The following is a 109,177-nucleotide window of genomic DNA, read 5'->3' on the forward strand; positions in this document are numbered from 1 at the left end:
GGCCTGTCGCAGACAGACCTGAGCCTGCTTGTGAAATGGTTCGGGCAGCAGAAGTAGCGCCCAAGAAGAAGTCATCTCAGCGAAAAGCCAACAGGGCCGGTCAACGCCGGCCCTGTTGGCATTAGCGCGCGAATTACTCGCCGGGGAACTGCTCGGGAGAGAAGTGGCCGCACCAATCCTTGCTATCGACGACCGGCCACAGGCCATGGCCCTGCGCGTCGGGCTGGTTGACCGGCGGGTTGTAGCGGCAGAGGCCCCGGTCATTCTGGGCAACGGCATCATTGAGCTTATGATCGTCGTAGAAGCGGCAGCTTGCGCAGGCAGCAGAGGAGTTGTTGGCCATCTTTGTCTCCATGATCGCCCCCAGCGGGAGCGTGGCGAGCCAATTTAGAACAATTATAGTCTATTGCAGTCTAGAATGATTTCAAACTGAATTTGATCCCATCCACAGTTGCGGTCGCTGCTAGGATGACACCCCATGTCGAAGCTCGGGCTACGCTTGAATGACCTTGGCTCCCATCCGTGCCGATTATGAATGGCGAATAAAAAGCGCCTCGCCGAACGACCGTTCAACGAGGCGCGCAATGAGTTGCCGGACCTGTCCGTGCCCGAGGCGATCTTAAGAAACCCGTAGAACCCCGGCTTCGAAGAAGCGCTCCATAGCTTCCTCGGCAGGCTTGATGTCGATGCCGCGTTGCTCCAGCCAAGCGTCATCGTAATGCGTGGAGCGGTAGCGGTCGCCGGAATCGCACAGGAGCGTCACGACGGACCCCTTCTCTCCCCTCTGCACCATCTCGCCGACGATCTGCGCTACGGCCCAGAGATTGGTGCCGGTGGAACCGCCGCAGGAGCGGCCGATGCGGCGCGAGAGAACGCGCGCCGCCGCGATGCTCGCGGCATCCGGCACCGCATAGGCCCGGTCGATGAGTTCGGGCACGAAGGACGGCTCGCAGCGCGGACGCCCGATGCCTTCGACGACGGAGGGCGGATTGGACACGGTGCAAACGCTGCGATCAGCCAAATGCCGGTGGAACACGGATGCTTCCGGATCGGCGAGACACAGCTTCGTCGGCAGGCGGCGATAGCGGATATAGCGCCCAAGCGTCGCCGAGGTACCACCGGTGCCCGCGCCCACCACGATCCAGCTCGGGATCGGATATTCCTCATGCGCCATCTGGCTGAAGATGGATTCCGCGATGTTGTTGTTGCCGCGCCAGTCGGTCGCCCGCTCGGCATAGGTGAACTGGTCCATGTAATGACCGTTGAGCTCACGCGCCAAACGCGCGCTCTCCTCGTACATGGCGGCAGGAGAATCCACGAAATGGCTCTCGCCGCCGTAGAACGCGATCTGCGCGATCTTTTCCGCCGACGTGGAGCGCGGCATCACGGCGATGAAGCGAAGCCCCAGCATGCGCGCGAAATACGCCTCCGACACCGCCGTCGATCCGCTCGAGGCCTCGATGATCGTCGTCTCCGGCCCGATCCAGCCGTTGCACAACCCATAAAGAAACAGCGAGCGCGCCAGCCGATGCTTGAGGCTCCCCGACGGATGCGTAGATTCATCCTTCAGATAAAGCGAAATCCCCGGCACCGCCGGTAGCGGCACCTGCAACAGATGCGTATCCGACGAGCGATTGAAATCCGCCTCGATGATCTGGATGGCATTCGCCACCCAGGAACGGTTGCAGGGAACTGACATGGTCACAGCGGAATGTTGTCGTGCTTCTTCCACGGACGCTCCGTCTCCTTATGGCGCAGCAGCGCCAAGGCTCGCGCGATCCGGCGGCGTGTGGAATGCGGCATGATCACTTCGTCGATGTAGCCGCGCTCGGCGGCGACGAAGGGGGACATGAAGCGGTCTTCGTATTCCTTGGTGCGGGCGGCGATCTTGTCCGCGTCACCGATGTCCTGGCGGAAGATGATTTCGACCGCGCCTTTCGCGCCCATGACCGCGATCTGCGCGGTGGGCCAGGCGTAGTTGATGTCGCCGCCGATATGCTTTGAGGCCATCACGTCATAGGCGCCGCCGAAGGCTTTGCGCGTGATCACCGTCACCAGCGGCACGGTGGCTTCGGAATAGGCGAAGAGCAGCTTCGCGCCGTGCTTGATGAGGCCGCCATATTCCTGCGCGGTGCCCGGCAGGAAGCCCGGCACGTCCTCGAAGGTGACGATGGGAATGTTGAACGCATCGCAGAAACGCACGAAGCGCGCTGCCTTGCGGGACGCGTCAGAGTCGAGAACGCCTGCGAGTACCATCGGCTGGTTGGCCACGAATCCCACCGTGCGGCCTTCGATGCGTGCGAAGCCGGTGATGATGTTCCGGGCGTAGGATTCCTGTATCTCGAAGAAATCGCCTTCGTCCACGACCTTCTGGATCAGCTCCTTCATATCGTAGGGCTTGTTAGGATTGTCCGGGATCAGGGTGTCGAGGCTGTCATCCACCCGGTTCGGATCGTCGAAGCTCGGGATTTCCGGCACGCCGTCCATGTTGTTGGCGGGCAGGAAGTCGATGAGGCGGCGAACCTGAAGCAGCGCTTCCACGTCATTGTCATAGGCGCCATCGGCCACGGACGACTTGGTGGTATGCACCTTCGCGCCGCCGAGTTCCTCCGAGGTCACTGTCTCGTTGGTGACGGTCTTCACCACGTCAGGGCCGGTGACGAACATGTAGGAGCGGTCGCGCACCATGAAGATGAAATCGGTCATGGCAGGCGAGTAGACGTCGCCGCCCGCGCATGGACCCATGATCACCGAGATCTGCGGGATGACGCCCGAGGCGATCACGTTGCGCTTGAATACCTCGCCATAGCCGCCGAGCGCCGCCACGCCTTCCTGGATGCGCGCGCCGCCCGCATCGAACAGGCCGACGATGGGAGCGCGCATCTTCAGGGCCATGTCCTGGATCTTGGTGATCTTCTGGGCATGGGATTCGGAGAGCGAGCCGCCGAACACCGTGAAGTCCTTGGCAAAGACAAAGACAGTGCGGCCGTTCACCGTGCCCCAGCCGGTCACGACGCCGTCGCCTGGGATCTTGGCCTTGTCCATGCCGAAATCGGTGGAGCGGTGCTCGACGAACATGTCGAACTCCTCGAACGAGCCCTTGTCGAGAAGAAGCTCGATGCGCTCCCGCGCCGTGAGCTTGCCCCGGGCGTGCTGCGCCTCGATGCGCTTTTCGCCGCCGCCGAGGCGGGCCTGGGCCCGCCGCTCTTCAAGCCGTTCGAGAATGTCTTTCATGGGTGGTCCCTGGTGCCCGGGAAAATCGTGGCCTTCCGCTTAGCACAGCCATACGCGCCCCAAAATGCCACTTACGGCGTGTGTTCCACAGCACATTGCCAATACTTCACGGGAGAGCCCACAGCTCTAGCTTTCATCACGCAATAACATTGCTGAGGACAGCTCCATGAAGACCATCCATACCTTCGCCGCTCTTGCTGCGGCTCTCTCCCTGACCGCCGCCGGCTGTGCCAGCCGTTCGGAAAGCGTAACGGCGTCCTATGTCTCGTCCGCCGCCTATTCGAGCTATAGCTGCCGCGACCTGAGCCTGGAGGCCCAGCGCGTCAGCTCGGCTGCCGCGGCGGCTGCCGGCGCCCAGGATTCTCAGCATACCCGTGACGTGGTTGCCACCACCGCCGCCCTGGTCATCTTCTGGCCGGCCGCATTCTTCGTGGGTGGAGACAATGCCAAGACCGCCGAACTCGCGAATCTCAGAGGCCAGATGCAGGCCATCGAGGAAGCCTCGGTTCGCAAGAAGTGCGGCATCAGCTTCAGGCGTGCGTAAAAAGCTGATTGCCACACGGAAAGCCGCCGGTCTGCCCCTACACCGGCGGCTTTCCAACTATTCAGGCGCGAAGCAGCCGAAAAACTTCGGACGCGGCCCGGAAATCGGCCTCGCGCTTGCGGCGACGCTCCATGGCCTCATAATCTTCGCCCCAGACGCTCTCCTGATAAAGCTCATCCACATGGGCGGCCGCCCAGGCCTGATCGGCCTCGAAGGGCCCGAGCGCATGGGCCAATGCGATCAGCACGGAGCCGGACAGCGTGGTCATCACGTGAAGGGCCGCGAGCGCGAAGGGAGAATCGATCCGCTCGATCACAGCCCGTACGGCATCAATCGCCTCGTCCGGCTGCGTCACATGCATCACGCCTTCCGCGAGCGTGAAGCGTGCGCCGTGCGCCTCCTTGGCCCAGTCGAGAACCGGATTCCAGGCAATGTCCTGAGACTGGACGAGCCGCGCGGGTTCGCTCACCCGGTATAAGGTGAGGTCGGAGCCCGCATAGCGCACGAGATCCTCCGCCACCTCCGCCTGCCGAGGCGTGACGCCGTCGATGGCAGAATTGACGATCCGGGTGATCGGCATCGTGGCGGGGTCGATCTCGCCCCCCTGCTCCGTCCATTCCCGGGCCATCGCCTCGGCAAGCGCACGGGACGGCACGGCCAGGGCCTGCTTGCCAGGCGTCCTGGCTACGCGTCCGTCGAGGGTCAGATGGAAAAGCCCATCGCGCTCCTCAACTCCCGCCTCCTTGTAGAAGCGCTTGGGCAACGTGGGCTTCATGCCGGCTTGAGCCGCTCGCATGGGGTTCGGCTCGTCTTGGCCGGGGAACCAGTCACGGGAATCTGTCATGGGGAAGAAATAGGCGCTCAGGCGGAAAGATACGAGGGTTGGGACAGGAAGGACGCCAGCACAGGTTCGAGCCCGGCATAACTGTCGACGATGCGGGCCGCCCCCGCCTCGTTCAGTGCCGTGACCGGCTGGAAGCCCCAGGAGACGCCGACCGGCAGTGCCCCGGCGGCGCGCGCCATACCCATGTCGTAGCTGGAATCGCCGATCATCATGGTGTCTTCCGGCGCGATGCCCAGCTCTTCCATGGCCTGCAGGATCATGCCCGGATGCGGCTTCGACGGAGCATCGTCAGCCGTCTTGGTCGTGGCGAACACGCCCTCCCAGCCATGGCGCTCGATCAGCATCGTGACGCCTCTCCGCGACTTGCCCGTGGCAAGACCGATCAGAACATCGTCCCGAGCTTTCAGGCCCTCAATGCATTCGCCCGCTCCTGGAAAGAGCGGCGCATCATTGGCCGGGTCGAGGCGCAGGACGTTGTAGGCATCTTTGTAGGCCTGGGCCAGACCCTCGACCGGCGCCTTGGGACCAGCGAGTACCGTGAAGGCCTCGACAAGGGACAGGCCGACGATGGAGAGCGAGCGCTCCCGGCTCGGCGGCTCCATGTCATAGGCCTGGTAGGCCCCACGGATGGAGGCCGCAATGATGTTCTGACTGTCGACCAGCGTACCGTCGACATCGAAAAGAACGAGCTTCAAGGATGGCTCCTGCGTGGCTTTAGCCCTGCGGGGCGGAACCGCGGCAGAACTGCGGAGTGTTGAGGTTCCAGTTGCCGCACTTGTCGCAGGCCGTCGCCAAGAGTCCGATGCCAACCACGATGGCAGCCTGAAGAATACGCTTCATTACGCGAGCCCCTTCTTATGAAGCGGCACCATATTCAATAAACCCGCCCGCCGCCAGAAGGCTTGGGCCATGTTCGACATGAATTCGCGGTCGCTCTTAAATCCCGCTTGAGCGTTTACATTTATGGTATCGCTCCCCGCCGACGGAGCCCTATCTTCAACAGACCTAGCTAAGCTCGCACGGCACAATGAGAATATGAACAAGCCTGCCTCCCAGGACACTGAGACCCTGCTGCAACGCCTCGAAAAGCTGGAGCGCGACAACCAGGAGCTGCGCGCAAGGCTGAGTGACCAAGGCATCCTGTCCGAGGCGACAGCCGTCCGGCACGAAGCCCTCGGCCGCGAACATGCTCGGAATATGTCATCCGCCAATGCCCGCATCGAGACGCTGGAGGATTCACGCAGCTCTCTCCAGGCGAGCGAGAAACGCTTGCGCGAGAGCGAAACGAGAGCCCGGGCGAGTGAGAAGCAGCTTCGGCAGATCGCCGACAATCTTCCTGCCTTGATCGCCTATGTGGATGCCGGCCAGCGCTATCGCTTCAACAACAAGGCTTACACGACCTGGTTCGGGCGCACGCCGGAGAGCCTATACGGGCTCTCTTTGTGGGAAGCGGTCGGCGATAAAACTTATGAACGGGTGCGCCCTTACATCGATGCGGTTCTGAATGGAGAGCGGGCCGGACACGAGTGGTGGGCACAGTTTCCGACCGGTTTGAGGTTCATCAGATCGGAGTACATTCCTGACCGACGCGACGACGGCAGCATTGCCGGTTTCTACGTGCTTGCCGCCGACCTGACGGAGTCCAAGCGCTCGCAAGCCGCTCTTGCCGAGAGCGAGGCGAGATTGCGCTTGGCCATCGACGCAGGCCGCATGGCCATCTGGGAAACTGATATAGCCACGGATACGATTCACTCATCTCCGGAGCTGAACCGCCTGCTCGGCTTTGAGCCCGGCATCTCCCCGACGTCAGCAGAGATCAGAAGCCGCTATGCTCCCGGTGGGAGGGAAAAAATTCGGCAGGCAGCGGCGGAAGCGCTTGCGCGTGGAGACTGCCATGCGGAGACAGAGCTGGAAATCATCTGGCCTGACGGCTCGCAACGCTGGCTGCTTCTGCGTGCGGAGTTGAAGGATATCGAGAACGGCAAGCCGGGCCGTACCGTCGGCGTGGCCCTGGACATTACGGATCGCAAGAGAGCCGAAGAACACCAACAGCTGCTGATCAACGAACTCAACCATCGCGTGAAGAACACGCTCTCCACCGTACAATCCATCGCGATCCAGAGCTTGCGAAATGCGAGGACGGCCGAGGAGGCTCGCGATGCCGTCGAGGGGCGCTTGTTCGCCCTCTCCCGTGCCCATGACGTATTGACCCGCGAGAATTGGGACGGTGCCTATTTGCGCGAAGTGGTGCAGCAGGCCATCGCACCATTCCAGAACCATGGCGGCGAGCGCTTCAAGGTCTCCGGCCCCGACATTCGCCTGCCGCCGCGCATCGCCCTTGCCATCGCCATGGCGATTCAGGAACTCGGAACGAATGCGGTCAAGTATGGGGCGCTGTCGAATGCAAAAGGCTGCATCGCCATAACCTGGACCATTCTGGAGGAGGCAGGTGTACCTCATCTCAGAATGGAATGGACCGAAACGGATGGCCCGACCGTCGCCACGCCGAAGCAACGCGGCTTCGGCACACGGCTCATCGAGCGGAGCCTGGCTCAGGAGCTGAACGGCTCCGTGGAGATCGACTTCGCGCCTAAAGGGGTCGTCTGCACGATCAACGCGCCATTGACCGACGACTGAGGCCGATCAGGCCGCCGCCAGCTTCGTCTCGTTCACAGCAACAATCCTGCGAACCTCGTCCCCCTCGATGGTCTCGTGATCGAGGAGCGCCTCGGTCAGAGCGTCCAGCGCGTCGCGGTTATCCTCGATGCAGGCCTTTGCCGCCGCATACATCTCCTCGATGATCCGGCGGATTTCCTGCTCGACCTCACGCGGGAAGCTTTCGCCTGAGCGCGCCACCTTCACCATGCCGATGGTGGGGCTCATGCCCCATTCGGTGACCATGCGGGTCGCAATGTTGGTGGCGTGCGCGATATCGCTTGCCGCACCCGTCGTCACTTTACGGGCGCCGAAAACCACCTCCTCCGCCGCGCGGCCACCCATGGCAACAATGAGATCGGCCTCGAGCTTCTCCACGGGGATGCAGTAGCGGTCGTTCTCCGGCAGGCGCATGACGAGGCCGAGCGCTTGGCCGTGCGGGATGATGGTGGCGCTATGCACCTTGTCCGAGCCCGGCGTCAGGCAGGCGCAGAGAGCATGCCCCGCCTCGTGCACGGCCACGAGCCTGCGCTCCTCGCTGGTGATGACGAGCGACCGGCGCTCCAGCCCCATGATGATCTTGTTGCGCGCGGATTCCAGATGGTCGCGCCCGATCACCGTCACACCGTCGCGTGCCGCGAAAATCGCGGCCTCGTTGATGAGGTTGCCGAGATCGGCCCCGGAGAAGCCTGGCGTTCCCCGAGCGACGGAAGCCAGATCGACACCGGAGGCGAGCTTCATGTTGCGTGCATGGACAGTGAGGATCGCCTCGCGGCCCGTGATGTCGGGAAGACCGATATGCACCTGACGGTCGAAGCGTCCGGGGCGCAGCAGCGCGGGATCGAGCACATCGACCCGGTTCGTTGCGCCGATCACGATCACGCCCGAGGTGCTGTTGAAGCCATCCATTTCGACGAGAAGCTGGTTCAGCGTCGACTCGAATTCGCGATCCGCCGCCGATCCGCCACCGCCGCGCTTGCGTCCGATGGCATCAATCTCGTCGATGAAGATCAGGCAGGGCGCACGCCTGCGCGCCTGCTCGAACAGCTTGGACACGCGGCTCTTGGCGATGCCGATGAGAGGAGCGGAGAAATCGCTGCCAGAGACGGCCATGAAGGAAACTCCGGCCTCGCCCGCAAGCGCCTTTGCGATCAGGGTCTTGCCCGTTCCGGGCGGCCCAACCATCAGCACGCCTCGCGGAACACGGGCACCCACCTTCTCGAACGCTTCCGCGTCGCGCAGGAAGGCGATCACCTCCTGAAGCTCGGCTTTAGGCTCTTCCTGGCCCGCCACGTCATCGAAGCGGTCGGGTACGTTCCTGACCGCGCGCGGCCAGCGGTTCGTCGGTTTGAAATCCACTTGCACGGCGACGAGCGCCAGCACCGCCGCCACCATGATGAGGGAAATCACGAAGCTCGCCGCATAAGAGGCGTCGATGCCGGATTTCTTGAACTCCACCTGCGCACCGGCAGCCGTTGCCCGATCGACGGTCTGGGCCGTCAGCAGAGAGGTCGGAAGACGCACGAAAGCAGACTGGTCCGCGTACCAAACGGCCAAGCCACCGTCCTGCACCTGAACCTTGCGAACTTTTCCGGCCTCAAGCTCACGCGAGAACTCGGAATAGGCGATCTCGTTGACCTTCTCGGAGACGAAGAACGGTACGGATATAGCGGCGGCGACCACCGCCAGGGCGACGACGGCGGCGGCAATGGCCACACTCTTCCTGCGCAAGAGCTGTCTTGCTTTCTCGATCACATTGGTCACGGACGCCCCCTTGGCGAACTTCGTTTCTTATCGATGAAGTTCGACCTGTAGTCGTTTTTGACGCAGTCCGCAGTACGGCGAAAAAGCACACCCTTTAGAGGAAGGGAGCTTATCAGTTCAGAAGGTCGTGATAATCCTTGTGACGACGCAGCCACGTGTAAGCGTAGCCGCAGAGAGGCGTAATCGTGCGCCCCTCGGCGCGGGCGATCTCGGCAACGCCGCGCATCAGCTCGTCGGCAGCTCCTGTGCCGCGTAGAGGCGGAGCAGCCTCAACATACCGGATGACAAGGTTTCCCCCCTGGCGCTCGTAGGTCGCGAATGCGAGATGACCGTTCCGCTCAAGCTCGAAGCGATGACCGGTCGTATTGTCGCGAACGGCGCTGCCCATGCTCTCACTCCATCGATTCACATCATCGGGGACAACGTTACGCCGCCGGGCGCGTTCCGGAAACAGCCACGCTTGGGAGGCTAACGCTCCAGCCGCTTCTCCAGACGCGCCTTCACTTCGGGCCATTCCTCTCGGAGGATGCTGTAGACAGCCGTATCGCGGATGTGCCCATCGGGCATGATCATGTGGCGACGCAGGATGCCGTCGAGCTTCGCGCCCAGTCGCTCGATGGCGGCGCGGGATTGGTCGTTTTGCGAGTGGGTGCGGATCTCGACCGCGTTGCAGCCCAGAACCTCGAAGGCATGCCGGAGCATGAGGAACTTCGCATGCGTATTCACGAAGGTGCGCTGCCAGGATTTTGCGATCCAGGTTGTGCCGATCTCCACACGATGATTGGCGGCGTCGATGTTCATGTACCGCGTCGAACCCACGACCCGGTTGCCGTCCTTCACCACGGTCGCGAAAGGAAGCGCGAGCCCTGCGGCCTGAAGGTCGAGAGCCTTTTGCACGTACTCCTCGAAGCCCTCGGGCTTCGGCACCGTGGTCGTCTTCTTCTCCCATTGATTGCCGTCGCTCGCGGCCGCGCCGAGCGCGGGCACGTCATCGAGGCTCAAAGGACGTAAGACAAGCCGGTCGGTCGCGAGGGTTACGGGCTCGATGTGAAGCATGGTCGAAGGCCTTTTGCGCGCTTGCAGCTTCGCCATTCATCGTCGAGCCTGAGGCGGCAGTCAAACGGCATCGACCGGGGAATGCATTGCTGTCCCCGGTCGTGAGAGTATGTCGCCTGCCGCTCAGCGCAGCAGATAGACGAGAGCCGGCAGGCCCACCGCCAATCCTGCCAGAGCCCAGGCACCGACGGCCTGCTGCCAGGCAGCGTCGCTTGTGGAGTTGCGCAAGCGCCGAGCGAAGGCACCGGATTCCGCCGTATGCCCGCTGAGGCATGAGCACAAGGCGTAATGCGCCTGTCCGTCGGAGAGCCCGAAATACCGCATGGCATCGCCGAGCCTGTCGCTTGCAAGCCCATCCGCCCGGAGAATCGGGTCGTCATAGGCGACAGTCAGGGCAGAGTTGTCCTCCCGCACCAGAGCCCGCTCTGCCGGCGGCTTGTATTCGATTTCGCCAAGGGAGTTCAGACGTCGTGCCGGATCGCGCTCGAGAAGGCTGATCCACCGGTCCAGCCGCTCCTGCCGGGAGAGAGGCTTTGGTTGAACGTCGGCTACGCTACGGAGATAGTCGAGATCTTTGTGTTCCATCGATCCCCTCCTTGCCAATGTCTCTGTAACCCTCACGGATGACAGAGACATGAAATGGTGCGCTGAGCCCACGGCAAAAGTGCGACAAGGAGGATATCGAAAGAGAGATAGCCCGAATTACTCCTCGGGCGCTTCGACGATAGGATCGTACTGGCTCGTATCGAAGCCGAGCAGGTTGAAGCTCTGCTGCATGTGCGGCGGCAGCGGCGCGGTTACATCGATGGGCTTGCCCGTGCGCGGATGCGCGATCACGATGCGTCGTGCGAGCAGATGCAGCTTGTTCTGGATGCCGCCCGGCAATTCCCAGTTCTCGATGTCGAAATACTTGGGATCGCCCACGATCGGATGCCCGATATGCGCCGTGTGTGCGCGCAGCTGGTGCGTGCGTCCGGTCACCGGCTTCAGCGACAGCCACGCGAGCTTATGTGCCGCCGTGTCGATGATGGCGTAATAGGTCAGCGCGTGGCTTGCCCCCTCATCGCCGTGGCGCGCAACGCGCATGCGGGAATCACCCTCGTCGCCTTCCTTGGCGAGATAGGTCGAAACGCGGCCTTGGCGCACGCGCGGCACGCCAGCGACCAACGCCCAATAGATCTTGCGTGTGGTGCGTGCACGGAAAGACTTCGCCATGGTGGACGCGGCGAAGCGCGTCTTGGCGATGACGAGACAGCCCGCCGTGTCCTTGTCGAGGCGATGCACGAGGCGCGGCTTCTGCCCTTCCGCATCGCGCATGCATTCAAGCAGGCCATCCACGTGACGCGTGGTGCCCGAGCCGCCCTGCACCGCAAGCCCCATCGGCTTGTTGATGATGAGAACGTCCTTGTCCTCATAGAGCGTGATGGACTTCAGGAATTCGAGATCGCCCTGGTCCTTCGCGCTGTTGCGCGAAACCGGACGCGGCTGGTCGAGCTTCAGCGGCGGAATACGCACTTTCTGCCCGGCGGTGAGCCGCTCGTTGGGCTGCGCCCGCTTTCCGTCGACACGCAACTCGCCCTTGCGGACGATGCGCTGGATATGCGTGAAGGCGAGTTGCGGGGAGCGCGCGACCAGGAAGCGGTCGACGCGCATATCCGCCTCATCGGGCTCGACCACGAGCGTCTGCACGCCCGTCGCCAGAACCTCCTGAGCCTCGGCCCTAGCCTGAGCCCGCGTGGGCTTTTGCGGAGCCTCCGCCGCGGGGCGCGACGGGGTCTTGGTCGCAGGCCTCTCGCGACGTGCCTCTACAGCTCGTGCCGGTGCCTTGGCGCTTTGGCGCTCGCGCCGCGCCTCCTCGGGGCGGCCCTTAGCTGCCGGCTTGGCGCTGCGCGGCTTCGCCGACGCACTCTTCGAAGGCCCCTTGGAAGCCGCCTTTGGAGGCCCCTTGCGGGCAGGCCTGTCCTCGCGCGAGCGGAAGCCCTGCCGCGCGCCAGACCGCCCGCCTCGGGCTCCATTCTGTCCTGAATTACTTTTTCTCATGAGATCGTGGGTACCAGAGCGCCGCCTTGGCGGCAATCGAAGCTAAAAGGGCAGCATTCAAAAAATCCTTGCTCCCATGACCTACGGACAACTGACACAACGCTGTCAGTTGGCTAATCCTATGGGTGCAGGCCTCAGCAACCTGCACAAGGATCCTTCCATGAAATCCCACGTCCTCGAAACCGTGACCTTTTCGCTCCAGCCCGGAACTGACGAGGCAGCTTTTATCCGCGCCGCCAATGACGCCAGCAACGTGGTAAAGGCCATGCCAGGCTTTATCCGCAGGCGGCTAGCGAAGGGACAAGACGGCAACTGGATCGATGTCTGCGAGTGGGCCGACGATGCCAGCGCCCAAAAGGCCGCTGAGACATTTCATACGATTCCAGCCGCACAGCCCTTCTGCGGCATGATCGATATGACCTCGGCGAAGATGGCTCATCACACCATCGCTCATTCCAGCTAAGCCATGCGGCGCGCGGACCGGCTCTTCGATATCGTACAGATGCTCCGGGGCGGACGGCTTCGGACAGCCCATGACATCGCCGAGCAGCTCGAAGTATCGGTCCGCACCATTTATCGTGACATCGACGCCCTTATCGCCTCGGGGGTTCCCATCGAAGGCGAGAGAGGCATTGGTTACGTCCTTCGAGGAGCGATGCTGCTCCCCCCTCTCTCTTTCTCCGTCCCGGAGCTCCAGGCCCTCGCATTGGGCGCGAAGCTTGTTAAGGCTTGGGCTGACAAAGAGCTGGCGCAAGCGGCAGAAGAGGTTCTTGCTAAGGTCGACGCCGTGATCGGAAACGACCGGAGGATCGAGCTTCAACGCCAGGATCTGCGTGCCTTCGGCCTGCACTTGAAGGATAGCGAGCGTGAGCGTCTGGCACTCATCCGGCACGCCTTACGGACGCGACATAAGATCGGATTGAATTATGCAGATGCTATGGGCGAGGCATCGGACAGGACCGTGAGGCCTTTAGGCCTAGAAGCATGGGGCCACGCCTGGACACTGACCGCATGGTGCGAGTTGCGTCAGGATTTTCGGGCTTTTCGCCTGGACCGGATGCTGTCGGTTGATGTGTTGGGCGACATCTTCAAGCCCGAGCCAGGGCGGACACTTCAGGACTACTTGGAGCGTCTGCGCGAGGAAGGATGGGATGTAGAGCCTCATTGAGCAGACATGAGGCTATCCGGCCAATTGTCTCACTAGCATCAAACCGGCAACCAAGCCTGCGATGGAGAGAAGCACGGAAACCGTCACATAGCCGAGCGCCTCCCCCATCTGCCCTCGCTCCCACAACAGCACTGCATCGAGGGAGAACGCCGAGAAGGTCGTGAAGCCGCCGAGGATCCCTGTGGTCAGAAAGAGGCGCAGGGGCTGGCTCCATCCCTCGCCTGCCTTGAAGGCCAGCCATCCGGCGAGCGCGCCCATAAGGAAGGAGCCCACGATGTTCACCATCAGGGTGCCATAGGGCAACGCCGTGCCGCAGTAGCGCGCACAACCGACATTCACGCCATGACGAAGCGCTCCGCCAATTCCGGCACCGAGGAATACGATAAGATAGGCCTTCATGTCTTATTTCGACTCGTCCTCGTCACGCCGCTCCCGGCGGAGCTTTTCCCACCAATCGAGACGCTTCTTCACCTCGCGTTCGAAGCCTCGATCCACGGGCTCGTAGAAATGTTGCCGCCCCAGTTTCTCCGGCCAGTAATCCTGGCCCGAGAACGCATCCGGCTCGTCGTGATCGTAGCGGTAGTTATCGCCGTACCCGATCTTCTTCATGAGCTTGGTCGGCGCATTGAGGATCGTTCGTGGCGGCATGAGCGAACCATGCTCTTTCGCCATCCTGGTCGCGGCCTTGTAGGCATTGTAGACCGCGTTCGATTTCGGCGCGGTGGCGAGATAGACTGCCGCTTGGGCTAGCGCGAGTTCACCCTCGGGAGAACCCAGGAAGTCGAAGGCGTCCTTCGCGGCGTTGGCGATGACCAGGGCCTGAGGGTCGGCAAGGCCGATATCTTCCACCGCCATGCGCACCAAGCGGCGGGCGATGAAGAGGCGATCCTCGCCGGCATCGAGCATGCGGGTTAGGTAATAAAGAGCCGCATCGGGATCGGAGCCACGAACGGTCTTGTGAAGCGCGGAGATGAGGTTGTAGTGCCCCTCCTGCCCCTTGTCGTAGATCGGCGCGCGGCGCTGGATGATTTCCTGCAACTGCTCCGCGTCGAAAATCTCGTCGGGCTTGGCCGAGCGCCAGACTTCTTCCGCCAGTGTCAGCACGGCCCGCCCGTCGCCATCGGCCATGCGCACGAGGGAAGCGCACGCCTCCTCATCGAGCGGCAGCTTCTTAGCCGTGATCTCCTCGGCGCGCGCGAGGATCTTCGCGATCGCTTCCTCGTCGAGCGACTTGAACAGAAGCACGCGGGCGCGGGACAGAAGCGCCGCGTTCAGCTCGAAAGACGGGTTCTCAGTGGTCGCTCCCACCAGGGTAATCGTGCCGTCTTCCATGACGGGCAGAAAGGCATCGAGCTGGGCGCGGTTGAAGCGATGGATCTCATCCACGAAGAGCAGCGTGCCCTTGCCCGTGGACCGGCGATGCCGGGCGGTCTCGAACACCTTCTTCAGATCGGCGACGCCGGAGAAGATCGCGGAGATCTGGTCGAAATGCAGCTCCGTCTCATGGGCGAGCAGCCGCGCCACCGTGGTCTTGCCAGTGCCGGGCGGTCCCCAGAAGATCAGGGAGCCGAGGGACTTCGAAGCGATGAGCCGGGTCAGGATGCCGTCGGGCCCGACGAGATGATCCTGGCCGACGACTTCGGACAGCTTCTGAGGCCGCATCCTGTCGGCTAGGGGCCTGGGTGCGTTCTGGTCGAGACCGGCGGATGAAAACAGGTCGCTCATGAGGGTAAGGAGCTTAGGCGCGCATAGACGTCCGGGTCCAGTCGCTGCATGAGCCTTTCAGGGTTTTCCAGGGGCGAAAAGCCATACTGCGCGTAAAGCCCATGCGCATCTCGGGTGGCGAGCATCCAGCGGCGCATGTCCTGAAGCTCGGGATGCTCCATGATGGCGCCGATCAGCGCCTTGCCTGCCCCCTGCCCGCGCGTGCCGGCGCAGACGAAGACATCGCAGAGATAGGCGAAGGTGGCCTTGTCCGTCACAACGCGGGCGAAGCCGCGAAGCTCATCCTCGGCATCGCGCAGGGCAAAGCACAAGGAGTTCTCCACCGAACGCTCGAAGAACGAACGCGGCTGTTCCTTGCCCCAATAGCTTTCCGTCGCGATCCAGCGGTAAGCCGTATCGATCTCTGCCGGTGAAAGCGTGTTGGAGACCGTCCAGGCGTTCATCGCCCGAGAACCGTCGTGAAGACGCGGCCTCCGCGATTGACCGTGATTTCCCAATAGCCGCTGGCACGCTCGATCTGGCGCTCGGCGTCCTTGGTCGAGGCCAGGCGCTCACCGTTGACGGCAACGATCAGGTCCCCCTTCTCGAAGCCCACGCTCGCGGCCACGCTGCGCTCCTCGAGATCAGAGATCACCACGCCCTCGTCCGCCACCTCGATCTGAAGCTCGTCGGCCACCGCCGGCGAGATATTGACCAGGGTGGCGCCTGCAAACGGCGTGCGGGCGCGCCCACGCACCGGCTCACGGGCAGGCGTTTCCGGCGGAGGCGTGAGCTTGACCTGGAGCGTGCTCTGCTTGCCGCTGCGCAGCACCGTCAGCGGAGCCTGCCCCTGCGTGCCTTTGAGGGTGTAGCGATAGCCGAAGGAATCCGGATTATCGACCGTCTGGCCATCCACCGAGAGGATCACGTCGCCCCGCTTCAGGCCGGCCTCGGCGGCGGGCCCCTTGTCGTAGACGGAGGTGACGAGAACGCCGGTCGGGCGCTCGAGCCCGAGGCCGGTGGCGATGTCGCCATCGACCGGCTGTAGCCGCGCGCCGAGCCAAGGCCGCACCACATTGCGCGCACCGCCCCTGGCAGAATTCAGCACCACACGGACCATGCTGGAGGGAACTGCGAAGCCGATGCCGATGCTGCCGCCGGAACGCGAATAGATGGCCGTGTTGATGCCCACCACCCGGCCGTTCATGTCGATGAGCGCGCCGCCTGAATTACCGGGATTGATGGCGGCATCTGTCTGGATGAAGAACTGGTAGTCGGAAATGCCGACCTGCGTGCGCGCCAGAGCCGAGACGATGCCCTGCGTGACTGTCTGACCGACGCCGAAGGGGTTGCCGATGGCGAGTACGATGTCGCCCACCTGAAGAGCCTCCGAGTCGCCCAGCTCGACAGCCTGAAGGTTCGTGGCGTCTTTGAGCTTCAGCACGGCGATGTCCGTGCGGGAATCGCGCAGCAGGATGTCCGCCTCGAACTCGCGCCTGTCGGCGAGCGCCACCTTCACCTCGTTCATATTCTCGATGACGTGGTTGTTGGTGATCACGAGGCCGGAGGCATCGACGATCACGCCCGAACCCAGGGAGTTCTGCGAGCGCCCGCGCGGTCCTCTCGGCGCATCGTCACCGAAGAAGCGGCGGAAGTACTCTTCCATGGCCGTGTTCTGACGGCGGACCGAGCGGCTGGCATAGACATTGACCACAGCCCCCGCCGTCTGACGCACGATGGGTGCGAAGGAGAGCTGAACCTGCGCCTTGCTCTCGGGCACCACCCGCTGCGTCTGGGCTGTCGCTCCCCCTGCCCCGAGAGCCAGGGCAACAGCGATGATCGACAGGCGGAACGGAGAAAAGCGCATGACGGCGAATCCCTTCAACAACGGCAACAATCGATAACGCATCGTGCGGAAAAGTGGACCCGGTTTTCCGCCCCGAACGATGCGTTCATCAAACTATGGAGCATCGGATTGATCCCAAAAGTGCAAATCCACTTTTGGGTCCGATGCTCTACGCAGCGCAAGAAACACCAAGTTTCAGCGTTGTCTATCTGGTGCTTCAACCCACAAGCAAAAAGGGCGGCCCGAAGGACCGCCCTTGATGAAATTCGATAAGCCTTAAGCTGATTACTCAGCGGCCTCGATGATCTCGACCTTCTGGGTCGGACCAGAGTCCTGGCCGCGCGCATCGACGTCGCGGTCGACGAACTCGATCACAGCCATCGGGGCGTTGTCACCGAAGCGGAAGCCGGCCTTCAGGACGCGGGTGTAGCCACCGTTGCGGTCCTTGTAGCGAGCGCCGAGAACGGCGAACAGCTTCTTGACCATGGCTTCGTCGCGCAGCTGCGACATGGCCTGACGGCGGGCATGCAGGTCGCCGCGCTTGCCCAGCGTGATCAGCTTCTCGACGACCGGACGGAGGTCCTTGGCCTTCGGGAGGGTGGTGACGATCTGCTCGTGCTTGATCAGCGCAGCCGCCATGTTGGCGAACATTGCTTTGCGGTGCTCGGTCGTGCGGTTGAAGCGACGACCACGGAATCCGTGACGCATTGGCTTTCTCCTAAATCTTCCGGCCGCCGTGCCAAGGTACGGCCGTCTCTCTTAATTACCGCCGGTTCTCCGACGGGGTGGATCGAAGCCGCCCAACTGGTGAAGGGCGGCTTCGGAATTCTTAGTAGTGCTCTTCGAAGCGCTTCGCGAGGTCTTCGATGTTCTCCGGCGGCCAGCCCGGCACGTCCATGCCGAGGTGAAGGCCCATGCCGGCGAGAACTTCCTTGATCTCGTTGAGCGACTTGCGGCCGAAGTTCGGGGTGCGGAGCATTTCCGCCTCGGACTTCTGGATGAGGTCACCGATATAGACGATGTTGTCGTTCTTCAGGCAGTTTGCCGAACGGACCGACAGCTCGAGTTCGTCGACCTTCTTGAGGAGCGCCGGGTTGAACGGCAGCTGCGGAGCAGCGGCAGCCGTCTCTTCCTTGCGGGGCTCTTCGAAGTTCACGAAGACCTGGAGCTGGTCCTGCAGGATGCGGGCGGCATAAGCCACGGCATCTTCAGGGGTCACGGCGCCGTTGGTCTCGACCGTCATGATGAGCTTGTCGTAGTCGAGAATCTGGCCCTCGCGGGTGTTCTCGATGCGGTACGACACCTTCTTCACCGGGCTGTAGAGCGAGTCGACCGGGATCATGCCGATCGGAGCATCTTCAGCGCGGTTGCGCTCGGAGGGAACATATCCCTTGCCGGTATCGACCGTGAACTCCATGCGCATCTCGGCGCCCTCGTCGAGGGTGCAGAGAACATGCTCGGGGTTCAGGATCTGCACGTCGCCGACCGTGTTGATGTCACCGGCGGTAACGACGCCGGGTCCGGTCTTGCGAAGCGTCATGCGCTTCGGGCCCTCGCCCTGCATCTTGATGGCGATGGACTTCACGTTCAGGACGATGTCCGTCACGTCCTCGCGGACGCCCGGGATCGACGAGAACTCGTGCAGCACGCCGTCGATATGAATCGACGTCACTGCGGCGCCCTGGAGCGACGACAGGAGAACGCGACGCAGCGAGTTGCCGAGCGTCGTGCCGAAACCACGCTCGAGCGGCTCGGCCACGACCGTCGCAATGCGCTTCGGATCGTCACCGGGGGCGACTTCGAGCTTGTTCGGCTTAATCAGCTCTTGCCAGTTCTTTTGGATCACAACCACACCTCTTGAGGTACCGCTCGACGGGCGGCGTCAAAGCCGGCCCTAAACCGGAATGCGCGCGGGCCGTGGCCCACGCGCCGGATGATCTTGTATTAGACGCGGCGACGCTTGCGCGGGCGGCAGCCGTTGTGCGGGATCGGCGTCACGTCACGAATCGAGGTGACGGTGAAGCCTGCCGACTGGAGGGCACGGAGCGCGGACTCACGGCCGGAGCCGGGACCCGACACTTCGACCTCGAGGGTGCGCATGCCGTGCTCGGCAGCCTTGCGGGCGGCGTCTTCGGCGGCAACCTGTGCAGCGTACGGGGTCGACTTACGCGAGCCCTTGAAGCCCATCGCGCCGGCCGAGGACCACGAGATCGTGTTGCCCTGGGCGTCGGTGATGGTGATCATGGTGTTATTGAACGAGGCGTTCACATGCGCCACGCCGGAGACGATGTTCTTACGTTCGCGGCGGCGGACGCGGGTCGCTTCTTTTGCCATTCTACTGGTCCTTCAAACGCGCCCGTCATGCCAGGCGCTCGGGAGAAAGGGCCACCCGGGCTGGGTGGCCGATGAATTCTTACTTCTTCTTGCCGGCGATCGGCTTCGCCTTGCCCTTGCGGGTACGGGCGTTCGTGTGCGTGCGCTGGCCGCGGGTCGGCAGGCTGCGACGGTGACGAAGACCGCGGTAGGCGGCGAGATCCATGAGGCGCTTGATGTTCATGGACACTTCACGGCGAAGATCACCTTCCACGATGTAGTCGCGGTCGATGGTTTCGCGGATGGCCAGAACTTCGGCGTCGGTCAGCTGGTTCACGCGGCGCTCGGCCGGGATGTTGACCTTCTCGATGATCTCTTGAGCCTTCTTGGCTCCAATGCCGTGGATGTACTGAAGCGCGATCACAACGCGCTTAGCGGTCGGAATGTTGACGCCTGCTATACGGGCCATCGTTCATCTCCATGTGGCGAAGCCATAGGCTTCGGTTGATGCTTATCGCGCGTCCGGTGGAGGCCGGTCCCTGCGCGGGTTTATTGCAAACACAACAAGCCAGAGAGGTTTCTCACGAAACCCTCTGGACATGCAGGTCCTTGTGCAAGAGGCATGGCCCTAACGGGTTTTACCCCAGGCGTCAAGCCCCCTGCCCTTCAGCGGCCGAGAATTCCCCTAACCGCATCAGTCACTTCATCGATCGGCTTCATGCCGTCGACGGTCTTCAGCATGCCCTTGCCCTCATAATAGGAGGACAGAGGCGCCGTCTGGGTCCGATAGGCCTCGAGACGGGTCTTGAACACTTCAGGATTATCGTCCTTGCGGACCTGCTCGCCGCGAGCCTCGGTTTCCTTGGCGCGCTTGACGATGCGGTCAACCAGCTCGCCCTCGTTGACCTTGAATTCGATCACGGCGTCGAGCTTGAGGCCCTTCTCGGCCAGCATGGAATCGAAGGATTCGGCCTGGGCCACCGTCCGGGGAAAGCCGTCGAGGATAAAGCCCTTCTTGGCGTCGGCCTCTTCGATCCGGTCGGCGATAATGCCGACGACGATGTCGTCGGACACCAGATCGCCCCTGTCCATGACGGCCTTGGCCTTGAGGCCGACCGGCGTGCCGGCAGCCACCGCTGCACGGAGCATATCGCCAGTCGACAGCTGGGGAATCCCCAGGCGCTCGACCAGACGCACAGCCTGGGTCCCTTTACCGGCCCCAGGCGGCCCCAGCAGGATGATCCTCATAGACTTATCCCCTCACAACTCAGAGAACCTCCCGCATTGCCCTGCGGGAGACCCGATCTTTTTTACCGCCGGCGCCCGCCCTTGAGCTTCGCCTTCTTGACGAGGCCTTCATACTGATGAGCCAGCAAATGGCCGTGCACCTGAGCAACCGTGTCCATGGTAACAGACACGACGATCAGAAGCGAAGTGCCGCCAAAGTAGAATGGCAGGGCCGCATACGAGACCAGAAGCTCCGGAATCAGGCAGATGATGACGAGGTAAGCTGCACCGAGAACGGTGATGCGAGTCAACACCTGATCGATGAAATCGGCCGTGCGTTCACCGGGGCGGATGCCCGGGATGAAGCCGCCCTGCTTCTTCAGGTTGTCGGCGGTCTCGGTCGGGTTGAACACGATGGCCGTGTAGAAGAACGCGAAGAATACGATCAGGGCCGCATACATGAACATGTAAGCCGGACGGCCATGGCCGAGATAGGCCGTGAGCGTGGCGATGATGCCCGTGCCATCAGCGCCGGTCTGGAAGCTGGCGATGGTGGCCGGCAGCAGGAGCAGCGACGAGGCGAAGATCGGCGGGATGACGCCCGAGGTGTTCAGCTTGAGCGGCAGGAACGAGGTCTGGCCTTCGTACATGCGGTTGCCGACCTGGCGCTTCGGGTAGTTGATGAGCAGACGGCGCTGCGCGCGCTCCATGAACACCACGAAGTAGATGATGGCGACCGCCATCACGATCACGCCGAGGATGAGGCCCGTGGAGATCGCACCCTGACGGCCGAGCTCGAGGGTACCGGCGATGGCCGTCGGCAGGTTGGCGACGATGCCCGCGAAGATGATGAGCGAGGTGCCGTTGCCGATGCCGCGCGAGGTGATCTGCTCACCCAGCCACATGAGGAACATGGTGCCGCCGGTCAGCGTGATGACCGTGGAGATCAGGAAGAACGGCCCGGGTGCCAGCACGATATTGCCGGAGCTCTGCAGGCCGACCGCGATGCCCCAGGACTGGAACACGGCCAGGAAGACCGTCAGATAGCGGGTGTACTGATTCAGGATCTTGCGGCCGGCCTCGCCTTCCTTCTTGAGCGCCTCGAGGGAGGGCAGAACGGAGGTGAGAAGCTGAACGATGATCGATGCCGAGATGTAGGGCATGATGTTCAGGGCGAAGATGGCCATGCGCTCGACGGCGCCGCCGGAGAACATGTTGAACAGGCCAAGCACGCCGCCGCTGGCGTTCTGGAAGCTCTGAGCCAGCGCCTCCGGATTGATGCCGGGCAGCGGGATATAGGTGCCGAGGCGATAGATGATGAGCGCACCGAGGGTGAACCAAATGCGCTTCTTCAATTCCTCGGCTTTGGCGATCGAACCGAAATTGATGTTTGCGGCGAGTTGCTCGGCTGCTGAAGCCATTTTTCGTCCCCGAAATACCCAGGCATGATCGACGTAAAAGCGAGGACGATCCCCGCACGGACCATGCAAAACTTGGAAGGCAGGAGCTTGATCGCGCCTTCATGAGGCGCAGTCAAACTGAAACTTACATAACTCACATCACACAAACGGCGGCCACGCGATCAGACGCGGGCCGCCGCTTGGATCTGGCTTAATGTGGGCTCAGGCTCACGCCTGTGCAACGGCGCCCAGGAGGGTCACCGAGCCGCCCGCCTTCTCGATCGCCTGGACGGCCGACTTGGACGCGCCATGGACCTGGAAGGAAAGCTTTGCCTTGAGCTCGCCGACGCCGAGGATCTTCACGCCGTCGCGCGGCTTGGAGACCACACCGGCGGCAACCAGTGACTCGACGGTCACGGTTGCGGCCTTGTCGAGCTTGCCGGCTTCGATAGCCTGCTGAATGCGGCCCACATTGACCTCGTTGAGGTCGATCTGGTTCGGCTTGTTGAAGCCGCGCTTCGGCAGACGACGGTGCAGAGGCATCTGACCGCCTTCGAAGCCCTTGATGGACACGCCGGTACGGGACTTCTGACCCTTCACGCCGCGGCCACCGGTCTTGCCCTTGCCCGAGCCGATACCACGGCCCACGCGCATGCGGTTCTTGGTGGAACCTTCGTTATCGCGAATTTCGTTCAGTTTCATGATCGCTCTCCTCACTGCCCGTCGACAACGCGCACGAGGTGCTTGACCTTCTCGATCATGCCACGCACGGACGGCGTGTCTTCGAGGGTCGAGGTGCGATGGAGCTTGTTGAGCTTGAGGCCAATCAGCGTCTGGCGCTGCTTGCCCTCGCGGCGGATCGGCGAACCGATCTGCTCAACGGTGATTGTTGTTGCTGCTGCAGCAGGCTTCTTTGCCATTGTCGAAGCCTCCCTTACGCGTCAGCGCCAGCGTCGGCGGACGCATCGGCGTCACGGCGACGAGCCTGCAGCGTCGAGACCTTCAGGCCACGGCGAGCAGCCACGGAGCGCGGGCTGTCCTCGTTCTTGAGCGCGTCGAACGTCGCGCGAACGAGGTTGTAGGGGTTCGACGAACCGAGCGACTTCGACACGACGTCCTGCATGCCAACTGCCTCGAAGACAGCGCGCATCGGGCCGCCGGCGATGATGCCGGTACCCTGGGGAGCAGCACGCAGCACGACCTTGCCGGCGCCATGGCGGCCGTTCACGTCGTGGTGCAGGGTGCGGCCCTCGCGGAGGGAAACGCGGATCATCGAGCGCTTCGCAGCGTCGGTGGCCTTGCGGATCGCTTCCGGAACTTCGCGAGCCTTGCCGTGGCCGAAGCCGACGCGGCCCTTCTGGTCGCCGACGACGACGAGAGCAGCGAAGCCGAAACGACGGCCGCCCTTCACGACTTTGGCGACGCGGTTGATGTGGACCAGGCGATCCACGAATTCGCTGTCTTCGCGATCAGCACGTTCTCTGGGTTCTCTTGCCATGAGACCTCTCACTTGCGCGGGCGGCGGGCCCGCTCGCTAAGGGGTTTTTACGATACCCGCCGTAAAGCACGATCAGGGCGGGAGGTAAACCACTCCCCGCCCCGTTCATGAATGTCTTAAAATTAGAAGTCCAGACCGCCTTCACGGGCTGCGTCGGCGAGAGCCTTGACGCGGCCGTGATAGAGGTAGCCCGAGCGATCGAAGATCACCTGCTTCACGCCAGCCTTAGCTGCGCGCTCGGCGACGAGCTTGCCCACTTCCTTTGCCGCCTCGACGGTGGCACCGGTCTTGAGCTTGCCCTTGAGGTCCTTCTCGATCGTCGAGGCGGACGCGACGGTCACGCCGCGCACGTCATCGATAACCTGGGCATAGATCTGCTTGGACGAACGGAACACCGACAAACGCGGGCGACCATTCGCTGCTTTCTGGATCGCACGGCGTACACGAGCCTTGCGGCGATCTTCAGCGCCTTTTTTCTCAGCCATGATACGTCGTCCTTACTTCTTCTTGCCTTCCTTGCGGAAGATGAATTCGCCAGCATACTTGACGCCCTTGCCCTTGTAGGGCTCCGGACCGCGATATTCGCGGATCTCGGCGGCGACCTGGCCGACCTTCTGCTTGTCGATGCCGCTGACCACGACTTCCGTGGGCTTGGGCGTCACGATCGTGATGCCGGCCGGGATTTCGTAGTCGATGTCGTGGCTGTAGCCGAGCGACAGCTTCAGCACCTTGCCAGCGACAGCGGCCTTGTAGCCGACGCCGTTGATCTCGAGGCGCTTCTCGAAGCCGTTGGCGACGCCCTGCACCAGGTTTGCAACCTGAGCGCGGGAGAGGCCCCACTTGGCGCGAGCGATCTTGGACTGGTCGCGCGGGGTCACCGTCACGGCACCGTCCTGAAGAACGACCGACACTTCTTCGGGAACGAGGAACGAGAGTTCGCCCTTCGAGCCCTTCATCTTAACCATCTGACCGTCAACGGTCGCCGTCACACCCGACGGGACCGGAACCGGCTTTTTGCCTACTCGTGACATTTTCGAATCTCCGTGGTTCTGTGCTGATGCCTGGCCTTAGAAGACCTTGCAGAGCACTTCGCCGCCCACGTTCTTCTCACGGGCTTCATGATCAGCCATCACGCCCTGGGGCGTCGAGAGAATGGTGATGCCGAGACCGTCGGCCACGCGAGGCATGGTGTCGACGGAAGCATACACGCGGCGGCCCGGCTTGGAGACGCGCTCGATAGAGCGGATCACCGGCTGACCGTCATAGTACTTCAGCTCGATCGAAAACTCGGTACGGCCATTGCCGAACTCGGTCTGCGAATAGTCGCGGATGTAGCCTTCGGTCTTGAGAACCTCAAGAACGCGGGCACGGAGCTTCGAGCCAGGGGTGGAAACGGTACCGCGACGGCGCATCTGCGCGTTGCGGATACGGGTGAGCATATCGCCCAACGGATCGTTGATCATATGATGCTCTCCCTCTTACCAGCTGGACTTCACGAGGCCCGGGATCAGGCCCTTGTTGCCGAGTTCGCGCAGAGCGATGCGCGACATGCCGAGCTTGCGGTAGTAAGCGCGCGGGCGGCCCGTGATCTCGCAACGGTTGCGGATGCGGGACTTGCTCGAGTTGCGCGGCAGCTCAGCCAGCTTGAGGCGCGCTTCGAAACGCTCCTCCATGGACTTCGACTCATCGTTCGCGACCGCCAGGAGGCGCTCGCGGCGGCCAGCGAACTTCTTCACCAGCTGACGACGATGCTTGTTCTTCTCAATAGCGCTTTTCTTAGCCATTTTTTATCTCCAGTGTCCGCGTCTGAGGACAGCTATCCTCACTGCCGGAACGGGAAGTTGAAGTGACGCAGCAGGGCGCGGGCTTCGTCATCGGTCTTGGCCGTCGTCGTGATGACAACGTCCATACCCCAAACCTGCTCTACCTTGTCGTAGTTGATCTCAGGGAACACCAGGTGCTCCTTGATGCCCATTGCGTAGTTGCCACGACCGTCGAACGACTTGGGGTTCAGGCCCCGGAAGTCGCGGACGCGGGGAAGCGCGATGGTGACGAGACGATCGAGGAACTCGTACATACGCACCTTGCGGAGCGTAACCTTTGCGCCGATCGGCATGTTCTCGCGGACCTTGAACTGCGAGATAGCCTTGCGGGCCTTCGTGATCACCGGCTTCTGACCTGCGATGAGCGCGAGGTCCGCAGCGGCGACGGTAGCCTTCTTCGAATCGGCGGTCGACTCGCCAACGCCCATGTTGAGGACGATCTTCTCGATCGTCGGCACTTCCATGGGGTTCTTGTAGCCGAATTCCTTGATGAGCGCGGGACGCACCACTTCTTCGTAGTGCTTCTTCAGGCGCGGCGTATAGATGTCAGCCTTAGCCATCGATCAGGTCTCCCGAACGCTTGGCGAAGCGGACCTTGCGGCCGTCTTCGAGAACTTTGAAACCAACCCGGGTCGGCTTGCCGTCCTTCGGGTCCGCATAGGCCAGGTTCGACAGCTGGATCGAGGCCTCTTTCGAGATGATGCCGCTTTCCTGGGTCGCCGTCTGGCGCTGATGGCGCTTCACGAGGTTCACGCCACGGACAACCGCGCGCTCTTCCTTCGGGAGCACCTGTACGACTTCACCGGTCTTGCCCTTGTCGCGACCGGTCAGGACGACGACCTTGTCGCCCTTCTTGATCTTCGCGGCCATTAGAGCACCTCCGGCGCAAGCGAAATGATTTTCATGTGGTTCTTGGCACGCAGTTCACGCGGAACGGGGCCGAAGATACGGGTGCCGACCGGCTCTTTCTGATTGTTGATCAGAACGGCGGCATTGCGGTCGAAACGAATGACCGAGCCGTCAGCGCGACGGATGTCCTTCGCAGTGCGAACGACGACCGCCTTCATGACGTCGCCCTTCTTCACGCGACCGCGCGGAATAGCCTCTTTCACGGATACGACGATGATATCGCCCACGGAAGCGTACTTACGCTTCGAACCGCCGAGAACCTTGATGCACATCACGCGACGGGCGCCGGAGTTATCGGCGACGTCAAGATTCGTCTGCATCTGGATCATGGCTTTGATCCTTTCCTTTGTTTCAGACAGGTTTCCGGGCAAAAGGCACTATTGCCCCCCGGACTACGCCTGACGGGGGTCTGATGCCCCCTGCCCTTCAAATGTCGAGAGAGGCGGTCGTATACACGAACCGCCCCTATCGGACAACCCCAAAAGAAAGCCTTTTTAGGCCTTCGCTTGGTCGACGAGCACCCAGGTCTTGAGTTTGGAGAGCGGCTTGGTCTCTTCGATGAAGACCGTATCGCCCACCTTAGCTTGGTTGTTCTCATCATGAGCGTGGTAGTTCTTCGTCTTACGCACGGTCTTTTTCAGAACCGGGTGCGTGAAACGACGCTCCACCTTCACGACGACCGTCTTGTCCTGCTTATCGCTGACAACGACGCCCTGCAAAACGCGCTTCGGCATCTTGATTTCCTCTTAAGCCTTAGCCGCAGCGGCCTTCTGGCGCTGCAGTGTCTTGACGCGGGCGACATCCCTGCGGACCTCACGGACGCGTCCGGTGTTCTCGAGCTGGCCGGTGGCGCGCTGGAAGCGGAGGTTGAACTGCTCCTTCTTCAGGTTCAGCAGCTCGTCCGACAGCTGGTCAGCGGACATTGCCTTGAGGTCGGAGAATCTCTGCTTGGTCTTCATGATTCTCTCTCCTTACTCGGCAATACGCTGGATGAAGCGCGTCTTGATCGGGAGCTTGGCAGCGCCGAGACGAAGCGCCTCACGGGCGATCTCCTCGTCCACGCCGTCGATCTCGAACATGATGCGGCCAGGCTTAACCTTGGCTGCCCAATATTCGGGAGCGCCCTTACCCTTACCCATACGTACTTCGGTCGGCTTGGTCGACACCGGCACGTCCGGGAAGATGCGGATCCACACCCGACCCGCGCGCTTCATGGCGCGGGTGATGGCGCGGCGAGCCGCCTCGATCTGACGAGCGTTGATACGCTCGGGTTCCATCGCCTTCAGGCCGAACTGGCCGAAGTTGAGGTCCGTACCACCCTTCGCAGTGCCGGAAATACGGCCCTTGAATTGCTTACGGAACTTGGTTTTCTTCGGTTGCAACATGGCGAACCTCTCCTGACCTCTCCGTTACGCCGCGTTCTCGCGGCGGCCACCAGAGCGGCCTCCTTCGTCGTTCATCCGCTTGTCCTGGGCCATCGGGTCGTGCTCAAGGATTTCGCCCTTGAAGATCCAAACCTTGATGCCGCAGGTGCCATAGGTCGTAAACGCGGTGGACACGCCGTAATCGACGTCCGCACGCAGCGTGTGCAGCGGAACGCGACCCTCGCGGTACCACTCGAGGCGGGCGATTTCCGCGCCACCCAGACGGCCCGAGCAGTTGATACGGATGCCCTCGGCGCCCAGACGCATCGCCGACTGAACGGCGCGCTTCATGGCGCGGCGGAAAGCGACGCGACGCTCGAGCTGCTGAGCGATCGAGTCCGCTACCAAGGTAGCGTCCACTTCCGGCTTACGGACTTCGACGATGTTGATCGCCACATCCGCATCCGTCATCTTGGCGACGGTCTTGCGGAGCTTCTCGATGTCGGCACCCTTCTTGCCGATCACCACGCCCGGACGACCCGAGTGAATGGTGACGCGGCACTTCTTGTGCGGACGCTCGATCACGATCTTCGAAACGGCGGCCTGCTTCAGCTGCTTCATCAGAGCTTCGCGGATCGCCATGTCCTCATGCATCAGCTTGGCGTACTCGCCCTTGCCGGCGAACCAGCGCGAGTCCCAGGTCCGGTTGATGCCGAGCCGAAGACCGATCGGGTTAACTTTCTGACCCATCTGGTTCTCCTTTATGCCTGTTCGGCAACTTCCCGAACCACGATCGTGAGGTTCGAGAACGGCTTTTCGATACGAGCGCCGCGACCGCGGGCCCGGGCGTGGAAGCGCTTCATGACAAGCGCCTTGCCGACGAATGCCTGGCTGACGACGAGATCGTCCACATCGAGGTTGTGGTTGTTCTCGGCGTTGGCGATGGCGCTCTCGAGGCACTTCTTCACATCGCGAGCGATGCGCTTACGGGAGAACTCGAGATCAGCGAGAGCTGCAGAAACCTTCTTGCCGCGGATAAGGCCCGCAACGAGATTGAGCTTCTGGGGGCTGACGCGCAGCATGCGAGCGACGGCTTTCGCCTCGGAGTCGCTCAGCGCGCGAGGAGTTGCGGCCTTACCCATCTTACTTCCTCTTCGCCTTCTTGTCCGCCGCGTGGCCGTGGAAAGTGCGGGTCGGCGAGAACTCGCCGAACTTGTGACCCACCATTTCCTCGCTCACGTTGACGGGAATGTGCTTCTGACCGTTGTAGACCCCGAACGTGAGGCCCACGAACTGCGGGAGGATCGTGGAGCGGCGGCTCCAGATCTTGATGACCTCGTTGCGGCCCGAAGAACGGGCAGCCTCGGCCTTCTTGAGGAGGTAGCCGTCGACGAACGGACCCTTCCAAAGCGAACGTGCCATGACGTGCCTCTATCCTTACTTCTTACGAGCGTGACGGCTCGACACGATAAACTTGTCGGTCCGCTTGTTCGAACGGGTTTTCTTGCCCTTGGTGGGGACGCCCCACGGGGACACCGGATGGCGGCCACCGGAGGTACGACCTTCACCACCACCGTGCGGGTGGTCGATCGGGTTCATGGAAACGCCGCGGTTATGCGGACGCTTGCCGAGCCAGCGATTACGGCCGGCCTTACCGATCGAGGTGTTCATGTGGTCCGGGTTCGACACCGCGCCAACGGTGGCGAAGCACTGACCATGGACCATGCGCTGCTCGCCGGAGTTCAGGCGGACCGTCACGTAGCCCTGGTCACGACCCACGATCTGAGCGTAGGTGCCGGCAGAGCGGGCAAGAGCGCCGCCGCGGCCGATCTTCAGCTCGACATTGTGGATGATCGTTCCCACCGGCATGTTGCCGATCGGCATCGCGTTGCCCGGCTTAATGTCGACCTGCTCGCCGGCCGACACCTGATCGCCGACAGCCAGACGCTGCGGGGCCAGGATGTAGGACTGCTCGCCGTCGGCGTAGCGGATGAGCGCGATGAAGGCGGTGCGGTTCGGATCGTACTCGATCCGCTCCACGACAGCCACATCGCCCATACGGCCACGACGCTTGAAGTCGACCAGGCGCAGGGTGCGCTTGTGACCACCGCCACGGAAGCGGACGGTGATGCGACCCAGGTTATTACGGCCGCCGGAGGAGCTCTTGCCCTCCGTCAGCTTCTTGACCGGCTTGCCCTTGTAGAGCTCGCTGCGGTCGACGATCACCAGCTGGCGCAGGCCGGGGGTGATTGGTTTGAACGTTTTCAAAGCCATCGGATCACTCTCTCAACCGATCAGAGGCCCGTCGTGACGTCGATGGTTTGGCCCTCTTCGAGGGTCACAACCGCCTTCTTCACGTCCGACCGCTGGCCGCGGGTGCCGCGGAACAACTTCACTTTGCCCTTGGTGACGAGCGTGTTGACGCTCTTCACCTTGACATCGAACAGCTTCTCAACCGCTTCCTTGATCTGCGGCTTCGTCGCATCCGGGCGCACCTTGAACACGACCTTATTCTGCTCGGAAAGAGCGGTCGCCTTCTCGGTGATGACCGGGCTTACGATCACATCGTAATGGCGCGGGTCCAGGCTCATTTGAAGCGCGCCTCCAGCGCATCGACAGCTGCCTTCGTGAGAACGAGTGTCTCGCGGCGCAGGATGTCATAGACGTTGATGCCCTGCACCGGCAGGACGTCGATGTTCGGGATGTTGCGAGCAGCCCGCTGGAAGTTCGTCTCGATCTCTGCGCCGCCGATGATCAGGGCGTTGCCGAGGCCGAGCTTGCCGAAGCGCTCGATGAGAGCCTTCGTCTTGGGTTCGGAGAGCGTCGCATCATCGAGGACGATGAGCGATGCACCCTTGGCCTTGGACGACAGGGCGTGCTTCAGAGCGAGAGCGCGGACCTTCTTGGGCAGGTCGTGAGCATGGCTACGAACCTGCGGGCCGAAGGCACGACCGCCGCCCCGGAACTGGGGAGCGCTCGCAGCGCCGTGACGGGCGCTACCGGTGCCCTTCTGCTTGTAAACCTTCTTCCTCGTACGATCGACGAGCGAACGGTTCTTCACAGCGTGCGTACCGGCCTGGCGCTTTGCAAGCTGCCAGCGGACGCAACGGGCGAGCAGGTCGGCGCGCGGCTCGAGACCGAAGATGGCCTCGTTCAGATCGACCGAACCGGACTTCTTGCCCTCGAGCGTGGTGATATCAAGCTTCATCACGCATTCTCCTCTTGGGCCTGCTCAGCCTTGGGGGCAGGTGCAGCGTCGTTGGCCGAGCGGAACGAGCCGGGCATCGGCACTTCCTTCGGCAGCTTGCGCTTCACCGCGTCGCGGACGAAGATCCAGCCGCCGGCAACGCCAGGAACGGCGCCTTCGACGAGGATCAGACCGCGCTCGACGTCGGTCGACACGACACGCAGGTTCTGCGTGGTGACGCGCTCGACACCCAGGTGACCCGGCATCTTCTTGTTCTTGAACGTCTTGCCCGGATCCTGACGGCCACCGGTCGAACCGATCGAACGGTGGGAGACCGACACGCCGTGCGTGGCGCGAAGGCCGCCGAAGTTCCAGCGCTTCATGCCGCCCGCAAAGCCCTTACCGGTGGTGATGCCCGTGACGTCCACGAACTGACCGGCAATGAAGTGATCAGCGGTGATCTCGGCGCCCACGGGGATGACAGCATCCTCGGAAACGCGGAACTCCGCGAGCTTGCGCTTCGGCTCGACCTGAGCGACGGCGAAACGCCCGCGCTCGGCCTTCGAAACGTTCTTTACCTTGGCCTTACCGACGCCGACCTGCAGCGCGGTGTAGCCGTTCTTCTCTTTGGTCCGGTGGGCAACAACCTGGCAGCTGTCGACCTTCAGAACCGTGACTGGGATATGTTCACCGGCATCCGTGAAGATGCGGGTCATCCCGAGTTTCTGTGCAATGACGCCTGAGCGCATGTGCGTATCCTCTCGGCGTGTCTACCGAAAGCTCCAAGCCCAACGGCTTAGAGCTTGATTTCCACGTCCACACCAGCAGCAAGATCGAGCTTCATCAGAGCATCAACCGTCTGCGGGGTGGGGTCCACGATATCGAGAACACGCTTATGAGTGCGCATCTCGAACTGCTCGCGCGACTTCTTGTCGATGTGCGGCGAGCGAAGAACCGTAAAGCGCTCGATGCGCGTCGGCAGCGGGATGGGCCCGCGAACCTGGGCGCCGGTCCGCTTCGCAGTCGACACGATTTCGCGTGTCGAAGCGTCGAGGATCCGGTGGTCGAACGCCTTAAGGCGAATACGAATGTTTTGACCGTTCATGGCTTATCCATTCAACAAGGGAAGTGGCTGGGCCGAAACCCGGCCACTGTCCTTTGATCCTCTATAATTAATCCATCACGGCGGCGACGACGCCGGCGCCGACGGTACGGCCGCCTTCACGGATAGCGAAGCGCAGCTTCTCTTCCATGGCGATCGGAGCGATCAGCTCCACTTCCATCGTGATGTTGTCGCCCGGCATCACCATCTCGGTGCCCTCAGGCAGCTTCACCACGCCCGTCACGTCGGTCGTGCGGAAGTAGAACTGCGGACGGTAGTTGCCGAAGAACGGCGTATGACGGCCGCCCTCTTCCTTCGTCAGGATGTACGCCTCGGCCTTGAACTTCGTGTGCGGCTTGATCGAGCCGGGCTTGCACAGCACCTGGCCGCGCTCCACGTCCTCGCGCTTCGTGCCACGAAGCAGAACGCCCACGTTGTCGCCAGCCTGGCCCTGATCGAGCAGCTTGCGGAACATCTCGACGCCGGTGACCGTCGTCTTCTGCGTGTCGCGCAGACCCACGATCTCCACTTCCTCGCCGACCTTCACGATGCCGCGCTCGACGCGACCCGTCACCACCGTGCCGCGGCCCGAGATCGAGAACACGTCTTCGATCGGCATCAGGAACGGCTGGTCAATCGGACGCTCCGGCTGCGGGATGTAGGCATCCACCGCTTCCATCAGCTTGAGAACCGCATCGCGGCCGATCTCAGGCGAACGGTCTTCCAGAGCGCACAGCGCCGAGCCCTTGACGATCGGAATGTCGTCGCCGGGGAAGTCGTACTTCGACAGAAGCTCGCGCACCTCGAGCTCAACCAGGTCGAGCAGCTCGGCGTCGTCGACCATGTCGACCTTGTTCATGAACACCACCAGAGCCGGCACGCCAACCTGACGGGCCAGAAGGATGTGCTCGCGGGTCTGCGGCATCGGGCCGTCAGCCGACGACACCACCAGGATCGCGCCGTCCATCTGCGCCGCACCCGTGATCATGTTCTTCACGTAGTCGGCGTGGCCGGGGCAGTCCACGTGCGCATAGTGGCGGTTCGCGGTCTCGTACTCGACGTGCGCCGTCGAGATCGTGATGCCGCGCGCCTTCTCTTCCGGCGCCTTGTCAATCTGGTCGTACGCGGTGAACGTCGCACCGCCAGCTTCCGCCAGAACCTTCGTGATCGCAGCCGTCAGCGACGTCTTGCCGTGGTCAACGTGACCAATCGTGCCGATGTTGCAGTGCGGCTTATTGCGTTCAAACTTTTCCTTCGCCATCGTGGCACCCGTTCCTTTGATATTCCAAATATTCGTTTAGTGGGTTCAGGCGTATTTCGCCTGAACCTCGGCAGCCACGTTCGACGGCACCTGCTCGTAGTGGTCGAACTGCATGGTGTAGCTCGCACGACCCTGGCTCATGCCGCGCAGGGTGTTCACGTAGCCGAACATGTTGGCGAGCGGGACCATCGCATTGATGACCACGGCGTTGCCGCGCATGTCCTGACCCTGGATCTGGCCACGACGGGAGTTCAGGTCACCGATGACCGAGCCCGTGTAGTCTTCAGGGGTCGTGACTTCGACCTTCATCACCGGCTCGAGCAGAACCGAGCCGCCCTTCTGGAGGGCTTCACGGAGAGCAGCGCGAGACGCGATTTCGAACGCCAGAGCCGACGAGTCGACTTCGTGGAAGGCGCCGTCGATGAGCTCGACCTTGAGATCGACCACCGGGAAGCCGGCGACGACGCCAGCGCCCACGACCGAGGCAAGACCCTTTTCGACGCCCGGGATGTATTCCTTCGGAACAGCACCGCCGATGATCTTCGACTCGAACGAGAAGCCTGCGCCCGTCTCGTTCGGCTGGACGACCAGCTTCACACGAGCGAACTGACCGGTACCACCAGTCTGCTTCTTATGGGTGTAGTCCACCTCGGTCTTCTTCGTGACGGTCTCACGATAGGCAACCTGGGGAGCGCCCACATTCGCATCGACCTTGTAGGTACGACGGAGAATGTCGACCTTAATGTCGAGGTGAAGTTCGCCCATGCCCTTCAGGATCGTCTGGCCCGATTCCTGATCGGTCGAGACGCGGAAGGACGGGTCTTCGGCAGCGAGCTTCGAGAGAGCCAGACCAAGCTTCTCCTGGTCGGCCTTCGACTTCGGCTCGATGGCGATCTCGATCACCGGCTCCGGGAACTCCATGCGCTCGAGGATCACGGCCTTGGCCGGATCGCAGAGCGTGTCGCCGGTGCGGACTTCCTTGAGGCCTGCGAGAGCGACGATGTCGCCGGCATAGGCTTCCTTGATGTCCTCACGGTTGTTCGCATGCATGAGAAGCATACGGCCAACGCGCTCTTTCTTGTCGCGCGACGAGTTCAGCAGCGTATCGCCGGCATTCACCTTGCCCGAGTAGACGCGGCAGAAGGTGATGGTGCCCACGAAGGGGTCGTCCATGATCTTGAAGGCGAGCATGGAGAAGCCTTCGTCGTCGGCAGGCTTACGCGTCGTCGGCTCTTCGGTCTTGAAATCGATGCCTTCGATGGCTTCACGATCTGCCGGAGAAGGCAGGAAGTCCACGACTGCGTCGAGGAGCGGCTGAACGCCCTTGTTCTTGAAGGCCGAACCGCAGAGAACCGGGTGGAAGGCACGACGCTGCACAGCCGTACGGATCAGACGGCGCAGGGTCACCTCATCGGGCTCCTGCCCTTCGAGATAGGCAACCATCGCCTCGTCGTCCATCTCGACGGCGGCTTCGATCAGCTTGCCGCGATATTCGACAGCCTGATCCTTCAGGTCGGCCGGGATTTCGACTTCGTCGTACTTCGCGCCGAGAGCATCGCTCTCCCAGACATAGGCCTTCATCTTGATGAGGTCGACCATGCCCTTGAAGTCGCTCTCAGCCCCGATCGGGATCTGAAGGCAGACAGGCTTGCCGGCCACGCGCTTGATGATGTCGGCGACGCACTTGAAGAAGTCAGCGCCGGTCTTGTCCATCTTGTTGACGAACACGACGCGCGGAACGTCGTACTTGTCAGCCTGACGCCACACGGTCTCAGTCTGAGGCTCAACGCCCTGGTTGCCGTCGAGAACGCAGACAGCGCCGTCGAGGACGCGCAGCGAACGCTCCACCTCGATGGTGAAGTCGACGTGGCCGGGAGTGTCGATGATGTTCAGACGCTTGTCGCGCCAGAAGCAGGTGGTGGCAGCGGACGTGATCGTGATGCCACGCTCCTGCTCCTGCTCCATCCAGTCCATGGTGGCGGCACCCTCGTGCACTTCACCGATCTTGTGGGACTTACCGGTGTAGTACAGGATGCGCTCAGTCGTCGTCGTCTTGCCGGCATCGATGTGGGCCATGATGCCGAAGTTACGGTAGTCCTCAATCGCGTGCGTGCGGGGCATCGCTCAGCTCCTCAGACCTTACCAGCGGTAGTGCGAGAACGCACGGTTGGCTTCCGCCATACGGTGGGTGTCTTCGCGCTTCTTGACGGCATTGCCGCGGTTGTTCGATGCATCGAGCAGCTCAGCAGAGAGACGCTCGACCATGGTCTTGTCGTTGCGGCCGCGAGCGGCCTGGATGATCCAGCGGATCGCGAGAGCCTGACGGCGCTCCGAACGAACTTCGACCGGAACCTGGTACGTCGCGCCGCCGACGCGGCGGGAACGAACCTCGATCGCCGGAGCGACGTTGTCGAGGGCCTGCTTGAAGACTTCAAGCGGGTTCGACTTTGCGCGCTCTTCGACGATGTCGAATGCACCGTACACGATGCTTTCAGCAGCAGACTTCTTACCGTCGTACATGATGGAATTCATGAACTTCGTGACGACGACATCCCCGAACTTCGGATCCGGGATGATCTCACGCTTTTCGGCGCTATGGCGGCGGGACATGAGCGAGCTCCGACCTAAAAATGAGTGTTGACGGCTTACTTCGGCCGCTTCGCGCCGTACTTCGAACGACGCTGCTTACGATTCTTGACGCCCTGGGTATCGAGCACACCGCGGAGGATGTGATAGCGAACACCCGGAAGGTCCTTCACACGGCCGCCGCGGATCATGACCACGGAGTGCTCCTGAAGGTTGTGACCTTCACCCGGGATGTAACCGATGACTTCGAAGCCATTGGTCAGACGAACCTTGGCGACCTTACGGAGAGCCGAGTTCGGCTTCTTCGGGGTCGTGGTGTAAACGCGCGTGCACACGCCACGCTTCTGCGGGCAGGCTTCAAGCGCGGGAACCTTATTCCGGCTCTTTTGCGCCGTCCGCGGCTTGCGGATCAGCTGAGAGATCGTTGGCATCCTGTGCCCTCTTTCACCAGCCACCAAGGTGGCCATTGAGTTCAACGGTTAAACGCCGCATCCTGCGTTTCTGCGGGCCTAATTCGGCTGCACAAAACGAAGCCACGCCATTGACTTGGAAAAGCCCTTGGCGCGGTGCGATTGCAGAGGACCACGATGATTATCACCGCGGTCGTGCCCTAAATCTGACGTTTGTCAGTCAAGGTTGAGTTCGGCAGCGTTTAGGTCGCATCGGGTCGAAGCTAGGCGCTTCGACTGGCTAAAACCTACAGCCCGCCGGAAAGTCCGGTCTCTCTAGCGCCCGAGTCGCGGAAAGTCAACAGGTTTCGGTAACCACCGGTAAAGGTGCCGACCTTCTGAGGGCTTTGGCGCCAGGACCAAGGTCCATGTGGGGTACTTTCCCACTCCGCAAGGCTCCAGAACTTCTCCGCAGCCCCCTTCCCTGCGAGATCGCGCCTGCCAAGCCTTTCCCTTGCGGCACAAACTCAGCTGAGCGGATGGTCGCCTTCCCTGTCCGGAAAAAGAAAAGGCCGCCCGGAGGCGGCCTTTCCATATCATTGAAGCCTAGCCAGCTTATTCGGCTGCCGGGGGCAGCTCGCTGACCTGAGCGGCCGACTCGGAGCGCTTCTGCTGAAGGATCAGCTCGTCGCGGTGGGTCGCCACGGCCTTGATCTGAGACGTCATTGCGCCCGTACCAGCCGGAATGAGGCTGCCGACGATGACGTTCTCCTTGAGGCCCTCGAGGGTATCGACCTTGCCGTTGACCGCCGCCTCGGTGAGGACGCGGGTGGTCTCCTGGAAGGACGCCGCCGAGATGAAGGAGCGAGTTTGCAGCGAGGCCTTGGTGATACCGAGCAGAACCGGCACGCCTTCGGCGGGCTTCTTCTTCTCGGACACGAGACGCTCGTTGGCCTCCTCGAACTCGAGGCGGTCGACCTGCTCGCCGGTGAGGAACTCGGAATCGCCACCTTCGGTGATCTCGACCTTCTGCAGCATCTGGCGAACGATCACCTCGATGTGCTTGTCGTTGATGAGCACGCCCTGGAGACGGTAGACCTCCTGGATCTCGTTCACGAGGTAGGCTGCCAGCTCCTCGACGCCCTTGATCGCAAGGATGTCGTGCGGGGCCGGGTTGCCGTCCACGATGAAGTCGCCGATTTCGACCACGTCGCCGTCCTGCAGGTGGATGTGCTTGCCCTTCGGGATCAGGTACTCCACCGGCTCCGAACCATCGTGCGGGTTCAGCGTCAGGCGCCGCTTGCTCTTGTAGTCGCGGCCGAACTGGATCGTGCCGGACTTTTCCGCGATGATGGCGGCATCCTTCGGACGACGGGCCTCGAACAGCTCCGCCACGCGCGGCAGACCGCCCGTGATGTCGCGGGTCTTGGCGCTTTCGAGCGAGACACGGGCCAGAACGTCACCAGCCTTCACCTTCGAGCCGGGATCGACCGCGAGGATTGCATCGACCGGCAGGAGGTAGCGGGCGTCACCGCCGCGGGCGAGCTTGGCAACCTTGCCACCCTTGCCTTCGATGATGACCGCCGGACGCAGGTCGGCCGTACGGGCCGAACCACGCCAGTCGATGACCACGCGCTTGGCGATGCCGGTGGACTCGTCCATGGACTCGATCATCGACTGACCGTCCACGAGATCCTCGTAGCCGATGGTGCCGTCGAGCTCGGTCAGGATCGGGCGGGAATAGGGATCCCACTCCGCGATGCGCTGACCGCGCTTGATCGTGTCGCCCTCGTCCACCTTCAGGCGCGAGCCGTATTGCAGACGGTGAACCGCACGCTCGGTGCCGTCCGAACCGGTGATCACGACAGCAACGTTGCGGCCCATGACCATGAGGTCGCCATCGGAGTTCTTCGCAATGTTCTTGTTGCGGAAGCCGATGGTGCCTTCGAAGCTCGACTCGATGAAGGACGAGTCGGCGATCTGGGCAGCGCCGCCGATGTGGAAGGTACGCATGGTGAGCTGGGTGCCCGGCTCACCGATGGACTGAGCGGCGATAACGCCGACAGCCTCGCCGTGATTGACCGGAGTACCGCGAGCCAGATCGCGACCGTAGCAAGTGGCGCAGACGCCGTTCTTGGACTCGCAGACGAGCACGGAACGGATCTTCACTTCCTGAATGCCGGCAGCGCCGATGGCCTCGAGGTGATGCTCCTCGATCATCGTGCCCTTCGGAACGATCACGGAGCCATCCTGGGCGACCAGATCCTCGGCCGTGGAACGGCCCAGGATACGGGACGCCAGCGACGCGACCACTTGGCCGGCGTCGATGATGGCGCGCATCTTGATGCCACGCTCGGTGCCGCAATCCGTCTCACGGATGACCGCGTCCTGCGCCACGTCCACGAGACGGCGGGTCAGGTAACCCGAGTTCGCGGTCTTGAGCGCGGTGTCGGCCAGACCCTTACGGGCGCCGTGGGTCGAGTTGAAGTACTCGAGAACGTCCAGGCCTTCCTTGAAGTTCGAGATGATCGGCGTCTCGATGATTTCGCCCGACGGCTTGGCCATGAGGCCGCGCATGGCGGCGAGCTGCTTCATCTGAGCCGGCGAACCACGAGCGCCCGAGTGAGACATCATATAGATCGAGTTGACCTGCTTATCGCGGCCATTCTCGTCCTTCTGAACCGCGGAGATGCGGTTCATCATCTCACCGGCGAGACGGTCCGAGCACTTCGCCCAGGCGTCGACGACCTTGTTGTACTTCTCACCCTGGGTGATGAGGCCGTCCTGGTACTGCTGCTCGTAGTCCTTCGCGAGAGCGCGGGTCTCTTCGACGATTTCCCACTTGTTCTCGGGGATCACCATGTCGTCCTTGCCGAACGAGATGCCGGCGCGGAACGCATTGTAGAAGCCCAGGCCCATGATGCGATCGCAGAAGATCACCGATTCCTTCTGACCGCAATGGCGGTAGACGGCATCGATCATGCCCGAGATTTCCTTCTTCGTCATGAGCTTGTTCACGACGTCGTAGGGCAGCAGCGGGTGCTTCGGCAGGAGACGCGAGAGCATCACGCGACCAGCGGTGGTCTCGTAGATCTTCGAGACGGGCTTGCCGTCCTCATCCAAGCCTTCCCAGCGGTAGCGGATCTTGGAGTGGAGCGTGATGACCTTTTCGTTGAGGGCATGCTCGATCTCGCCCATGTCGGCAAAGGCCTTGCCCTGACCGGGCTGACCTTCGGAAACGATGGAGAGATAGTAGAGGCCCAGAACGATGTCCTGCGACGGCACGATGATCGGCTGACCGTTGGCCGGGTGCAGGATGTTGTTGGTGGACATCATCAGCACGCGGGCTTCAAGCTGAGCCTCGAGCGAGAGCGGCACGTGGACGGCCATCTGGTCACCGTCGAAGTCCGCGTTGAACGCGGCGCAGACGAGCGGATGCAGCTGGATCGCCTTGCCCTCGATCAGGGTGGGCTCGAAGGCCTGGATGCCGAGGCGGTGCAGCGTGGGCGCACGGTTCAGGAGAACCGGGTGCTCGCGGATGACCTCGTCCAGGATATCCCAAACCTCGGGCTTCTCCTTCTCGACGAGCTTCTTCGCCTGCTTGACGGTGGCGGACAGGCCGCGCGCGTCGAGCTTGGCGTAGATGAACGGCTTGAAGAGTTCGAGAGCCATCTTCTTCGGCAGGCCGCACTGATGGAGCTTCAGCTCCGGACCCACCACGATGACCGAACGGCCCGAATAGTCGACGCGCTTGCCGAGCAGGTTCTGACGGAAGCGGCCCTGCTTGCCCTTCAGCATGTCGGCGAGCGACTTCAGCGGACGCTTGTTGGCGCCGGTGATGACGCGGCCGCGACGGCCGTTGTCGAACAGGGCGTCGACAGCCTCCTGCAGCATGCGCTTCTCATTGCGGACGATGATGTCCGGAGCGCGCAGCTCCATGAGGCGCTTCAGGCGGTTGTTACGGTTGATGACGCGGCGGTACAGGTCGTTCAGATCCGACGTCGCGAAACGGCCGCCATCGAGCGGCACGAGCGGACGCAGATCCGGCGGGATCACCGGAACCTCGGTCAGGATCATCCATTCCGGCTTGTTGCCCGACTGAACGAAGGCCTCGATGATCTTGAGGCGCTTCATGAGCTTCTTGGGCTTCAGCTCGGACGTGGTGACCGCGATTTCTTCACGGATCTCCTGAGCCGTCTTTTCGAGGTCGAGCTCCTGCAGGATGCGGCGGATGGCTTCCGCGCCGATCATGGCGGTGAAGCTGTCCTCGCCGTACTCGTCCTGAGCGCGGATGTACTCTTCCTCGGTCAGCAGCTGACGGTCCTTCATGGGCGTCAGGCCGGCATCGACGACGATGTAGGATTCGAAATAGAGGATGCGCTCCAGATCCTTCAGGGTCATGTCGAGCAGCAGACCGATGCGGCTCGGCAGGGACTTGAGGAACCAGATGTGCGCGACCGGAGCCGCCAGCGAGATGTGGCCCATGCGGTCGCGACGGACGCGGGCGAGCGTCACTTCGACGCCGCACTTCTCGCAGATCACGCCCTTGTACTTCATGCGCTTGTACTTGCCGCACAAGCACTCGTAATCCTTGATGGGTCCGAAGATGCGCGCGCAGAACAGGCCGTCACGCTCGGGCTTGAACGTACGGTAGTTGATGGTCTCAGGCTTTTTGATTTCGCCGTAGGACCAGGACAGAATCTTCTCAGGGCTCGCGATCGAGATTTTGATCTGATCGAAGCTCTGCGGCTGGGCCGTCTGGTTGAAGAGATTCATGACCTCTTGATTCATCGCCGTCTCCTGGGCTGAAGGGCGCTTATGTAAGAGCCCTCACCGGCAATTGCATGAGGCCGCGGCTCAAATGCCGCGGCCGAACCTCGAATTCAAAAGCGCTTTCGCACCTTACTCGGCAGCCTCGGACGGAGGCAGTTGCTCCGCCTCGTTGGCAGCCTTCTTGGAGTTGGTCAGTTCGACATTCAGGCCGAGCGAACGCATTTCCTTCACGAGAACGTTGAAGCTCTCCGGAATGCCCGACTCGAAGGTGTCGTCGCCACGAACGATGGCTTCGTAGACCTTGGTACGGCCGGCCACGTCGTCCGACTTGACCGTGAGCATTTCCTGAAGGGTGTAGGCGGCGCCGTAAGCCTCGAGCGCCCAGACCTCCATTTCGCCGAAGCGCTGGCCGCCGAACTGGGCCTTGCCGCCCAGCGGCTGCTGGGTAACGAGGCTGTAGGGACCAATGGAGCGGGCGTGGATCTTGTCGTCCACGAGGTGGTGAAGCTTCAGCATGTAGATGTAGCCCACCGTGACCTTGCGGTCGAAGGCTTCACCGGTCTTGCCGTCATACAGCGTGACCTGACCCGACGGGTCGAGGCCTGCCTTCTGAAGCATGGTCTCGATGTCCGCTTCCTTCGCGCCGTCGAAGACGGGCGTGGCGAAGGGAACGCCGCGACGCAGCTTGTTGCCGAGCTCCACGAGCTCCTCGTCGGAAGCCTGCTCGATTTCCGGCAGATTGCCGTAGATCGACACGAGCTGATCGCGCAGACCCTTGGACTTGCCGGACTTCATGTACGCATCGACCGCCTGAGCGACCTGCTTGCCGAGACCGGCAGCAGCCCAGCCGAGGTGCGTCTCGAGGATCTGACCCACGTTCATGCGGCTCGGCACGCCGAGCGGGTTGAGCACGATATCCGCGTGAGTGCCGTCCTCGAGGAACGGCATGTCCTCGATCGGAACGATGCGCGACACGACACCCTTGTTGCCGTGACGGCCGGCCATCTTGTCGCCGGGCTGGATCTTGCGCTTCACAGCGACGAAGACCTTGACCATCTTCATGACGCCCGGGGGCAGCTCGTCACCACGCTGAAGCTTCTCGACCTTGTCGAGGAAGCGCTGTTCGAGGCGCTTCTTGGACTCGTCGTACTGCTTCTGCATGGCTTCGATTTCGGTCATCAGAGCATCGTCTTCGACCGCGAACTGCCACCACTGGGACCGCGGATACTCATTGAGCAGCTCGCGGTTGATCTTGGCGTCCTTCTTGTAGCCCTTCGGCCCGGCCACGCCCTTCTTACCGTCCAGGATCTCGGCCAGACGCGCATAAGTGTTGCGGTCCAGGATCGCCTGTTCGTCGTCGCGGTCCTTGGCGAGACGCTCGATTTCCTCGCGCTCGATGGCCTGGGCACGCTCGTCCTTGTCGACACCGTGACGGTTGAAGACACGGACTTCCACAATGGTGCCGGTCACGCCCGGGGGCACGCGCAGCGAGGTATCGCGGACGTCGGAGGCCTTCTCACCGAAGATGGCGCGCAGAAGCTTCTCTTCCGGCGTCATCGGGCTTTCGCCCTTCGGCGTGATCTTGCCGACGAGGATGTCGCCGGCGTGCACTTCGGCGCCGATATACACGATGCCGGCTTCGTCGAGGTTCTTCAGCGCCTCTTCCGACACGTTCGGAATGTCGCGCGTGATTTCCTCAGGACCCAGCTTCGTGTCGCGGGCCATCACCTCGAACTCCTCGATATGGATCGAGGTGAACACGTCTTCCTTCACGATGCGCTCGGACAGGAGGATCGAGTCTTCGAAGTTATAGCCGTTCCACGGCATAAACGCGACGAGCACGTTGCGGCCGAGAGCGAGCTCGCCGTACTCCGTCGACGGGCCGTCGGCGATGATGTCGCCCTTGCGGACCATGTCGCCGGCGCGGACCAGCGGCTTCTGCGTGATGCAGGTCGACTGGTTGGAGCGCTGGAACTTCTGCAGGCGGTAGATGTCGACGCCGGGACGGGTCGGATCCGTGTTTTCCGTCGCGCGGATAACGATACGGGTCGCGTCCACCTGGTCGACGATGCCGGTGCGGCGGGCCGCAATCGCAGCGCCCGAGTCACGGGCCACGACAGCTTCCATGCCGGTACCGACGAACGGAGCGTCCGCCTGCACGAGCGGCACGGCCTGACGCTGCATGTTCGAGCCCATGAGAGCGCGGTTCGCGTCGTCGTTCTCGAGGAACGGGATGAGCGCGGCGGCAACCGACACGAGCTGCTTCGGCGACACTTCCATCAGGTCCACGCGATCGGGCGCGGCCACGATGTTTTCACCGGCGCGGCGGCAGATGACGAGTTCTTCCGTCAGCGTGCCCTTCGCATCGAGCGTCGAGTTGGCCTGGGCGATGTTGTACTTCGCCTCTTCCATGGCGGAGAGATACACGACCTCGTCCGTCACCTTGCTGTCGCGCACGCGGCGGAACGGCGTCTCGATGAAGCCGTACTTGTTCACGCGGGCGAAGGTGGCGAGCGAGTTGATCAGACCGATATTCGGGCCTTCCGGCGTCTCAATCGGGCAGATACGGCCATAGTGCGTCGGGTGCACGTCGCGGACTTCGAAGCCTGCGCGCTCGCGGGTCAGACCGCCCGGGCCAAGCGCCGAGAGACGACGCTTGTGCGTGACCTCGGAGAGCGGGTTGGTCTGGTCCATGAACTGCGACAGCTGCGAGGAACCGAAGAACTCGCGCACGGCGGCAGCGGCAGGCTTCGCGTTGATCAAGTCCTGCGGCATGACGGTGTCGATATCGACGGACGACATGCGCTCCTTGATCGCGCGCTCCATGCGCAGCAGGCCGAGGCGGTACTGGTTCTCCATGAGCTCGCCGACCGAACGCACGCGGCGGTTGCCGAGGTGGTCGATGTCGTCGATCTCGCCCTTGCCGTCGCGCAGATCCACGAGCGCCTTCGCCACGGCGAGGATGTCCTCGCGGCGGAGCGTGCGCACGGTGTCCTCTGCGTCGAGGTCGAGGCGCATGTTCATCTTCACGCGGCCGACAGCCGAGAGGTCGTAACGCTCGGCGTCGAAGAACAGCGAGTTGAACATGGCTTCGGCCGTCTCGAGGATCGGCGGCTCGCCCGGACGCATGACGCGGTAGATGTCGAACAGGGCGTCCTCGCGGGAGGAAGCCTTATCCACGGCCAGCGTGTTGCGGATGTAGGGACCGACAGTGATGTGATCGATGTCGAGAACCGGGATTTCCTTGTAGCCCAGATCGATGAGATCGACGAGGTTGCCCTTGCGATCGCCGGTCTTGGGATCGACAGTCAAGGTCAGCTCGTCGCCGGCCTCGGCGTAGATCTCGCCGGTCTTCGGGTTGACGAGATCCTCAGCGATGTACTGACCGACGAGATCCTCGTCCGTCACGCGCAGGTTCTTGAGGCCCTTTTCGGCGAGCTGGCGGGCGGCGCGAACGGTCAGCTTCTTGCCGGCCTCGAGCACGACTTCGCCGGTCTTCGCGTCGATGAGATCGACGGAGGCCTTGAAGCCCTTCATGCGCTCCGCATCGTACGGAATGGTCCAGCCATTCTTCGCCTTGGTGTAGATGACGCGGTTGTAGAAGGTGTTGAGGATTTCCTCGCCGTCGAGGCCCAGAGCATAGAGCAACGCCGTGACCGGGAGCTTACGCTTACGGTCGATACGGGCATAGACGATGTCCTTGGCGTCGAACTCGATGTCGAGCCAGGAACCGCGATACGGGATGATGCGGGCAGCGAACAGCAGCTTGCCGGAGGAGTGCGTCTTGCCCTTGTCATGGTCGAAGAACACGCCCGGCGAACGATGCATCTGCGAAACGATGACGCGCTCGGTGCCGTTGACGATGAAGGTGCCGTTGTCGGTCATGAGCGGCATATCGCCCATGTAGACGTCCTGCTCCTTGATGTCCTTCACGGAGCGGGCGCCGGTATCCGGGTCCACATCGAACACGATGAGGCGCAGCGTCACCTTCAGCGGAGCGGCAAAGGTCATGCCGCGCTGACGGCACTCGTCAACGTCGTATTTCGGGGGCTCGAACGTGTACTTCACGAATTCGAGCAGAGCAGTGTTCGAAAAGTCCGAAATCGGAAAAACCGATTTGAAGACGGCTTGCAAGCCCTCTTCCGGCCGGCCGCCCTTTGGCTCTTCGACCATCAGGAACTGGTCGTAGGATGCCTTCTGAACCTCGATGAGGTTCGGCATTTCCGCCACTTCCTTGATTTTGCCGAAGAACTTGCGAATGCGCTTCCGGCCGATCAGTGTATTGGCCATCTGGACCTCGTTCCTCATACACGCCTAATCGAGAACCCCGTGATTGGGACCCTGGATTAACCGCCCGGCATCATGAGCCGGTTTTCGAACCAATCCGGACTCGTTGCGAGCCCTGTTGAGCGCCGCCAAAGAAGCCCGGCCTCTTTGACGACACAACGGCCCCAAGCAAAAATGCCTGGGACCGTGTGTTTTTGAGCCCCGATTGCTCGGGGGCAATCCTACGGCCTTCTAGGCCGCAAAATTACTTAAGCTCGATCTTGGCACCCACCTTCTCGAGGGTTTCCTTGATCTTCTGAGCTTCGTCCTTGGCAACGCCTTCCTTGAGGGGCTTCGGAGCGCCTTCGACGAGGTCCTTAGCTTCCTTGAGGCCCAGGCCCGTGATGCCACGGACTTCCTTGATGACCTCGATCTTCTTGTCGCCAGCGGCAGCAAGAACGACCGTGAACTCGGTCTGCTCTTCAGCAGCGGCAGCGCCACCACCAGCAGCCGGAGCGGCAGCAACGGCAACAGCAGCAGCAGCGGAAACGCCCCACTTCTCTTCGAGCATCTTCGAGAGCTCAGCAGCCTCGAGAACGGTCAGCGACGACAGATCGTCAACGAGCTTGGCAAGATCAGCCATTTTTTAGATCCTTAAGTTCAGTTCGAACGGGTTAGTGATTGAGGGTACGGCCTCACGCCGCTTCGCCTGTCTTGGCATAGGCTCCGAACACACGGGCGAGCTTTGCCGCCGGCGCCGTGCTGAGCTGAGCGATCTTCGTGGCCGGAGCCTGAACAAGGCCGACCAGCTTAGCGCGCAGTTCATCGAGGGACGGCAGAGTGGCAAGCGCCTTGACTCCGTCCGCGTTCAGAGCGGTCGCGCCCATTGCACCGCCAAGGATAACGAGCTTGTCGTTAGTCTTGGCGAAATCGACAGCGACCTTGGGAGCCGCGACCGGATCGCTCGAATAAGCGATCAGGGTCGGACCTTTCATAAGGCCCGAGATGGACGCGACGTCCTTGCCTTCGAGAGCGATTTTGGCGAGGCTGTTTTTTGCGACCTTCACGGTGGCACCGGCCTGCTTCATCTGCGCGCGCAGCTTCTGCATGTCGGCAACCGTGAGACCAGCATAGTGGGCGACGACGACAACGCTCGTGGTGTTAAACACGTCGTTGAGAGTCGAGACGAGCTCGCGCTTTGCTGCTCTTTCCACTGGGCTCTCTCCGGTTGGCGGAAAATTCCGCCGGTTACATCTGCCGTTCAAGGCCCGAGCTCGCGCTCGAGACGCCTGAACGACGCTCTCGCAAGCCCTGTCCCCCAGATGCACCAGGCGGCGCACAGGGTGAGATGGTTCGAACCGAAACTCGACACCTGCGTTGAGCAGGTATGAAACTCGGCTTCCCCGTCTATGCAGGCCCTCTCGAATTAAGCTGGACAAGCCAGCGCCTGCAGTCTCGGACAGGACATAGCCGGAACGCGCCAAAGGTTGCCCTCTGACCCGCCGGCCTGTCACCATCCCGTCTCCGGGATGGATTCCTAACCGAAGCCGCGCAGAAGCGCAGCTTCCGTAATGTTGGAAACTCAACGCGTTCTAATAAGCCTTCCTGTCGCACTTGCCAAGAGGCTTTTGCCGGGCATTTGGCGTTTATTTACGCAACTTCGTATCGCCGCCCTGCCCTTTTCTGGCCTTCAGGGGCCAGCCGGAACGAAAAAGCCCGGCGCTGGCGCCGGGCTTTCCCTATTCGATTCGAACGGCCGATTAGCCGTTGAGGACGGACGAAGGATCGACCTTCACGCCCGGGCCCATCGTGGACGAAACCGCGATGCGCTGGATGTAGGTGCCCTTGGCGCCCGTGGGCTTTGCCTTGGAGACGGCATCGGCGAAAGCCTTGATGTTCTCCACGAGCTTGTCCGCACCGAAGGAGGCCTTGCCGATACCGGCGTGGACGATACCAGCCTTCTCGACGCGGAACTCGACGGCGCCGCCCTTGGCAGCCTCGACGGCGCCCTTGACGTCCATGGTGACCGTGCCGACGCGCGGGTTCGGCATCAGGCCGCGCGGGCCGAGCACCTTACCGAGACGGCCGACGAGGCCCATCATGTCCGGGGTCGCGATGCAGCGATCGAAGTCGATCTTGCCGCCGTTGACGATCTCGAAGAGCTCCTCGGCGCCCACGATGTCGGCACCGGCAGCCTTGGCCTCATCGGCCTTCGGACCACGGGCGAACACGGCAACGCGCACGGTACGGCCGGAGCCGTTCGGCAGGTTGCAGACGCCACGGACCATCTGGTCGGCGTGACGGGGATCGACGCCCAGGTTCATCGAGATCTCGATGGTCTCGTCGAACTTCGCCTTGGCGCGTTCCTTGATCAGCTTCACTGCGTCCGAGATCGGATACAGCTTGGTGGCTTCGATGCCCTCGCGGGCGGCGCGGATGCGCTTACCTTCATTAGCCATCGTGCCCTCCTTACGCCACTTCCATGCCCATCGAGCGCGCGGAGCCCTCGATCATGGCCATGGCGGATTCAACGGTGTCGCAGTTGAGATCGACCATCTTCTTCTCGGCGATCTCGCGGATCTGAGCGCGGGTGACGCGGCCGACGGTGCCGCCCTTACCCGGGGTCTGCGAGCCCTTGTCGATCTTCGCGGCCTTCTTGAGCCAGAACGAAACCGGGGGCTGCTTCATCTCGAAGGTGAAGGAGCGATCCTGATAGGCGGTGATGATCACCGGGATCGGGGTGCCCTTCTCCATCTGCGCGGTCTTCGCGTTGAAGGCCTTGCAGAATTCCATGATGTTCAGACCGCGCTGACCCAGCGCAGGGCCGATCGGGGGCGACGGATTGGCCGCGCCGGCGGGCACTTGAAGCTTAACGTAGCCCGCAATTTTCTTTGCCATAGGACTGCTCCTAATGGACCACCCGCCCGGCGCCAACCGAACGGAATGGCAGTTGCAGATCGCGGTGCAGTCTGAACCTCCCGGCTGGCGACCGGGCAGACCTCCCGCGGATGAAGGCTCCCGAAGGAGCCGAGAGGCGGCACTTCAAAAGCGCCGGCCTCAGCCGGATCAGATCTTTTCGACCTGCCCGTATTCGAGTTCGACCGGCGTTGCGCGGCCGAAGATGGACACCGCCACCTTGAGGCGGGCCCTGGCTTCGTCGACTTCCTCGACCACGCCGTTGAAGGATGCGAACGGGCCGTCGGAAACGCGGACCTGCTCGCCGATCTCGAAGCTGACGGAGGGCTTGGGGTGATCGACACCCTCGGCCACCTGCCCCTTGATGCGCTCGGCCTCGCGGTCCGGAATCGGAACCGGCTTGGCCTTGTCGGCGCCCAGGAAGCCCGTCACCTTCGGTGTATTCTTGATGAGGTGGTAGACCTCGTCGGTCAGGTCGCACTTCACCAGGACGTAGCCCGGGAAGAACTTGCGCTCGGTGTCGACCTTACGGCCGCGGCGCACCTCGACGACCTTCTCGGTCGGCACCATGACCTCGTCGAACTTGTCCTCCAGGCCGCGCTGCGCCGCCTGGTCCTTGATCGACTGAGCCACCTTGTTTTCGAAATTCGAGTAGGCGTGGACGATATACCAACGCTTCGTCATCACATCTACCTCTTAACCGCCAAGCCCAAGGATTACCGAGCGAACGCCCCAGCCGATCGCCTGATCGACGACCAGAAAGAACACGCTGGCCACCACGACCATCACGAACACCATGGCGGTCGTGATCATGGTTTCCTTGCGCGTCGGCCAGGTCACCTTCGCGGCTTCCGAGCGGACCTGCTGTATGAAATCGAACGGGTTCGTCTTCGCCATTTTCGCTTGCGTTCACAGGCTTTGAGGCCGCGAACGTCCCTAAGGGCACGCTTGAGCCCAAATTGAAGGGGCGCGAGGCTGTTTTCTAGCCTCGCGCCACCTGTTCAAACCATCTTGGAGACGCCTCATAATCGAAAACGTCCGCCTTGTCGACCCGCTGGCAGGAGTGGAGGGACTCGAACCCCCAACCCCCGGTTTTGGAGACCGGTGCTCTAGCCGATTGAGCTACACTCCTACGAGCGGGTCGACAGGTGGCGGATAAACCGCCACCCGGTTTCTTTTAATCCATCACGGCGGCGACGACGCCGGCGCCGACGGTACGGCCGCCTTCACGGATAGCGAAGCGCAGCTTCTCTTCCATGGCGATCGGAGCGATCAGCTCCACTTCCATCGTGATGTTGTCGCCCGGCATCACCATCTCGGTGCCCTCAGGCAGCTTCACCACGCCCGTCACGTCGGTCGTGCGGAAGTAGAACTGCGGACGGTAGTTGCCGAAGAACGGCGTATGACGGCCGCCCTCTTCCTTCGTCAGGATGTACGCCTCGGCCTTGAACTTCGTGTGCGGCTTGATCGAGCCGGGCTTGCACAGCACCTGGCCGCGCTCCACGTCCTCGCGCTTCGTGCCACGAAGCAGAACGCCCACGTTGTCGCCAGCCTGGCCCTGATCGAGCAGCTTGCGGAACATCTCGACGCCGGTGACCGTCGTCTTCTGCGTGTCGCGCAGACCCACGATCTCCACTTCCTCGCCGACCTTCACGATGCCGCGCTCGACGCGACCCGTCACCACCGTGCCGCGGCCCGAGATCGAGAACACGTCTTCGATCGGCATCAGGAACGGCTGGTCAATCGGACGCTCCGGCTGCGGGATGTAGGCATCCACCGCTTCCATCAGCTTGAGAACCGCATCGCGGCCGATCTCAGGCGAACGGTCTTCCAGAGCGCACAGCGCCGAGCCCTTGACGATCGGAATGTCGTCGCCGGGGAAGTCGTACTTCGACAGAAGCTCGCGCACCTCGAGCTCAACCAGGTCGAGCAGCTCGGCGTCGTCGACCATGTCGACCTTGTTCATGAACACCACCAGAGCCGGCACGCCAACCTGACGGGCCAGAAGGATGTGCTCGCGGGTCTGCGGCATCGGGCCGTCAGCCGACGACACCACCAGGATCGCGCCGTCCATCTGCGCCGCACCCGTGATCATGTTCTTCACGTAGTCGGCGTGGCCGGGGCAGTCCACGTGCGCATAGTGGCGGTTCGCGGTCTCGTACTCGACGTGCGCCGTCGAGATCGTGATGCCGCGCGCCTTCTCTTCCGGCGCCTTGTCAATCTGGTCGTACGCGGTGAACGTCGCACCGCCAGCTTCCGCCAGAACCTTCGTGATCGCAGCCGTCAGCGACGTCTTGCCGTGGTCAACGTGACCAATCGTGCCGATGTTGCAGTGCGGCTTATTGCGTTCAAACTTTTCCTTCGCCATTGATCTCTACCTTGCATAGGCCAGGAACAAAAAACCCAGGGCGTCCCGATATTGCGGTTACGCCGAATGCGCAAGTGCCAATTTCAGTCTTGCAGAAGGTAATTATCGAAGAAGCCGCCCAAAAGCCCCGCTATCGGGGTTTTGAAGCGTTTCCGGCTCTAGCCACGACGATCCGCGAATCCAGGCTTTCGCCCCGAAGCGTCACGAACGTGAGAATGGAGAGTTGAGGGAGGGTTGGAGCGGGTGAAGGGAATCGAACCCTCGTATTCAGCTTGGAAGGCTGCTGCTCTACCATTGAGCTACACCCGCATGCCCTGCTGGTTGGATGGTGGGGGAAGTAGGACTCGAACCTACGAAGGCATAGCCAGCGGATTTACAGTCCGCCCCCTTTGCCGCTCGGGACATTCCCCCATTGTCCAACCTTGACGCAGTGCGCCGAGGTCTTCACCCGAAGCGCCTCACCGTGGTGCGGCCGCTCGGTGGCGCTCTTATGGTGACCCTCTTTGCCGGTGTCAACAGCAAAGCGCAATGTTTCGAAGATAGATCGTGAATGCCGCCGCCTTGTGCTATGGCGGGCCTATACGACCTGAGAGATGACGAGCACCATGAGCGAGCGCCCCTTCAATTCCCGCAAACCCCGCTTTCAGCGCCCGCAGGGCAAAAGGCCGGGGCGCCGCGATCCCCAAGCCTGGCGTCCGCCCCATGAGATCGACACCACGATCCTGTACGGCTGGCATCCGGTCGTGGAGGCGCTTCGCAACGGCAAGCGGACGATTCGCCGCCTTCTTGCTACCGAGAACTCCCTGAAGCGGCTGCAGGAAGAGAACGTTCCCCTGCCCTTCGAGCCCGAGATGGTGCGTCCGGACGAGATCAACCGCCTTCTGGAGCCCGATGCCGTCCACCAGGGCCTTTACGCGGAAGCCGATCCCCTGCCCTCGCCGTCGGTCAATACCCTGAGCGGCAAGCGCGTGGTGCTTGCTCTCGATCAGATCACGGACCCGCATAATGTGGGCGCCATCGTGCGAACGGCGGCGGCGTTCGATGTGGAGGCCATCATCACCACGGCCCGTCACAGCCCGGCGGCAACCGGCGTGCTGGCGAAATCCGCCTCGGGCGGCCTCGAGCACGTGCCGTTCATGATCGTGAAGAACCTGGGCGATACCCTTAACGCCCTCGGCGAGCGCGGCTTCCAGCGCATCGGCCTTGATTCGGAGGGCGACACCACCATCGACGAGCTGGAGCTGAAGCTGCCTCTCGTTCTGGTGTTGGGCTCGGAAGGCAAGGGATTGCGCCAGCGGACCCGCGAATGCTGCGACGCCGTCGGCAGGCTCGACATGCCCGGCGCGATCAAAAGCCTCAACGTTTCCAATGCGGCGGCGATCTCGCTTTTTGCTGTGACCAAAGCCGTTGCGAAGGCCTAGGGCGCCTGATTTCGACGCCCAGCAAGCCATTGAACAAAAAGCATTTTCGGCTTTCACCCCGTTTTCTTAGACGGAAGTCGCAAATACGAATTGGCAATTGTAGAGCGTACCGGCGACGCTAGCCTCAACTTCCATAGGATTCTTGGCCGCTCATTGCGGTCACGATGCCTCGGCCCAAGCGGCGTTGCTCCGCTTGACGCCTGAAGACCCGGATCACCGGGCTTATCAAAATGGAAGGGAACGCTATGGCAACAGCAGCCACAACAGCGCGTACGAGCGCCGCACCGCGGCCTATGACGCGCGAAGAGCGGAAGGTGATTCTCGCCTCCTCGCTCGGTACCGTCTTCGAATGGTACGACTTCTACCTCTACGGATCTCTCGCCACCATCATAGGCGCGCAGTTCTTCTCCGCCTTCGACGTGACGACCCGTAACGTGTTCGCGCTCCTCGCGTTCGCAGCGGGCTTCCTGGTGCGTCCGTTCGGCGCCATCGTGTTCGGCCGAATCGGCGACCTCGTCGGCCGCAAGTACACCTTCCTCGTGACCATCCTGATCATGGGCTTCTCGACGTTCTTCGTCGGCCTGCTGCCCAGCTATGCCCAGATCGGCTGGGTCGCTCCGGTGGTTCTCATCGCGCTGCGCATGCTCCAGGGCCTCGCGCTCGGCGGCGAGTACGGCGGCGCTGCCGTGTATGTGGCTGAGCACGCTCCTGTCGGACGTCGCGGCTTCTACACCAGCTTCATTCAGATCACGGCCACCGTCGGCCTGCTTCTGTCCCTCGTCGTCATTCTCGTGCTCCGCACCTGGATGGGCGAGCAAGGCTTCCAGACGGGTGAAGGCTGGCCGATCGCCGGCTGGCGCATTCCGTTCCTGCTCTCCGTCGTGCTTCTCGGCATCTCCGTCTGGATCCGCATGCAGATGCAGGAATCCCCGGCCTTCAAGAAGATGAAGGAAGAAGGCACTCAGTCGAAGGCTCCGCTGAAGGAAGCATTCGGCCAGTGGCGCAACCTGAAGATGGTTCTGATCGCCCTCATCGGTCTCGCCATCGGTCAGGCCGTGGTGTGGTACACGGGCCAGTTCTACGCCCTGTTCTTCATCCAGAGCATCCTCAAGGTCGACCTGCTCACCTCGAACGTGCTCATCGCCTGGTCGCTGATCCTCGGCACGGCGGGCTTCGTGATCTTCGGCGCACTCTCCGACAAGATCGGCCGTAAGCCGGTCATCCTCGGCGGCTGCCTGCTTGCAGCGATCACTTACTTCCCGCTGTTCCACAGCCTCACCGCCGTCGTCAGCCCGAACCTGAACCAGGCTCTGGAAACGGCGAAGGTCCAGGTCGTGGCCGATCCCGCCACCTGCGGCTCGGTGTTCGATCCGGTCGGCATCCGCTCCTTCACCGCTCCGTGCGACGTGGCTCGCGTGGCTCTCGCCCGCGCCGCCATCAAGTACGAGCTGGTTCCGGCTGCCGCCGGCTCCGCGACGAAGGTGACCTTCAACGGCAAGGAAGCTCCGCTTGCTCCGGCCGTTCCGGCCAACATCACCGGCTTCACGAACGCCGCTGCTGAAGTGGGCTATCCGAAGGCTGGCGATCCGAGCATCCTGAAGGTGAACGGCTTCTTCGATGCGCTCAGCAAAGCCCAGGCTCTCAAGGCCATCGGCATCCTGACCATCTTCGTGATCTACGTCACGATGGTGTACGGCCCCATCGCGGCGGCTCTGGTCGAGTTCTTCCCGACCCGTATCCGCTACACCGCGATGTCCCTGCCCTACCACATCGCCAACGGCTGGTTCGGCGGCCTGCTGCCTCCCACCGCCTTCGCGATGGTGGCGGCCACCGGCGATATCTACTACGGCCTGTGGTATCCGATCGTGATCGCTCTCATCACCTTCGTGGTCGGCCTCTTGCTGGTGCCGGAGACGAAGGATCGCGACATCATGACCTACGAGGGCGCGCGCTAAGCGCATCGCCTCAACCAAAAAGGAAAGCCCCGCCTCAGGCGGGGCTTTTCATTTCTGCGCTGACCTTATGCAAAATCAGTAGCAGGTCGTCAGCTTGCGAACGATCCAGCCCTCGCCCTCGACGAAGAGCCGCTTGCGAGACTTGCTGCACGTGCCGGTATCTGCATCCTGCACTTTGATGGAGCCTGTCTCCTCGACATCCTTCGAGGCAACCGCCGTTCCCGTGCTCTTGACCGCCTTGGCTGCGGACAGCTCCTGTGGGAGATGAGCTGCATCGGCTGGGAGTGGCGCGAAGATGAGCCCGGCTGCTAATGCGAAGGAGGCGACGAACAGAGTCCAGCCTCCATAGGGCGAATTAATCTTTTTTTCTGAAGCCCTTAGGCTGATCATAGCGCTGTCTCCTTAACCATCTTGCTTCGGACAATTCCACAAAGGCGGGATGGTTTCGGTGCGCTGGAGCACTTAATTTTTCTGTTTCGATGGAACTTGCGTCAGGACCGGGGTGCTGCTACCTCAACACCCACGTCGAGGGCCGGTGTAGCACAGCGGTAGTGCAGCGGTTTTGTAAACCGAAGGTCGGGAGTTCGATCCTCTCCACCGGCACCACTCATTCTCAATAAAATGAATCTCTAAAAACCTGAGCTTCCAGGCAAAGGCGAGACTCATCTCGCTTTCTTGGACCGAGCGCCCCTGCGCTTGCTCTTTAAAGTTGCAATGTAATATAGATTCAAACGATATCAGAGGGCATCAATGGCGACGATTACTTGGACTGATCCTTATAGCTTTGATCTGAAGAATGTTAAGTTCCTGGGTCTTTTTTATGCCAACAGCTATCAGAAGACCTCGACTCTGTTCTCGGTAACCTATGGGGCTGGCACCTCAGCCCGTGACGAGTTTCATGGCACAGGTTTTACCTATGATGCCGCTGGAATCCCGACTGGCGGAATCGTCACCAGCTTTGGCGGGGTCAGCCATGGGAAACGCTATCTTGTCTTTTCCGATCTCTGGATCCCAGCGACGTCGATTATTGCTGTCGGAAGAACTCCTTCCAGATCCGATGACATGGAACTTCTGAAGGGTATCCTTGCGGGGAACGACAAGATCACAGGCGGCAACGGCGATTATTTGTGGGGCAAGTTCGTTGGCGATAAGCTGGAAGGCTTTGACGGAAACGACGTGCTGTACGGCCGTGGCGGTGCAGACCGGCTTTATGGCGGCACGGGCGCTGACACTTTCGTATTCAAAAAAGTTAAAGAGAGCACCTTCGCTACGAACGGGCGCGACACGATCTATGATTTCTCCGCAGCCCAGAAGGACAGGATTGATCTCCGCGATATTGACGCGAATACCAAGAAAAGCGGAAACCAAGCCTTCACTTTCATAGGTAAAGCCGGCTTTCACAAGAAACCCGGTGAGTTGCGATATGAATCCAAGGCCGGTGGGGTGGTGATCCACGGCGATACGAACGGTGATGGGAAAACTGATTTTGCCATCACCGTTAAAGGTATCTACAGCCTCTCAAAGGGCTATTTCTATCTTTGAAATTGGGCATCCACGATCGCACCGCAGAGATTTCCGGCACGTTACTCTGAAGCCTAGTGGATCTCTTCCTTACCCCAATTCTTGTGCGCGCCTTCTTCCGAGATCTCACGCTCGACCCGGTTCAGCTTGTTGCGGCGGCCCGAGAAGACGGCCATGAAAATGCCGATCAGCAGCGGCCCGCCGATAATCACCAGGGCCCATACCCATCCGTCCGCGATATCCCAATCCATCATCGATCTCCGTATGAGAGCCGCCTGAAGCGGCCTTGACCATGTTGGAAGGCTAACCGGGAGCGAAAGTCGTTGTTCCGCCCTCACGGCTGCCATAGGAAGGCAGTCGAAGACGGACACGAAGGAAGCCATGCCGATTGCCATTACCGATCCTGACGACCCGCGGATCGAATCTTATCGCGCCGTGCGCGAGCGGGATCTGGTGGGGCGCCAGCATCGCTTCATCGCCGAGGGTGAAGTCGTCCTGCGCGTGCTGCTGAAACAACCGCGCTTCGAGATCGAGTCGCTTCTTCTTGCCGAAAACCGCGTGGACGTTTTGAGCGACGCGCTCGCGAGCCTGTCTCCGGACGTGCCGGTTTACACCGCGAACCGTCAGGTCATGGACGCCATCGTGGGCTTCCCGATTCATCGCGGAATTCTCGCCGTCGCTCGCCGTGCGCCGCTTCTTTCGGTCGAGGATTTCCTGAAAAACTTTCCCGAGGAAGCGCTGGTCGTGGGGTTGGTGGGATTGGCCAACCACGACAATGTGGGCGGCATCTTCCGCAACGCCGCCGCCTTTGGCGCACAAGGCATCCTGCTCGATCAGGAAAGCTGCGATCCGCTCTATCGGAAAGCGGTTCGCGTGTCAGTGGGCGGAGCGCTGGTGGTGCCTTTCACGCGCGCTGTTTCCGCCGACGCGATGGTTCACGCATTACAGGCATCGTCCTTTGAAATTCTGGCCCTTTCGCCCGCGGGGAAAGACGTTCTCTCGCAGATCAAGCCCGCGCGCCGGACGGCGCTGTTGCTCGGTGCGGAAGGACCGGGCCTGCCGCCGGATCTGCTTGCCCGGACCCGCACCGTTTCAATCCCCATGAGCAGCGGCTTCGATTCCCTCAACGTCGCCACAACGAGCGGGATCGCCCTGCACCATCTGACCTCGCAGCAGGGATGAGGAACAGGCTCCTCCTCGCCGAGTTGTGAAGGATTGTTCTCTTGCCCCGAAGCTGAGCCGTTCTAGGCTCATCGCATCGAGGTCGAGAGGACACTTATATGACGATCACACGCCGTACCGTTCTTGCAGGCACTGCCCTTGCCGCCGCTCCTATCGGAGGATCAGCCGCCTTGGCTCAGACCAGCCCCACATCCAGCGCCTCTGTCGCAGGCCAGGCTCCCGGCTTCTACCGCTACAAGGTCGGCGATATCGAGGTGACGGCGATCAACGACGGCTTCGCCCGCCGCCCGGTTGAAGGCTTCATCAAGAACGCGGAACTCAAGGACGTGCAGGCCGCCTTGCAGGAGGCCTTCCTGCCGACCGATGCCTTCCCGATTACCTTCAACACCCTCGTCCTGAACCAGGGCGGCAAGATCACCCTGATCGACACCGGCAACGGCGACAGCGGTGCGCCGACCTCCGGCCGCTGGATGACGAATTTCCGCGCTGCCGGCTTCGACCCTGCCCAGGTGAACACGGTCGTCATCAGCCATTTTCACGGCGATCACATCAACGGCCTTCGCCTGAAGGACGGCACGGCCGTGTTCCCCAACGCCGAGATCATGGTGCCGGCCGCCGAATGGGCGTTTTGGATGGACGATGCGCGCATGAACCAGGCGCCGGAGGGCATGAAGGGCGCGTTCCAAGGCGCGCGCCGCGTGTTCGGCCCGGTTGTCCAGAACGTGAAGCGCTATGAGGCGGACAAGGAGGTCGTGCCCGGCCTGACCAGCATCGCCGCTCCGGGCCATACGCCGGGCCACACGGCCTATATGCTTTCCTCGGGGAGCGGCAAGCTGATGGTCATGTCGGACCTGACGAACCATCCGGCCCTGTTCGTGCGTAATCCGGACTGGTCGGCGGTGTTCGACATGGATGCGGACCAGGCCCGCACCACGCGCCGCCGCATGCTCGACATGGCAGCCTCCGAGAAGGCGCAGGTGGCGTTCTACCACGCCCCCTTCCCCGCCACCGGCCACATCGCGAAAGACGGCAACAGCTTCCGCTTCGTGCCGGTGCAGTGGAGTTCGGCGGTTTAAGGCTGCTTGCTAAGGCTCCTTGCCAGCCGTCTCCCCTAATATCCAATCAAGAGTGGCGGCATCCGCGCTCTCGGGCTCGATGAAGAAGATGACCGGCGTCTCGTAAGGGTGCCGGTCTTTTAAGCCCGCCTGGACCTGCTCCTGAAGCCCTTTGCGGGTCTTCAGGATGCCGACCGCCTCCTCCCCGCGCTCGATGGCGCCTTTCCAGGCATAGACCGAGCGCATGCCCGGCAGCACGTTGATGCAGGCGATCAGGCCCTCCCGGACGAGGCTTTCCCCAATCGAGAGGGCGGTGTCCACATCGGGAAAGGTCGTATAGACGAGAAGTGGGCGTTCCATGCTATGCCTGTGCTACGTAGCCCCAAGGGCGAAAGCGAGGGTATCTGGGCATGGCCCGTCGTTTCAACAAGATTGCATTCGTGGCCAGCGCCGCGCCCGATGCGCAGGGCGCGCTCGTGGCCCTGATGCGGCGTTATGAGAACGTCTCCCTCGAAGAGGCAGACGTGATCGTGGCGCTCGGCGGCGACGGCCTGATGCTCCAGACCCTGCACAAGACCATGGGCACGGGAAAGCCCATCTACGGCATGAACAAGGGCACGGTCGGCTTCCTGATGAACGAGTTTCGGGAGGACGACCTGTTCGATCGCCTGGAGAATGCCGAGCGCAGCGTCGTGCATCCGCTTCTCATGGTGACCTGGGACGTTCAGGGCACGGCCCATACGGCCCGCGCGATCAACGAGGTCTCCATGCTGCGCCAGACCTACCAGGCCGCGAAGCTGCGCGTGAGCATCGACGGAAAAGTGCGGATTCCCGAACTCATCGCGGACGGTATTCTCGTCGCCACGCCCGCCGGATCGACGGCTTACAATCTCTCCGTGGGCGGTCCGATCCTGCCCTTGAGTTCGCCTCTCCTCGGCCTCACGCCGATCTCCGCCTTCCGTCCCCGCCGCTGGCGCGGCGCGCTGCTGCCGGATTACGCCAAGATCGAAATCGAAGTGCTGGAAGCGCAAAACCGCCCCGTGAGCGCGGTAGCCGACCACACGGAATTCCGCAACGTGTCACGCGTGCACGCCTCGATGGACAGAAGCGTCGATCTTGTGATGCTGCACGATCCCGGGCACAGCCTGGACGAGCGAATCCTGCGCGAGCAATTCGGTTATTGATTTTCAAGAGGCATGAGCAACATGCCCTTTCCGTCATACGGAGGATAACGTCATGAACGATGAGAACCGGCACCCGCGCGGCGGCCTCTACTTCGAGGATTTCGTGGTGGGCACCACCATCAAGCATCGCCTCACGCGGACGGTGACGCAGATGGACAACATGCTGTTCTCCAACATGACGCTGAACCCGCAGCCGCTCCACATCGACGCGCATTTCTGCGCCACGGAGACGGAATGGGGCAAGCCGCTCATGAATTCCCTCTTCACGCTGGGCCTCATGATCGGCATTTCCGTCAACGACACGACGGTAGGCACCACCATCGCCAATCTCGGCATGACGGACGTGAAATTTCCCTCACCCTTGTTCGAGGGCGACACGATCAACGTGACGACGGAGATCGCCGACAAGCGCGAGTCGAAATCGCGCCCGAATGCAGGCATCGTCGATTTCATCCACCGGGCATACAAGCAGGACGGCACCCTCGTCGCCGAATGCCGCCGTCAGGCCTTCATGCGAAAGAGGAACGTCTGATGCGCTCCCTGCTCTTCGTTCCCGGCGACAGCCAGAAAAAGCTCGAGAAGGGCCTCGCGTCCGGCGCTGACGTTCTGCTGATCGACCTGGAAGATTCCGTCGCTCTCGAAGCCAAAGAAGAAGCGCGCCGCGTCACCTCCGCCTTCGTTTCCGAACATCGCGGCAAGCCTGAGCGCCCGCGCCTTTATGTGCGCGTGAACGGCCTCACCACGGGCATGATCGATGCCGATCTCGACGGGGTGATGAAGGCCACGCCGGACGGTATCGTTCTGCCGAAGACGGTGGGCGGGGCCGATGTCGCGCATCTCGGCGCGAAGCTCGCCGTGCGCGAAGCGGAGTTCGGACTTGAAGATGGCGCAACGCGTATTCTCGCCATCGCGACGGAAAATGCAGCCGGCGTTTTCGCGCTCGGCACATTCGCTGGCGCGAGCCATCGCCTCATGGGTCTCACCTGGGGCGGCGAGGATCTCTCCGCCGATCTCGGCGCGGAGGCCAACCGCGACGAGAGCGGCGCTTATACCGATCCCTACCGCCTCGCCCGCTCGCTCACGCTTCTCGGCGCGGCGGCGGCTGGCATCGATGCGGTCGATTCCGTTTACACGAATTTCCGCGACATGGAGGGCCTTGCCGCCGAGTGCCGCGCCGCCCGCCGCGACGGCTTCGTCGCGAAGATGGCGATCCACCCCGCGCAGGTGCCCGTCATCAATGAAGCCTTCACGCCGTCGCCCGATGCCATCGCGCGCGCCGAAGCCGTGATCGCGGCTTTCAAAGCCAATCCCGGCGCAGGCGTCGTCGGCGTGAACGGCGAGATGCTCGACCGTCCGCATCTCCTGCGCGCCGAACGGCTGCTGCGGAGAGCAGGAAAGCTCTAACCACCCGGTCGCGTGATCGAGAACTTCGTCTCTTCGGTTGCGACGAAATAGTCGCGATAGCCTGCGCGGGCGATGGGGCGCATGGCGGCGGTGTCGACGAGGCCGTTCACGATGTAGCGGTCATCGACATACACGCCGACCACCTGACCGATCACGAGATAATAGGATGCCTCTCCGCCCTCCAATGAAGTCAGCGGTACGGTCTGCACCCATTTGCATTCGAGAGCGGCCAAGGCGTCGGCCACGCGCGGCGGTTTCACCAGCTGCGACGGCGCGGCCTTCAAGCCCGCATGCTCCATCTCGTTCACGCCGCGCGGCAGAACGGCGGAGGTTTGGTTCATCTGTTCGCGCAAGTCGTAGGTCGCGAGATTGCAGACGAATTCCTTCGTCTCCTCGATGAAGGTGACCGCATCCTTCTTTCCGGCAGATGAGAACGCCACCATCGGCGGACGCTCGGAGATCGCGTTGAAGAAGGAATAGGGCGAGAGATTAATCTCGCCCTTGGCGCTCATCGCCGTGATCCAGCCGATGGGACGGGGGCTCACAATGGCCTTGAAGGGATCGTGCGGCAGGCCGTGAGCGTTGCTGGCCGTCTCATAAAACATGCGCTTAGAACCGGGTGACGATGTCGGTGAGGTTCGGGCGCTCGCGGTCCGTGGGTTTCTCGGTCGGCGTGCCGATATGGACGAAGCCTGCAATGCGCTCGTTGGGCGCAAGGCCCAGGGCGTCCAGCACGCGGCGGTCGAAGGCGGCCCAGCCCGACAGCCAGGACGCGCCATAGCCCAGGGCATTCGCCGCATGCAGCAGGTTCACGCACACGGCGCCCGCCGAGAGAACCTGCTCCCATTCGGGGATCTTCACGTGAGGCATCACGCGGGACACAACGGCCACCACCAGCGGAGCCTTGGCGAAGCGCTCGCGTTCCGTGGCGATCTTCTCCGCATCGGCATCGGGATGATCGGCTTGGAAAGCCTTGACCAGAACCTCGCCCAGCCGCTGCCGGGCCTCGCCTTCGATAAGAATGAAGCGCCAGGGCACCAGCTTGCCGTGGTCCGGTACCCGGGCCGCCGCCGTGAGCAGGGTCTCTACCTCTTCCGCACTCGGGCCGGGGCCTCCCAACCAGCGCGGGGGCACGGAACGACGGCTCAAAAGGTTGGAAAGGCTATCATTCATGGGATCTTCATCCAACTTGGCTTATGTGAGACAATGTTTTTGAAAGGTCCGTGAAAGCTGCGGGCGGGACGCTTCAAGATCTGCCTTGGTCTTGCCGTCTTGCTGCTGTTGAGAACCACGGGCGTCTCAAGACGTCAGGCCGTTGCACAATCAACAAATGGCAACGGATGTATAGGGGGAGTGCGGCGATCCGCCAAGCAGGTTCCTTCCTGCGGCAAGCCTGAGGGCTGACGCAAGGATGGCCGGACCGCTTTGCGAAGCGCCGCTGGTAACACATGCAGACATCCTTGCTCGGACCCGACGGTCCCGTTCCATCCCCGGCATGGTCCAGGCGCCAGACGCTTCTGGCCCTCGGCCTGATCCTGGCCGCTTGGGCCTTGGCCGCCGCCATCTGGCCGCTCACCGGCTCCGTCGTTCCGTGGGATTCGAAGAACCAGTTCTATCCTACCCTGCGCTATCTCGGCACGGCCTTGTCCCATGGCGAGCTGCCGCTCTGGAACCCCTATCATTTCGGCGGTCACCCTTCAGCTGCCGATCCGCAATCGCTTCTGTTCACGCCCACCATGCTCTTGTTCGGCTGGCTCAAGCCGGATCCGTCCATGGAGCTGTTCGATCTCGTGATCTTCGCCCATTTCCTGCCCGGCGCGCTGGCCTTCATTCCGCTCTTCCGCCGCCGGGGCTGGCATTGGTCGGGCGCGGTGGTGGCCGCCATCGTGTTCATGCTCGGTGGCTCGGCGACCGCCCGCCTTCAGCACACGGGCATCATCCTGAGCTACGGGTTCTTCCCGCTCGCCTTCTGGCTCCTCGAAGAAGCACTGGACCGCCGCTCCTATCGCGTCGGCGTGCTCTTTGCCCTCATTGCCTCCATGATGGTGATCGGGCGCGATCAGGTGGCGTTTCTCTGCGCCCTGACCCTGATCGGTCTCGCCGGACACCGCATCTGGACCGCGCCGAAACCCCTCGCCTATCTGCGCTCGCGCCTTCCGCTTCTCTTAAGCATGGCCTTCATCGGCGGCACGCTGCTGGCGGTGCCGGTCATCCTGACCATGCAGTTCCTCGCCACCTCGACGAGGCCTTCCTTCGGCTTCGGCGTGGCGGCCATGGGCTCCCTGCCGCCCGAAAGCCTGGCGACGATCCTGTTCGGCAACATCTTCGGCTCGCTGCGCTGGACCTACGATTACTGGGGTCCGGACTGGCACAGCCTGTCCGAGGGCACCTGGACCGACCGGGCCACCAACTATCTGTTCATCGGCACGATCCCGGCTCTCTTCCTCCTTTGGCACGGCATTGCCGGGGGCAGGCTTTTCGCGCGCGAGTTCCGGTTCTTCCTGGTCGTCGGCGTGCTGGCCCTGTTCTATGCGCTCGGCCGCTATTCACCCGGTTTCGAGGCTGTGTTCGATCACTTGCCCGGCGTGAATCTCTATCGCCGCCCGGCGGATGCAACCTTCCTCATCAACATCATCCTTGCCTTCGCCTCGGGCTATCTCGTGCACCGCTACGCCACTGAAGGAATGCCGAGCTGGAACGAGGCCGCCCTCGGCCAGCTCCGCATCGCGCTCCCTGCCCTTGCCGTCGCGCTTGTGATTGCCGCCATCGCCAGCGGCGTCGCATTCGCCATCCAGGGCGGCTTCGTCGCATCCTCTCTCACAGATGCAGGCGGCGGCCTCCTGGCGGCTGGCATCGTCATGGCGCTCATGACCAAGCTGGGCGGAGGCGCCTATCGGCGGGAGGCCATCGCCGCCGCTCTCGTGGTCCTCACCGGCGCGGAGCTGATCAGCCGTCATGCGGCCTCGGCGATGAACGCCGAGCCTGCGGGGCGCTACACGGTCTTCACCCAGCTGCCGCCGGAGCAGTTGCAGGGCCTGCAGATCCTCAAGCGCGAGCTTGCCGACCGTCACAGCCAGGGCGAATATCCCCGCGTCGAGATCCTTGGGTTGCAGGGCTCCTGGCAGAATGCCTCCATGGTTCTCGAGATCGAGGACATCATCGGCTACAACCCCCTGCGCCTTGCCGATTACGAGCGCGCCATCGGACCGGGCGAGAACGCCGAGGACCCGAACCTGCGCCAATTCCCCGCGTCGTTCCGGGGCTATGAATGCGATCTCGCGGGCCTGCTCGGGCTCGACTATCTCGTCCTCGACCGTCCCGTCTCGAAGCTCCCCCGCCACTTCCCGCGTCTTGCCGATGCGGAGGTTGTCTACGGCACCGGCAAGATGTGGATCTACCGTCTCAACACCACTGGCCGCCGCGCCTACATGGCGCAGCATGTGCAGGCGGTGGATTCGGAGGCCGTGGTGGGCGCGGATGAACTGCCCGACTTCAACCGCGAAACGGAAGCGCTGATCGATCAGGCGAGCATGCCTCTGCTCAAGGCCCATTATGCGCCCGTGCGTCCCACCGGCGAGAAGCCTGACAGCAAGGTGAGGATCGTCAGCTACAAACGCAATTCCGTGACCCTGGACGTCGAGAGCGCGGAGCACGGCGTGCTCGTGCTGCACGACATCTATTATCCGGGCTGGGAAGCAAGCGTGGACGGCGAGCGCCGCCCGGTGCTTCGGGCGAACCTCCTGTTCCGTGGCGTGGAAGTGCCGGCCGGCAAGCACCGCGTCGAATTCGCCTTCCGCCCCCTTTCCATTGAGAATTTAGTTGCAGCGGCCACCGATCTCGTGGAAACCGAGGAAGCGCCGATCAAGACCGCCGTCGTCACGCCTGGGCGATAGCGGGAATATTCGAACTCTTTTGATGATGATGTTTCTGAACTCCCGCATCTCGGCCTTAAGCCTTTTCGCTCTGCTGACGGCATCCGCCGCCTCCGCCCAGAGCATGACTCAGCCCCTCGGAGCGGCCCCGCAGCCCTTCGGGCCGCCGACACCGGGCGTGCCCTCGTTCTCGCAGAGCCCGCCCCCTACGCTGACTCTCAAGCAGGTGGCGGTGAATGCGGGCGCAGTCTTTTCCGAAAGCAACGAGCCGATCCGCTCGGGCTTGGTCTGGCGCGTTTTCGAGGACAGGGGCGACACATCTCAGCCGAACATCGTCGCACGTTCCAGCAACCCGACGCCGAGCTTCACCCTGGCGCCGGGGAACTACATCGTGCATGTGGCCTATGGTTTCGCCAGCGCCACGAAGCGCATCAGCGTGCAGTCCGGCAACCTGAACGAGCGCCTCGTGGTCAGCGCCGGGGCGTTGCGGCTGAAAGGTGCGGTCGGCGAAAGCCCGATTGCGGCAAGCCGCGTGTCCTTCTCCGTCTATGTGCCGGAAGCGCAGAACTCGGAAGGCCGCCTCGTCATCGCCAATGCCAAACCCAATGAAGTGATCCGCCTGCCCGAGGGCAGCTATCACGTGGTGTCCACCTACGGCGACGCGAACGCGATCATGCGCAGCGATCTGAAGGTGGAATCCGGCAAGGTCACGGAAGCGACCCTCAATCACCGCGCGGCCACCGTCACGCTCAAGCTGGTAGCGTCCGAGGGCGGAGAGGCTTTCGCGGGAACGGCGTTCAGCGTGCTTACCCCCGGCGGCGACGTGATCCGCGAAGCCATCGGCGCGTTTCCGTCCGTGACATTGGCGGAAGGCGAATATGTTCTGATCGCCCGTCACGAAGGCAAGGTCTTCACGAAGGACTTCAAGGTCGAGAGCGGCCTCGACCGGGACATCGAAGTTCTCGCCAAGCCCTAAATCCTGAACCTTTCAGCCCTCCCCGCATTGACCGAACGTCACAACCATTTGCGTTCGGTCGCGCCGGGCATGCGCTCATTTCCTTCAAGGCGTGACCTTGAGAGGAATGAAGCTCATGAGAATTTCTGACATCATGACCCGCAACGTGCGCGTGGTCTCGCCCGACAGAACTATCCAGGAAGCCGCGCGGCTCATGGATGAGATGAATGTCGGCGTTCTGCCCGTCTGCGACGGACGCCGCCTGCGCGGCATGATCACCGACAGGGACATCACCGTCCGCGCCACCGCAGCGGGCCTCCCACCGGATACCACGCACGTGCGCGATGTCATGTCGGACAATGTGTGGTGGTGTTTCGACGATGACGATGTGGGCCACATCGTGCAGCTCATGAGCGATCATCAGATCCGCCGCCTGCCTGTCGTCGATCACGATAAGCACCTTGTGGGTATCGTAGCCCTCGGCGATCTCGCCACCGACAGCGAGAGCGACGCCTCCCGCGCGCTCCATCGCATCTCCACCCCATCCGAGCCCGACCGCACGGGAACGCCCACATCATCGCGCGCAGATCAGACCAGAGGCGGCGGTCAAGCGCGCCTGACGGGAGATGAGCGGCGTGAGCTGGAGAGGCGCATGAGCCGGGGCGATGACGACTGGCGTCACCGCCCGCACGATTACCGTGAGGATCGCGGCAGGCATACCCGGCGCGATGACAGGCGTGGTGGCGTCGAATTCCGTTTCCGTGACGAGGACGATGTGCGCGCCGCCTTCGGCAGCTTCGGCTATCCGGGCGAGGAGAACATGCGCGATGCACGCATGCGCGGCGGCTTCGGCGGCGACGGCTATCAAAGCTACGGGGATGAATATGCAGGCCGCGGTTCTGCTGGACGCGGCTATCATCCGAAGCGTTATGGCGCTTCGACCATTACGGGCGAGCGCGCCCGTCCCGGTGACGACAGCAGCGAGAGCGATCGTCTCATGCAGGATCGAGAGCGCACCTGGAGCCTTGTGAACGAGCGCCGCGATCACAGCAATTACGGCATGGGTCCCGGCAACACCCGCTTCGGCAACGATGCCACCGCGAGCCGTGGCGAAGTACGCCGCGACGATCATCGCGGACGAGGACCGCGCAACTATCAACGCTCCGACGACCGCATCCGCGAGGACGTGAACGAACGGCTCAGCGACGATGTGCGCGTCGATGCATCGGAGATCGAGGTTGCCGTGCAGAACCGCGAGGTCACCCTCACCGGCACGGTGCGCGACCGCAATGAGAAGCGCTGGGCCGAGGACATCGCGGAGTCCGTGTCGGGTGTCGCGCATGTGCAGAATAACCTGCGCGTCGGGCAGCGCACAACTGGCACTGAAGCAGGCGATGCATCCGCCGTCCGCAGCGGCACGACTCCCGGTGGGCGCGCAAGCGGAAAGCAGCGGCAGAATTCATAACAAACTCCGTCCTCATCCTGAGGAATTGAGTTTTTTGAAACGAAAAAGGCGGCGCTTCTTTCGGAAGCGCCGCCTTTATTCATTCGTAGATCGGAAGCCTTAAGGGACCGTGCCTGCCACCACGTGATGTCCGTCGAGGGTGGCGTGGCCTTCCGGCTCCGACACGGCCTGTGCGACGCGGCGCAGGTCCGGCGTGATCGCCTCTGCGGCGAGCGCCTTCAGCGCCTCGTCGAGCGACATGGACGTCTGGTCCTGGCTGCCGAGACGGCGGATCGAGACGGTGCGCTCGGCGGCTTCCTTGCGGCCCACCACGAGAAGCACCGGCACCTTCACCAGCGAATGCTCGCGGACCTTGTAGTTGATCTTCTCATTGCGAAGATCAGCCTCGACGCGAAGACCGGCCGCTTCAGCCGCCTTCACCACTTCCATGGCGTAGTCGTCGCCTTCCGAAGTGATGGTGGCGACCACCACCTGCACCGGCGCGAGCCAGAGCGGGAAGTGACCGGCGAAGTGCTCGATCAGGATACCGGTGAAGCGCTCCATGGAGCCGCAGATCGCGCGGTGCACCATGACGGGCGTCTTCTTCTGGCCGTCCGCATCGACGTAGAACGCACCGAAGCGCTCCGGCAGGTTGAAGTCCACCTGAGTGGTGCCGCATTGCCAGTCGCGGCCGATGGCATCGCGCAGCACATACTCGAACTTCGGCCCGTAGAACGCGCCCTCACCCGGATTGATGGACGTCTTGATGCGTCCGCCGGATTGATCCTCGATCTGCTTCAGCACGCGGGTCATTACATCTTCCGCATGATCCCACATCTCGTCGGTGCCGACGCGCTTTTCAGGGCGGGTCGAGAGCTTCACGACGATATCGCCGAAGCCGAAATCGGCGTAGGTCGACAGGATCAGATCGTTGATCTTCAGGCACTCTTCCGCGAGCTGCTCCTCGGTGCAGAAGATATGCGCGTCGTCCTGCGTGAAGCCGCGCACGCGCATGAGGCCATGCAGTGCGCCCGACGGCTCGTAGCGGTGCACGTTGCCGAATTCGGCGAGGCGCAGCGGCAGGTCGCGGTATGACTTCAGGCCGTGCTTGAAGATCTGCACGTGGCCCGGGCAGTTCATCGGCTTGATCGCGAAGACGCGCTCGTCTTCCGTTTGCGTCGCGAACATGTTCTCGCGATACCAGCCCCAGTGACCGGAGGTCTCCCACAGAGCCTTGTCGAGGATCTGCGGCGCGTTCACTTCCCTGTAGGTGCCCTTCAGGCGGCGACGCATATAGGAGATCAGCTCCTGGAACACCGTCCAGCCCTTCGGGTGCCAGAACACGACGCCCGGCCCTTCCTCCTGGAAGTGGAACAGGTCCATCTCGCGGCCCAGGCGACGGTGATCGCGCTTCTCGGCTTCCTCGAGCTGATGGATGTAGTTGTCGAGGTCTTCCTGAGAGGCCCAGGCGGTCGCGTAGATGCGGGTGAGCATCGCGTTGTTCGAGTCACCGCGCCAGTAAGCACCGGCCACCTTCATGAGCTTGAAGGCGTTGCCGATCTTGCCCGTGGAGGACATGTGCGGACCGCGGCAGAGATCGAACCAGTCGCCCTGGAAATAGATCTTCAGATCCTGGCCTTCCGGAATCGCGTCGATGAGCTCGATCTTGTAGGTCTCGCCCTTCTCCTTGAAAACCTGCTTGGCCTTCTCGCGGCTCCACACTTCCTTCGTGAAAGGCTTATCGCGCGCGATGATCTCGCGCATCTTCGCCTCGATGGCCGGAAAGTCTTCCGGCGTGAAGGGCTCGTTGCGCGCGAAGTCGTAATAGAAGCCGTTCTCGATCACGGGACCGATGGTCACCTGCGTTCCAGGGAAAAGCTCCTGCACCGCCTCGGCCAGAACGTGCGCGGCATCGTGCCGGATCAGCTCCAGCGAGCGCGGGTCCTCGCGGTTCAAAAATTCGATCTTGGCGTCCTTCGTGATCGGATCGGCCAGATCCGTCACGGTGCCGTCGAGCGCCATGGCAACCGTGCGCTTGGCAAGCGACTTGGCAATGCCTTCCACGATCTCGCGACCGGAGATGCCGGGCTCGAACTGGCGCTGAGCGCCATCGGGAAATGTCAGGGTAATCATCGTCAAAATGTCTCCTGGCTCACTCCTGCCAACGGAGCAGGTAAGCGGGGGCCGACGGTTTGTTGGAAAAGGCGAAATCAGCCGCCGTCAGGTTCGACTGAATCGCAGACAATCGGGGGAGCGTTGACGCCCCGCCAGCGACCATAGGTCCACGGCTTATACCAGCCCGCGCCTTCGGGCAATGTTTCAGGAACATTGTCGATGCCGGAGGTTCCGAAGGGGCCGCAACGGCAGATGCGGGCAAAGCCCATCCACCCGCCCGGCCAGAAGCCGTACTTCTGAATCGCCTCGTCGGTATATTCGGAGCAGGACGGCAGGTGCCGGCACTGGCGGCCGACGAGGCCGGAAAGGCTGAGCTGATAGCCCCGGATCGCCCAATGCGCCGCACGCTGGACAGGGCTCGGCATCAGGCCCCGCCCTTCGCCCGGTGCGCCTCGATCTGGTCGAGGGCATCGACCACCGCATTGAAGGTGAGAAGAATGGATGCGTGGCGGGCCTTGTAGTCCCGCAAGGGCTCCAGGACCTTCAGGTCTTCCCACTTACCCTGCGGCGGCTCCCCATTTTCCTTGAGCACCCGGCTTGCCGCATCCCTCACCTCGCGCAGTTCCTCGACTGTGGAGCCGATCACATGTTCGCCCATGATGGCGGAAGAAGCCTGGCCGAGGGCGCAGGCCTTCACGTCGTGGGCGAAAGCCGTCACAACATTACCTTCGAGCTTCAAATCGACCGTCACCGTGGAGCCGCAGAGCTTCGAATGCGCCGTCGCCGACGCATCGGGCTCGGGCAAGCGCCCAAGGTGAGGGATATTTGCCGCAAGTTCGAGGATGCGGCGGCTATAGATATCGTTCAGCATTCCGGTCTATGAAAGTTACGCATGGGAACGTTCTCCACGTCTCCCTTTACACCTATATAGAGATCATGACCGAACTCCGCGACAGGGCTGCGTGTTGCCCTCAAGACGGAAGACGGAAGTGAAACACCAGAGGCATCCCCTGCTTCCGCACAGTGCAAGTTGAGAGAGAGGCTCCACGTGAGTGATGTGGTTAAGTCCTTGTCCCCGCGTCTGATTCCAGCCGCCGACAAGCCTATCGACCGTCCCAGCCGGGAGGAAGCCGAAGCGGCTGTTCGGACCCTGATCCGTTGGGCGGGCGACGATCCGCAACGGGAAGGCCTGCACGATACGCCCAAGCGCGTCGCCAAGGCATTCAAGGAATTCTATTCCGGCTACGACGACGATCCGAAGGACGTCCTGAATAAAATCTTCGCAGAAGTAGAGGGTTACGATGACATCGTGCTCGTGCGCGACATCCCCTTCTATTCCCATTGCGAGCACCACCTCGTGCCGTTCTACGGCATGGCGCATATCGCCTATTACCCGACCAAGGGCGTGGTGGGCCTGTCCAAGCTCGCGCGCCTCGTGGAGGTCTATGCCCGACGCCTCCAGACGCAGGAGACCATGACGGCGCAGATCGCTGCCGCCATGGAGCAGTACCTGGAACCGCGTGGCGTAGCCGTGATGATCGAGGCCGAGCATATGTGCATGTCCATGCGCGGCGTGCAGAAGGCAGGTGCGATGACGCTCACCACCCAGTTCACCGGCGCATTTAACGATCCGGCAGAGCAGGTGCGCTTCCTCACGCTCGTGAGACACGGTAAGGCTTGAGGCGATTCCTCAAGCTCTTGAGACTCCCATGTGCGCGTCCTGCCCCAGCATCTTTCCCGCTCCAGGCTCTAAGGCCGAACTCGAGGAGGGCTTCGCCCTCACCCCGCGCTTCGGCGCGGACGGGCTCGTCACCTGTGTCACCACGGATGCGGCGACGGGCGAATTGCTGATGGTCGCGCACATGAACGCAGAGGCCCTCGCCAAGACCCTTGAGACTGGCGAGGCCTGGTACTGGTCGCGCTCGCGCGGCGAGCTCTGGCACAAGGGCGCGACGAGCGGACAGATCCAGACTGTGGTCGAGGTGCGCGTCGATTGCGACCAGGACGCCCTGTGGCTCAAGGTGAACGTGGCCGGCGACGGCGGCTGCTGCCACACGGGCCGCCGCTCCTGCTTCTACCGCAAGGTCGAAACAGTGGATGGAAAGCCTGCCCTCGTTCAGGCGTGAAGAGTGAGCCTCACATCAATGGGAGGCTTTCCTCCGTCGATGATGGGTTCCCATTCACAAACGCTTCGCTAAAAGCGGCTGTATGACACGACGCGATCTTCTCCCGGCCCGCGCGGCCGTCAGCGCCACGTTCTTCGGCAACGGCTTCGGCATCGGCATCTGGGCGGCGCAGCTGCCGCGCTTCAAGGCTGCTCTCGGCTTGTCCGACGGACAGCTCAGCGTCGGCCTCCTCGCCTTCTCCATCGGCGCGGTATTGCTCATGCCGGTCATCGGCTGGGTGATCACACATGTGGGCAGCAGGCTCGCGACCCTCGTCGCGGCACTCTGCTTCACTATCGGCCTGCTCCTGATCGGACTTGCACCCAGCTTAAGCCTCTTCGTTGCAGCCTCTTTCCTGGCTGGCGCCTTCAACGGCTCGCTCGACATCTCCATGAACACCAACGCCACCGTGGTGGAGAAGGCCTGGGGTCAGGCGATCATGTCGTCGTTCCATGCCTTCTTCAGTCTCGGCGGCCTCGTCGGCGCCGCCGTATCGGGATTGCTGATCGCACTCAACCTGTCGATCTTCTCGACCATGCTCGTCTCCTGCATTCTCATGGGCTTGCTCTTCCTGGGCGCGGCCTTCGGCATGATGAGCGAGACGGAGAAAATGGCGAATGAGGGCCACGGCTTTGCCCTGCCCCGCGGTCCCGTGGTGATCGTCGCGGTGCTCGCCATGTTCTGCTTCATCGTGGAAGGCGCGATGGTGGATTGGACGGCGATCTATCTGGAAACCGTCGCAGGCGTGGAACTGAAACAGGCCTTCATCGGCTTTGCCGCCTTCTCGCTCACCATGACGATCTGCCGCTTTCTCGGCGATGCCGTCGTGCGCCGCCTGGGCCGCGTCCGCACCATGCAGCTGGGTGGTTTGCTTGCGGCAGCGGGGCTGGGCCTTGCCGTCCTGGTACCGCAGCCTGTTGCCGCCACCCTCGGATTTGCCCTCGTGGGCTTCGGGCTTGCCAATCTCGTGCCGATTCTCTTCAGCACGGGAGCGCAGATCCCCGGCATTGCGCCGAGCATGGGCGTCGCCATGGTGGCGACCCTCGGCTATGGCGGCTACCTCATGGGCCCACCCCTCATCGGCTTCGGCGGAGACATCGTCGGGCTTCGTGTCATGCTCGCCGTATTGATCCTGTTCGCGCTCACCATCAGCATTTTGTCACAGCGGGCCCTTCGCTCCTCCACTGTTCAGTTTTCGGCAACGCGACCTAAATGAAGCTTGAGAGGCACTCTTCATGCGCCCTTCACCAAGCTGGAGCATGATGGGAACAAACGGCCTTGGAGTTGAGCAATGTTATGGGACGGGATTGCCCGGCGCAGCGCCGGAGCCGGTGGCGGCGGAGGTACGGTGGAGGAGATCAAGCAACCTGCCGAGCAGCCTCCGCGCGCGAAGGTGAAGATCGGCCTGGCCCTGGGCGGAGGTGCGGCGCGCGGCTGGTCGCATATCGGCGTGCTGCGGGTTCTGGATGAGGCGGGCATCGTCCCCGACGTGATCGCCGGCTGTTCCATCGGCGCGGTGGTGGGCGGCTGCTATGCCGCGGGCAAGCTCGATGAACTCGAAGCCTTCGCCATGTCGCTGACCAAGCGCCGCGTCATGGGTCTGCTCGACTTCCATTTCAGCGGCGCAGGCCTGATCGCGGGCGGACGCCTGCAGAAGCTGCTCGACCAGGATCTCACGGATCGCCGCGTCGAGACGCTGCCCATCAAGTTCTGCACCATCGCAACCGAACTCACGAGCGGCCACGAGATCTGGCTGACCCGTGGTCCTCTCGTCCAGGCGATGCGGGCGTCCTATGCCCTGCCCGGCGTGTTCGACCCCGTTCTCATCGGCGGGCGCTGGCTCATGGACGGCGCTCTCGTGAACCCCATCCCCATCACAGCTGCGCGCGCGCTCGGCGCGGATCTCGTGATCTGCGTGAACCTCAATGGCGAGGTGCGCGTGCGCGGAACGGTGATCCAATCCTACGATTCCGAGACGAGCGATCAGAAGGAGATCGAGGAGGTCATCGAGGACGCGCCGCGCAAGTGGAGCCTCTTCTCGGGCGCACGCAACGACAAGCAGCGCAAGCCCGATGCGCCCGGCATGGCCACCGTCATGGTCGATGCCTTCAACATCACGCAGGACCGCATTGCGCGCTCACGCCTCGCGGGCGACCCGCCGGACGTCATGGTCGCGCCCAAGCTCGCCAAGATGGGATTGTTCGAGTTTCACCGCGCGCAGGAATGCGTTGCGCTCGGACGGCAGGCCACGGAGCGCGCCCTGCCGGATATTCTGGAACTGATTCAGGAATCGCAAACAGCCTGATCAGGCGGTGGCGATGTATTCCTTGATCGCCTGACTCTCGGCTTCGATTTCTTCCACGCGCTGCTTTACCACGTCGCCGATGGAGATGATGCCGACGAGCTGCGCTCCCTCGATGACGGGCACATGGCGGAACTTCTGCTGCGTCATCAGCTCCATGAGTTCGTTGATGGAACTGTGGCCGGTGCAGGTGACGACCTGGCCGGTCATGAAGCGCGACACCGGCTGATCGAGAGCCTGCGCGCCATGGGCCGCGACAGCCTTGACGATATCGCGCTCGGAGAGAATGCCGGCGACAGGCTGCCTGTCGTCCACCACCACGACGGCACCGATCCTGCGCTCGGAGAGAAGCCGGGCCGCATCGCCCAGCGAGCTGCCCGCCTCGATAGAGACGACATTGCGTCCTTTCAGCGAAAGGATCTGATCGACGTTCATGTTTTCCCTCCCGTTGAGCGGGGCGAAGGCCTTCTCAGCCTTCGCGACCGCACGCCGATGCGGGCTCATAACCCAACGTCAGCTCTAACGAAGATTGAGCGAATCCGCGGCACTTTCAAGCCGAGATGCGGCGTCCTCTCGCGGGGATCGGGTCCAGCCAGGGAAAGATGGCGAGTCCCACGAGGAAGCCGCCTACATGCGCCTCCCAGGCGATGTTGCCCTCAGCCATGCCGACGGGCTGGACGACGGCGAAGATGTAGTTGGTGGCGAACCACACGCCGAGAAACACCAGGAAGGGCTGGTTCCGGATGATGTCCGCGAAAGGTTGACGCGGCCGCTCGTGAGGCTCGGTGAGCCGTCCCTCCCAGTGCCAGCTGGACGGCGCGAACATGAACCATGCGGCGGCGGCCATGAGGCCGGAGACCGCCCCCGAAGCGCCGATCATCGGCATCACCTGCAGCGGATTTACCGCCACATAGAGGATAGCGCCGCCGACACCTGAGAGGACAGAGAGCAGAAAGAAGCGCCCTGCCCCGCAGCGCCGGGCAATCGGGGTGCCGAAGGCCGCGAGCCAGATGCTGTTGATGATCACATGGGCCCATGATCCGTGGAGCAGCATGTAGGTCAGCGCCGTCCAGGGCCGCCCCTCCCCATCGCCGAGGATGTATTGCGCAAAGGCCGCGATCGGCTCCAGGACATCCTCCGCCGCGCCCTCCTGCAGGGCCCGGACGACCTCCTGGCTGTCGGCGCCGCCATAAGCGACGGCCCAGCGGGCGGGAATCACCGCCCAGTCGATCACCAGCTGGAAATCGGTTTCCTCCGAGAGGAAGAGCATCCGAACGGCATGAATTGCCACCAGAGCGAGAATGCTGAAGGTCACGACCGACGGCAGATTGAAAATCGGCTCGCGGGCACCGGGCTGACGCAAGGGCATGGACAACTTTTTCTTAGGCTGCCAGCATAAGAGAATCGAGGCTGACGGCGGGCGGCAATCTTCTTAATCTAGCCTTCTATCTGGCCTGCCACGCAAGGAAAACCAAGCGCTTAGCTTGACCTTTTGATGACCTAGAGGAATGCTTTCCTCACTACGGTCAAGCCCGCAAACTTTTTGTTAACCATAAAGGAACCGTTTGCAGGCGCGACGCGTTAACTCACCTTTTACTTTCCGCTTGAGCCTTAAATGTAACCATGTCAGTTTGGTTAAAAGAACATTAACCGGCTGGTGGGGCATGCGGCAAGATTATTTCAAAAAAGGCTTTTTTAGCGGCTTAAACGAGAAGTTTTCCTTCTCTGGCAATTTTATCAAAGCAGCCTGCGTCTCGGCCATCATGGTCTTCGCCGGTAACGCAGTCCAGGCTCAGACCCTGGCTTCCTTGCCCACATCGAGCAACCCGATTGCCAGCATGGGCGCGGCCAAGCCTCTCGTCGCCTGGTCGAAGTTCTGCGACACTCACCCCGCCGAGTGCGCCGTCGACCGGTCCGAGCCGGAAACCATCGAGCTGACCTCACAGACCTGGAAGACCATCGTCTCCGTGAACCAGCGTGTGAACTCCTCCATCAAGGCGGTGACGGATGCCGATCACTGGGGCTCCGTGGACATTTGGGACTTCGCCGAAGATGGTCGTGGCGATTGCGAGGACTTCCAGCTCCTGAAGCGCCGCATCCTCGCCGAGAGCGGCCTGCCCCGCCGCGCCATGCGCATGACCGTCGTAATCGACGAACTCGGCGAAGGCCATGCGGTGCTAGTAGTTCGCACCAATCGCGGCGATTACGTTCTCGACAACAAGACCTCGTCCGTCCTGCCCTGGAGCAAGACCGGCTACGTCTACATCAAGCGCGAGAGCCAGGATCAGGTGGGCTGGGTTTCCCTGGGCGGCATCGCTACCTCGCCGACCACCACCGCGAACCGCTAAAACGAACTAGGCCGCTAGCGCCGGTTCCGACAGAATTTCATAATGAGGCGGGTCAGTCGATCCGCCTCATTCCTTTTGCGAAGCGCTTCCAGTTCTCGACATAATGCTTCGCCGACCAGCGCAGCCGCTCGATGGCCGCCTCGTCCAGCACGCGGATCGCCTTGGCGGGCGCGCCGACGATCAGGGAATTGTCCGGAAACTCCTTGCCCTCGGTCACGAGCGCATTCGCGCCCACGAGGCAGTTCCGGCCAATGCGCACATGGTTGAGCACGGTCGCTCCCATGCCGATGAGGGAATTCTCGCCGATGGTGCAGCCATGCAGGATGGCGCTGTGGCCGATGGTGCAGCCCGCGCCCACGCTGAGCGGCGCGCCCATATCCGTGTGCAGCACCGCCCCTTCCTGGATGTTCGTGCCTTCGCCGATGTCGATCATCTCGTTGTCGCCGCGCAGCACGGCGCCGAACCAGATGCCCACATCGCCCCCGAGCCGCACCTTGCCGATCACATGAGCGTCGGGCGCGATCCAGTAACGGCCCTCCTCGGGCAGGACGGGAGAGACATCATCGAGGCTGTAGATCGGCATGGCATTTTCCCGAGCCTGGAAGTCAAAAGCGCCACGCTTGTCATCCCCGGCGGTCCGAAGGACCGGGAAGGGGATCCATAGCGTGGCGCTTGATCGTGGATTCCCTTCCCCTTCGCTGCGCTCCGGCCGGGAATGACACCTGGAGGCCTATTCCCGCAGGAAGAAAGGGCCGCTTAGTCCTCGAGGTCCGTATCGAGGATCGCCATGGTGAAGTTGAAGGAGCGGTCCCCGTCCTCGTCATCGACGAAGAGCACGCCGACGAATTCCTCACCAATGTAAACTTCCGCCGAATCGGTCTTCTTGGGGCGACCGACAACTCGGATCGAGTGGTTCGCAAAGGTCTGGCGCAGGTAGCGCTCGACTTTCGCCATCTCCGTTTTGTCCACTACAGGTCCTTTCTCAACTTGTTCGCATCAGCCATTGCCATGCCCGGCCAACGCGAGCAAGCGGGGATGGGTTCGTTCGGGGGCTTTCTCCCCTCAGATCCCGTCGGCCTCGGAGATAAGATGATCCATGGCGCGGGCAGGCTCGTCGCAACCCGCCGTGCCGACGACCTTGGCGGGGACACCCGCCACCGTCGCGTTGTGGGGCACGGGCTTCAAAACCACGGAGCCCGCCGCGATCCTCGCGCAATGGCCGACCTCGATATTGCCCAGGATCTTGGCACCCGCCCCGATCAGCACGCCATGGCGGATCTTCGGATGACGGTCGCCCCGCTCCTTGCCGGTTCCGCCCAGGGTCACGTCCTGGAGCATCGAGACATTGTCCTCGATGATGGCGGTCGCGCCGACCACGAGGCCGGTGGCGTGGTCGAGGAAGATGCCGCGCCCGATCCGGGCCGCCGGGTGAATATCGGTCTGGAAGGTGTCCGAGGATCGGCTCTGAAGGTAGAGCGCGAAATCCTCCCGGCCCTTGGTCCAGAGCCAATGAGCCAGACGGTGGGTCTGAATAGCGTGGAAGCCCTTGAAATAGAGCACGGGCTCGATGGCGCGGGTCACGGCGGGGTCACGGTCGAGAACGGCGCTGATATCGGCGCGGAAGGCCTGGCCGATGATCTTGTCCTGCTCCACCGCCTCCAGGAACACCTGCTCGATGATGTCCGCCGGCAAAGCCGCATGGCCGAGGCGGGACGCGACCCGGTGGATCACCGCCGCTTCCAAGCTCGGCTGATGGAGGATGGCGCTCAGCACGAAACCGGCGAGAGCGGGCTCGGCCTGCACGACGGCCTCGGCCTCGGCGCGGAGACGGCTCCAGAGCGGATCGACCTTGCCGGCGAGGAAATCCGGATTTCCGGACTTCAAGCGCGTCTGTGTCATGGTAATCTCCCTGCCGGCTCGGCTCTTACAAAGACATACATAGGAATACCGGGCCCCTTACCATAGATCCCCGGACGCCATGAACGCCTCTTTTTCGCCTATCAGCCCCAAGCTCAGCGCATCCGTCGACGGCCCTGTCGCGACGCTTTGCATCGACAACCCGGCGAAGCACAACGCCCTGGACCTGGAGATGTGGCGGGCCCTGCCGGGCCTCATCGCGGCGCTCGACAAGGACGAGAGCGTGCGGGTGATCGTCCTGCGCGGTGCGGGATCGGAATCGTTCGCCTCCGGCGCCGACATTGCGGAATTCGAGACCGTGCGGGCCGATGCCGAGGGTGGACGGGCTTACGAGGCGATCAACGAAGCAGCCTTCTGGGCGCTCGCCCATTGCTCGAAGCCGGCAATCGCCATGATCCGCAGGTTCTGCCTCGGCGGCGGCTTCGGCCTCGCGCTTTCCTGCGATTTGCGCATCGCCTCCGACAATGCGGTATTCGGCATTCCCGCAGCGCGTCTCGGCATCGGCTATCCTCCCGGAGCGATGAAGCTCGTGACCGCCGCCGTCGGCGCACCGGCAGCCAAGGATCTTTTCTACACCGCGCGGCGCATTAATGCTGAGGAAGCGCAGCGTCTCGGCGTCGTCCAGCGCGTGGTGCCTGACAATGAACTGGAAAGCACCGTTCTCGCTTTGGCGCACGACATCGCGAAGAACGCGCCTCTCACTATCCGCGCCGCGAAAGCCGCTATCGATGAAGCGATGGGCGTTGCGCATCCGAATGCCGATCCTCTTGCGCTCGCCGATCAATGCTTCGACAGCGCGGATGCGGTGGAGGGACGCACGGCCTTTCTGGAGAAGCGCAAGCCCGTCTTCAAGGGGCGTTGAATCTTAGCGCCGATAGACGAAATAACGCCCTTCAGCAACGCCGGTTTTCGACGAGATGTCCGTGCATGACGGAAGGTCGAAAGCACGGTCCGCAACGAGAAGGCCGCCCGGTTGCAGCAGCGTCTCGATCAGCGGCGACAGACGCCGCGCAAGCTCGCGGTTGGCTTCCGCATCGCCGGTGCCGATGTCCGCGTGAACGAGCGCCGCTGAGCCTGCGCCGAGGCGTTCGATGAACAGCGGCAAGGTCTCGAAAATATCGCCGACGATGAGATACTCGTCAGGCGGCATGCAATCGGGATGCGCTGCGGGCGAACGCTCGAACACATAAATCTCGCGTCCCGGCAAACGCTCCCGCAGGTGATCGTAGGTGCGCCCATTCCCGAGGCCGAGTTCGAGCACAAGTCCTTCAGCGGAGATTTCGCGCGCCGCCCAATCCAGCAAATCGCGCTGCGCCGTCAGCCGGCGAATGACGCTGTCGAGTCTGGTCATCCCTGCCTCCCTCGCGAAGGAAGTGGAGCGAGGACGCCGTAAATCAACTTGGCTGTTTCAGGGACGCTTGGACAGGAACTCCAGCACGCCCTGCTTGTGCACCTTGTCGCCGACGGCAAGATTGTGGTCGCGGCCGGGAATGTCGAGGCTGGTTGCGTTCGGCAAAAGCTTCACGAGTTCGGGGCCTGAGCCCGCCACATCGTCGTTGGTGCCGACGGATACCAGCGTCGGCAAGGTGATGGATGCCACCTCCTCTTTCGTCAGCGCCTGACGGGAGCCGCGAATGCACGCGGCAAGGGCTTTCAGGTCGCTGCCGTTCTGCTCCGCGAAAGCGCGGAACATGCGCTGCATGGGATCGGTCAGCTCATCGAGCGAGCGCACTTCCATCGCGTCCGCGATGCCGAGCGGAAGACCGACGCCGTCGATCAGATGAATGCCGAGGCCGCCGAGCATGGCGGAACGCATGCGCTCGGGCGCAGCCAGCGCCATATGCGCGGTGATGCGCGCGCCCATGGAATAACCCATCACATCCGCTTGCTCGATCTCGAGATGATCGAGAAGACGCACGGCATCCTCCGCCATGCGGTAGGAGTGATACGCTTCCGGATCATAGAGCTTGTCGCTCTGGCCATGCCCGCGATTGTCGAAGGCGATCACGCGATAGCCCTCACGCGTCAGCGTCTTCACCCACAGCGTGTTGACCCAGTTCACCGCATGGCTCGATGCGAAGCCGTGAATGAGCAGGACCGGATCGCCCTCCCCCTCATGAGCAGGCACGTCGATGTAAGCGATGCTGACGCCGTTGGAATTGAAATAGCGCATGGACAAACCGGAGAGTTGGTGTCGATTGCGGCGCAACCTAAGCACCCGCTTCCGCAAATACAATCGCTTCATGCAGCAGGCTCGGACGCAAGACCATTGATGATGTAGGAGCGCGTCATCCCGGGGCTGCGGAGCAGAACCCGGGATCGCATGACGAGTATGGCGCGATTTCCCCTCTCCCGGGTGGGAGAGGTTAGGCCAGCGCCTCACTCGTCATGCGATCCCGGATCTTCGCTGCGCTGCGTCCGGGATGACGCCCTCTGCCGTCATCACCGGCCTTGGGCCGGTGATCCACGTCTTTTGCTGCAGTGGCTCCTCAGACGTGGATGGCCGGGACAAGCCCGGCCATGACGATGCGAGTTAATGTTCCGCTTTTGTTCTTGACTTTGGTCCTAATCTTGGCTATATCTCGTGATGTCCCGGCTCAGAGAGGGGCGCGCTCGCGAGGCGTCGTGATTGTCGGAGCCGGGAGCGGTCCTGTGTCAGGCCTCGCAAGCCTGTCGGCGGGAGGCCCATCGCTGAAACACGCGGTGTACGCCTAAAAGAACCGTGCGCGAGGAGCCGTCGGGTTCTTCACACACTCCACAATCGAGCCGGACGCCTCCTCGCGCCTCCCTCGACCCCAAAACCTCGGACCAAACAGGTCGCGAGGTCATTCCCACATGCCCTTGCCCCCATGCCTTCGCCCGCGCGCTCTTTGATATTCATGCATCATTCCATGCCTTCGAATTCATGAGGCCTTGTTCAGAGAACATTGCTGCATGGCTTAGCGCGCTGTCAGGGGCGGGATAACTCCTGCATGAAACCGGGTCGGCAAAGGGTTCGTTGAAGGAAAATTTTTGGTCTAGGCGCATGGCCCCTCAGTCATTATGGTGCGCGCAAATTTCACGGCTTCAGAGCGACGGCAATGGCTGACAAAGGCACACCCCACTTCCACAACGACCCGGGCGTTCCCGTCATTCATGTGGGCTCCAAGGAGTTCATGTGCATCGGGGCCAAGCCCCCGTTCGACCATCCCCATATCTTCATCGACATGGGCTATGACAGCGAAACGGTCTGCTCCTATTGCTCGACCCTGTTCAAGTACGACCCGTCCCTGAAGGCCGACCAGGCCCGTCCGGCAGAGTGCGTCTGGGAACCCGATTTCGCCACCTCTGCGTCCTCGCGGTAAGGTGCCCGGGCTCTCGATCGCCATCGTCGGCGCCGGAATCGGCGGCCTGACGGCAGCCCTCAATTTTGCCCGCCAGGGCCATTCCGTGACGCTCATCGAGCGCCGCCCCGGCTTCAGCGAGGTCGGCGCGGGCCTGCAACTCTCGCCCAATGCCAGCCGAATCCTGGTCAAGCTGGGGCTCGGCCCTGCCCTGCGGCGCGTGGCGACCCTGCCCGACCGGGTGGTTGTACGCGGTATCTCCTCCGGCAAGCGCATCGGTGAGGTGGCGCTCGGCCCCTATATGCAGCAGCGCTACGGCGCCCCCTACTGGGTCGTGCACCGGGCCGATCTTCAAACCATCCTGCTCGATGCCGTGCGCTCTGAGGCCTCGATCCGCATCGTCACCGGCCGTAAGGTCGAGGAGGTGCGGGATGGTCTCGACCATGCTGAACTCGTCTGGACGGCATCGAACGGTGCCCGCGAAAGCCTGAATGCGGATGTGGTGATCGGCGCGGACGGCATCTGGTCCAAGGTCAGGCAGGTCATCGGCGACACGGCCTCCCCGACATTCCACGGCTATATCGCTTGGCGCGCCACCTTCGACCGCAAGAATGCCCCGCCGGAGCTCGCTGGCAACGAGACAGGCCTTTGGCTGGGCGCCAGGGGACATGTCGTCCACTACCCGATCTTCAGCGGCCATCTCGTCAATGTGGTCGCCATCGAAAAGGCCAAGGAACCCGTCGAGGGCTGGGCCGCGCCCGGGCAGCCGGAAGAGCTGCTCGCCCATTACAGCAACGCCGCCCCTGCCCTTCGCGCACTGCTTCAGCAGCCGCAGGAATGGCTGCGCTGGTCCCTGTTCCGGCACCCTATCAAGCGCTTCGCAAAAGGCCGCATCGCGATTCTCGGCGACGCCGCCCATCCGGTCCTGCCCTTCCTGGCGCAGGGCGCGGCCCTGGCCATCGAGGATGCCGCCACGCTTGGCGCGCTCCTGCCAGGCGAAAATCGGGATGTCACGGAGGCCCTGTCGGCCTATGAGAGCCACCGTCTCGAACGGGTCACCCGCATCCAGGCCGAGGGGCGCAAGAACGGGCGCATCTATCATTCCGGCTCTCTCATCGCCTTCGGGCGGGACAAGGTCATGCAGTTGATCGGGCCCGAGAGCATGTCGAACCGCTACGATTGGATCTACGGCTTTCGCACACCTGAGTGACGCTTCAAGAAGCGTTGCAGGCTTGCGCTCCGGCCTTCGGACCGATAACCCTCAACACCAATGCGGACGTGGCGAAACCGGTAGACGCAAGGGACTTAAAATCCCTCGGGCTATGCCCGTGCGGGTTCGACCCCCGCCGTCCGCACCAAGTCTCATTCAAATGTGCCCATGATTCCAGGCTAGCCTTTCGCGATGTCCACTCGTAGCGCCCTCTAGCGCTCAACATCGGCACCTCATTTCACGGCGCGTACCCGGCTCCTACGAAGCCATAGGCCATATGGTCTAGTTGCCGCGCCTCGAAAGTCCGCTTAAACAGATTCTATTCATAGATCTTGTTATCGTTTCGAATACAAAGCAATTATTCATCAAGACCTGCCGTGATTATTTCCCAATCACGGCTAACGCCGCGGTCAGATCTGCACCTGATCGCGGCTTTTTTCTTCAAGAATACATAGAGTGTCAAATAATAAGGGCTGCGCCTGCTCTTTTTTATTGGATGCAGGTCACAGCCCATCTGGTCTTATTGCCCCTACGGCAAAAACATAACTATCTGATTTGCCCTCAAGCCATCAATGCTGAATATATCTGTCGCACCCCCAAAGGATATGAACTTTAGGATTAACACTTTTGAGGTACGAAATACTTATGGCTTTTTTTGAATGAATTATTACCTAGAGAGGACGATCCTTTATTTTGCCCCTACGGATCGCAACTCAAGCGCCCTCTCATGGGCGCTTTTTCTTTTCCTAATCTTTCTTTTATTATTGAAACATTACACCATTATTTAACATCATCTTCCTGCAGCAAGCGCCGTACGCGCTCCAGGAGGCCCGTGGCCGTGAATGGTTTCGTGATCAGGTGCAGGCCGTCATCAAGACGACCATGATGCATGATCGCGTTGCGGCTATAGCCGGTCGTGAAAAGAACTTTCAGGTCTGGCCGCGCCTTCAGAGCCTCGTCCGCAACCTCGCGTCCGTTCAAGGGAACGGCCAGGACCACATCCGTGAACAGAAGCGCGATTCTTTGACGGTGCATCTCAAGCAAGTTCAGAGCTGCCACTCCATCCTCGGCGGCGAGCACGCGGTAGCCTGCCTCCTCCAGAACCGAGACAGAGAAATCCCGGACCATTTTTTCATCCTCGACAACGAGAATCGTTTCACCTTCTGCAGGAACCAGTTGCCGCGTGCGCGGCTCGTCTTCGGGCGAAGGCGTTTCGTCTCCGGCGCGCTGGAGGCGCGGGAAGTAGAGCCTTACCGTCGTGCCCTGCCCCGGCTCCGAATAGATCGCAGCGTGGCCACCGGACTGGCGCGCGAAACCATAGACCTGAGCAAGCCCCAAGCCTGTACCCTTGCCAACAGGCTTCGTGGTGAAGAAGGGCTCGAACACCTTCGCCTTCACATCCGCCGACATGCCCGATCCGGTGTCGGATATGCTCACCATTACATATTGCCCGGCATTCACTTCGCCGGCCGTGCTCGCGGAATAAGCTTCGTCCAGAAAGGCGTTCGACGTCTCGAGCGTCAGCTTACCGCCATCGGGCATCGCATCCCGCGCGTTGACGGCAAGATTGAGAATTGCGCTCTCCAATTGGCTCTGATCGATTTTCGTGCGCCACAGGCCACCTGCGAAAACCGTTTCGATGGCAATCGTCTCACCGATGGTTCGCCGCAGCAGTTCCGACATGCCCGACACGATCTTGTTGAGATCCACCACTTCCGGCTGGAGCGGTGACTGGCGCGAGAAGGCGAGAAGACGATGCGTCAGCTGAGCGGCGCGTCTGGCGCCTTCGACCGCATTGTCGACATTGCGCACGAGGCGCGGATCGTCCGCATTCTCGACCTTGCGCCGGAGCATGTCGAGATTGCCGGTGATCACGGTGAGAAGGTTGTTGAAGTCATGCGCGACACCACCCGTGAGGCGCCCTACCGCCTCCATCTTTTGCGCTTGCCGCAATTGCGCTTCCGCATTCTCGCGCTCGGCAATCGCTTCCGCGATGCGCTGCTCCAGTGTGACGTTCAACGACCGAAGCGCCTCTTCTGCTCGCTTCTCGCGATCCACATCGAGACAGGCCACCACGCCTGCGATGATCCGCCCAGCCTCATCACGGATCGGCGCCGCCATCAGCCGCAGCCAGGCACGACGGCCATCGTCGCGCTGATAAAGCAGCTCCAGCTCCGAGCGCTCCTCCTCGCCGCTCAACACGCGCGACATGGGATATTCCATCGCTTCGACCTGACGCCCATCGGGATGGAAGCCGATCCAATCCGGATAGCCCTCCACATTCTGCGAAGGCAGCACCGGATGTCCGAAGATGCTTTCCACCTGTGCATTGCCACCGATGACGCGCCCCGAAGGCGCTTCAGCCAGGATGATGCCTACGGGCACAGTATCGAGAATCGCCTGAAGACGCTGTTCGCTGGCGCGGAAACGCTCCTCGCTCTCGCGCCATGCCGCCTCTGCCTTATCGCGCTCCTGCTCGCGGCGCTGCAGATCTGCTGAGGCAGCCGCCAGCGCATCGCCGACATGAGCCATTTCACGCAGCCTCGTGTTCAGAGGTGATATCTCCTCGCCTCGACCGAGGGCTGCCGCTCGCGTCGCGAGCATTGCCATGGGCGCGGTGATGTGGCGTCCGAACAGCCAAGCGAGCGCCACCGACAGAACGGCAAGCCCTGTCCCGAACCACGCGAGATACCAGAGCGAGCGCGTCAGCGGTGCTGTTAGTTCCGCATCGTGCACGCCGACAGTCACGCGCCAATCCGATAAATGAGAACGCGCATAGGCCCCCGAAACAAGCTGTCCGTCCATGGCCAGACCTTGCCATGTCCCCTCTGGACCGGCGGTGTTCTCCTGCATGTCATGGGTTGCGAACTGCCCGACGAATTCCTGATGGCGCACATTACGCGCAAGAATTCGTCCCTGCCGATCGATAACAGCAATGGTCCAGGTGCCGGGTACGCCTTGTTGCTGAGTGAGCGCCTGGATTCGTTCGGCCGCGCCACTGATCGAAAGCAGATAAGCAACCTCGTTGTTGCGCATCACCGGAGAGACGATGGCAAAGAGCGGCTGCTCGGAAACGGTGCCCTCGAACAGGTCCGTCACAACTGGTTTTTTGAGCTCGACTGCGGCTCGATCGCCGGGCAGAACCGTTCTGGGTAAAGTCTCACCTCGCGGAACGCGACTGTTCACCAGCTGCTGTCCATCAGGTGTGCGTAGCACGACATTGATGCCGTTCAGCAGATTGGCCTCGGTCACCTGACGGTAGAAACCATCGAGGTCGCCCGCCTGCAGAGCGGGCGAATGGGCCAGCACCCCCAGAGCCGAGCGCAGCCCCGACAGCTCGCGGTCGATATTGGCCGCAACCGCATGAGCGGTCGCCAAAGCATGCCCTTCAAGGTGCGCCCGCTCCGCGCGCGCGAAATGCCAGAGCAGATAGCCGACGAAAACGAGGATCGGCAGGGCAAGGCCCACGCACATCAAAGCCAAGTGAGAACGCAGCGACAATCGCCATGAGCGCTTGGAGGTGAGACCCGGCTCGGAAGGTCGTCCGTCAGGCGTCGGCGCAGTGCTATGCATGGCAGCTCGGTTTAGCCCGCTTAGCTTGCATATCGATGCAAGCCCCCTCTTGTTTTTATAGAGAGCCACACTCCCTTGGGGAAGCGATATGGCGGAAAGAACGAGCCAACAAGCAGGTCTCAACAGCTCAGCGGCTGTTCCATACCTTCAAGGCGAGGATCGGCGTGAAGATCGGCCATCCGAAGGCGGCAATAAGGATATGGTCGAAACCGACCTTCTCTTCGCCATCAATTGTGGTGGAGACGGCCAGAAGCAGGATCACCCCACAGAGATAGACCATCAATAATTCGCGCATGCCCAAAGCCCCCCGGCTCTTGTTGTTAATGTCGAGCTTGTGAACCAGGCAATGTGCGAAACCAATGCGACCGTGGGTCGCCTCACTGTGTCCCCAAAAGATTTTCTGGCGGCCTTACTGCTGCCCTGGCGCTCTCCCGAGACGTCCCGACTTACCTCCGAGTAGTCAAAAAGAGCATTTTTTCCAGAAACTTAACTGCAACCCTCAGCTGTTTCGACCGTTCTAAGGCTTAAACGTAGAACCAAGGAGGCAGGGATGCCGAAGCGGCTCCACCATGTCGATGGACCGCCTTTACCCGCAAATAGACATACCGCTTGGAGCATCGGCTCCAACGGATTGACTACGGCCGGGCAGAACGAATTGCTCAAGAACCTCGGGCGGCAGTTGCAAGCCGATTACCAGGATATGCTGAGAGAGCCTGCGCCTGATCGTATCAGGGAGTTATTGGAAAGGCTCGAAGCCAATAGCCGTCATTCGGATGACCATCTGGACGACGAGGATCTGTAAGCTCCGATCCCCTCAACGGCGTGCGTGACGCGCGCGCTGGCCGGAGCGGGCTGGTTGCCTGGTGCGGCGCGGATTTTCCTGAGATGAGGAACGCGGGATCAGATTGTAAAGCACGAAGCCTGCGAGAACACCCGCGCCCAAAAGAACGAGCGGATGCGACCGGGCCGTCCTGATAGTACCGGACGCCATGTCGCCGACGTTTTCCATGCTCATCGCGTAATTCCAGGACCCATGCATCAGGCGTTTGGCTCGCCTGATATTTTCCGCTCGGGCGTGAATCTCGAGGTCATAGCCTTCGTCGTCCTCATGCCGATGAAGCTCGATGCTGTTCCGGGCGAAACCGCTGGAGACAAGACGGTGGACAGCCTGGTTGGCTGCCTTGAGGGAGGGAAACGTTCCGGTGGCGACATTCGTCTGCGGCATCAGCATCATCCTTTCTGCTGACGGCAATTCCTGAACAGCGCCAAGGTTCCCGAATGCAACAGACGTCCGTGAGCGGTTTCCGATCCTCTGAATCAATTATGGCGATAGCTCTGAGCCGCCCTTTCGGCTTCCATCAGCACTTCAAGGGCACGCCATGGCTTCGGCATGAAGCGCACCTCCCGTGGCACTTCGGTCAGCCCCTGATCAGGATAGAGGCCCGATGTCAGGACAGTGCGAACCCATGGCCATTTGATCCGAACCGTCCGGGCAAGATCGACCCCGCTCATGAGGCATGGGAGGCGAACATCAGCAAAGAGGAAGGCGACATCATCCGCATGAGTGCGCAGATAATCCAAAGCCTCTTCGGCACTTGAAGTCTCCACCACGCGTAGATCGGTCTCTTCCAAAAGCGCTGCCGCCAAGCCTCTGACTTCGAAGTCATCCTCGACGATCAATGCAATGCGACGCGGCTCATTCTTCTGTCCCATGCGGCATCTCCTCTGTCCGCTCTGTTTTCAGCAACCGCAGCACGCCGGCGTCTGGGGCCCATACATAGCGAACACCCACCGCTCCTGCCGGCGGCAGTAGCGCGTCACGCAATCCTTACTGCAGTCGATTGCCGCCTCTCGGCCCTACGCATCGCTGGCGAAAGCAGCATAAAAAGCCTCATGCGGGGCCTGAGGCTCGCACGGAGCATTCTTCACAGAACGGTGATGAAGGCCGTCTGTTTCAGCTTGGCCGCCAAGAAAACACATGGTCCGCCGGTTTTTCCTTGGTGGAACTCTCCTGCAAGCTGTAGCTTTAGCCTTAAAACGTCCGCTTCGTTCATGGGATCCAGTGGTGCTCAAGGAGAACCAGCTACATCAGGAATTCCTGGACTTGGAGCGCTCCATGCGGCTTCTGGACATGCGATTGGCCGATGCGCTTCGGCGGATACGTCACGGCTCTTGCGCAGACCAAATCGAGAAAGCCAAGCAGGACGAAAAAGCACTTCTGATCGAGCTCGACCGCTTAATGACACGCATGCGCGCTATCGAAGGGCAACTTCTGCAATATCAGAAAGCTGCAACGCGCCATTAATGGCTTGAAATAAGGAAAAATCAGTCCACGAGGTGCGGAGGCGCACCTCTCATTTCACGCGCAGGGTCCAAGGTACACATGCTCTGTTGCAGTACCGCTCAGGAGAAGAGCAATGGATGAACAGCGCTCTCGCCTTTTATTGTGCAGCAAAACTTTTCAGGATGACGACAGGCGTGTTCGCCCAAGATTGCCACTTATTCCAACCCTCGTCGGAACGCTGGCGCTCGTGAATGTAGCCTCCGCCGTCATGGCCATGCTCGGATAAAGAGAGCAGCACTCTCCAGAGATATGGAGGATGAGCGCGAAGAGGCTGCAGGGCAGCGCGCGACTGCCCTGCCAGCACGGTGATACGTACCTTTAGCGCAGGCCCAGGAAGGACAGGATCGCAAGGACGACCACGATGGCGCCGATCAGCCAGATGATGTTGTTCATGATGGTTTCTCCTGACGAAGCATTGACGATATGCCAACCGTCACGGTGAGCGTTCGTTCCCTTATCGAGTGAGAAGCCCACCGATCGCCAAGGTCATTGCCGCTGCACAGGTCTACTCGCAGACGGTTTCCTCGCGGGAGGAGAGACGGCCAAACGCATCCCTTTCACGTCTTACGACCGTGCGGCAATTCTCGGCCCCAAGCCCTTGCTGCGTGTCGCCAAAAACGCGGCTCTCATAGACTTGCCCGCTCTCATAGCCGGGCCCGAAGCGATACGAGCCGTAAGAGATGTCGGCCGAGGTCGAGCAGCCTGCAAGTCCGGCGCCGGCAATCCCCAGGACAGCGGCGATGAGGCCGCGCATCGAAAGCCGTTTGTGGATGCGTGGAAGCATCAATCCGCCCCCCCTTGACCGACACATGATGCGCAAGCCTCTCCCACGCATCCCGCATGCGGATATAGGGCATCGCCTTAAGCCGGCGACGCGCTTGAGGTGGAATGCCTCGACCGTAAGTCGACTCACGCAAAAAGAAACCCCGGTGTTTCCACCGGGGTTTCTGTAATCAATCGGTTGAGCCGATTAGAAGTCGCGCTGAACGCGCAGACGGCCTTCCCAGGAATCCGTCGTGCGCACGCCGGGAGCGCGGGGATTGTCGTTGGCGTAAAGGATCTCAACACCGAGATCGAGGCCGGAGACCGGTGTCCAGATCAGGTTCGTACCGGCGCGCCACTCGTCGAAGTCGGAGTTTGCGAAAGCCGTGTTCGAGCCGTACTCGATGCGAGCGAACGAACCGAACAGGTTCGAGCGGAGATCAGGGGTCCAATAGTGACGCAGACCGGCAGCAACCTGCCAACCGCGAGTCGTGTCGATCTCGCCGTCGTTGAGGTTGTAGGTCGCCTCCTGAACTTCGTCGCCGAAGCCGAGATAGGCGGCAGCGCCGTCAGCATAGGTCGCAGCGAGCCACAGGGCGTCGCCAGCAGCAAGCATCGGGAGGTTCACAGTAGCCTGACCGGTGACGGCGAAGCCGTACTCGGTGTCAACCTGCGGGAAGATGCTACGGATCTGATGCACAGCGCCAGCAACCGTGGCCGAACCCCAGGTACCGGAGTAGGTCAGGTTGGCGACGACGTCAGGTGCGCGCTCACCAGCGAGGAGGCCGTTGGAGGAGGCAAGAGCCTCACGGCCAGCGAAGCGGGGCTCTTCAAGCGACAGGGTGGCCGAGAAGCCATTGCCGAACGAGAAGGTGTAAGCGAGCAGGTTGACGTTCGGCTGGTCCGACCAGCGGATCGTTCCGAAGGACTGCGTGTCGAGATCGCCGTTGTCGAAGAACGTCTGGGCGCGACCAGCGGTCAGGCCACCGAACTGGATGAAGGCCTGGTCGACGTCGGGCGACGTGGTGACGGTGCCCGGGACGCTGTTGTAAACGCCGGTGTCGCGCGTGATCTCGAAGCGGACGAACGTACGCAGCAGGCCGTAAGCCGTAGCGGTACGCGAGTCGAGCTGGATGCGGCCACGAGCGCGGAAACCGATCGAATCGTCGAAGCGGGTATCCGGCTCAGCGTAGCGATATTCAGCGCGGACGCGGCCAGCGACGCGGAGGCAGGTGTCCGTGCCGGGAATGTAGAAGAAGCCCTCACCATAGGTGGAGCAGACGCGAACGTACTCAACCGCAGCGGCCTTCTTTGCGGGAAGGTCAGCAGCCTGAGCACCGGCAATGGCAGCAAGGCCAGCGACCGAACCGAGGAGGAGGCTCTTGACGAGCTTCATGGTTGTATCTCCAAAACTTAAAGACTGGATCCCAGGACCCATGTGCAACCGTGACAATACCGACCCAGCCGATTCAGGCAATCGTCGCGATCGCGTGGTATGCCTACTAAGCCGCAAATCTGCTCAAGATATAGGCATTCCTGAGCCTCTGCGGGGCGTTTGTCAGCGAGTGTGTCATAATCTCAACACCGGCAGACCTCCCCTAAGGGCACGCCTAGGCGAGGGCATGCCGCGCCAGTATCAAGAGCCAAGCTGAGCCCAGCCTCAATCGTCGAAGAAATATTCGTTATCGGTGCAGCGATAGACAGGGCATCGCGGGGTGTCCCGGGTCGGCACGGTGACCACTTCGGTCATTTCGTTGCGCTCGCAGAAACTGTCGTCGCGGACATAGCGGTCATAAGTATAGGTACCGGTACTCAGGACGATAGCGCCTCTGGAGAGGATAAGCTGCTGAGTCTGACCGCACACCATATTGAGGGTCGAAGGGCGCTGCTGCGCTTGGACGCCCGAAGCGCAGGCAAGAAAGGCCACAGCGAGAGCAATCCTTTTCATGATGCGATCCCTCAAGATGTGCCGCATCGGAAGCGGCACTGATGGCAGAATAACGCCAATTGGCGGGGTTTTGTTACAAGTCTTTGGGAGAGCGGTCCTAGAATAGGCCAGCTACAGCATGGCCTGAAGGCGGCGCGCCATCTCGACGGTCGCCGGGTAATCGGTCTTGCCGGACCCTAGGACGGGGATGCCTGACACCAGGATGGCTTTCGGCACCCAAAGCTCGGGAAAACCCTGGCTCTGCGCATGGGCCAGAAGTACATCCCGGTCGGCATCGGGCTTGTCGGTGACGAGCACGATCTGCTCCCCCTTCCGGGGATCGGGCAAGGCCACGACTACGTGGTTGGAATCGGGCCAGAGCTGCTGCACCGTCGCTTCGATGGCAGCCAGGGACACCATCTCGCCGCCAATCTTGGCGAAGCGCTTGGCGCGGCCGCGAATGGTGACGATCCCGTCCTGAACGGTGACGATGTCGCCCGTATCGTGCCAGCCTTCAGCCGGCGGCCTGATCCCGCCCGGAGCCCCCGGATCGAGATAGCCCTTCATGACGTTGGGGCCGCGCACATGGAAGCGGCCGCCTTCATGGATGCCCTCCACCGGTTCCAGCCGCCACTCGATGCCAGGGAGAACGAAGCCCACGGAGCCTGGATGATTTCGGTGCGGAAGATTGCAGGCGATGACCGGCGCACACTCCGTCGCGCCATAGCCCTCGACGATCTCGGCGCCGTGCCTGGCCCAGAGCTTTCGCGTTTCGGGCTTCACGTGCTCGGCTCCCGCGATGACGAGCTTCACGCTCGAAAGATCGCCCTCGCCCGCAGCGCGGGCATAGCCCTGGAGGAAGGTGTCGGTTGCGAGCAGCACGGTCGCGCGGGTACCTGCGATCAGTTTCGGGATCTGCCGGTAGTGAAGCGGGCTCGGATAGAGCACCGACTTCATGCCGTTGAGAATGGCGGTGAGCAGCCCCGCCGTCAGGCCGAAGGAATGGAAGATCGGCAAGGGATCGAAGAACACGTCGTCGGGAGTCAGCACATCCCCCGCCAAGGCCTTCACCTGATAGGCATTGGCGACGAGATTGGCGTTGGAGAGAACCACGCCCTTCGGCACGCCCTCGGAGCCGGAGGTGAAAAGCACGACCGCCGGATCGTCGGGCCTCACGTTCGCCCGCCTATGAACCCGGCGCGCCATCCAGGACTCGATCAGCCCCCGGAGCTTGTCGAAGCTGGTCAAGGTTCCGCGCACATCCTCGAGCCAGAGGATCTGCCTCCCCTCGCCCAACTCCGCGACAATGTCGTCGAGCTTGCCCTGCTCCACGAACCGGCGGGAGGTGACGATAGTCTTGATACCGGCGATCTCGCAGGCAGCCTTCAGGTTCTTGAGCCCCGCCGTGAAGTTCAGGAAAGCCGGGACACGCCCGAATGCATTCAGGCCGAACAGGGTCACGGCTATGGCCTGGACGTTCGGCAGCAGCACGCCGACCGTCTCACGCTCACCCGTCAGGCTCGTAAGCTTGCGTCCCAGCACCAGCGAGCCGAGGACGAGCCGGCCGAAGGTGATGGGCTGGCGCTCCAGATCCTCCAGGGCAACCTTGTTCCGCCCGAAGGTATCCCGGGCGTCGAGGAGCGCACTGAACAGGCTTTTGCGCGTCCGCGCGATGTCGAACTCTGCCACGGGCGCTCCTTGGTTTGCTTAGCCGGCCGAGCCTTCGCGGATCGGAGCCTGATAAGTCAGGCCCATATCCCACGGGAAATAGATCCAGGTATCCTGGCTCACCTCCGTGACGAACGTATCGATCAGGGGACGCCCGGCAGGCTTCGCATAGACGGCGGCGAAATGGGCATTGGGCAGCATCTCGCGCACGATCTTCGCGGTCTTGCCGGTGTCCGTGAGGTCGTCGATTACGAGAACGCCCTGCCCCTTGCCGTCGCCGATGGCCTTGATTGACGGTGCGATGTCCTTCAGCACCTTGAGCTCGCCCTGGCTCTTGTAGTCGTGATAGCTCGCGATGCAGACGCTTTCGATGAGGCGAAGATCCAGCTCACGGGCGACGATGGCCGCAGGCACCAAGCCGCCGCGGGTGATGCAGATGATGGCCTCGAACGGGCCGGCGGAGGCCAGGCGCCAAGCGAGAGCGCGGCAATCGCGGTGGAACTGATCCCAAGAGACGGGGAAGGCTTTGGGTGAGGTAGGAGACATGGGCTTGCTCGTTTGTCTGTTGTGATGGGGTCAACGATTAGAGGGGAGCCCGGTCGCCTTTGAGGCGTCCGAGAAGCGCGTGAATGTCGGCAACGGCTTTAGTGACCTCGGCGGGGTCCTTGCCCCGCACGACGATCTGATTGCGGAAGCCCGCCGTCGAGAAGGATGGATAGGAGCCGATGGACGTGCCTGGATAAGTATTGGCGATCTCACTCAGGCCCGCCGCATAGATGCCTTCGGCGAGCCCTTCGGCCTCGACGGTCTCGATGGTCATGCGCGTGCCGGTCTGGAGCGTCGGCGCGACGAGATCGAGCATGGCCTGCATGATCGACGGCACGCCCGCCATGACGAAGACATTGCCGATCTTGAAACCGGGCGCCTTGGAGATCGGGTTCTCGATGAGATCCGCTCCATCCGGAATACGCGCCATGCGCATCCGCGCCTCGTTCAGCTCGTCCGGCGTATAGCGCTCGCGCAGCATGGCGACGGCGCGCGGATCATGACCGATGCCGACGTCGAAGGCCTTGGCGATGCAATCGGCGGTGATGTCGTCATGGGTCGGCCCGATGCCGCCGGTGGTGAAGAGATAGGTGTAACGGGAGCGCAGGGCGTTGACGGCGGAGACGATCTCCGCCTCCACGTCCGGAACGACGCGGACCTCACGCAGGTCGATGCCGATGCCGGTGAGATACTCGGCAATGTAGCCGATATTCTTATCCTTGGTGCGCCCGGTGAGGATCTCATCGCCGATGATGAGAAGGGCGGCTGTGACGGAAACGGCCATGCGCATCGATCCCTTTTAAGGGGCTTTAGCTTCAGAAACGGCAATTCTCAAGCAAGGGTTCGGTTGAAGGCAAGGCTTCTCCCCTGCTACGGAGGCTCTTTCTTCGTCAGTGATGGATTGAATGCGTTTTCAGGAAACCCTTCTGACCGGTCGCCTCATCGAGCGTTACAAGCGATTTCTGGCCGACATTGAACTCGACTCCGGTGAGATCGTCACCGCCCATTGCGCCAACCCGGGCGCGATGATGGGTTTGAAGGAGCCCGGCAGCCGGGTCTATCTTTCCCGGGCCACGAACCCGGCCCGCAAGCTCAAGTACAACTGGGAATTCGTGGAAGTCGCAGCAGGTGGTGGCCCCTTACAGCTCATCGGCATCAACACCTCCCGCCCCAATCTGCTCGTGGCGGAGGCCCTGCGCGAGGGGAGGCTTGCCCCCTTTGCCCATTACGACAGCGTCCGGCCTGAAGTGAAATACGGCAAGAACAGCCGTGTGGACTTCTTCCTGGAGAAGGACGGCGAGCCGCCCTGCTATCTGGAGGTGAAGAACTGCCACCTGATGCGGGAGGCAGGCTTTGCCGAGTTCCCCGATTGCGTGGCAGCCCGGAGCGCCAAGCACCTCTATGAGCTGGCCGACATGGTCGCCAGCGGCGCCCGAGCCGCCCTCGTCTATGTGATCCAGATGGATGCGAACCGTTTTGACGTGGCCCGCGACATCGACCCGGCCTACGACAAGGCCTTCCGCCATGCCCTCGCAGCGGGAGTGGAATCCTACGCCTATGTCTGCCGGATCACGCCCGAGGAGGTCGTTATCGACCGCCCGGTGGAGATCGTCACGCCCCGATAGGGGCCTTATTCCGCCCGCTCGAAAACGAGGTTCATGCGCGTCCGGAGGGTCTGGCGATAGCCCTTCTCCTGCAGGAGCTTCGGTACATCCACCTGCCACCGGTCGGGAACATCAGGGATGATGATGAGCGCTGGGTGGAGGGCAGCCGTCGCGTCGCGGAAGAATGGGTCGAGGATCAGGTCCTCGGCGCCCTCCACGTCGAGCTTGACCGCATCGACATGGGTGAACCCCTCCCCCCGGATGAGATCGAGCAGGGTGACGGCAGGCACGCGGATCGTGTCCGTCTGGCTCGAATTCACGATCTTGAGGCTCGCCTCACCCTTGTTGCGCGGATCGAGGAATAGGGTGAGTTCCCCGGTCTTGTCGGCTATGGCGCAATCCACTGCCTTGATCGTGCCGAAGGGGTTCAGGCGGATATTGTGGATCAGCCGGTCGAAGATCTCGGGCTGCGGCTCGACAGCAAGAATCCGGGAGGATGTTTTGACCTTCCGCGCCACGAGGAGCGCATACCAGCCCACATTCGAGCCCACATCGATGAAGGTGAACCCCTCCCGGTTGCGGGCGGCGATGAGCTTGATCTCGTCAAGGTCGAAATATTGCGGGGTGAAGATGATCCGCCGCTCGCAGACATTCTTGTCAGGAACGACCCGCATCCGAACGCCGAAGGTCTCCAAATCGAGGGGCTGCCCCTTTAGCTTCCTCATGACCACCCGGCGCAGCATCATGGCGATGCGGCGCCCCATCCAGCTCCCCGGCAGACCACGCGTGCGGTCTATCACCCAACGGATGAGGCCTGTCGGCGCGAAGGTCCCAAAGGGACGGGAGTCATTCATTACGGGAGTATCCAAAGCCACCAAACCGGATGAACAGGGTTGCTCATGACACCCCTGAGGCTTATTCGCAAGCCATCGAAGAAGGATGCTTGCTTGCGCCGGGCAGGATGATCCTTACATTCGAGCTTCAACGCAAGGACCGAGAATGACCGAGACCGACGTTGTCGAGCGCAAGCGCTCCTCCGATATCCCGCTGCATGGCCCCGAGGATTTCGAGGGGATGCGGCGTGCCGGGCGCATGGTGGCCGAATGCCTGGACATGCTGACGGAGCATGTGAAGCCGGGCGTGACGACGGAATATCTGGACAAGCTCGCCTTCGACTTCATCCGCGACCATGGCGCCTATCCGGCCTGCCTGCATTACCGCGGCTATACCAAGACGATCTGCACCTCGATCAACCACGTGGTCTGCCACGGCATTCCCAACGACAAGCTGCTGCGCGACGGCGACATCATGAATGTCGACGTCACCCTGATCCTGGACGGGTGGCACGGCGATTCGAGCCGCATGTACTACGTGGGCGAGGTTCCGCGCCGTGCGCAGCGTCTTTGCGAGATTACGTATGAGTGCCTGCTGCGCGGCATCGCCGTGGTGAAGCCGGGCGCCACCACCAACGACATCGGTGCGGCCATTCAGGCCTATGCGGAAGCCGAGCGCTGCTCGGTCGTGCGGGATTTCTGCGGCCACGGCATCGGCAAGAGCTTCCACGCTTCCCCCACGATCCTCCACTATGTGGAACCTGCCTATAACGTGGTGCTGGAGGCAGGCATGTTCTTCACCATCGAGCCCATGATCAACCTTGGAAAGCCGCAGGTGAAGGTGCTCTCCGACGGGTGGACCGCCGTGACCCGCGACCGGTCGCTCTCGGCCCAGTTCGAGCACATGGTCGGCGTGACGGAAACGGGCGCCGAGGTCTTCACCTATTCACCGAAGGGCTTGGATAAGCCGCCTTACAGCTTAGGCTGATTAGACAAGCAACTTTGTATCTCGTGAAGCCTCGGCTAAAGATTCGACGTTCCATTTTTTGAGAGCAGCGATTCCGGCAGCATGAGCGGCGACGAGACACCTCATTATCACGGCCATCGCGACCGTCTGCGCGACCGCTTCACGGAAGTGGGCGGCGATGCGCTGCCGGATTACGAGCTTCTGGAACTCCTGCTCTTCCGCTCCATTCCGCGCCGAGACGTGAAGCCGCTCGCCAAGGAGCTGATCAAGCGCTTCGGCACCTTCGCCGAGGTGCTTGCCGCCTCCCCCGCCCGGTTGATGGAAATCGACGGCATCAGCGAGCGCGTGGTCACGGATCTGAAAATCGTGGAAGCCTCCGCCCGCCGCCTCGCCAAGGGCGAAGTGGCGAAGCGGCCTGTCCTGTCCTCATGGACCTCAGTGCTCGATTATTGCCGTACGGCCATGGCCTTCATGGACAAGGAGCAGTTCCGCCTGCTCTTCCTCGACAAGCGCAACGCGCTGATCGCCGACGAGGTGCAGCAATCCGGTACCGTCGATCACACGCCGGTCTATCCGCGCGAGGTGGTGAAACGGGCGCTCGAACTCTCCGCTTCCGCTTTGATCTTGGTCCACAATCATCCTTCGGGTGACCCGGCCCCCTCCTCGGCCGATATCAAGATGACCAAGGAGATCATCGACGCTGCAAAACCGTTGGGGATCACCGTCCACGACCACATCATCGTCGGGCGCGAAGGCCACGCGAGCCTGAAGGGTCTGCGCCTGATCTGAACTTGACGGCAGAACCAACCCCATGCGGTCGCGTTACTCCCTCACAGAATCCGTGAATGAGGAGTGATCGATGAAGACCCTTTTGATGGCGGGAATGCTCGGTTCGACCCTACTGGCGACGGGCGCGATGGCGCAGTCCACGCCGACCACCGGTACGCAACCCGCCCCTGCCGCGAATTTCATGACGCAGTTGCCCGCGGGCTCCATGCTGCTCTCGGATTTCATGGATCTCGACGTTCATGGCGCGGACAACAACGACATCGGCGACGTCGAGGATGTGATCCTCGATCGCAACGGTCAGGTGGCGGGCGTCGTCATCGAAGTCGAGGAGGGAATCGGCGACCATACGGTGGCGCTGCCGATGACGGCATTCCAGATGATGCCTGACACGCAGACGACGGGCTCCGTTCAGGGGCAGAACACCAATGCCAACCGGGTCGACGAGATGCGGCTCATGCTGAACATGCCTGTCGATCAGCTCAAGGCGGCTCCGGAATTCGACGACAACGACTAAGCCCGATCCACATCACAACGAAATGCCCGGCCTCGCGCCGGGCATTTTTAGAGAACGGTCTCGATGCCCGTGAAGATGGCGTAGACGAAGCCGAGGCTCAACGTCATGCCGATGGAGCCGATGATCAATCCGCCGACGATCACGAGCCCGTCGCGCTCCACGAGCCCGAGGCCGACGAGGCAGACGGCAAGGCCCATTGGAATCTGCCCCACGAAGGGCGGCGCGAAGAGAAGTCCCAACGCCATCACGAGGATGATGGCACCCATGACGCGCATGGCAAGCGGCGTGTCAAGGAAGGTCATACGCGGACGCGAGAACCGTTCCAGCTTACGGAAAGCGGGCATGGCGCGTCCCACGGCGCGTTCCACATCCACGCGGGCGAGCGAGCGGTTCATAAGCTGTTTCGGCAACCAGGGCGCGTCACGACCGAACACGATCTGAATCGCGACGAGCGCTAGAAGGAGGCCACAGACCAGTGGGATCGGCGGCGGCATCGGCAGACAGTTCGGCAGCCCCAGCAGGACGATGAGAACGGCAAAGGCCCGGTCCTGCAACACGGCCATGATATCGCGCACGGTCAGGCGCTCGCCGGGCTGGGAGGCAAGGGCGAGCAGGATCTGCGATGTACGAGCGTTGGAAAACAAGGAGCCCTGGCCAGTTCGAGGCGACGAGCCTCTCTATAGCATCGAACCCGAAAGTGGAATGCACATTTGGGCTCATTCTTATGATGCATTGTTCACTGGAACATGGTTTCTGCGTGGCGCCGGATCAAGGTCAGAGAAGGGTTTCTCAGTGAATGTTGATCTCTCCCGAAACCATGCGGAACTCGGCGGGGCGGATCAATTGTGCGTGGGTGACCGTAACGGAATGAAGCGGTCCGGCCAGTTCCCGCTTCCAGAACCCCAGGAAGTCGATGAGCACCGGGAAACGGGGAGCAAGATCGTATTCCTGCCAGATATAGGTCTGCAGGAATGAAGGATGGTCCGGCATTCGATAGAGGATCTTGGCGGTCGTCAGCCCGTAGCCTTCCATTTGGCGGATGAAATCCTTGGATACCATGCAAACTCTCTCCAACATCGAGAGGCAGGCATCCCCAACCAGAGGGCGCTCCCTGCCCTATGCTCAAGGCTAAATCTTGAGCATAGGCGTGGGTTCCCGCAGAGTCGGATCTGCAAGGGTCACGCAGCGGTGATCCGCTTGTGGAAGTAGGTGGTGTCGCACAGCCCGCCTTGGGGCCACAAAGCATAATTCGGGATCACACCCACCCGCTGCCAGCCGAGGCGCGTGTAAAGGCGCTCCCCGTCGCTCCCGGTCACCGTGTCGAGCACGAGGACGGTTTTACCTGCCCTGGCCGCCGCATCTTCGGCTGCGCGCATGAGAGCCGCGCCGACACCGCGCTTTCGCGCCTTGCGATGCACGAGCATCTTCGAGACATCGGCCCGGTGCGGCTGGTTTTCCGGCTGCTTGAGAACCACCTGGACGGTGCCGACGATCCCGCCATCAGCCTCGGCGACGAGGAGGATGCGCTCGCCTGCCGCCACTCCATCAGCCACGCCCATCCAGAAGGTGTCCGCCTTGTCCTTCGTCATCGGCAGCATGAAGCTGACGGAAGCTCCGCCTTCCACGCAATCGATCAGAACATCGGACAAGGCTCCGATCTGCTCGGCAGCTTCCTTGGCCAGCAGGGAGCGGATCGTAACGGCATCGCTCATGAGAACCTCTCGCGTGTGGGCGATTTCGTGTCAGTGGCCAGCGCCACCAGATAGCGGGCAGGCTGGCCCGAAAGATTGCGGAAGACGGTGGGCTGTTCGATGTCCATGCACAGGCAATCGCCTGCAAGAAGCCGGTAGGTTTCGTCGCCGAGGCCCAGCTCGATCTCGCCCTCGATGATCCAGATCTGCTGGCTGACACCCACGGAGCGGCGGCCCGTATCGTATGCGACGCGGGCACCGGCCGGCATGATTACCTCAACGAGTTCCATGGGAGAAGGAAACCCCGAAGGCGACAGGTTGCGGCGCAGGTAGCCGGTGTCCGGATCGCGCCAGACACGCTGATCGGCCCGGCGTGCCAGGGGCGAAGCCACCGCGCTCTCTTGCTCCGCGAACAGGGAAGCCAGCGTTACCCCTAAGCCTGCTGCGAGCTTGTCCAGAACAACCGCTGTAGGGCTGCTTTCGCCCCGCTCGATGAGGGATATCATCGAGCGGCTCACGCCTGTGCGCTCCGCTAGTGCATCAAGCGTCAGCCCTCGCTCCACGCGCAAGCCCCGCAGGCGCTCCGCGAGATGGGCATTGATATTGGATGTCTCTTCCATGAAAATAGAATGCTTTTCCAATATATTGGAGTCAATACTCCAGTTGCACAAGCGCAGGAACTTGCCTTCACTTGGCTTCTTACCGGCTCAGAGGAGATGATTGGGAATGCGCTTTGCCTTTGCCGGGATCGATTTTCTCGGAGACGTATTCGAGACCCTGATCGACAAGGGCTGGCACCCCGTAAAGCTGTTCAGCAGACCCTGCGACAGCATCTACGACTTCAACGAGACGACGGTTTCCCGTGCTCGCGGCCTGCGCATCCCGGTCCAGATGTCGCGCATCGCCCCCGCCGATCTTGCGGGGCTAAAAGCCCTTGGCTGCGATGCGTTGGTGGTGGCGGGCTATCCATGGCTCATCACAGGCTGGGAGCATCATGTGCCCTATGCCTTCAATTTCCACCCCTCGCCTCTGCCCGACGGGCGCGGCCCCTACCCGCTCTTCAAAGCGATCCTCGACGAATGTCACGAATGGGGTGTGACGGCCCATGTTCTGGAGCCTGCCTTCGATACCGGCGCCATTCTCGCGCAAAGACGCTTCGCCTTGAGCCCGCAAGAGACGCATGACACCCTGCTCGCCAAATGCCAGATGGCTGCCAAGGACATGGCGATCCGCCTGGCGGAGGATCTTGAAGCGCTCTGGCGGGAGGCGGCACCGCAGGGACCGGGCACGTATTGGCCGCGCATCACCCAAACCGAGAGAACAGTCCAGTGGACGGGGAGCGTCGCCGATGCGCTGCGCACGATCCGCGCCTTTGGCTCAATCGAGGCCTTCGCGCAGGTCGATTCCCGCTACATCTATATCTGGGAGGCCAGCGGCTGGCAGGAGGAGCATGGCTTCAGGCCCGGCGCCCTCGTTCACAAGCACCGCAAGCACATGGTCGTCGCTGCAAGGGATGGATTTGTACAGATCACCGGCTGGAGCCCCTATACGCCGGGACCAGCGAGAGGCGCCTGAAGATCAGCGCCGCTTCTTCAGCAGCTTCCAGGCCTGACGCAAAAGAACAATATTTCTGATAAGCTTGAGCATGAGCGAACCTCGAAAAGCATCTGCTTTTTAAAGGAAGTTCGAGATCGAAGGTTCCTTGATCTCACACTCGCGGAAAACTCACAGCTCGCGATAAAGGCGCGTCTGATAGACGAGCGCCGGGTTCGGCTCACCGAGGCGGATGTTCACGATCTCACCGATGAGGACATGGTGGGTCGCCACGACCCGGGCGTCGCTCAGGCGGCAATCGAAGGAAACGAGGCCAGACTTGAGCACAGGCGCCCCGGTGACCAGCTTGTCCCACTCGCCACGGGTGAAACGGTCAGGCCCCTGAAGCTCTGTCCTGCCCGCGAAGACATCCGCTAGGGCCAGATCCTCTGCCGAAAGAGTATTCACGCAGAACACGCCGTTCGAGAGAAGCGCCTGGGCAGAACGGGCCGCCGTGTTGACGCAGACCAGGAGGGCAGCCGGATCGTCGGTCACGGGCGTGACGGCGGTCGCCGTGAACCCGGCAAGGCCTGAAGGCCCGTCCGTGGTGACCACATGGACGGCTGCGGCAACGCGGCTCATGCCCTCGCGGAAGAGGACGGCGTCGAGGCCTTGTGCACCGGTTTCGGCGGAAGGGGGAGGAGCGGGAGTCTTCAACATGTTCTTCCAGGAAGCCTCTCCCACTCTTTCGGGCGGAGCACAAGGCTTTGCGTCCATATGGGGCCAGCAACTGCACTTTGGAAGCCGCCCTGGGACAACCTGCTTCCTATTGAACCAAAGTCTGCCGCCTATTCCATCAAGTTGCTTGATCGATACCTTAACAGTCCGTTGTCGAACGAAAAACCGTTTGCTAGAGACGCGCCAAGCTAACGGACCGCTTGGCGCCGCACCTGCATCGTGCTTTGCTGAGCACTCCCAAGCAAGACCCGCTTCCAGAGGGCAAGGGTAGGACATGGAAATTTTTGTGCAGCAGCTCATCAACGGGCTGACGCTGGGGTCGATCTACGGCCTCATCGCCATCGGTTATACGATGGTCTTCGGTATCATCGGCATGGTGAACTTCGCCCACGGCGACGTCTTCATGCTCTCCGCCTTCATCGCGCTCATCTTCTTCCTTATCCTGACCACATGGCTCGGGATCTCCTCCATCGTGCTGGCGCTCTTCATCGTGCTGATCATCGCGATGGTGCTCACCTCGCTCTGGGGCTGGGCCATCGAGCGCATCGCCTACCGGCCCCTGCGCGGTTCGTTCCGCCTGGCGCCGCTGATCTCCGCCATCGGCGTGTCGATCTTCCTGTCCAACTTCGTCCAGGTCGCACAGGGTGCGCGCAACAAGCCGACGCCTCCCATGATCCGCGACGTGATCGTGCTGTTCCAGGGCGAAAGCGGATACAATGTTGCGATCTCCTACAAGCAGATCATCATCATGGTCGTGACGGCCGTGCTGCTCACGATCTTCTGGTACGTGGTGCAGAAGACCTCGCTCGGCCGTGCCCAGCGCGCCTGCGAGCAGGACCGCAAGATGGCGGCCCTGCTGGGCATCAACGTGGACCGCACGATCTCGCTCACCTTCGTGATCGGCGCTTCACTCGCTGCGGTCGCTGGCACCATGTATCTGCTGTATTATGGCGTCGTGAGCTTTGCCGACGGCTTCGTGCCTGGCGTGAAGGCTTTCACGGCGGCCGTTCTCGGCGGCATCGGCTCCCTGCCGGGCGCCGTTCTCGGCGGCCTGATCATCGGTCTCATCGAGACCTTCTGGTCGGCTTATTTCTCGATCGAGTACAAGGACGTGGCCGCGTTCTCGATCCTGGCCATCGTCTTGATCTTCATGCCCTCCGGTATCCTCGGACGGCCTGAAGTCGAGAAGGTTTAAGGAGCTAGACGAGCATGAACGCTCCTTCCATCACCTCTTCGGCCCAGACCCAGGCCGCGACGAAAACCTTCGACCTGAAGGCAGCCCTCAAGGACGCCTTCAGGACCGCGCTGATCACCTTCGGCCTCTGCATTCCGATCCTGTCCTTTAAGACGGAGCAGAGCGGCGCCGACCTGTTCCTGCGCTCCCGCTGGGATCTGGCCCTGATCATCACCGCCATCGTGTTCGGCCTTCGCCTCGTGCTGCACGCCTTCACGGCGACTCGCGCCTATCGGCAGGCAACTCCCAGCCCCAAGCAGGCGACGGAGCCGGTCCATGCGGAGCCGAGCGCGTTCCAGCACGTGTCGAAGTTCGCCATTCCCTTCTTCCTGGGCGTGGCTTTGGCGTTCCCGGTGCTGATCTACCTCGTCCAGGGCGGGCTCAATGAATCCCGCTACTGGATCGACCTAGGCATCCTGATCCTCACCTACGTGATGCTCGGCTGGGGCCTGAACATCGTGGTGGGCCTCGCGGGCTTGCTCGATCTGGGATACGTCGCCTTCTACGCGGTCGGCGCCTATTCCTACGCCCTGCTCTCCACCACGTTCGGATTGTCGTTCTGGATCTGCCTGCCCCTCGCCGGCATTCTCGCCGCCTTCTGGGGCATGATCCTCGGCTTCCCGGTTCTGCGCCTGCGCGGCGACTACCTCGCCATCGTGACGCTGGCCTTCGGTGAGATCATCCGCCTCGTTCTCATCAACTGGGTGGACCTGACGAATGGCGGCGCCGGTATCGCCTCGATCCCGCGCGCGACCTTCTTCGGCCTTCCGTTCACGTCGGGCGAAGGCGGCTTCGCCGCGACCTTCGGGCTCGAATTCAACGGCATGCACAGGATCATCTTCCTGTACTATCTCATCCTCGTGCTCGCGCTGGTCACCAACTTCGTCACCATGCGCCTGCGCAAGCTGCCCGTGGGCCGTGCGTGGGAAGCACTTCGCGAGGATGAGATCGCCTGCCGCTCGCTCGGCATCAACACCACCAACACCAAGCTGACGGCCTTCGCCATCGGCGCCATGTTCGGCGGCTTCGCGGGCTCGTTCTTCGCAGTCCGCCAAGGTTTCGTCTCTCCGGAAAGCTTCAACTTCCTGGAATCGGCGATCATCCTGGCCATCGTGGTCATGGGCGGCATGGGCTCCCAGATCGGCGTCGCCATCGCGGCCATCGTGCTGGTCGGCGGCCCGGAAGTCCTGCGTAACCTCACCTTCCTCAAAGCGATCTTCGGAGAGGGCTTCGATCCGAACGAATACCGCCTGCTGATCTTCGGCGCAGGCATGGTGGCAATGATGGTCTGGCGTCCGCGCGGACTGATTTCGGAACGTGACCCCTCGGTGGTCTTGAAAGAGCGCAAGGCCATTTCCGGCTCGCTCGTGAAGGAAGGACACGGCTAATGCGCTGGCTTCAGGATCCCATCCTCGATGTACAGCATCTCACGATGCGCTTCGGCGGCCTCGTCGCCGTCAACGACCTCTCCTTCCAGGCAGGGCGCGGCGACATCACCGCGCTCATCGGGCCGAACGGTGCGGGCAAGACGACCGTCTTCAACTGCATCACCGGCTTCTACAAACCGACGGAAGGCATGCTGGCCCTGCGCAAGCCCGACGGCTCGCACCTGCTGCTGGAGAGGCTTCCGGGCTTCGACATCAACTGGAAGGCCAAGGTTGCCCGCACCTTCCAGAACATCCGCCTGTTCTCCGGCATGACCGTGCTGGAAAACCTGCTGGTGGCGCAGCACAACCCGCTGATGATCGCCTCCGGCTTCACCTTCCTCGGCGTGCTCGGCCTCGGCGGCTACCGCAAGGCCGAGAAGGAAGCGATCGAGAAGGCCAAGTACTGGCTGGAGAAGGCCCGTCTTATCGACCGCGCCGATGACCCGGCCGGTGACCTGCCCTACGGCGACCAGCGCCGTTTGGAGATCGCCCGCGCCATGTGCACCGATCCGCTCCTGCTCTGCCTCGATGAGCCGGCGGCAGGCCTCAACCCGCGCGAGTCCTTGGAGTTGAACGAACTCCTGCTCTCGATCCGCAAGGATCACGGCACTTCGATCCTTCTGATCGAGCACGACATGTCGGTGGTCATGCAGATCTCCGATCACGTGGTGGTGCTGGATTACGGCACCAAGATCTCGGACGGCCTGCCCGCCGATGTGAGGAACGATCCCAAGGTCATCGCCGCCTATCTCGGCGTGGCCGACGAGGAAGAAGTGAAGCAAGTCGAAGCGGAGATCGGCGCATGACCGCTGGAGCAAGCATTCAACAGACCGCACTCGCTGCGGGCCGTCAGCCGCTGCTCAGCGTGCGTGGCGTCAAGACCTATTACGGCAACATCATTGCGCTCAAGGGCGTGGACATGGACGTCCACGAAGGCGAGATCGTCACGCTGATCGGCGCCAACGGCGCCGGCAAGTCGACGCTGATGATGACTATCTTCGGAAACCCGCGCGCTCGCGAGGGCACGATCACCTATGCGGGCCGCGACATCACCAAGATGCCGACCCACGAGATCGCGCAGCTCTCCATCGCGCAGTCGCCGGAAGGCCGCCGCATCTTCCCGCGCATGACCGTGTTCGAGAACCTGCAGATGGGCGCCTCGATCAACGGCTTCGCGCATTTCAATCAGGATCTCGAGCGGGTCTGCACCCTGTTCCCGCGCCTGAAGGAACGCCTGCAGCAGCGCGGCGGCACCCTCTCGGGCGGCGAGCAGCAGATGCTGGCCATCGCCCGCGCACTCATGAGCCGGCCGAAGCTCCTCCTCCTGGATGAGCCGTCGCTGGGCCTCGCGCCGCTGATCGTGAAGCAGATCTTCTCGATCATCAAAGAGCTCAACGAGAAGGACGGCATGACCGTCTTCCTCGTGGAACAGAACGCCTATCACGCCCTCAAGCTTGCTCATCGCGGCTATGTGATGGTGACGGGCAACATCACCATGAGCGGCACCGGCAAGGAACTGCTCGACGATCCGCAGGTGCGGGCGGCCTATCTCGAAGGGGGACACTGATGCAGGGCATTCTCTACGAAGAGCCTTCGATTTGGCTCTTCCTTCTCATCACCGTGATCATGGGCGGCTGGGCCGCCTGGATGACCGGACGGGCCATCGCCATCACCTGGAAGCCTTTCTGGACGCTCATTGCCTACCTGTTCATCCTCGGGGCAGCGGTGCGCTTCATCCACTTCGCCCTGTTCGGCGGAACGCTTCTGTCGGTCCATTACTATGCGGTGGACACGATCGTGCTGCTGGTCATCGGCGCACTGGGTTTCCAGTACCGCCGCGCCCGGATGATGACCACGCAATACCGTTGGCTCTACGAGCGGAGCGGCCCATTCTCCTGGCGGGAAAAGGCTTCTGCTACCAAGGGCTAAGCCCAAAAGATTCCCAGGTGACAAGTGCCTAAAAAACGGCATGATGCTGCCTTGGATGACGGATTTACCGTCAAACCGGCCCCACGAGGAAGAGGGGCCTATAAAACCACCCAGAGGAGTGACCTCATGAAAAAAATGCTGTTGACCGGCGTGGCGCTTGGTCTTGGCCTCGCCTTCTCCAGCGCTGCCAGCGCCCAGATCAAGATCGGCGTTGCTGGCCCCATCACCGGCCCGAACGCGGCTTTCGGCGCTCAGCTGAAGAACGGCGTCGAGCAGGCTGTTGCCGACATTAACGCGGCTGGCGGCATCAATGGCCAGCAGCTCCAGGTCGTCGTCGGTGACGATGTGTCCGATCCGAAGCAGGGCGTGTCGGTTGCGAACAAGTTCGCATCCGAAGGCGTGAAGTTCGTCGTCGGCCACTTCAACTCCGGCGTCTCGATCCCGGCCTCGGACATCTACGAGGAAGCCGGCATCGTGCAGGTTTCGCCTGCTTCGACGAACCCCAAGTACACCGACTCCGGCAAGTGGAACACCTTCCGTACCTGCGGCCGTGACGACCAGCAGGGTGCCGTCGCCGGCGCTTACCTCTCCGACAAGTTCAAGGGCAAGAAGGTCGCCGTCGTTCACGACAAGACCCCTTACGGCAAGGGCCTCGCTGACGAAACCCAGAAGGCCATGAATGCAAAGGGCCTGAAGGAAGTCGTTTATGAAGGCGTGAACCCGGGCGAGAAGGACTATTCCGCTCTCGTGTCCAAGCTGAAGCAGGCTGGTGTTGACGTCGTCTACTTCGGCGGCCTCCACACGGAAGCCGGCCTCATCATCCGCCAGATGCGCGACCAGGGCCTGAACGCCCCGCTCATGTCCGGTGACGGCATCGTGTCGGCCGAGTTCACCTCGATCGCCGGCCCCGGCGCCGAAGGCACCCTGATGACCTTCTCGCCGGATCCGCGCAAGAACCCGAACGCGAAGGATGTCGTGGCCAAGTTCCGCGCCAAGAACTACGAGCCCGAGGCTTATACCCTCTACTCGTACGCCGCCGCTCAGGTTCTCGCCGAAGCCGCCAAGCAGGCCGGCAGCACCGATGGCAAGAAGGTTGCCGAGGCCATGAAGGCCGGCAAGCCCTTCAAGACCGTCATCGGCGATCTCACCTTCGACAAGAAGGGCGACATCACCCGTCCGGACTACGTCATGTACGTCTGGAAGAAGGGCGCTGACGGCAAGATCGACTACACCGGCAACGAGATGAACATGTAATCGATTGGCCTAAAGCCAACCGAACAGACCCGCCCTGGCGACAGGGCGGGTTTTTTTCATGGAAGCATTCCGGAGCCCTCATGCCCGCCCTCACCTTGCAGCTTCTCGAGAGACCTTATGCCGTCTGCCGTCTGCCTCCAGGGGCGGACGTCCCGTCGCCCATTCCGGGCCCGTTCTCGCTGCTGATCCAATCGGTCGAGGAAACAACGATTGTCTGCCCTCGCGATCAGGCTCCTCAAGGAGCCGAGATCGATTCCGGCTGGCGCTGCTTTCGCATTCTCCAGGTCTTCGATTTCAGCGTGCCGGGCATTCTGGCATCGGTATTGTCCCCGCTCGCCCTAGCCGGCGTCGGCATCTTCGCGTCATCCACGTTCAGCACCGATTACGTGCTGGTGAAGGCCAGCGATCTCGACCGGGCCATACAGGCTCTCGCCGAAGCAGGCCATCAAATCACACCGTAATGTTAGGCCCGTTCGATACGCGCGGCGAAGCAGCCGCGCCGGGCGAAGTGCGCATCCACATGAGAAACCTGCGGGTTGGAGAGAAAGCGCTCGATGACCTCCGCCACGGCGTCCCCTTCGGCCACCTCCGCATCGACGATGAGAGCCGCCACATCATAGGCGCGCAAGGACAGCAGACGGTTTCTCAGAATAGGCGCCAACTCACCTCGGTAATGCCCCGTTGCGGCAGAGCGGCTGACGAAGATCGGCCCGCTCGCGCGGTAGGGCGACGAAGCCGTCGGCTGATGCACATGACTGAGAAGCAGCAGTTCCTCGCCCACGGGAACACGCGTGAGCGAGATGCGGCACGGATAGGCATCGGCCTCGTCTGCATACACGCGCTGAGCCCCGATGGCCTTAAGCTCCGCATCGCTGAGCCGGAAGAGAGCCGCGAAGGGTTCCGCCTCAAGACCGTGCATCTGAAACATCGTGATGATCTCCTGTTGAGATCATCACTCTGTCCATGTTCGCGCCTTGGAACGACCCGTTTCCTGTGATGCCTAGCCCAGCGTTCCCAAAACCGGAAACGTCTCAAGTAGCCAGAACGACATGTTGGTGATCCAGCCGGTGAGGAAAGCGATTCCCGTGAGGATCATCAGCACGCCCATCACCTTTTCCACCAACCCGAAGCGCGAGCGCATGCGCTTCAAAAGGGCGACGAAGGGCTTCATGGCGAAGGCTGCAAGCAGGAAGGGAATGCCGAGACCCGCCGAATAAGCGGCAAGCAGCAATGCCCCATAGGACACGCTGTTCTCCGATCCCGCCACCGCCAGAATGGCCGCGAGAACAGGCCCGATGCAGGGCGTCCAGCCGAAGGCGAAGGCGAGGCCCATCACATAGGCGCCCCATAAGCCCACCGGCTTCTCCACGGAGAAGCGGGCCTCCCGATAGAACAGCCCGATCCTGAAGACGCCGAGGAAGTGCAGGCCCATCACGATGATCGCGATGCCGGCGACGGTGCTGAGCACATCGAGATATTGCCGGATCACCTGCCCCAGAGCCGAGGCGGTGGCGCCCAGGAGCACGAACACGGTCGCAAAACCCGCCACGAACAGCAGCGCGGCGAGAATCGCCCGGCGGCGCACGGCCCGGTCATCGCCTGCGTGCAGCTGATCAAAGGTCGTGCCCGCCAGGAACGACAGGTATGGGGGGACCAGCGGCAGGACGCAGGGGCTTAAGAAGCTGATGAGGCCGCCGAGGGCAGCTGCCGGAAAGGATACGCTGAGCATGAGGCCTTCTAGCCTTTTCCGCGACTTCGAGAAAGCTGGTGCATGCAGGCCTCTCCTGCTTGTGAAGCCTGCCGTTTTAGGATTGGCTTGAGGCATGACAGCTTTGCGTAATCTCATCACCGACGTGGCGGGCCTTCGGGTCGGCAATGCCCATGACGAAGCCCTCGCCTCGGGCGTCACGGCCGTGCTCTTCGACGAGCCCGCGGTCGCCTCCTACGCCGTCAATGGCGGCGCGCCCGGCACACGGGACACGGACCTGCTGGAACCGGACAAGGTCGTCCCCGGTATCCATGCCGTCGTCCTCTCCGGCGGATCGGCCTTCGGCCTCGATGCGGCTGGCGGCGTGCAGGCGTTCCTGCGCGAGAAGGGTATCGGCTTTGCCGTCGGTTCGGCGCTGGTGCCTCTGGTGCCGCAGGCGATCACGTTCGACCTGCTCAACGGCGGCAACAAGGAATGGGGCCGCTATCCGCCCTACCGCGAGCTTGGCTACGAGGCGGCCAAGGCT

At 62.1% G+C, this 109,177-nt stretch carries 126 protein-coding genes, 5 tRNA genes and 1 pseudogene (1 of these 132 cut by a window edge); 40 read left to right on the plus strand and 92 right to left on the minus strand.

Features of this window, described 5'->3' with window-relative positions:
- Positions 1-133 precede the first annotated feature (133 nt).
- From MHY87_RS00005 to MHY87_RS00015, 3 genes are all read right to left on the minus strand, one after another.
- Positions 134-343 carry a hypothetical protein gene (locus MHY87_RS00005; protein ID WP_239348341.1) on the minus strand — a complete coding sequence of 70 codons (210 nt, stop codon included), beginning with the start codon at positions 341-343 and terminating at the stop codon, positions 134-136.
- 276 nt (positions 344-619) lie between these two features.
- A complete protein-coding gene (locus MHY87_RS00010; RefSeq protein ID WP_239348342.1) occupies positions 620-1,699 on the minus strand; it encodes a PLP-dependent cysteine synthase family protein in 1,080 nt (359 codons plus the stop codon).
- A gap of 2 nt (positions 1,700-1,701) precedes the next feature.
- Positions 1,702-3,234 carry an acyl-CoA carboxylase subunit beta gene (locus tag MHY87_RS00015; protein ID WP_239348343.1) on the minus strand — a complete coding sequence of 511 codons (1,533 nt, stop codon included), beginning with the start codon at positions 3,232-3,234 and terminating at the stop codon, positions 1,702-1,704.
- 166 nt (positions 3,235-3,400) lie between these two features.
- On the opposite strand from MHY87_RS00015, the gene MHY87_RS00020 reads away from it, so the two are divergent.
- Positions 3,401-3,778: a hypothetical protein gene (locus tag MHY87_RS00020; protein WP_239348344.1), complete on the plus strand. Its 378-nt coding sequence runs from the start codon at positions 3,401-3,403 to the stop codon at positions 3,776-3,778.
- Between the two features lie 61 nt (positions 3,779-3,839).
- On the opposite strand, the gene MHY87_RS00025 is transcribed toward MHY87_RS00020, so the two are convergent.
- The 3 genes from MHY87_RS00025 to MHY87_RS18645 are packed head-to-tail and all read right to left on the minus strand — an operon-like array spanning position 3,840 to position 5,462.
- Positions 3,840-4,622 carry an ATP12 family chaperone protein gene (locus tag MHY87_RS00025; RefSeq protein WP_239348345.1) on the minus strand — a complete coding sequence of 261 codons (783 nt, stop codon included), beginning with the start codon at positions 4,620-4,622 and terminating at the stop codon, positions 3,840-3,842.
- A gap of 17 nt (positions 4,623-4,639) precedes the next feature.
- Entirely contained in the window at positions 4,640-5,317 is a 678-nt protein-coding gene (locus MHY87_RS00030) for an HAD-IA family hydrolase (RefSeq protein ID WP_239348346.1), read from the minus strand.
- Between the two features lie 19 nt (positions 5,318-5,336).
- Positions 5,337-5,462: a hypothetical protein gene (locus MHY87_RS18645; protein WP_255726077.1), complete on the minus strand. Its 126-nt coding sequence runs from the start codon at positions 5,460-5,462 to the stop codon at positions 5,337-5,339.
- Between the two features lie 195 nt (positions 5,463-5,657).
- Here MHY87_RS18645 and MHY87_RS00035 point away from each other — a divergent pair, with 195 nt between their 5' ends.
- Entirely contained in the window at positions 5,658-7,259 is a 1,602-nt protein-coding gene (locus tag MHY87_RS00035; protein WP_239348347.1) for a sensor histidine kinase, read from the plus strand.
- 6 nt (positions 7,260-7,265) lie between these two features.
- On the opposite strand, the gene ftsH is transcribed toward MHY87_RS00035, so the two are convergent.
- From ftsH to MHY87_RS00060, 5 genes are all read right to left on the minus strand, one after another.
- Positions 7,266-9,041, minus strand: coding sequence for an ATP-dependent zinc metalloprotease FtsH (ftsH, locus tag MHY87_RS00040; protein WP_239348348.1), 1,776 nt, complete (start codon positions 9,039-9,041; stop codon positions 7,266-7,268).
- 112 nt (positions 9,042-9,153) lie between these two features.
- The gene (locus MHY87_RS00045) at positions 9,154-9,429 is read right to left on the minus strand and encodes a GNAT family N-acetyltransferase (protein ID WP_239348349.1); all 276 of its coding nucleotides are present in this window, start codon (positions 9,427-9,429) and stop codon (positions 9,154-9,156) included.
- Positions 9,430-9,509: 80 nt separating this feature from the next.
- Positions 9,510-10,133: a GNAT family N-acetyltransferase gene (locus tag MHY87_RS00050; RefSeq protein WP_370644800.1), complete on the minus strand. Its 624-nt coding sequence runs from the start codon at positions 10,131-10,133 to the stop codon at positions 9,510-9,512.
- A gap of 87 nt (positions 10,134-10,220) precedes the next feature.
- Positions 10,221-10,682, minus strand: a complete 462-nt coding sequence (locus tag MHY87_RS00055; RefSeq protein WP_239348350.1) for a hypothetical protein — start codon at positions 10,680-10,682, stop codon at positions 10,221-10,223.
- 117 nt (positions 10,683-10,799) lie between these two features.
- A complete protein-coding gene (locus MHY87_RS00060) occupies positions 10,800-12,137 on the minus strand; it encodes an RluA family pseudouridine synthase (RefSeq protein WP_239348351.1) in 1,338 nt (445 codons plus the stop codon).
- A gap of 160 nt (positions 12,138-12,297) precedes the next feature.
- Here MHY87_RS00060 and MHY87_RS00065 point away from each other — a divergent pair, with 160 nt between their 5' ends.
- Both MHY87_RS00065 and MHY87_RS00070 read left to right on the plus strand, forming a co-directional pair.
- Positions 12,298-12,600 (plus strand): antibiotic biosynthesis monooxygenase, encoded by a 303-nt coding sequence (locus MHY87_RS00065; protein WP_239348352.1) that lies wholly within the window; start codon positions 12,298-12,300, stop codon positions 12,598-12,600.
- A gap of 3 nt (positions 12,601-12,603) precedes the next feature.
- Positions 12,604-13,305 carry a YafY family protein gene (locus MHY87_RS00070; RefSeq protein WP_239348353.1) on the plus strand — a complete coding sequence of 234 codons (702 nt, stop codon included), beginning with the start codon at positions 12,604-12,606 and terminating at the stop codon, positions 13,303-13,305.
- Positions 13,306-13,317: 12 nt separating this feature from the next.
- On the opposite strand, the gene crcB is transcribed toward MHY87_RS00070, so the two are convergent.
- From crcB to MHY87_RS00305, 47 genes are all read right to left on the minus strand, one after another.
- The gene (gene crcB, locus MHY87_RS00075) at positions 13,318-13,704 is read right to left on the minus strand and encodes a fluoride efflux transporter CrcB (RefSeq protein ID WP_239348354.1); all 387 of its coding nucleotides are present in this window, start codon (positions 13,702-13,704) and stop codon (positions 13,318-13,320) included.
- A 3-nt stretch (positions 13,705-13,707) separates the two neighbouring features.
- Positions 13,708-15,030 (minus strand): replication-associated recombination protein A, encoded by a 1,323-nt coding sequence (locus MHY87_RS00080; protein ID WP_239348355.1) that lies wholly within the window; start codon positions 15,028-15,030, stop codon positions 13,708-13,710.
- Positions 15,027-15,473 (minus strand): GNAT family N-acetyltransferase, encoded by a 447-nt coding sequence (locus tag MHY87_RS00085; protein WP_239348356.1) that lies wholly within the window; start codon positions 15,471-15,473, stop codon positions 15,027-15,029. The genes MHY87_RS00080 and MHY87_RS00085 overlap by 4 nt, the downstream gene beginning before the upstream one ends.
- Positions 15,470-16,876, minus strand: a complete 1,407-nt coding sequence (locus MHY87_RS00090) for a DegQ family serine endoprotease (RefSeq protein WP_239348357.1) — start codon at positions 16,874-16,876, stop codon at positions 15,470-15,472. The genes MHY87_RS00085 and MHY87_RS00090 overlap by 4 nt, the downstream gene beginning before the upstream one ends.
- Before the next feature lie 264 nt (positions 16,877-17,140).
- Positions 17,141-17,563: a 50S ribosomal protein L17 gene (gene rplQ, locus MHY87_RS00095; protein WP_239348358.1), complete on the minus strand. Its 423-nt coding sequence runs from the start codon at positions 17,561-17,563 to the stop codon at positions 17,141-17,143.
- 121 nt (positions 17,564-17,684) lie between these two features.
- Complete coding sequence (locus tag MHY87_RS00100) at positions 17,685-18,707, minus strand: DNA-directed RNA polymerase subunit alpha (protein WP_239348359.1); 1,023 nt, start codon at positions 18,705-18,707, stop codon at positions 17,685-17,687.
- A gap of 92 nt (positions 18,708-18,799) precedes the next feature.
- Entirely contained in the window at positions 18,800-19,189 is a 390-nt protein-coding gene (gene rpsK / locus MHY87_RS00105; RefSeq protein WP_091136316.1) for a 30S ribosomal protein S11, read from the minus strand.
- A 79-nt stretch (positions 19,190-19,268) separates the two neighbouring features.
- Complete coding sequence (gene rpsM / locus MHY87_RS00110; protein WP_239348360.1) at positions 19,269-19,637, minus strand: 30S ribosomal protein S13; 369 nt, start codon at positions 19,635-19,637, stop codon at positions 19,269-19,271.
- A gap of 197 nt (positions 19,638-19,834) precedes the next feature.
- The gene (locus MHY87_RS00115; protein ID WP_239348361.1) at positions 19,835-20,416 is read right to left on the minus strand and encodes an adenylate kinase; all 582 of its coding nucleotides are present in this window, start codon (positions 20,414-20,416) and stop codon (positions 19,835-19,837) included.
- A gap of 62 nt (positions 20,417-20,478) precedes the next feature.
- Positions 20,479-21,816, minus strand: a complete 1,338-nt coding sequence (secY, locus tag MHY87_RS00120) for a preprotein translocase subunit SecY (RefSeq protein ID WP_239348362.1) — start codon at positions 21,814-21,816, stop codon at positions 20,479-20,481.
- 207 nt (positions 21,817-22,023) lie between these two features.
- Positions 22,024-22,497 (minus strand): 50S ribosomal protein L15, encoded by a 474-nt coding sequence (gene rplO / locus MHY87_RS00125; protein WP_239348363.1) that lies wholly within the window; start codon positions 22,495-22,497, stop codon positions 22,024-22,026.
- 11 nt (positions 22,498-22,508) lie between these two features.
- The gene (rpmD, locus tag MHY87_RS00130) at positions 22,509-22,715 is read right to left on the minus strand and encodes a 50S ribosomal protein L30 (RefSeq protein ID WP_239348364.1); all 207 of its coding nucleotides are present in this window, start codon (positions 22,713-22,715) and stop codon (positions 22,509-22,511) included.
- A 14-nt stretch (positions 22,716-22,729) separates the two neighbouring features.
- Complete coding sequence (gene rpsE / locus MHY87_RS00135) at positions 22,730-23,293, minus strand: 30S ribosomal protein S5 (protein ID WP_239348365.1); 564 nt, start codon at positions 23,291-23,293, stop codon at positions 22,730-22,732.
- Positions 23,294-23,415: 122 nt separating this feature from the next.
- Positions 23,416-23,778: a 50S ribosomal protein L18 gene (rplR, locus tag MHY87_RS00140; RefSeq protein ID WP_239348366.1), complete on the minus strand. Its 363-nt coding sequence runs from the start codon at positions 23,776-23,778 to the stop codon at positions 23,416-23,418.
- A gap of 12 nt (positions 23,779-23,790) precedes the next feature.
- The gene (rplF, locus tag MHY87_RS00145) at positions 23,791-24,324 is read right to left on the minus strand and encodes a 50S ribosomal protein L6 (protein ID WP_239348367.1); all 534 of its coding nucleotides are present in this window, start codon (positions 24,322-24,324) and stop codon (positions 23,791-23,793) included.
- A 36-nt stretch (positions 24,325-24,360) separates the two neighbouring features.
- The gene (gene rpsH, locus MHY87_RS00150) at positions 24,361-24,756 is read right to left on the minus strand and encodes a 30S ribosomal protein S8 (protein WP_239348368.1); all 396 of its coding nucleotides are present in this window, start codon (positions 24,754-24,756) and stop codon (positions 24,361-24,363) included.
- A gap of 15 nt (positions 24,757-24,771) precedes the next feature.
- On the minus strand, positions 24,772-25,077 hold the full coding sequence (rpsN, locus tag MHY87_RS00155) for a 30S ribosomal protein S14 (protein ID WP_239348369.1): 306 nt from the start codon (positions 25,075-25,077) through the stop codon (positions 24,772-24,774).
- A gap of 38 nt (positions 25,078-25,115) precedes the next feature.
- Positions 25,116-25,676: a 50S ribosomal protein L5 gene (rplE, locus tag MHY87_RS00160; protein WP_239348370.1), complete on the minus strand. Its 561-nt coding sequence runs from the start codon at positions 25,674-25,676 to the stop codon at positions 25,116-25,118.
- On the minus strand, positions 25,669-25,986 hold the full coding sequence (gene rplX, locus MHY87_RS00165) for a 50S ribosomal protein L24 (RefSeq protein ID WP_239348371.1): 318 nt from the start codon (positions 25,984-25,986) through the stop codon (positions 25,669-25,671). The genes rplE and rplX overlap by 8 nt, the downstream gene beginning before the upstream one ends.
- Positions 25,986-26,354, minus strand: a complete 369-nt coding sequence (rplN, locus tag MHY87_RS00170; protein WP_009764309.1) for a 50S ribosomal protein L14 — start codon at positions 26,352-26,354, stop codon at positions 25,986-25,988. Before rplN ends, rplX begins: the two co-directional genes overlap by 1 nt.
- A gap of 165 nt (positions 26,355-26,519) precedes the next feature.
- Positions 26,520-26,759 (minus strand): 30S ribosomal protein S17, encoded by a 240-nt coding sequence (rpsQ, locus tag MHY87_RS00175; RefSeq protein ID WP_091136359.1) that lies wholly within the window; start codon positions 26,757-26,759, stop codon positions 26,520-26,522.
- A 12-nt stretch (positions 26,760-26,771) separates the two neighbouring features.
- The gene (rpmC, locus tag MHY87_RS00180) at positions 26,772-26,984 is read right to left on the minus strand and encodes a 50S ribosomal protein L29 (RefSeq protein ID WP_190846515.1); all 213 of its coding nucleotides are present in this window, start codon (positions 26,982-26,984) and stop codon (positions 26,772-26,774) included.
- A 12-nt stretch (positions 26,985-26,996) separates the two neighbouring features.
- Complete coding sequence (gene rplP, locus MHY87_RS00185; RefSeq protein WP_239348372.1) at positions 26,997-27,410, minus strand: 50S ribosomal protein L16; 414 nt, start codon at positions 27,408-27,410, stop codon at positions 26,997-26,999.
- 24 nt (positions 27,411-27,434) lie between these two features.
- Positions 27,435-28,139, minus strand: coding sequence for a 30S ribosomal protein S3 (rpsC, locus tag MHY87_RS00190; protein WP_239348373.1), 705 nt, complete (start codon positions 28,137-28,139; stop codon positions 27,435-27,437).
- 11 nt (positions 28,140-28,150) lie between these two features.
- Positions 28,151-28,531: a 50S ribosomal protein L22 gene (rplV, locus tag MHY87_RS00195; RefSeq protein ID WP_239348374.1), complete on the minus strand. Its 381-nt coding sequence runs from the start codon at positions 28,529-28,531 to the stop codon at positions 28,151-28,153.
- A gap of 1 nt (position 28,532) precedes the next feature.
- Positions 28,533-28,811, minus strand: coding sequence for a 30S ribosomal protein S19 (rpsS, locus tag MHY87_RS00200; RefSeq protein ID WP_036352963.1), 279 nt, complete (start codon positions 28,809-28,811; stop codon positions 28,533-28,535).
- Positions 28,812-28,826: 15 nt separating this feature from the next.
- Positions 28,827-29,663 carry a 50S ribosomal protein L2 gene (gene rplB, locus MHY87_RS00205; protein WP_239348375.1) on the minus strand — a complete coding sequence of 279 codons (837 nt, stop codon included), beginning with the start codon at positions 29,661-29,663 and terminating at the stop codon, positions 28,827-28,829.
- 20 nt (positions 29,664-29,683) lie between these two features.
- Positions 29,684-29,980, minus strand: a complete 297-nt coding sequence (locus tag MHY87_RS00210; RefSeq protein WP_047186989.1) for a 50S ribosomal protein L23 — start codon at positions 29,978-29,980, stop codon at positions 29,684-29,686.
- Positions 29,977-30,597 carry a 50S ribosomal protein L4 gene (rplD, locus tag MHY87_RS00215; protein ID WP_239348376.1) on the minus strand — a complete coding sequence of 207 codons (621 nt, stop codon included), beginning with the start codon at positions 30,595-30,597 and terminating at the stop codon, positions 29,977-29,979. Before rplD ends, MHY87_RS00210 begins: the two co-directional genes overlap by 4 nt.
- Positions 30,597-31,325 (minus strand): 50S ribosomal protein L3, encoded by a 729-nt coding sequence (rplC, locus tag MHY87_RS00220; protein WP_239348377.1) that lies wholly within the window; start codon positions 31,323-31,325, stop codon positions 30,597-30,599. Before rplC ends, rplD begins: the two co-directional genes overlap by 1 nt.
- A 47-nt stretch (positions 31,326-31,372) precedes the next feature.
- On the minus strand, positions 31,373-31,681 hold the full coding sequence (gene rpsJ / locus MHY87_RS00225; protein WP_009764298.1) for a 30S ribosomal protein S10: 309 nt from the start codon (positions 31,679-31,681) through the stop codon (positions 31,373-31,375).
- A gap of 67 nt (positions 31,682-31,748) precedes the next feature.
- Positions 31,749-32,939, minus strand: coding sequence for an elongation factor Tu (gene tuf / locus MHY87_RS00230; RefSeq protein WP_239348378.1), 1,191 nt, complete (start codon positions 32,937-32,939; stop codon positions 31,749-31,751).
- A gap of 45 nt (positions 32,940-32,984) precedes the next feature.
- The gene (gene fusA / locus MHY87_RS00235) at positions 32,985-35,060 is read right to left on the minus strand and encodes an elongation factor G (protein WP_239348379.1); all 2,076 of its coding nucleotides are present in this window, start codon (positions 35,058-35,060) and stop codon (positions 32,985-32,987) included.
- 18 nt (positions 35,061-35,078) lie between these two features.
- A complete protein-coding gene (rpsG, locus tag MHY87_RS00240; protein ID WP_239348380.1) occupies positions 35,079-35,549 on the minus strand; it encodes a 30S ribosomal protein S7 in 471 nt (156 codons plus the stop codon).
- Between the two features lie 35 nt (positions 35,550-35,584).
- Complete coding sequence (rpsL, locus tag MHY87_RS00245) at positions 35,585-35,956, minus strand: 30S ribosomal protein S12 (RefSeq protein WP_009764294.1); 372 nt, start codon at positions 35,954-35,956, stop codon at positions 35,585-35,587.
- A 573-nt stretch (positions 35,957-36,529) separates the two neighbouring features.
- Entirely contained in the window at positions 36,530-40,705 is a 4,176-nt protein-coding gene (gene rpoC, locus MHY87_RS00250; protein ID WP_239348381.1) for a DNA-directed RNA polymerase subunit beta', read from the minus strand.
- A 111-nt stretch (positions 40,706-40,816) separates the two neighbouring features.
- On the minus strand, positions 40,817-44,977 hold the full coding sequence (gene rpoB / locus MHY87_RS00255; protein ID WP_239348382.1) for a DNA-directed RNA polymerase subunit beta: 4,161 nt from the start codon (positions 44,975-44,977) through the stop codon (positions 40,817-40,819).
- A 241-nt stretch (positions 44,978-45,218) separates the two neighbouring features.
- On the minus strand, positions 45,219-45,596 hold the full coding sequence (gene rplL / locus MHY87_RS00260) for a 50S ribosomal protein L7/L12 (protein WP_239348383.1): 378 nt from the start codon (positions 45,594-45,596) through the stop codon (positions 45,219-45,221).
- Positions 45,597-45,648: 52 nt separating this feature from the next.
- Positions 45,649-46,167: a 50S ribosomal protein L10 gene (rplJ, locus tag MHY87_RS00265; protein WP_239348384.1), complete on the minus strand. Its 519-nt coding sequence runs from the start codon at positions 46,165-46,167 to the stop codon at positions 45,649-45,651.
- 546 nt (positions 46,168-46,713) lie between these two features.
- The gene (gene rplA / locus MHY87_RS00270; RefSeq protein ID WP_239348385.1) at positions 46,714-47,412 is read right to left on the minus strand and encodes a 50S ribosomal protein L1; all 699 of its coding nucleotides are present in this window, start codon (positions 47,410-47,412) and stop codon (positions 46,714-46,716) included.
- A gap of 10 nt (positions 47,413-47,422) precedes the next feature.
- On the minus strand, positions 47,423-47,851 hold the full coding sequence (gene rplK, locus MHY87_RS00275; RefSeq protein ID WP_239348386.1) for a 50S ribosomal protein L11: 429 nt from the start codon (positions 47,849-47,851) through the stop codon (positions 47,423-47,425).
- A 168-nt stretch (positions 47,852-48,019) separates the two neighbouring features.
- Complete coding sequence (gene nusG / locus MHY87_RS00280) at positions 48,020-48,553, minus strand: transcription termination/antitermination protein NusG (protein WP_239348387.1); 534 nt, start codon at positions 48,551-48,553, stop codon at positions 48,020-48,022.
- Positions 48,554-48,565: 12 nt separating this feature from the next.
- On the minus strand, positions 48,566-48,766 hold the full coding sequence (secE, locus tag MHY87_RS00285; protein WP_047192276.1) for a preprotein translocase subunit SecE: 201 nt from the start codon (positions 48,764-48,766) through the stop codon (positions 48,566-48,568).
- Between the two features lie 158 nt (positions 48,767-48,924).
- Positions 48,925-49,001: transfer RNA gene (locus MHY87_RS00290), tRNA-Trp, on the minus strand.
- Between the two features lie 45 nt (positions 49,002-49,046).
- The gene (gene tuf / locus MHY87_RS00295; RefSeq protein ID WP_239348378.1) at positions 49,047-50,237 is read right to left on the minus strand and encodes an elongation factor Tu; all 1,191 of its coding nucleotides are present in this window, start codon (positions 50,235-50,237) and stop codon (positions 49,047-49,049) included.
- 235 nt (positions 50,238-50,472) lie between these two features.
- Positions 50,473-50,546 (minus strand) — tRNA-Gly (locus MHY87_RS00300).
- A 17-nt stretch (positions 50,547-50,563) separates the two neighbouring features.
- A tRNA-Tyr gene (locus MHY87_RS00305) sits at positions 50,564-50,648 on the minus strand.
- A gap of 194 nt (positions 50,649-50,842) precedes the next feature.
- Between MHY87_RS00305 and MHY87_RS00310 the strand changes: the two genes are divergently transcribed.
- On the plus strand, positions 50,843-51,658 hold the full coding sequence (locus MHY87_RS00310; protein ID WP_239348388.1) for an RNA methyltransferase: 816 nt from the start codon (positions 50,843-50,845) through the stop codon (positions 51,656-51,658).
- Between the two features lie 245 nt (positions 51,659-51,903).
- On the plus strand, positions 51,904-53,613 hold the full coding sequence (locus tag MHY87_RS00315; protein ID WP_239348389.1) for an MFS transporter: 1,710 nt from the start codon (positions 51,904-51,906) through the stop codon (positions 53,611-53,613).
- Between the two features lie 75 nt (positions 53,614-53,688).
- On the opposite strand, the gene MHY87_RS00320 is transcribed toward MHY87_RS00315, so the two are convergent.
- Entirely contained in the window at positions 53,689-54,003 is a 315-nt protein-coding gene (locus MHY87_RS00320; protein ID WP_239348390.1) for a hypothetical protein, read from the minus strand.
- Positions 54,004-54,144: 141 nt separating this feature from the next.
- On the opposite strand from MHY87_RS00320, the gene MHY87_RS00325 reads away from it, so the two are divergent.
- Together MHY87_RS00325 and MHY87_RS00330 are read left to right on the plus strand one after the other, a co-directional pair.
- Positions 54,145-54,219 (plus strand) — tRNA-Thr (locus MHY87_RS00325).
- A gap of 144 nt (positions 54,220-54,363) precedes the next feature.
- A complete protein-coding gene (locus tag MHY87_RS00330; RefSeq protein WP_239348391.1) occupies positions 54,364-55,155 on the plus strand; it encodes a hypothetical protein in 792 nt (263 codons plus the stop codon).
- 53 nt (positions 55,156-55,208) lie between these two features.
- Here the strand turns inward: MHY87_RS00330 and MHY87_RS00335 are convergent, their stop codons facing one another.
- Positions 55,209-55,385 (minus strand): hypothetical protein, encoded by a 177-nt coding sequence (locus MHY87_RS00335; RefSeq protein ID WP_239348392.1) that lies wholly within the window; start codon positions 55,383-55,385, stop codon positions 55,209-55,211.
- A 130-nt stretch (positions 55,386-55,515) separates the two neighbouring features.
- On the opposite strand from MHY87_RS00335, the gene MHY87_RS00340 reads away from it, so the two are divergent.
- Positions 55,516-56,316 (plus strand): RNA methyltransferase, encoded by an 801-nt coding sequence (locus tag MHY87_RS00340; RefSeq protein WP_239348393.1) that lies wholly within the window; start codon positions 55,516-55,518, stop codon positions 56,314-56,316.
- 98 nt (positions 56,317-56,414) lie between these two features.
- A complete protein-coding gene (locus MHY87_RS00345) occupies positions 56,415-57,392 on the plus strand; it encodes an MBL fold metallo-hydrolase (RefSeq protein ID WP_239348394.1) in 978 nt (325 codons plus the stop codon).
- A 9-nt stretch (positions 57,393-57,401) separates the two neighbouring features.
- On the opposite strand, the gene cutA is transcribed toward MHY87_RS00345, so the two are convergent.
- Positions 57,402-57,731 (minus strand): divalent-cation tolerance protein CutA, encoded by a 330-nt coding sequence (cutA, locus tag MHY87_RS00350; protein WP_239348395.1) that lies wholly within the window; start codon positions 57,729-57,731, stop codon positions 57,402-57,404.
- A 50-nt stretch (positions 57,732-57,781) separates the two neighbouring features.
- On the opposite strand from cutA, the gene MHY87_RS00355 reads away from it, so the two are divergent.
- From MHY87_RS00355 to MHY87_RS00365, 3 genes are read left to right on the plus strand one after another with little or no spacing between them, the layout of a single operon-like run.
- Entirely contained in the window at positions 57,782-58,555 is a 774-nt protein-coding gene (locus MHY87_RS00355) for an NAD kinase (RefSeq protein ID WP_239348396.1), read from the plus strand.
- A gap of 52 nt (positions 58,556-58,607) precedes the next feature.
- Complete coding sequence (locus tag MHY87_RS00360) at positions 58,608-59,087, plus strand: MaoC family dehydratase (protein WP_239348397.1); 480 nt, start codon at positions 58,608-58,610, stop codon at positions 59,085-59,087.
- Entirely contained in the window at positions 59,087-59,959 is an 873-nt protein-coding gene (locus MHY87_RS00365; protein ID WP_239348398.1) for a CoA ester lyase, read from the plus strand. The genes MHY87_RS00360 and MHY87_RS00365 overlap by 1 nt, the downstream gene beginning before the upstream one ends.
- Here MHY87_RS00365 and MHY87_RS00370 read toward each other — a convergent pair.
- Both MHY87_RS00370 and MHY87_RS00375 read right to left on the minus strand, forming a co-directional pair.
- Positions 59,956-60,564 (minus strand): flavin reductase family protein, encoded by a 609-nt coding sequence (locus MHY87_RS00370; protein ID WP_239348399.1) that lies wholly within the window; start codon positions 60,562-60,564, stop codon positions 59,956-59,958. The genes MHY87_RS00365 and MHY87_RS00370 overlap by 4 nt on opposite strands.
- Positions 60,565-60,568: 4 nt before the next feature.
- Positions 60,569-61,132 carry a nitroreductase gene (locus MHY87_RS00375; RefSeq protein WP_239348400.1) on the minus strand — a complete coding sequence of 188 codons (564 nt, stop codon included), beginning with the start codon at positions 61,130-61,132 and terminating at the stop codon, positions 60,569-60,571.
- A gap of 275 nt (positions 61,133-61,407) precedes the next feature.
- Here MHY87_RS00375 and MHY87_RS00380 point away from each other — a divergent pair, with 275 nt between their 5' ends.
- From MHY87_RS00380 to MHY87_RS00390, 3 genes are all read left to right on the plus strand, one after another.
- On the plus strand, positions 61,408-63,852 hold the full coding sequence (locus MHY87_RS00380; protein WP_239348401.1) for a YfhO family protein: 2,445 nt from the start codon (positions 61,408-61,410) through the stop codon (positions 63,850-63,852).
- A 25-nt stretch (positions 63,853-63,877) separates the two neighbouring features.
- A complete protein-coding gene (locus tag MHY87_RS00385; RefSeq protein ID WP_370644826.1) occupies positions 63,878-64,807 on the plus strand; it encodes a hypothetical protein in 930 nt (309 codons plus the stop codon).
- A gap of 115 nt (positions 64,808-64,922) precedes the next feature.
- Positions 64,923-66,251 carry a CBS domain-containing protein gene (locus tag MHY87_RS00390; RefSeq protein WP_239348402.1) on the plus strand — a complete coding sequence of 443 codons (1,329 nt, stop codon included), beginning with the start codon at positions 64,923-64,925 and terminating at the stop codon, positions 66,249-66,251.
- 99 nt (positions 66,252-66,350) lie between these two features.
- Here the strand turns inward: MHY87_RS00390 and thrS are convergent, their stop codons facing one another.
- The 3 genes from thrS to MHY87_RS00405 all read right to left on the minus strand — a co-directional run bounded on the left by thrS (position 66,351) and on the right by MHY87_RS00405 (position 69,216).
- Positions 66,351-68,363 (minus strand): threonine--tRNA ligase, encoded by a 2,013-nt coding sequence (thrS, locus tag MHY87_RS00395; RefSeq protein WP_239348403.1) that lies wholly within the window; start codon positions 68,361-68,363, stop codon positions 66,351-66,353.
- A gap of 77 nt (positions 68,364-68,440) precedes the next feature.
- Entirely contained in the window at positions 68,441-68,770 is a 330-nt protein-coding gene (gene yidD, locus MHY87_RS00400) for a membrane protein insertion efficiency factor YidD (protein ID WP_239348404.1), read from the minus strand.
- Complete coding sequence (locus tag MHY87_RS00405; protein ID WP_239348405.1) at positions 68,770-69,216, minus strand: iron-sulfur cluster assembly scaffold protein; 447 nt, start codon at positions 69,214-69,216, stop codon at positions 68,770-68,772. The genes yidD and MHY87_RS00405 overlap by 1 nt, the downstream gene beginning before the upstream one ends.
- A gap of 177 nt (positions 69,217-69,393) precedes the next feature.
- On the opposite strand from MHY87_RS00405, the gene folE reads away from it, so the two are divergent.
- The 4 genes from folE to MHY87_RS00425 all read left to right on the plus strand — a co-directional run bounded on the left by folE (position 69,394) and on the right by MHY87_RS00425 (position 72,815).
- Positions 69,394-70,026 (plus strand): GTP cyclohydrolase I FolE, encoded by a 633-nt coding sequence (gene folE, locus MHY87_RS00410; protein WP_239348406.1) that lies wholly within the window; start codon positions 69,394-69,396, stop codon positions 70,024-70,026.
- Between the two features lie 28 nt (positions 70,027-70,054).
- On the plus strand, positions 70,055-70,471 hold the full coding sequence (gene hisI / locus MHY87_RS00415) for a phosphoribosyl-AMP cyclohydrolase (RefSeq protein WP_239348407.1): 417 nt from the start codon (positions 70,055-70,057) through the stop codon (positions 70,469-70,471).
- Between the two features lie 82 nt (positions 70,472-70,553).
- On the plus strand, positions 70,554-71,726 hold the full coding sequence (locus MHY87_RS00420) for an MFS transporter (RefSeq protein WP_239348408.1): 1,173 nt from the start codon (positions 70,554-70,556) through the stop codon (positions 71,724-71,726).
- Between the two features lie 75 nt (positions 71,727-71,801).
- The gene (locus MHY87_RS00425) at positions 71,802-72,815 is read left to right on the plus strand and encodes a patatin-like phospholipase family protein (protein ID WP_239348409.1); all 1,014 of its coding nucleotides are present in this window, start codon (positions 71,802-71,804) and stop codon (positions 72,813-72,815) included.
- Here the strand turns inward: MHY87_RS00425 and MHY87_RS00430 are convergent, their stop codons facing one another.
- Together MHY87_RS00430 and MHY87_RS00435 are read right to left on the minus strand one after the other, a co-directional pair.
- On the minus strand, positions 72,816-73,247 hold the full coding sequence (locus MHY87_RS00430; protein WP_239348410.1) for a CBS domain-containing protein: 432 nt from the start codon (positions 73,245-73,247) through the stop codon (positions 72,816-72,818).
- 115 nt (positions 73,248-73,362) lie between these two features.
- On the minus strand, positions 73,363-74,181 hold the full coding sequence (locus MHY87_RS00435) for a rhomboid family intramembrane serine protease (RefSeq protein ID WP_239348411.1): 819 nt from the start codon (positions 74,179-74,181) through the stop codon (positions 73,363-73,365).
- 394 nt (positions 74,182-74,575) lie between these two features.
- On the opposite strand from MHY87_RS00435, the gene MHY87_RS00440 reads away from it, so the two are divergent.
- The gene (locus MHY87_RS00440; RefSeq protein ID WP_239348412.1) at positions 74,576-75,160 is read left to right on the plus strand and encodes a transglutaminase-like cysteine peptidase; all 585 of its coding nucleotides are present in this window, start codon (positions 74,576-74,578) and stop codon (positions 75,158-75,160) included.
- Positions 75,161-75,212: 52 nt separating this feature from the next.
- Here the strand turns inward: MHY87_RS00440 and MHY87_RS00445 are convergent, their stop codons facing one another.
- From MHY87_RS00445 to cysE, 3 genes are all read right to left on the minus strand, one after another.
- Complete coding sequence (locus MHY87_RS00445) at positions 75,213-75,743, minus strand: gamma carbonic anhydrase family protein (protein ID WP_239348413.1); 531 nt, start codon at positions 75,741-75,743, stop codon at positions 75,213-75,215.
- A gap of 173 nt (positions 75,744-75,916) precedes the next feature.
- Complete coding sequence (locus MHY87_RS00450; RefSeq protein ID WP_027315475.1) at positions 75,917-76,129, minus strand: DUF3126 family protein; 213 nt, start codon at positions 76,127-76,129, stop codon at positions 75,917-75,919.
- 93 nt (positions 76,130-76,222) lie between these two features.
- A complete protein-coding gene (cysE, locus tag MHY87_RS00455; protein WP_239348414.1) occupies positions 76,223-77,059 on the minus strand; it encodes a serine O-acetyltransferase in 837 nt (278 codons plus the stop codon).
- Between the two features lie 79 nt (positions 77,060-77,138).
- Here cysE and MHY87_RS00460 point away from each other — a divergent pair, with 79 nt between their 5' ends.
- On the plus strand, positions 77,139-77,939 hold the full coding sequence (locus MHY87_RS00460; protein WP_239348415.1) for an enoyl-CoA hydratase: 801 nt from the start codon (positions 77,139-77,141) through the stop codon (positions 77,937-77,939).
- A gap of 3 nt (positions 77,940-77,942) precedes the next feature.
- On the opposite strand, the gene MHY87_RS00465 is transcribed toward MHY87_RS00460, so the two are convergent.
- Positions 77,943-78,428, minus strand: coding sequence for a class I SAM-dependent methyltransferase (locus MHY87_RS00465; RefSeq protein ID WP_239348416.1), 486 nt, complete (start codon positions 78,426-78,428; stop codon positions 77,943-77,945).
- A gap of 57 nt (positions 78,429-78,485) precedes the next feature.
- Entirely contained in the window at positions 78,486-79,250 is a 765-nt protein-coding gene (locus MHY87_RS00470; RefSeq protein WP_239348417.1) for an alpha/beta fold hydrolase, read from the minus strand.
- Positions 79,251-80,157: 907 nt separating this feature from the next.
- On the opposite strand from MHY87_RS00470, the gene MHY87_RS00475 reads away from it, so the two are divergent.
- From MHY87_RS00475 to MHY87_RS00485, 3 genes are all read left to right on the plus strand, one after another.
- Positions 80,158-80,421 carry a zinc-finger domain-containing protein gene (locus MHY87_RS00475; RefSeq protein WP_239348418.1) on the plus strand — a complete coding sequence of 88 codons (264 nt, stop codon included), beginning with the start codon at positions 80,158-80,160 and terminating at the stop codon, positions 80,419-80,421.
- A 1-nt stretch (position 80,422) separates the two neighbouring features.
- The gene (locus tag MHY87_RS00480; RefSeq protein WP_239348419.1) at positions 80,423-81,610 is read left to right on the plus strand and encodes an FAD-dependent oxidoreductase; all 1,188 of its coding nucleotides are present in this window, start codon (positions 80,423-80,425) and stop codon (positions 81,608-81,610) included.
- A gap of 62 nt (positions 81,611-81,672) precedes the next feature.
- A tRNA-Leu gene (locus MHY87_RS00485) sits at positions 81,673-81,758 on the plus strand.
- A gap of 632 nt (positions 81,759-82,390) precedes the next feature.
- Here the strand turns inward: MHY87_RS00485 and MHY87_RS00490 are convergent.
- Together MHY87_RS00490 and MHY87_RS00495 are read right to left on the minus strand one after the other, a co-directional pair.
- On the minus strand, positions 82,391-85,183 hold the full coding sequence (locus tag MHY87_RS00490) for an ATP-binding protein (protein ID WP_239348420.1): 2,793 nt from the start codon (positions 85,181-85,183) through the stop codon (positions 82,391-82,393).
- A gap of 127 nt (positions 85,184-85,310) precedes the next feature.
- Positions 85,311-85,478 (minus strand): hypothetical protein, encoded by a 168-nt coding sequence (locus tag MHY87_RS00495; RefSeq protein WP_239348421.1) that lies wholly within the window; start codon positions 85,476-85,478, stop codon positions 85,311-85,313.
- Positions 85,479-85,733: 255 nt separating this feature from the next.
- On the opposite strand from MHY87_RS00495, the gene MHY87_RS00500 reads away from it, so the two are divergent.
- The gene (locus MHY87_RS00500; protein WP_239348422.1) at positions 85,734-85,985 is read left to right on the plus strand and encodes a NepR family anti-sigma factor; all 252 of its coding nucleotides are present in this window, start codon (positions 85,734-85,736) and stop codon (positions 85,983-85,985) included.
- Between the two features lie 12 nt (positions 85,986-85,997).
- Here the strand turns inward: MHY87_RS00500 and MHY87_RS00505 are convergent, their stop codons facing one another.
- Positions 85,998-86,408 carry a hypothetical protein gene (locus MHY87_RS00505; RefSeq protein ID WP_239348423.1) on the minus strand — a complete coding sequence of 137 codons (411 nt, stop codon included), beginning with the start codon at positions 86,406-86,408 and terminating at the stop codon, positions 85,998-86,000.
- Between the two features lie 92 nt (positions 86,409-86,500).
- The gene (locus MHY87_RS00510; protein WP_239348424.1) at positions 86,501-86,896 is read right to left on the minus strand and encodes a response regulator; all 396 of its coding nucleotides are present in this window, start codon (positions 86,894-86,896) and stop codon (positions 86,501-86,503) included.
- A gap of 265 nt (positions 86,897-87,161) precedes the next feature.
- Between MHY87_RS00510 and MHY87_RS00515 the strand changes: the two genes are divergently transcribed.
- Positions 87,162-87,488, plus strand: coding sequence for a hypothetical protein (locus MHY87_RS00515; protein ID WP_239348425.1), 327 nt, complete (start codon positions 87,162-87,164; stop codon positions 87,486-87,488).
- Positions 87,489-87,845: 357 nt separating this feature from the next.
- Here the strand turns inward: MHY87_RS00515 and MHY87_RS00520 are convergent, their stop codons facing one another.
- The 7 genes from MHY87_RS00520 to MHY87_RS00550 form a co-directional block, all read right to left on the minus strand.
- Positions 87,846-88,001: a hypothetical protein gene (locus MHY87_RS00520; protein ID WP_239348426.1), complete on the minus strand. Its 156-nt coding sequence runs from the start codon at positions 87,999-88,001 to the stop codon at positions 87,846-87,848.
- A 31-nt stretch (positions 88,002-88,032) separates the two neighbouring features.
- Positions 88,033-88,311: a hypothetical protein gene (locus MHY87_RS00525; protein ID WP_239348427.1), complete on the minus strand. Its 279-nt coding sequence runs from the start codon at positions 88,309-88,311 to the stop codon at positions 88,033-88,035.
- Between the two features lie 186 nt (positions 88,312-88,497).
- Complete coding sequence (locus MHY87_RS00530) at positions 88,498-89,685, minus strand: porin (RefSeq protein WP_239348428.1); 1,188 nt, start codon at positions 89,683-89,685, stop codon at positions 88,498-88,500.
- Positions 89,686-89,949: 264 nt separating this feature from the next.
- Complete coding sequence (locus MHY87_RS00535; protein WP_239348429.1) at positions 89,950-90,237, minus strand: hypothetical protein; 288 nt, start codon at positions 90,235-90,237, stop codon at positions 89,950-89,952.
- A gap of 111 nt (positions 90,238-90,348) precedes the next feature.
- The gene (locus tag MHY87_RS00540) at positions 90,349-91,905 is read right to left on the minus strand and encodes an AMP-binding protein (RefSeq protein WP_239348430.1); all 1,557 of its coding nucleotides are present in this window, start codon (positions 91,903-91,905) and stop codon (positions 90,349-90,351) included.
- A gap of 18 nt (positions 91,906-91,923) precedes the next feature.
- Positions 91,924-92,430: a xanthine phosphoribosyltransferase gene (gpt, locus tag MHY87_RS00545; protein WP_239348431.1), complete on the minus strand. Its 507-nt coding sequence runs from the start codon at positions 92,428-92,430 to the stop codon at positions 91,924-91,926.
- 37 nt (positions 92,431-92,467) lie between these two features.
- A complete protein-coding gene (locus MHY87_RS00550; RefSeq protein WP_370644801.1) occupies positions 92,468-93,220 on the minus strand; it encodes a competence/damage-inducible protein A in 753 nt (250 codons plus the stop codon).
- A 115-nt stretch (positions 93,221-93,335) separates the two neighbouring features.
- Here MHY87_RS00550 and sfsA point away from each other — a divergent pair, with 115 nt between their 5' ends.
- Positions 93,336-94,055: a DNA/RNA nuclease SfsA gene (gene sfsA / locus MHY87_RS00555; protein WP_239348433.1), complete on the plus strand. Its 720-nt coding sequence runs from the start codon at positions 93,336-93,338 to the stop codon at positions 94,053-94,055.
- Between the two features lie 5 nt (positions 94,056-94,060).
- On the opposite strand, the gene MHY87_RS00560 is transcribed toward sfsA, so the two are convergent.
- Positions 94,061-94,888: an FkbM family methyltransferase gene (locus tag MHY87_RS00560; RefSeq protein WP_239348434.1), complete on the minus strand. Its 828-nt coding sequence runs from the start codon at positions 94,886-94,888 to the stop codon at positions 94,061-94,063.
- Between the two features lie 145 nt (positions 94,889-95,033).
- On the opposite strand from MHY87_RS00560, the gene map reads away from it, so the two are divergent.
- The 3 genes from map (at position 95,034) to MHY87_RS00575 (ending at position 97,137) form a co-directional block, all read left to right on the plus strand.
- Entirely contained in the window at positions 95,034-95,855 is an 822-nt protein-coding gene (gene map / locus MHY87_RS00565; protein WP_239348435.1) for a type I methionyl aminopeptidase, read from the plus strand.
- A gap of 81 nt (positions 95,856-95,936) precedes the next feature.
- Entirely contained in the window at positions 95,937-96,623 is a 687-nt protein-coding gene (gene radC / locus MHY87_RS00570) for a DNA repair protein RadC (protein WP_239348436.1), read from the plus strand.
- A gap of 70 nt (positions 96,624-96,693) precedes the next feature.
- Positions 96,694-97,137: a PRC-barrel domain-containing protein gene (locus tag MHY87_RS00575; protein ID WP_239348437.1), complete on the plus strand. Its 444-nt coding sequence runs from the start codon at positions 96,694-96,696 to the stop codon at positions 97,135-97,137.
- 47 nt (positions 97,138-97,184) lie between these two features.
- Here the strand turns inward: MHY87_RS00575 and MHY87_RS00580 are convergent, their stop codons facing one another.
- The 4 genes from MHY87_RS00580 to MHY87_RS00595 all read right to left on the minus strand — a co-directional run bounded on the left by MHY87_RS00580 (position 97,185) and on the right by MHY87_RS00595 (position 99,448).
- Entirely contained in the window at positions 97,185-97,781 is a 597-nt protein-coding gene (locus tag MHY87_RS00580) for an exopolysaccharide biosynthesis protein (RefSeq protein WP_239348438.1), read from the minus strand.
- A gap of 145 nt (positions 97,782-97,926) precedes the next feature.
- Positions 97,927-98,196, minus strand: a complete 270-nt coding sequence (locus tag MHY87_RS00585; protein WP_239348439.1) for an usg protein — start codon at positions 98,194-98,196, stop codon at positions 97,927-97,929.
- Between the two features lie 119 nt (positions 98,197-98,315).
- The gene (locus MHY87_RS00590; RefSeq protein ID WP_239348440.1) at positions 98,316-98,849 is read right to left on the minus strand and encodes a GNAT family N-acetyltransferase; all 534 of its coding nucleotides are present in this window, start codon (positions 98,847-98,849) and stop codon (positions 98,316-98,318) included.
- Positions 98,846-99,448, minus strand: a complete 603-nt coding sequence (locus MHY87_RS00595) for a helix-turn-helix domain-containing protein (protein ID WP_239348441.1) — start codon at positions 99,446-99,448, stop codon at positions 98,846-98,848. Before MHY87_RS00595 ends, MHY87_RS00590 begins: the two co-directional genes overlap by 4 nt.
- Positions 99,449-99,554: 106 nt before the next feature.
- Here MHY87_RS00595 and MHY87_RS00600 point away from each other — a divergent pair, with 106 nt between their 5' ends.
- Complete coding sequence (locus tag MHY87_RS00600; RefSeq protein ID WP_239348442.1) at positions 99,555-100,403, plus strand: methionyl-tRNA formyltransferase; 849 nt, start codon at positions 99,555-99,557, stop codon at positions 100,401-100,403.
- Positions 100,404-100,553: 150 nt separating this feature from the next.
- On the opposite strand, the gene MHY87_RS00605 is transcribed toward MHY87_RS00600, so the two are convergent.
- On the minus strand, positions 100,554-101,081 hold the full coding sequence (locus MHY87_RS00605) for a flavin reductase family protein (protein WP_239348443.1): 528 nt from the start codon (positions 101,079-101,081) through the stop codon (positions 100,554-100,556).
- Positions 101,082-101,373: 292 nt separating this feature from the next.
- Here MHY87_RS00605 and MHY87_RS00610 point away from each other — a divergent pair, with 292 nt between their 5' ends.
- From MHY87_RS00610 to MHY87_RS00640, 7 genes and pseudogenes are all read left to right on the plus strand, one after another.
- Entirely contained in the window at positions 101,374-102,294 is a 921-nt protein-coding gene (locus MHY87_RS00610) for a branched-chain amino acid ABC transporter permease (protein ID WP_239348444.1), read from the plus strand.
- Positions 102,295-102,308: 14 nt separating this feature from the next.
- Entirely contained in the window at positions 102,309-103,721 is a 1,413-nt protein-coding gene (livM, locus tag MHY87_RS00615) for a high-affinity branched-chain amino acid ABC transporter permease LivM (protein ID WP_239348445.1), read from the plus strand.
- Positions 103,721-104,548: pseudogene (locus MHY87_RS00620) on the plus strand (ABC transporter ATP-binding protein); the annotation flags it as partial. The gene livM and the pseudogene MHY87_RS00620, both read left to right, overlap by 1 nt.
- 14 nt (positions 104,549-104,562) lie before the next feature.
- Entirely contained in the window at positions 104,563-105,327 is a 765-nt protein-coding gene (locus MHY87_RS00625; RefSeq protein WP_239348447.1) for an ABC transporter ATP-binding protein, read from the plus strand.
- The gene (locus MHY87_RS00630; protein WP_239348448.1) at positions 105,327-105,689 is read left to right on the plus strand and encodes a DUF6867 family protein; all 363 of its coding nucleotides are present in this window, start codon (positions 105,327-105,329) and stop codon (positions 105,687-105,689) included. The genes MHY87_RS00625 and MHY87_RS00630 overlap by 1 nt, the downstream gene beginning before the upstream one ends.
- Before the next feature lie 126 nt (positions 105,690-105,815).
- Complete coding sequence (locus MHY87_RS00635) at positions 105,816-106,943, plus strand: branched-chain amino acid ABC transporter substrate-binding protein (protein WP_239348449.1); 1,128 nt, start codon at positions 105,816-105,818, stop codon at positions 106,941-106,943.
- 80 nt (positions 106,944-107,023) lie between these two features.
- Positions 107,024-107,404 (plus strand): ACT domain-containing protein, encoded by a 381-nt coding sequence (locus tag MHY87_RS00640; protein WP_239348450.1) that lies wholly within the window; start codon positions 107,024-107,026, stop codon positions 107,402-107,404.
- Between the two features lie 2 nt (positions 107,405-107,406).
- On the opposite strand, the gene MHY87_RS00645 is transcribed toward MHY87_RS00640, so the two are convergent.
- Entirely contained in the window at positions 107,407-107,871 is a 465-nt protein-coding gene (locus MHY87_RS00645; protein WP_239348451.1) for a DUF1203 domain-containing protein, read from the minus strand.
- A gap of 72 nt (positions 107,872-107,943) precedes the next feature.
- Positions 107,944-108,672 carry a cytochrome c biogenesis CcdA family protein gene (locus MHY87_RS00650; protein WP_239348452.1) on the minus strand — a complete coding sequence of 243 codons (729 nt, stop codon included), beginning with the start codon at positions 108,670-108,672 and terminating at the stop codon, positions 107,944-107,946.
- A 103-nt stretch (positions 108,673-108,775) separates the two neighbouring features.
- On the opposite strand from MHY87_RS00650, the gene MHY87_RS00655 reads away from it, so the two are divergent.
- Positions 108,776-109,177, plus strand: partial view of a P1 family peptidase gene (locus MHY87_RS00655; RefSeq protein ID WP_239349699.1) — the 5' end (the start) only. 615 nt of this gene lie beyond the right edge of the window; 402 of the gene's 1,017 nt are visible here — the first part of the coding sequence; the start codon lies at positions 108,776-108,778; its stop codon lies off the right edge, out of view.

The organism is Microvirga sp. ACRRW, assembly GCF_022346925.1.
Classification (GTDB): domain Bacteria; phylum Pseudomonadota; class Alphaproteobacteria; order Rhizobiales; family Beijerinckiaceae; genus Microvirga.

Coding starts and splice junctions, on each gene's coding strand:
- MHY87_RS00085 (WP_239348356.1), bottom strand. CDS start 15,473: ATGAACGCCTGGACGGTCTCCAACACGCTTTCACCGGCAGAGATCGAT.
- rpsL (WP_009764294.1), bottom strand. CDS start 35,956: ATGCCAACGATCTCTCAGCTGATCCGCAAGCCGCGGACGGCGCAAAAG.
- MHY87_RS18645 (WP_255726077.1), bottom strand. CDS start 5,462: ATGAAGCGTATTCTTCAGGCTGCCATCGTGGTTGGCATCGGACTCTTG.
- nusG (WP_239348387.1), bottom strand. CDS start 48,553: ATGACGAAGCGTTGGTATATCGTCCACGCCTACTCGAATTTCGAAAAC.
- MHY87_RS00460 (WP_239348415.1), top strand. CDS start 77,139: ATGAACGCCTCTTTTTCGCCTATCAGCCCCAAGCTCAGCGCATCCGTC.
- rpmC (WP_190846515.1), bottom strand. CDS start 26,984: ATGAAGACCAAGCAGAGATTCTCCGACCTCAAGGCAATGTCCGCTGAC.
- cutA (WP_239348395.1), bottom strand. CDS start 57,731: ATGGAACGCCCACTTCTCGTCTATACGACCTTTCCCGATGTGGACACC.
- rplO (WP_239348363.1), bottom strand. CDS start 22,497: ATGAAACTGAACGAAATTCGCGATAACGAAGGTTCCACCAAGAACCGC.
- MHY87_RS00440 (WP_239348412.1), top strand. CDS start 74,576: ATGGTCTTCGCCGGTAACGCAGTCCAGGCTCAGACCCTGGCTTCCTTG.
- MHY87_RS00535 (WP_239348429.1), bottom strand. CDS start 90,237: ATGAAAAGGATTGCTCTCGCTGTGGCCTTTCTTGCCTGCGCTTCGGGC.
- rplC (WP_239348377.1), bottom strand. CDS start 31,325: ATGCGCTCAGGCGTCATTGCACAGAAACTCGGGATGACCCGCATCTTC.
- MHY87_RS00345 (WP_239348394.1), top strand. CDS start 56,415: ATGACGATCACACGCCGTACCGTTCTTGCAGGCACTGCCCTTGCCGCC.
- MHY87_RS00025 (WP_239348345.1), bottom strand. CDS start 4,622: ATGACAGATTCCCGTGACTGGTTCCCCGGCCAAGACGAGCCGAACCCC.
- MHY87_RS00635 (WP_239348449.1), top strand. CDS start 105,816: ATGAAAAAAATGCTGTTGACCGGCGTGGCGCTTGGTCTTGGCCTCGCC.
- MHY87_RS00055 (WP_239348350.1), bottom strand. CDS start 10,682: ATGGAACACAAAGATCTCGACTATCTCCGTAGCGTAGCCGACGTTCAA.
- secE (WP_047192276.1), bottom strand. CDS start 48,766: ATGGCGAAGACGAACCCGTTCGATTTCATACAGCAGGTCCGCTCGGAA.
- MHY87_RS00065 (WP_239348352.1), top strand. CDS start 12,298: ATGAAATCCCACGTCCTCGAAACCGTGACCTTTTCGCTCCAGCCCGGA.
- cysE (WP_239348414.1), bottom strand. CDS start 77,059: ATGACACAGACGCGCTTGAAGTCCGGAAATCCGGATTTCCTCGCCGGC.
- MHY87_RS00020 (WP_239348344.1), top strand. CDS start 3,401: ATGAAGACCATCCATACCTTCGCCGCTCTTGCTGCGGCTCTCTCCCTG.
- MHY87_RS00560 (WP_239348434.1), bottom strand. CDS start 94,888: ATGAATGACTCCCGTCCCTTTGGGACCTTCGCGCCGACAGGCCTCATC.
- MHY87_RS00610 (WP_239348444.1), top strand. CDS start 101,374: ATGGAAATTTTTGTGCAGCAGCTCATCAACGGGCTGACGCTGGGGTCG.
- MHY87_RS00425 (WP_239348409.1), top strand. CDS start 71,802: ATGTTATGGGACGGGATTGCCCGGCGCAGCGCCGGAGCCGGTGGCGGC.
- rplP (WP_239348372.1), bottom strand. CDS start 27,410: ATGTTGCAACCGAAGAAAACCAAGTTCCGTAAGCAATTCAAGGGCCGT.
- map (WP_239348435.1), top strand. CDS start 95,034: ATGACCGAGACCGACGTTGTCGAGCGCAAGCGCTCCTCCGATATCCCG.
- rplK (WP_239348386.1), bottom strand. CDS start 47,851: ATGGCAAAGAAAATTGCGGGCTACGTTAAGCTTCAAGTGCCCGCCGGC.
- radC (WP_239348436.1), top strand. CDS start 95,937: ATGAGCGGCGACGAGACACCTCATTATCACGGCCATCGCGACCGTCTG.
- MHY87_RS00430 (WP_239348410.1), bottom strand. CDS start 73,247: ATGAACGTCGATCAGATCCTTTCGCTGAAAGGACGCAATGTCGTCTCT.
- MHY87_RS00490 (WP_239348420.1), bottom strand. CDS start 85,183: ATGCATAGCACTGCGCCGACGCCTGACGGACGACCTTCCGAGCCGGGT.
- MHY87_RS00340 (WP_239348393.1), top strand. CDS start 55,516: ATGCCGATTGCCATTACCGATCCTGACGACCCGCGGATCGAATCTTAT.
- MHY87_RS00070 (WP_239348353.1), top strand. CDS start 12,604: ATGCGGCGCGCGGACCGGCTCTTCGATATCGTACAGATGCTCCGGGGC.
- MHY87_RS00640 (WP_239348450.1), top strand. CDS start 107,024: ATGCCCGCCCTCACCTTGCAGCTTCTCGAGAGACCTTATGCCGTCTGC.
- MHY87_RS00080 (WP_239348355.1), bottom strand. CDS start 15,030: ATGAGCGACCTGTTTTCATCCGCCGGTCTCGACCAGAACGCACCCAGG.
- MHY87_RS00090 (WP_239348357.1), bottom strand. CDS start 16,876: ATGCGCTTTTCTCCGTTCCGCCTGTCGATCATCGCTGTTGCCCTGGCT.
- thrS (WP_239348403.1), bottom strand. CDS start 68,363: ATGATTACCCTGACATTTCCCGATGGCGCTCAGCGCCAGTTCGAGCCC.
- rplR (WP_239348366.1), bottom strand. CDS start 23,778: ATGGCTGAGAAAAAAGGCGCTGAAGATCGCCGCAAGGCTCGTGTACGC.
- rpoC (WP_239348381.1), bottom strand. CDS start 40,705: ATGAATCAAGAGGTCATGAATCTCTTCAACCAGACGGCCCAGCCGCAG.
- MHY87_RS00625 (WP_239348447.1), top strand. CDS start 104,563: ATGACCGCTGGAGCAAGCATTCAACAGACCGCACTCGCTGCGGGCCGT.
- MHY87_RS00515 (WP_239348425.1), top strand. CDS start 87,162: ATGGTCCGCCGGTTTTTCCTTGGTGGAACTCTCCTGCAAGCTGTAGCT.
- rplA (WP_239348385.1), bottom strand. CDS start 47,412: ATGGCTAATGAAGGTAAGCGCATCCGCGCCGCCCGCGAGGGCATCGAA.
- MHY87_RS00380 (WP_239348401.1), top strand. CDS start 61,408: ATGCAGACATCCTTGCTCGGACCCGACGGTCCCGTTCCATCCCCGGCA.
- MHY87_RS00435 (WP_239348411.1), bottom strand. CDS start 74,181: ATGCCCTTGCGTCAGCCCGGTGCCCGCGAGCCGATTTTCAATCTGCCG.
- sfsA (WP_239348433.1), top strand. CDS start 93,336: ATGCGTTTTCAGGAAACCCTTCTGACCGGTCGCCTCATCGAGCGTTAC.
- rpmD (WP_239348364.1), bottom strand. CDS start 22,715: ATGGCAAAGAAGCCTGCTGCAGCAGCAACAACAATCACCGTTGAGCAG.
- MHY87_RS00060 (WP_239348351.1), bottom strand. CDS start 12,137: ATGAGAAAAAGTAATTCAGGACAGAATGGAGCCCGAGGCGGGCGGTCT.
- rplQ (WP_239348358.1), bottom strand. CDS start 17,563: ATGCGTCACGGATTCCGTGGTCGTCGCTTCAACCGCACGACCGAGCAC.
- rplL (WP_239348383.1), bottom strand. CDS start 45,596: ATGGCTGATCTTGCCAAGCTCGTTGACGATCTGTCGTCGCTGACCGTT.
- rpsG (WP_239348380.1), bottom strand. CDS start 35,549: ATGTCCCGCCGCCATAGCGCCGAAAAGCGTGAGATCATCCCGGATCCG.
- MHY87_RS00015 (WP_239348343.1), bottom strand. CDS start 3,234: ATGAAAGACATTCTCGAACGGCTTGAAGAGCGGCGGGCCCAGGCCCGC.
- MHY87_RS00370 (WP_239348399.1), bottom strand. CDS start 60,564: ATGTTTTATGAGACGGCCAGCAACGCTCACGGCCTGCCGCACGATCCC.
- MHY87_RS00045 (WP_239348349.1), bottom strand. CDS start 9,429: ATGGGCAGCGCCGTTCGCGACAATACGACCGGTCATCGCTTCGAGCTT.
- crcB (WP_239348354.1), bottom strand. CDS start 13,704: ATGAAGGCCTATCTTATCGTATTCCTCGGTGCCGGAATTGGCGGAGCG.
- rpsJ (WP_009764298.1), bottom strand. CDS start 31,681: ATGAACGGTCAAAACATTCGTATTCGCCTTAAGGCGTTCGACCACCGG.
- rpsK (WP_091136316.1), bottom strand. CDS start 19,189: ATGGCAAAAGAAGCGACCCGCGTCCGCCGCCGCGAACGTAAGAACATC.
- fusA (WP_239348379.1), bottom strand. CDS start 35,060: ATGCCCCGCACGCACGCGATTGAGGACTACCGTAACTTCGGCATCATG.
- rpsM (WP_239348360.1), bottom strand. CDS start 19,637: ATGGCCCGTATAGCAGGCGTCAACATTCCGACCGCTAAGCGCGTTGTG.
- MHY87_RS00315 (WP_239348389.1), top strand. CDS start 51,904: ATGGCAACAGCAGCCACAACAGCGCGTACGAGCGCCGCACCGCGGCCT.
- MHY87_RS00645 (WP_239348451.1), bottom strand. CDS start 107,871: ATGTTTCAGATGCACGGTCTTGAGGCGGAACCCTTCGCGGCTCTCTTC.
- hisI (WP_239348407.1), top strand. CDS start 70,055: ATGTGCGCGTCCTGCCCCAGCATCTTTCCCGCTCCAGGCTCTAAGGCC.
- rpsH (WP_239348368.1), bottom strand. CDS start 24,756: ATGATCAACGATCCGTTGGGCGATATGCTCACCCGTATCCGCAACGCG.
- MHY87_RS00335 (WP_239348392.1), bottom strand. CDS start 55,385: ATGGATTGGGATATCGCGGACGGATGGGTATGGGCCCTGGTGATTATC.
- gpt (WP_239348431.1), bottom strand. CDS start 92,430: ATGTCTCCTACCTCACCCAAAGCCTTCCCCGTCTCTTGGGATCAGTTC.
- MHY87_RS00375 (WP_239348400.1), bottom strand. CDS start 61,132: ATGAATGATAGCCTTTCCAACCTTTTGAGCCGTCGTTCCGTGCCCCCG.
- rplF (WP_239348367.1), bottom strand. CDS start 24,324: ATGTCACGAGTAGGCAAAAAGCCGGTTCCGGTCCCGTCGGGTGTGACG.
- MHY87_RS00005 (WP_239348341.1), bottom strand. CDS start 343: ATGGCCAACAACTCCTCTGCTGCCTGCGCAAGCTGCCGCTTCTACGAC.
- MHY87_RS00575 (WP_239348437.1), top strand. CDS start 96,694: ATGAAGACCCTTTTGATGGCGGGAATGCTCGGTTCGACCCTACTGGCG.
- MHY87_RS00600 (WP_239348442.1), top strand. CDS start 99,555: ATGCGCTTTGCCTTTGCCGGGATCGATTTTCTCGGAGACGTATTCGAG.
- MHY87_RS00595 (WP_239348441.1), bottom strand. CDS start 99,448: ATGGAAGAGACATCCAATATCAATGCCCATCTCGCGGAGCGCCTGCGG.
- MHY87_RS00500 (WP_239348422.1), top strand. CDS start 85,734: ATGCCGAAGCGGCTCCACCATGTCGATGGACCGCCTTTACCCGCAAAT.
- rpsS (WP_036352963.1), bottom strand. CDS start 28,811: ATGGCACGTTCGCTTTGGAAGGGTCCGTTCGTCGACGGCTACCTCCTC.
- tuf (WP_239348378.1), bottom strand. CDS start 50,237: ATGGCGAAGGAAAAGTTTGAACGCAATAAGCCGCACTGCAACATCGGC.
- MHY87_RS00530 (WP_239348428.1), bottom strand. CDS start 89,685: ATGAAGCTCGTCAAGAGCCTCCTCCTCGGTTCGGTCGCTGGCCTTGCT.
- rplX (WP_239348371.1), bottom strand. CDS start 25,986: ATGGCCGCGAAGATCAAGAAGGGCGACAAGGTCGTCGTCCTGACCGGT.
- MHY87_RS00115 (WP_239348361.1), bottom strand. CDS start 20,416: ATGAGGATCATCCTGCTGGGGCCGCCTGGGGCCGGTAAAGGGACCCAG.
- MHY87_RS00495 (WP_239348421.1), bottom strand. CDS start 85,478: ATGCGCGAATTATTGATGGTCTATCTCTGTGGGGTGATCCTGCTTCTG.
- rplV (WP_239348374.1), bottom strand. CDS start 28,531: ATGGGTAAGGCCGCAACTCCTCGCGCGCTGAGCGACTCCGAGGCGAAA.
- MHY87_RS00525 (WP_239348427.1), bottom strand. CDS start 88,311: ATGCTTCCACGCATCCACAAACGGCTTTCGATGCGCGGCCTCATCGCC.
- MHY87_RS00650 (WP_239348452.1), bottom strand. CDS start 108,672: ATGCTCAGCGTATCCTTTCCGGCAGCTGCCCTCGGCGGCCTCATCAGC.
- MHY87_RS00470 (WP_239348417.1), bottom strand. CDS start 79,250: ATGCGCTATTTCAATTCCAACGGCGTCAGCATCGCTTACATCGACGTG.
- MHY87_RS00505 (WP_239348423.1), bottom strand. CDS start 86,408: ATGCCGCAGACGAATGTCGCCACCGGAACGTTTCCCTCCCTCAAGGCA.
- rplD (WP_239348376.1), bottom strand. CDS start 30,597: ATGAAGCTTGATATCACCACGCTCGAGGGCAAGAAGTCCGGTTCGGTC.
- MHY87_RS00590 (WP_239348440.1), bottom strand. CDS start 98,849: ATGAGCGATGCCGTTACGATCCGCTCCCTGCTGGCCAAGGAAGCTGCC.
- MHY87_RS00355 (WP_239348396.1), top strand. CDS start 57,782: ATGGCCCGTCGTTTCAACAAGATTGCATTCGTGGCCAGCGCCGCGCCC.
- tuf (WP_239348378.1), bottom strand. CDS start 32,939: ATGGCGAAGGAAAAGTTTGAACGCAATAAGCCGCACTGCAACATCGGC.
- yidD (WP_239348404.1), bottom strand. CDS start 68,770: ATGCCGAGCCCTGTCCAGCGTGCGGCGCATTGGGCGATCCGGGGCTAT.
- rpsE (WP_239348365.1), bottom strand. CDS start 23,293: ATGGCAAGAGAACCCAGAGAACGTGCTGATCGCGAAGACAGCGAATTC.
- rpsQ (WP_091136359.1), bottom strand. CDS start 26,759: ATGCCGAAGCGCGTTTTGCAGGGCGTCGTTGTCAGCGATAAGCAGGAC.
- MHY87_RS00445 (WP_239348413.1), bottom strand. CDS start 75,743: ATGCCGATCTACAGCCTCGATGATGTCTCTCCCGTCCTGCCCGAGGAG.
- MHY87_RS00210 (WP_047186989.1), bottom strand. CDS start 29,980: ATGAGCCTGGACCCGCGCCATTACGATGTGATCGTAAGCCCGGTCATC.
- MHY87_RS00010 (WP_239348342.1), bottom strand. CDS start 1,699: ATGTCAGTTCCCTGCAACCGTTCCTGGGTGGCGAATGCCATCCAGATC.
- MHY87_RS00330 (WP_239348391.1), top strand. CDS start 54,364: ATGGCGACGATTACTTGGACTGATCCTTATAGCTTTGATCTGAAGAAT.
- MHY87_RS00365 (WP_239348398.1), top strand. CDS start 59,087: ATGCGCTCCCTGCTCTTCGTTCCCGGCGACAGCCAGAAAAAGCTCGAG.
- MHY87_RS00605 (WP_239348443.1), bottom strand. CDS start 101,081: ATGTTGAAGACTCCCGCTCCTCCCCCTTCCGCCGAAACCGGTGCACAA.
- rpsN (WP_239348369.1), bottom strand. CDS start 25,077: ATGGCTAAGAAAAGCGCTATTGAGAAGAACAAGCATCGTCGTCAGCTG.
- MHY87_RS00585 (WP_239348439.1), bottom strand. CDS start 98,196: ATGGTATCCAAGGATTTCATCCGCCAAATGGAAGGCTACGGGCTGACG.
- MHY87_RS00360 (WP_239348397.1), top strand. CDS start 58,608: ATGAACGATGAGAACCGGCACCCGCGCGGCGGCCTCTACTTCGAGGAT.
- MHY87_RS00420 (WP_239348408.1), top strand. CDS start 70,554: ATGACACGACGCGATCTTCTCCCGGCCCGCGCGGCCGTCAGCGCCACG.
- MHY87_RS00465 (WP_239348416.1), bottom strand. CDS start 78,428: ATGACCAGACTCGACAGCGTCATTCGCCGGCTGACGGCGCAGCGCGAT.
- rpsC (WP_239348373.1), bottom strand. CDS start 28,139: ATGGGTCAGAAAGTTAACCCGATCGGTCTTCGGCTCGGCATCAACCGG.
- secY (WP_239348362.1), bottom strand. CDS start 21,816: ATGGCTTCAGCAGCCGAGCAACTCGCCGCAAACATCAATTTCGGTTCG.
- rplE (WP_239348370.1), bottom strand. CDS start 25,676: ATGGCTAAGGCTGACATCTATACGCCGCGCCTGAAGAAGCACTACGAA.
- MHY87_RS00310 (WP_239348388.1), top strand. CDS start 50,843: ATGAGCGAGCGCCCCTTCAATTCCCGCAAACCCCGCTTTCAGCGCCCG.
- MHY87_RS00385 (WP_370644826.1), top strand. CDS start 63,878: ATGATGTTTCTGAACTCCCGCATCTCGGCCTTAAGCCTTTTCGCTCTG.
- MHY87_RS00550 (WP_370644801.1), bottom strand. CDS start 93,220: ATGCGCATGGCCGTTTCCGTCACAGCCGCCCTTCTCATCATCGGCGAT.
- rplB (WP_239348375.1), bottom strand. CDS start 29,663: ATGGCTTTGAAAACGTTCAAACCAATCACCCCCGGCCTGCGCCAGCTG.
- rplN (WP_009764309.1), bottom strand. CDS start 26,354: ATGATCCAGATGCAGACGAATCTTGACGTCGCCGATAACTCCGGCGCC.
- MHY87_RS00405 (WP_239348405.1), bottom strand. CDS start 69,216: ATGCTGAACGATATCTATAGCCGCCGCATCCTCGAACTTGCGGCAAAT.
- MHY87_RS00035 (WP_239348347.1), top strand. CDS start 5,658: ATGAACAAGCCTGCCTCCCAGGACACTGAGACCCTGCTGCAACGCCTC.
- MHY87_RS00050 (WP_370644800.1), bottom strand. CDS start 10,133: ATGGCGAAGCTGCAAGCGCGCAAAAGGCCTTCGACCATGCTTCACATC.
- rpoB (WP_239348382.1), bottom strand. CDS start 44,977: ATGGCCAATACACTGATCGGCCGGAAGCGCATTCGCAAGTTCTTCGGC.
- MHY87_RS00320 (WP_239348390.1), bottom strand. CDS start 54,003: ATGATCAGCCTAAGGGCTTCAGAAAAAAAGATTAATTCGCCCTATGGA.
- livM (WP_239348445.1), top strand. CDS start 102,309: ATGAACGCTCCTTCCATCACCTCTTCGGCCCAGACCCAGGCCGCGACG.
- MHY87_RS00510 (WP_239348424.1), bottom strand. CDS start 86,896: ATGGGACAGAAGAATGAGCCGCGTCGCATTGCATTGATCGTCGAGGAT.
- MHY87_RS00475 (WP_239348418.1), top strand. CDS start 80,158: ATGGCTGACAAAGGCACACCCCACTTCCACAACGACCCGGGCGTTCCC.
- MHY87_RS00390 (WP_239348402.1), top strand. CDS start 64,923: ATGAGAATTTCTGACATCATGACCCGCAACGTGCGCGTGGTCTCGCCC.
- MHY87_RS00630 (WP_239348448.1), top strand. CDS start 105,327: ATGCAGGGCATTCTCTACGAAGAGCCTTCGATTTGGCTCTTCCTTCTC.